The organism is Streptomyces sp. CA-181903 (genome assembly GCF_050937075.1).
GTDB lineage: Bacteria > Actinomycetota > Actinomycetes > Streptomycetales > Streptomycetaceae > Streptomyces.
On the sequence record NZ_JBNJLY010000001.1, the window covers coordinates 3,322,116 to 3,432,130 of the forward strand.

Genomic DNA, 110,015 nt, shown 5'->3' on the forward strand with positions numbered 1-110,015 from the left:
ATTCCGTGGGCAGGCGCATCACGAGCGCGTCGACGTTGCCCGGCTGGTAGTAGCCGCGCCGGATGCCGACGGGCTCGAAGCCGAAGCGCTCGTACAGGCGCTGGGCGCGGGTGTTGTCCACCCGGACCTCCAGGAGCACCTCGCGGCACTCGAAGGCGGTGGCGGCGGCGAGCAGTTCGCGGAGCAGCCGGGTGCCGAGGCCGGTGCTCCAGTGGTCGGTGGCGACGGCGATGGTCTGCACGTCGCCCGTGCCGTCGACGGCGGCGAGGCCCGCGTAGCCGACGACGCGACGGGCGGCGCCCGCGGCGGCGTCCTCGGCGGTGCCCTCCGGGACGTTCCCCGCGGCGTTCCCCGCCGCGTCCCCCACGGCGCCCGCTGCGACGTTCTCCGCGACGAGGTAGCGGCGGTTGGCGTTCGCGCCGCGCGCGTGTGCCAGTTCGGACCAGAACAGCCCCTTGGACCAGGCGTCCTGGGGAAACAGCGCGCGTTCCAGCTCCAGCACGGCCGGGATGTCCCACCAGCGCATCTCACGGACGCGCACGGTCTCCGCCCCGGGGTCCGAGGGGCCCGCCGACGGGCTCGCTGAAGGGCTCACTTCGGTGTGACCACCTTGTAGTTGGCCGGCACCTGGGCGTCGGGGCGGCGCAGGTACAGCGGCTGGACGGGCAGGAACCCGGCGTCCGGACCCTCCGTGCGCAGCTTCTCCGCGGCGAGCGCGGCCAGCGCCGCCGCCGACTGGTGCTGCGGCAGGTCGGCCCGGACGTCCGTGAAGGCGTCGGCGTACAGGACGGCTCCCGCGCCGACGGCCGTCAGCCCGGCCAGCGGCTCCGTCAGCTCGGCGGGCCGGTCGACGGCGGGCTCGGTGACGCGGGTCCGGGCGTCGGCGTAGCGCGCCCAGTAGACCTCCTTGCGGCGGGCGTCCGTGGCGACCACGAACTCGCCGGCCAGCCCGGCGGCCCCGGCCGCGTAGGCGATGCCGTCCAGCGTGCACAGGCCGTGCACCGGCACGTCGAGCGCCGCGCCGAAGGTCAGGGCCGTGACGATGCCGACGCGCAGGCCGGTGTACGGGCCGGGTCCGACGCCGACGACGACGCCCGTGAGCTCGTCCAGCGTGCGGCCGGCCTCGGCGAGCACCCGGTCCACGGCCGGCAGCAGGAGCTCCCCGTGGCGGCGGGCGTCCACCTGGTGGGCCTCGGCGACGGCGGAGTCCCCGTCGTGGAGGGCTACGGTGACGGCGGGCGTGGCGGTATCAAGAGCGAGCAGCAGCACAATGACAAGCCTACGGCGCGCCGTGGGGCCACCGGTGCCCGCGTGGGCCCGGTTCAGGGGTACCCCAGGGGCGCCCCGGGAGCGTCTCGGGGGCGCGGCGGTGGTGCGCCCGAGTGCTACGGTCGGGGCGGATGACCGTACGCCGCATGGCCGTACGGGGGACGAAAGGGTGCGCAGGGTGGCACGCAGCAGCTCCGGGGTGTTCGTGACCGGGCTCACCGCGGCGGCACTGGCCGTGGTGGGTTACCTCGCCTACGAGGCGTCGGCCGCGCCCCACCGCGTCCACCGTTCGTCCGCCGCCGCCTCCGCGACGCCCGGCGACGCCAAGGGATCCGGCAAGGACGACAAGGGCAAGGGCGGCGACGCGCGCAAGGACGCCCCGCCGGCCGTGCCGAGCGGCTCGGGCACGGGCAAGCGGGTCGTCTACTCGGTGGGCCAGAAGCGGGTGTGGCTGGTGGGCGGCGACACCAAGGACGTGCGGTCCTTCGAGGTCACACCCAGCACGGTGAACCCGCCGCCGGGGACGTACTCGGTGAGGTCTCGAGACCCCAACGGGCCGGGTTCGGACGGCGTCCGCCTCGAACACATCGTCCGGTTCTTCGTCGACGCGAAGGGCGTCGTCTTCGGTTTCAGCGCCGCCGTGGACGGCTCCCCGCCGCAGCCGGACCCGGCGAAGAAGACGGGCGGCATCCGCGAGAAGCCGGCGGACGGGCGCGCCATGTGGGAGTTCGCGCCCAACGGCACCAAGGTGGTCGTGGTCCCTTAGCGACACGCACCCCGCCTCAGGCCGCCGCCCGTCCGTGCGGACCGTCCGGCTCCCCCTCGTCGTCCGCGCCCGGCACGGGACCGGGCGACGGCGCGCGCGGCGGCGTGGAGACCGCGTCGGCGGCGGCGCAGGCGGCCAGGAGGTCGCGCACCGACGGCGTCCGCTCGCCGGACCCGCTCTCCTCACGGCACGCACCGGCCGGCCGCGCGCGATCGTCCATGGCTGCTGGGGCTGGGGCTCGTGGGCCGACATGTACGCCTCCTCGGGCAGCCGGTCAAGGTCAGGCATGCCTAACCGTGTCTCTGCCTCCATGTCACCACGCCCGGCGGCAACATCGCAACATCTTCCCGACACCTTGTCGGTTACTTTTCGCGGGCCGGCTTTGACACGTGCGCGCGCGGGAGGAGCGGCTGCGGGAGGACCGGCGGCGGTTCCGGCTGGGCCCGGTGGGCGCTCGGGCTCACGCCCCTCACCCGCTTGAACGCCGCGCTGAAGCCGAACGGATCGGCGTAGCCGACGCGCCGGGCGACGGCCGCCACCGTCATGCCGGGCTCGGACAGCAGGTCGGCGGCCAGCGCCATGCGCCATTCCGTCAGGTAGGTCAGCGGCGGCTCGCCCAGCAGCGCCTGGAAGCGCTTGGCGAACGTGGACCGGGACACCCCGGCGACCGCGGCCAGCGACGGCAGGGTCCAGGCCCGCTCCGGGGCGTCGTGCATCGCGCGCAGGGCGGGCCCCACGACGTCGTCCCCCAGCGCCAGGTACCAGGCGGGCGGGGCGGCCCCTGGCCGGTCGAACCACTGGCGCAGCGTGCACACCAGCAGCCAGTCGAGCAGCCGGTCGACCACGATCTGCCGGCCGGGCAGGCCGGTGGTGAGCTGCGCCTCCAGGTAGCCGCGCATGGCGGCGCAGTCGTGTTCGTCGGGGACGACGGCGACCGGCGGGAGGGCGCACAGCAGCCTGCGGGGCACTTCGCCGGGGACGCGGTAGGCGCCGGCCAGGAGCATGGCCGGGCCGTCGCCGCCCGGTGCGTCCACGCCCGTCCCGGGATCGTCCATGAAGGCGAACGGCTCGGGTCCGCGCACGATCGCGGCCTCGCCCGTGCGCAGCGGCCGCGGCTCCCCGCCGTCGTCCCGGACGATCCAGCCCGTCCCGCACAGGGGGACGCACAGGGTGAGGTAGGCGTCCTCGGTGAAGCGCAGCGTCCACGGCGGTGTCAGCACCGAGCCGGCGAAGACGGCGCCGTTGGCGCGGACGCCGCGCAGCAGGTCGTCGAAGGGGTCCATGATCGGCACGATATGCGGAGCCGCGCGGCCGGCGCGGACGACCGGACATGGAGTGCGGATGACCGCCTATGTCCCGTGCGGCGGACGCCGGGTCGACTCGTCCGCATGACCAACAGCCTTACGTCTTCCGGCCTTGTGCCCTCCACCGATCCGCGCCCGGTCCTGGTCCTCGGGGCGACCGGCAAGACCGGCCGCCGCGTGGTGCGCGAGCTGCGCGCCGCGGGCGTGCCCGTCCGGGCCGCGTCCCGCTCCGGCGAGGTCCGCTTCGACTGGACGGAGCCGGCCGGCTGGTCCGGCGCCCTGGACGGCGCCTCGGCCGTCTACCTGGTCGCCCCCGACGAAGGGTACGAGGCGGTACCGGAGTTCACCGCCCGGGCCGTACGGGCGGGTGTCGGCCGGTTCGTGGCCCTCTCGGGCCGGGGCATCGAACACGTCGGCCCGGACTTCGGGCAGGGCATGGCCGCGGCCGAGGAGGCGGTACGCGCCTCCGGAGCGGAGTGGGCCGTCCTGCGGGCGAACAACTTCAACCAGAACTTCGACGAGGACCTGTGGCGGGGCCCGCTGCTCGACGGCCGCCTGGCCCTGCCGATCGGGGACGTCCCGGAGCCGTTCGTCGACGCGGACGACGTCGCGGCGGTGGCCGCCGCGCTGCTCACGCGCACCGCGCACACGGACGGCGTGACCGAGGTGTCCGGCCCGCGCCCCCTGACGTTCGGCGAGGCCGTGACGGCGGTGGGCCGGGCGGCCGGCCGGAAGATGACGTACGTGGAGCTGACCCCGGCGGAGTACCGCGCCGAACTGCTGGCCGCGGGCCTCCCGGAACCGGCGGTCAGGGCCCTGGACGCGCTGTTCGCCCTCCACCGGGAGGGGCACACGGCCACCGTGACCGACGGCGTGCGGCGGGTGCTGGGCCGTGAGCCGGTGGACTTCACGACGTACGCGGAGCGGGCCGCGGCGGCGGGGGCGTGGACGTAGGCGCTAGGAGAAGGCCAGCGGAGACAGATCGGCCCCGGCCCAGCGCTCGCCCACACCGCTCACCGTGACCGTACGGACGTCGTCTGCCTCGGCCTCGGCGTCGTCGCCGTCCGGAACGGGCGCCTCGGCGCCCACCGCGCGTTCGATGACGACGCGGAGGCGGTCCTCGGTCAGGTCCTCGGCCCGGCGGACCGGAAACGGGCGCGACCGTTGACCGGCGACACCAAGGACGTGCGGCCCTTCAGGGCCCCGCCCGGCGCGGCACCCCCAACCGTGGACGTAAGCGATGAGCTCCCGCGGCCACATTGCTGCCGACATAGCAGAGATCGTTCCGCTATGGCCAGGGGCCGACCGGCGAACAGGGAGGGTTAGTTGACTGTTGTACGAATATTGAAGCCGGCAGAAGATCAGAGTGTCGATTCTCCACGCACACGACAGAGGAGAGAGCCCTCCAATGGAGGCATCGCGCCCTCCGCGTGTGGCGGGATGTCCACGTCCCAACCGGTTGCCTTGCGGGGACGGGAGCCCCTTACGCAAGGAGCGAAGCACATGAACCAGAAGTCTCTTCGCATATGGGCGGCAGCGGCGACGGCCGCCATCGCGCTCGGTGTCGCCGGAACCACCGCTCAGGCCGCAACCGTTCAGCCGGTGCGCGCCGAGTCGGCCTCCGCCGCGGCCGCGCTCCCCCAGGCCGAAGCCGCACAGCAGCTGGCCGCGAACCTCCTGAAGTACGAAGGTGACCGTTTCGGCGCCCAGGAGCGCGCGGAACTCCGGGCCATCGCCGATGGCACGTCCACGGACAACCGCGCCGCCCTCGGCGCCCTGGTCAAGCTCCTGAAGAAGGTCAAGGGGTTCCCCACGGCCGTCGCCAAGTCGTACAGCGCCTTCAAGAAGTGGTACAACGACCTGCCCTGGTACGTGAAGGGCCCCCTGACCGGTGCGGGCATCGCCGACAACCTCTACGACATCTGGAAGTTGTTCCACTGAGCCCCTCCGGACCGCGGCCCCGCACGGCTCCTTGCGTGCGAGGGCCGCAGCCCCCGGAAAGAGGAGGAGCCGCGTGTCCCCCACCGCTCACGTCCCGGCGAAGAAGTCCGAAGCGAAGAACCTGCCGCTTTGGGTGACCATCCCGGTCGCCCTTGCCATCGCCTACATCCTTGACGAACTCTGCGGCTTCGCACGATGGCAGCGCTTCGCGGTCGTAGCCGCCGCCTCAGTCGCCCTCGAAGGCGCCAACCAGGCCGTGCGCCGCTTGATGGGTCGCAAGCGTCCAGGCGGGAACCGCTGAGGCCCCCTTCTCGCCGAATCGTCTGGATTACGCCGCCCGCTCCCGGACAGCCGCACTGGCCGCCCGCCCTCGCGCCGTGGCCCTCTACGGCTCCTACGCCTGTATCGCGTCGGAAACGGGCCTGTCGTCGTCGGACACCCCGGCCCCGGCGGCAAGGGGAGCAGCGATCCGTTGACTCCGGGAAGTCCTGACCGCCCGCTCACCGCCATCACGGCCCGTTGCCGGGACAGGCGTCCGGTCAGGAAAGAGCCAGGGGGGACAAATCGGCCCCGGCCCAGCGCTCCCCCACACCGCTCACCGTGACCGTACGGACGTCGTCTGCCTCGGCCTCGGCGTCGTCGCCGTCCGGAACGGGCGCCTCGGCGCCCACCGCGCGTTCGATGACGACGCGGAGGCGTTCCTCCGACAGGTCCTCGACCTTGCCGTCGCCCCACTCCACGACCGTCACCGACTCGGGCAGCGAGACATCGAGGTCCAGGTCCTCCATCTCGTCGAGCCCGCCGGACAGCCGGTAGGCGTCGACGTGCACGAGGGCCGGCCCGCCGGTCAGCGACGGGTGCACCCGGGCGATCACGAACGTCGGCGACGTGACGGCCCCCCGGACCCCCAGTCCCTCACCGAGCCCGCGCGTCAGCGTCGTCTTCCCCGCGCCCAGCTCGCCCGAGAGCAGCACCAGATCACCGGCGCGCAGCAGCCCGGCGAGCCTGCGGCCCAGTTCCCGCATGTCCTCGGACGTCCGGACGGTGAGCTGCGCGGCGGTCGTAGGGGTCGCGCCGGTGGAATGGAGCGGGGCGTTCATACCGCCCGATGGTACGGGGTGTGGGGGGCTCAGCCCCTCCCCTCACCCCTCCCCGTACCTCCGCCGCGTCACAGCGCCCCGCACCCGCCGCCGTGAGCAGATCGGCCAGGCGCGCGTCGACCGTCGCGGGCTGTTCGAGCATCACCAGATGACCCGCCCCGGGGACGAGGACGAGCTCCGCGTCGGGAAGCGCCGCGGCCATGGCCTCGCTGTGCGACGCAGGAGTGATCAGATCCTTCTCGCCGGCGAGCACAAGCACCGGCACCCCGCGGAAGACGTCGAGCGCCGCCGTCTTGTCGTGTTCGGCGAACGCCGGGTAGAACTCGGCGACGACGTCGACCGGGGTGCTCTCCAGCAGCCGCTCGGCGAACCGGGCCACCCGGGGTCGACGTCCCGGGCGCCGAACGAGTAGCGCCGGTAGACCCCGGCGAGCAGGTCGGCGCTGAGCCGGCGGCCCTTCTCGATCAGTTCCGTCTGGGCGGTCATCAGCCGGAAGGCGCCGGGCAGCACGCGCCGCACCACGTTGATGCCCAGGGCGGGCAGCCCGAAGGTCACCTCGGCGAGCCGGCCCGAGGACGTGCCGACGAACGCGGCGGCGGCCACCCGTTCCTCGATCAGCCCGGGGTACTGGGAGGCCAGCGCCATCTGCGTCATCCCGCCCATCGAGTGCCCCACCAGCACCAGCGGCCCCTCGGGCGCCGCCGCCTCGATGACGGCCTTGAGGTCGCGGCCCAGCAGGTCGATGGAGACCGTCCCGGAGCCGTCGCGCTGCCCGCGCCCCCGCTCGGAGCGGCCGTGGCTGCGCTGGTCCCAGTAGACGGCGCGGACGGCGCCGCGCAGAGCGGCGCGCTGGAAGTGCCAGGAGTCCTGGTTGAGGCAGTAGCCGTGGCTGAAGACGATGGTCACGGGCGGGCGGCCGGACCGCCCGGAGGCGTCCTCCACCTCCTCGACCTCGTAGTAGAGCTCCGTCCCGTCGTCGGCGACCGCCGTACCCGGCGTGCCGCGCAGCGTCCCGTAGGGGCCCGTCGAGTCCAGGGCCAGCCGTGCCTTGCGGCGCATGCCGCGGCCGACGGTCAGCCGTTCCACGGCGACGCCCGCCGCCGCGCCGGCCGCGAGGACGCCCACGGCCGCGCCGGCGACCCCGGCGCCACGCAGCCAGCCGGACGCGCCGGCCCGGCCGGGACGAGCGGCCGCGGCGGCGACGAGGGCGGCCGGGTCCGGGGCGCCGCCCGCCCCGCTCATCCGGCGGCCCCCGGCTCGGCGGGCCCCGGCTCGGCGGGCCCCGGCTCGGCGGTTCCCGGCTCAGCGGGCCCCGGCTCAGCGGCCCCCTGCCCGACGGGCGCGTCGGGCGCGTCGGGCGCGTCGGGCCCGTCCGACGAGTCCTCCGCCCCCACGTACACCCGCGGCACCCGCTGCGTGATCCGGGTGACGACCTCGTACCCGATCGTCCCGGTCGCCCGTCCCCAGTCCTCCGCCGTCGGTTCGCCCCGGTCGCCGGGGCCGAAGAGGACGGCCTCGTCGCCGGCCTCGGCCGTGTCGTCGCCGAGGTCGACCACGAACTGGTCCATCGCGACGCGCCCCGCGATCCGCCGCCGCCTGCCGCCGATCAGCACCTCGCCGGTGCCGGAGGCGGCGCGCGGGATGCCGTCCGCGTAGCCGAGGGGGACGAGGGCGAGGGTGGTCTCGCCGGGGGTCGTGTACTGGTGGCCGTACGACACGCCCAGCCCGCCGGGCACCCGCTTCACGGACGCCAGGGAGGCGGTCAGGGTCATCACGGGGCGCAGCCCGAAGTCGGCCGGGGTGCCGATCTCGGGGCTCGGGGATATCCCGTAGACGGCCACCCCGGAGCGGACCAGGTCGAAGTGGGCCTCGGGGAGGGTCAGCACGGCGGGCGAGTTGGCGATGTGCCGCACCTCGGGGTCGAGGCCCTGGGCCTCCGCGTACGCGACCGCGTCCCGGAAGACGTCGAGCTGGGCCCGGATGGACGGGTGCCCGGGCTCGTCCGCGCACGCGAAGTGCGACCAGACGCCGGTGACGCGGAGCGCGCCGCCGATCTCCGCCTCGCGGGCGGCGGCGACCAGCTTCTCCCAGTCGCCGGGGGTGCAGCCGTTGCGGCCGAGCCCCGTGTCGATCTTCAGCTGGACCCTGGCCGGGCGGCCGGCGGCGCGGACCGCCGCCAGCACCTCCTCCAGCGCCCACAGCCCGCTCACCGAGATGTCGACATCCGCCTCGACGGCCTCCCGGAACGGCCCGCCCGGCGTCCACAGCCAGCACAGCAGCCGGCCTCTGTCGCCCGCCGCGCGCAGCGCCAGCGCCTCCGTCGGCAGCGCCGTACCGATCCAGGCCGCCCCCGCCCGGCGGGCCGCCCGCGCACAGGGCACCATGCCGTGCCCGTACGCGTTCGCCTTGACCACTGCCATCAGCTGCGCCTTGGGGGCAAGGGCCCGCAGAACGCGCACATTGGCCCGCAACGCGGCCAGGTCGACCACGGCACGGGCGCGCATCGGTGTCTCGTTCATCCCGGCCAGTGTCTCAGGCCACGGCCCGGGCGGGCGCGGTCCGGGGTGAGGGGGCGTGGAAGTGCCGGGATCGAGACCATGGTGCCGTTCCACCATGGGTCGCAGCCAAGGCGTAGTCACAGGGCCTCCGGAAGATCACCGCCGGAGTTTCTCCTATAGGCGCCTACGCTGCCCTCGCTCGGGCACCACGCCCTAATTGCCCTGATCCGTTTAGCGGTGGCAGCAGGGCGTGGTGGGTGCTACAGATGATTGGCAGATGGGACGTGGGGGGAACGATCACTGCCGTCGAAGAAGAAACACTCGATGCTGTCATAAGCCCAGCGCAAGAGCAGCAAGAGCATCTCGGTGGTGGCCAGCAGCCGGGTCATGACGAGATGTGCTTTGGAGCCCGGTGGAGAGGCCTTCAAGGTGTGCTGGAGCGCGGCCTGGAAGTGGGTGATCCGACTCCGGGCACGAGCGTGCAGGGCCAGCGCCTCCTGCCGATCGACGGTGCAGCACACGACTCCTTCCCTGAGTTGCGTGAGGTTGAGGTGACTCTCGGTGAGGAAGTCCGCCGCGAGCCCCCATGGGGCGCGCATGCTGTCCGGCAGCAGGGCTCGACCAACGACCATCATGGTCCTAGTGGTTGAAACGGCCTTGTTGAGCTGTTGGGACAGGGTGTGTGGCGCCGCGAGCGCGACCCAGTGGGCGATGCTGTCGGCGGCCTCCCGCAGCACGGCCTCCAGATGTGCCCATTGCTCCGGTTTCTCCTCCATCGTGGGCACGCTCTCTGCAGTGACGGATGCCGCGAAGATCTGGGCGCGTCCAGCGTCGAGATCCAGCCCGGCTTCCACCTTGTCGTGGAGGGCGGCGTCTGTGGCGGCAAGCCAAGCATCGAACGCAGCCTCGCCGCCGGCGCTGGTCTCCGGGCGCGGTGCTGCCTCGCTCACTGGTGATCCTCCTTCAACGTTTCCCAGGCCCTTCTCAGGCTCTTGCGGGCTCGCGCCAGGTTCTGCCTGACGGCCTCTGGGGTAATTTTCAGCAGTTCAGCGGTCTCCCGAGCGGAGAACCCGTCGTAGATCCAGGCAAAAACGCGGCGTTGCTGCATCGGCAGGTCTGCCAGCACCTTCAGGACGAGCGCTTCCTGCGCATCAAGCTCGATCCGCTCAAGGGGACACACTCCGCCGGGCGGATCCTCCAGATTCTGGAAAGGGCCTTCCCGGCGGTCGCGGAGTCGCAGCAGATGACGGAAGGCGACCGTTCTCAACCACGCGTTGGGATGCTCGATGGTCTCCCACCGCTCCCACGCCTGGACGAAGGCGGCCTGCGCGGCCTCCGCAGCTTCATGAACGTCGGCTCCGTGCCGCAGAACAAATACCACCAGCCGGGGCATCGTCTGCGCGTAGAAGCTGGCAAACTCGGACCGGCCAGCCGAATCGACCGGAGGACGCGGGCGGTGTCGGCTGTCGACCAGCTGATCCCGTTGTGCCACAGCCGTCCACGGCTCCCGTGGAGGATTCGGGTCAGTCATCACCACCGCCGCGCCCGCCGAAGTATCCGCCCACCTCGATGACCACCTCGCTGCGGTCCGCGCGCCGTTCAACCAGGCGGCTACCTGGGGGAAGGGCCTGCACGCGATGAGTGAGACCCCGGTCATGCAACTGGATGATCTGTATCGCGGCCCGTCCACGCAACCACACATAGAGCGTGCGCCCGACCCAAGCAATCACTCCTGCGGTCAGGGACATCACCGCTATCGCATTCATGGTCGACCCATTCGCTCGGAGCACCACAACTCGCAGGGTGCTGAAGCTTGTTGACGAGAGATAGTGCGATCCAAGCCTCCAGCCGTGACGCGCCAGCGAGCCCCAACCTCAAACTGTGTCCGGCATCACATCGCGTCGAAGCGGACCGTCCTCCCCCGTACGCAGCCACACCAGGCGCCTTCATGTCGTCCGCTCGCACAACAGTCCGCAAAGCCGCATCGACACGCCATGTGGCCACCCGGCACTTGGCCTAGAAGCCATCGCGCACCTCGCGTGCCCTCACGGCTTGGCGCCGCCTTGCCACCCAACGCTCGATCCCGAACAACTGAACATCGCACGGTGTGATCACAAGGGGAACGGTGCGCTGCCATTAGAAAGGTGGCTCATGCCTGAGCTTCGGTAGCTGACCAGAGCGCGTGATGATTGGGGTGGGTGCATCAGCACCATCGTCCCAGCGATCCCCCGGAAACCGGCTCAAGCGCGGGACGCGACCATAGCCCGTGACGGACATGAGCCATCCGACACCGGACACGGCAGGCGCAGTCGGGCAACGCAAGAGACACCGATCGATCCCAGCCTCGGCACCAGCCCCGATGGCCGCCCGCCCCCGCCCCGGGGACACTGGACGGCATGAGAACCGGCTTCCGCGTGGACACCGTACGGGCCGCCGAGCGCGCGCTCATGGCCGAACTCCCCGAGGGCGCCCTCATGCAGCGCGCCGCCGCCGGCCTCGCCGCCGCGTGCGCGGGGCTGCTCGGGCGGGTGTCGGGGGCGCGGGTCGCGCTGCTGGTGGGCAGCGGGGACAACGGGGGCGACGCCCTGTACGCCGGCGCCCGTCTCGCACGGCGCGGGGCGGGGGTGACCGCCGTGCTCCTCGCGCCGGAGCGGGCGCACCCGGGCGGCGTACGGGCGCTGCTGGCCGCCGGGGGGCGTACGCGGGACGCGGGGCCCGAGGGCATACGGGCCGTCGAGCGGGCCGGACTCGTCCTGGACGGCATCGTGGGCATCGGCGGCAAGGGCGGTCTCCGCCCGGACGCGCTGCCGCTGGTCCGCGCGGCCGAGGGTGCCCTCGTCGTCGCCGTCGACCTGCCCAGCGGGGTCGACGCGGACACCGGGGAGGTGCGCGGCGACGCGGTCCGGGCCGACGCGACGGTCACCTTCGGCACGTACAAGCCCGGCCTGCTCGTCGATCCGGCCCGCGAGCACGCGGGGGCGCTGCGCCTGGTCGACATCGGCCTCGGACCCCACCTGCCCGCCGTCCCGGACGTCGAGGCGCTCCAGCACGCGGACGTCGCCCGGCTGCTGCCGCGCCCCGCCGCGGAGAGCGACAAGTACCGGCGGGGCGTCGTGGGCGTGGTCGCGGGCTCGGTCCGCTACCCGGGCGCGGCGGTCATGTGCGTCGCGGGCGCGCTGCACGGCGGCGCGGGGGCGGTCCGCTACGCCGGTCCCGGGGCGGACGCGGTGATCGCCCGCTTCCCCGAGACGCTGGTCTCCTCCGGCCGCCCGGCCGACGCCGGCCGCGTCCAGGCGTGGGTCGTCGGCCCGGGCCTGGGCGACGGTACGGAGGCGCGGCGGGCCCTCGACGACGTGCTGGCCTCCGACGTCCCGGTCCTGGTGGACGCGGACGGGCTGCGCCTGCTCACCCCCGACGCGGTCCGCGCCCGCCGCGCCCCGACCGTCCTCACCCCGCACGCGGGCGAGGCGGCGGCGCTGCTCGGCACGGCGCGCGAGGAGGTCGAGGGCGCCCGCCTCGCCGCCGTCCGCGCCCTGGCCGAGCGGTACGGCGCGACGGCGCTCCTCAAGGGCTCGACCACCGTCGTCGCGGCCCCGGACGGCGGCCCGGTCAGGGTCAACCCCACCGGCACCCCCTGGCTGGCCACCGCCGGCAGCGGCGACGTCCTCAGCGGCCTCACGGGCTCCCTCCTCGCCGCCGGCCTCCCCGGCCACGACGCGGCCGCGGCGGGCGCGTACCTCCACGGCCTCGCGGCGCGCGCCCTGGGCGAGGCGCCGATCACCGCGATGGGTGTGGCGGAGGAGCTGCGGGGGGTGTGGGAGGACGTGGTGGCGGGCTGAGGACGGGGACGCGGTCCGGTGCGCGCACGACCGTGGACGGGCACTCGAACCCCCGTTCCGCACCGGCGCCTTGGCCACATGGCCCCGGTGTGGCGCGGATAGACTGAGACCGTGAGCCTTGATGAGATCTACCGGCACCTGCGCGAGTACCGGGATGAGCTCGTGCCGCCCCGGGGTTCGCCCCGCCGGAAATCAGCGGCGGACAGATCATCATGATGCCGAGCCCGTCCCGGGCCCACGACCTCAACGCCCTGCGCATCCGGCGCCAACTCGACTCGCAGCTCACCGGCGACCTCGTCGCCGTGAACCTGGGCGACGTCGAGGACGTGTCCCTGGGCAAGCTCCGGCGCCCGGACGTGCTCGTCGTCCCGGAGTCCGCCTTCGAGGCGGACAGCAGCGCGGAGGACGCGCGGGGCATCGACCCCCATGCCGCGCGGCTCGTCGTGGAGATCGTCTCCCCCACCAACCCGGAGAACGACTACGAGGGCAAGCTGCGCGACTACCCGGCCATGGGCGTGCCGCACTACCTGATCGTCGACCCCCGCCGGGGCGTGTGTGTCCACCACTGGCACATCGGCTCCCGGGACGGCAGGCCCGTCTACGAGGGCACGGCTCCCTACACCTTCGGCGACAAGATCACCATCGGCGAGTGGACTCTCGACACGAGCGAACTGCGCCGGTACCGGCCGGAGGCCGCCTAGCGGCCGGCTCACCCTCCGAAGGGAACTCATACCCGGCAGGCGCTGCACGCCTGGAACGGCTACGACCCGGGCCCGGAAGAGGAGGCACGGCCGGACGCGGAGCCGGACCGCCGTATCGCCGAGGCGGCCGCCCCCGGGTGACGCGCCGACGGCACGCACCGTGGACGCCCCTCACTCCCCCGATACGTGAGAAACCGCCCCCGCATCGTCTCCTGATACCCCGTCAGCAACTCCGCGTTGGCCACCGGCCCCGAGTGCTTGATGTACACCTCGACCCCCGCAGGTCCCGCAGGAACGACAGGTCCATCACCTCGCCCGTGCCCTCGGGCGTGTGCAGGGTGAGCACCTTGAGGCGGGGGTAGGCGGACGGCAGGTGGGAGAGGCCGGTGAGGGAGTCGAGGCCGAGGGAGAGGTGGCGGACGCGGGGCAGGGGTTCGGCGCGTTCCAGGAAGCGCGGGTCCTCGCCCATGATGCTCAGGGTGTGCAGGCCGCGCAGAGTGGCCAGCGCGGCGCGGGCGTCCGCCGGGAAGAGGGAGTACTCGAAGGAGAGCCGGCGCAGGCAGGGGTGGCCTTCCAGGCGGATGGCCTCCGGTTCCCAGGCGGAGGCCCAGCGGCCGAGGACCAGTTCCTCCAGGCCGGCCGGCAGCCGCAGGGCCGGCGGTTCGCCCTCCGGCTGGAGCCAGTCGAGGTGGAGGGAGCGCAGCCGGGCCATGCCGGGCAGCCGCTCCAGCCCGTCCGGGCGTTCCCGCAGCGAGAGCCGGAGGCGTTCGAGGGCGCCGCTGGGGACGGACGCCAGGTGGCTGACGCGCCGGGTGTCGGCGATCCGCAGGGACCGCAGCGGCTGGGCGTCCCGGAGGAAGCGGAGGTCGGTCTCCTCCGGGCCCTCCCGCAGGGACAGGTCCCGGAGGACGGGCGTCACCGCCTCCCGCAGCTCCTCCGGCCGCCACACCCCCGGCACCACACCTCCGGCCGTCCGCCCAGCCGGGCCAGCTCCCGCAGGTGCGCGACGCTCTTGGCGACGAAGGCCAGCCCGTCGTCGTGGGAGAGCTCGCCGATGACGGCGTCGGCGTAGTGCCGGGTGTCGAAGTTGTCCCAGGACCAGGCCAGTTGGGCGCGCACCTGGCGGAACGGGTGCCGGGCGTAGCGGGCCAGCAGCGGGATCGCCCGGTCGTCGGCGACCGCCGTCGCGGTGACGACGACCGCGTGCGCGACCTCGTCGCTCAGCCCCCCGCCCGGCGGCCCGCTCAGCCCCTCCGGCCCGGGCAGCAGATCGAGGACGACCTGTCCCGCCTCCGCGAGCGCCTTCGCCGCCTCCGTGTCGCGCGGCGGCACCAGCTCGGCGGCGGCCCGCTCGACGCGGTCCCGTACGTCCGGGGCGATCTCCGTCGCGTGCTCCAGGCAGGCGGCGGCGAGCAGCCGCAGCCGGTGCCGGTGGTGCTCCTCGCGTTCGCCGCGGTCCAGCAGCATCCGCAGCAGCTCGCCCCGGGCGCGGGGCGGGGCGTGGCCGACGGCCATCCGCAGGACGTCCTCCCACTGGTCGTCGTGGGCGTTGTTGACGAGCAGGTCGAAGTCCCAGTCGTCGACGGCGGCCTGGGCGCCCAGGAAGTCCTGGAAGGTGCGGTGGATGAAGTCCAGCGTCTCGGTCGTGGGCTGCCGCAGCAGGCCGCTGCGCAGCACCAGGTGGCGCAGGATCTCCTCGGCGCTGCCGCGCGCGGCGACGGCGGGCATGGCGGGCAGCGCCCGGTCCAGGATCTCGACGGCCTTGTGCCACTCGATCTGCGAACGCCCGTTGCGGATCAGCCAGTAGGCGATCTTCTGGAGCAGCGCGGGCTGCGCCTGCTCCAGCTCGGGGCCCTCCGGCCCCACCGCGATGTCCCGTTCGCGGTCGCGCCGGATCAGCAGCAGGTCCAGGGCCGCGCGGTACAGCTCCATCCGCCCGTGCGGGAGGTAGCCGCGCCGGGACCGGTTGAGGGCGCAGATCAGCGCGCACATCAGCGGGTTGGTGGCCAGCCGGCCGAGGTCGCGTTTGGCGACGACGGCGGCGGCCAGCGCGTCCCGGAAGCCGCGCAGCCGCTCGTCCCGGGACTGCCCGGCGGCCGTGTGCCAGCGGTCGATGAAGGCGAGGACGTCGGCGCGGCCCATCGGGAGCAGTTCCAGCTCGACGAACCCGGCGTCGGCGAGCCAGCCCTCGCGGACCGCCGACGGCCGCGTGGTGATCATGTAGCGGGCCTCGGGGTACGCGGCGAGCAGGTCCTTCACCCAGGCCAGGGTGCGTCTGCGGTCCGCCTCGGGGACCTCGTCCACCCCGTCGATCAGCAGCAGCACCGTGCCCTCGGTGAGCCGGCGGGTCACCCAGCCCTGCGCGGCCGGCAGCCCGGCCAGCGGGCGGGCCGCGGCGGCCAGGAACTCCTCCGGCTGCGGCGGCTCCCCGCCGCGGACGAGGTTCCGCAGCGGCAGCAGCAGCGGTAAGCATCCGCTCAAGTGCCCCAGCCCCGGCGGCAGATCGCCGCGCGCGGTGACGGTGGCCAGCCACTGGAGCAGCGTCGTCTTGCCCGAGCCGGCCGCGCCGCGCAGCAGCACCCGCCGGTGCCCGGCCAGCGCCTCCTCGGCGCGGCGGGGCGTCGGTTCGGCGCGGTCGGGCGGTTCGACGGCCGTCCGCAGCCCGAACCCGTCCCGGCGCGCGTCCCGTGCCCGGCCGACGAGCTCCAGGCTGAGGTACGCGGTGTCGAGCGGCCACGTCTCGGCCTCGCCGTCGGAGAGGGTCAGTCCGATGATCGTCAGTTCGCCGGACTTCTCGATCACGTACTCGCGCAACCGCCGCTCGAACTCCTCGGTCTCCAGCTGCCGGGGCGTGGCCAGCGACCGCGACTCCGGCTTGTGCCCGGCCAGCAGGCACTCGCTCAGGAACCGGAAGTCCGCCCACAGCGTGGCCGACGGCGTCACCGTCAGCCGCCCGTGCCGCCAGCCCGCCGGGTCCGCGCACACCACGCCCGCGAGCAGCCCGTCCACGAACACGGCGGCACCCGACATCCCGGCCCACGGCGAACCACCGCCGCCCGGCGGCTCGGGCGCGCCGTACTCGCAGTCGAGGACGTGCCGGCCGCTGAGCAGATTGCTGCCCGGCTTGAGCGTGCCGAGCAACTGCTCGGTGTCCAGCTCGCCGTGCCCGTCCCGCTGCACCCGCGGAAACCCGATCGCCTGCGCCCCGGCCCAGGCCCGCAGGTCGTACGCCCGCCCCCAGACCAGCGGCTCGAAGGCGCCCGCCGCCTCCTCCGGCACGACGTCCCGCTCCGCGACGAGCAGCGCGGCGTCGCACCGCCGGCTGTCGTCCCGCGCCCACACCACCCGGCAGCCCACCTGCCCGACACCACCGGGCACGATCACCCGCGGCGCGTCACAGCCGCCGACGACGTGGGCGGCGGTGAGGACCACCCGGGGGGTGAGGAGGTAGCCGCTGCCCTGGGTTTCCCCGAACACCGCGGCGATGCGTTCCTTTGCGGGGTGCACGTGTGTCCCTTTCGGCGCTTGCCGCTCTTGAGCGTCAACGCCGACCATACGCGCGGGAGATGAGCGGCGCGTGGGAACGCGCGGATCGGGGCACCCTCACCCCCCGACCACCGCGAACGCCTCCACCTCGATCAACAGGTCCGGCCGGAACAGTGCGACGACCTGCACAGCCGAACTCGCCGGCAGGCGCCCCGCGTCCACGAACTCGTCCCGCACCTCCCGGATCACCGGCAGATCCGCCACGTCCGTCACGAAGTACGTCAACTTCACGACGTCGTCGAACGAAGCCCCCGCCGCCTTCAGACACCGCCGCAGGTTTCCGAACACCTGCCGCGTCTGGGCGCGGATGTCGCCCTCCCCGACGACGTGTCCGTCCTCGTCGAGGGCGACTTGGCCCGAGACGGCGACCAGCCGCCCGGTCGCGGTCACGACGTGGCTGTAGCCGCGGGCGGGGGCGACCCCGTCGGGGCCGGGATGTGGGTCAGGTGCGCACCGTCCGTCATGCGCGGCATCCTGCCCCTCCCCGACCGTCCCCGCCAGCGCGAAGATCACATCGCGAAGGCTCACGCCTCCGCGATCACCACCGCCGAAGCCACCCCCGCGTCATGGCTGAGGGACACGTGCCACGACCGCACCCCGAGCGCCTCCGCCCGCGCCGCGACCGTCCCGGACACGGTGAGCCCGGGCCGCCCATGCGCCCCGGTGGTCACCTCCGCGTCCGTCCACAGCAGCCCGGGCGGCGCGCCCAGCGCCTTCGCCAGGGCCTCCTTGGCGGCGAACCGCGCGGCCAGGGACGCGGTCCCGCGCCGCTCGCCGCTCGGCAGGTACAGCTCGCGCTCGACGAAGAGCCGCTCGGCCATCCCGGGCGTGCGCCGCAGCGCCGCGCCGAAGCGGTCGATCTCGGCCACGTCGATGCCCACGCCCACGATCATTCGACGGTCACCGACTTCGCCAGGTTGCGCGGCTGGTCGACCTCGTTGCCGCGCGCGGTGGCCAGTTCGCAGGCGAAGACCTGCAGCGGCACGGTGGCGACGAGCGGCTGGAGGAGCACCGGGGTGGCCGGGATCTCGACGAGGTGGTCGGCGTACGGGCGGACCGCCTCGTCGCCGCGCTCGGCGATGACGATCGTCCGGGCGCCCCGGGCCCGGATCTCCTGGATATTGGAGACGATCTTGTCGTGCAGGACGGACCGGCCGCGCGGCGACGGGACGACGACGACCACCGGCAGGTCGTCCTCAATCAGCGCGATCGGCCCGTGTTTGAGCTCGCCGGCCGCGAAGCCCTCGGCGTGCATGTAGGCGAGCTCCTTGAGCTTGAGCGCGCCCTCCAGGGCCACCGGGTAGCCGACGTGCCGGCCGAGGAAGAGGACGGTGTTCTTGCCGGCCAGCGAGCGCGCCAGCTCGCGCACCGGCTCCATGGTCTCCAGGACCTCCTCGACCTGCGTCCCGATGCCGTCCAGCTCCCGGATCACCGACTGGATCTCGTCGCCCCACTTCGTCCCGCGCACCTGACCCAGGTACAGCGCGACCAGGTAGCAGGCCACGAGCTGCGTCAGGAACGCCTTCGTCGACGCGACGGCGACCTCGGGACCGGCGTGCGTGTACAGCACGGCGTCCGACTCCCGGGGATCGTCGAGCCGTTGGTGTTGCAGATGGCGAGCACCTTCGCGCCCTGCTCGCGCGCGTGCCGCAGCGCCATCAGCGTGTCCATCGTCTCGCCGGACTGCGAGATGGCGATCACCAGCGTGCGCTGGTCGAGGATCGGGTCGCGGTAGCGGAACTCGCTGGCCAGCTCGGTCTCGCAGGGGATGCGGGTCCAGTGCTCGATCGCGTACTTGGCGATCATCCCCGCGTGGTACGCCGTCCCGCACGCGACGATGACGACCTTGTCGACCTCGCGCAGCACGGACGCCGGGATGCGGACCTCGTCCAGCGTCAGCGACCCCGCGGCGTCGATGCGCCCCAGCAGGGTGTCGGCGACGGCCTTCGGCTGCTCGGCGATCTCCTTGAGCATGAAGTAGTCGTAGCCGCCCTTCTCGGCGGCGGACGCGTCCCAGTCCACGTGGTACGCCCGGACGTCCGCCGGGGCGCCCTCGAAGTCCGTCACGGTGACCGCGTCCCGGCGCAGTTCGACGACCTGGTCCTGGCCGAGCTCGACGGCCTCGCGGGTGTGCGCGATGAACGCGGCGACGTCGGAGGCGAGGAATGCCTCGCCGTCGCCGACGCCCACCACCAGCGGCGAGTTGCGGCGGGCGCCCACGACCACGTCGGGGTCGTCGGCATGCACGGCGACGAGCGTGAACGCGCCCTCCAGGCGGCGGCAGACCTGCCGCATGGCCTCGGCGAGGTCGCCGCAGGAGGAGAACGCCTCGGACAGCAGGTGCGAGACGACCTCGGTGTCCGTCTCGGAGGCCAGCGCGTGCCCGCGCTCGGCGAGCTCGGCGCGGAGGGCGGCGAAGTTCTCGATGATGCCGTTGTGGACGACGGCGACCCGCCCGGGGTTGTCGAGGTGCGGGTGGGCGTTGGTGTCCGTGGGGCCGCCGTGGGTGGCCCAGCGGGTGTGGCCGATGCCGGTGGTGCCGGAGGGCAGCGGCCGGTCGGCGAGTTCCTTCTCCAGGTTGGCGAGCTTGCCCGCCTTCTTGGCCGCGGCGAGCCCGCCGTCGGCGAGCACGGCGACCCCGGCCGAGTCGTAGCCGCGGTACTCCAGCCGACGCAGCCCGGCCAAGACGACGTCGAGGGCGGACCGCCCTCCCACATAACCCACGATTCCGCACATGGAGTGCAGCGTACGGCCCCGGCGTCACCGCCCGCCGGTCAACGTCGACGCTCGGTCCAACGTCCGCGCTCGATGCGGTCGATGGCCTCCTGGACGAGCTCCAGGTACTCGACCTCCTCGCAGCGCGGCTTGCTGCCGAAGTGGTACTGGTCGAGGCAGTCCCCCAGGTCCTGGCCGAGGTCCTCGTCGGGCAGGTCGTCACAGAGCTCGGCGCGCACCCGGTCGGCGAAGGCGTCACCCGCCTCGTACGCCCCCGGGCGTACGCCGGGGGCGTACGCCCGGGGGCGTGTGACGCGGTGGAAGGTCTTGCGGATGAGCCGGAGAACGAGCCGGAGAACGAACACGGGGGGTTCCTCGCAGGATGCCGGGGCGGCCGGAGGGTGGGACCGTATTCCTGACCCACGAGTAGGTACAGGGCCCGCGCCGGATCTTCACTCCCCCGCGCCGCCGGGGCCTCTACGGGTACCCCGCGGACCCCACCGGATCCCTGAAAGTTTTCACCCGGTACCCCGAACCCCACACCCCGCAGTGATCGCCCCGCGCCTCACACGCACAATGGGCCCCGTGCCGACCACCCCAGAGCAGCCGCAGCCACGACGCCGCACGGCTCACTCGTCCACGCACCAGTCGTCGCTCTTCGTCGACCTGACGCGTGCCGAGTGGAGCGCGCTGCGCGAGAACACGCCCCTCCCGCTCACCGCGGAGGAGGTCGAGCGCCTGCGCGGGCTGGGCGACGTCGTCGACCTGGACGAGGTCCGCGACGTCTACCTGCCGCTCTCCCGGCTGCTCAACCTCTACGTGGGCGCCAGCGGCAGCCTGCGCGGCGCGCTGAACACCTTCCTCGGAGAGAAGGGCGCCCAGCGCGGCACGCCGTTCGTCATCGGCGTCGCCGGCAGCGTCGCGGTCGGCAAGTCGACCACGGCCCGGCTGCTGCGCGCCCTGCTGGCCCGCTGGCCCGAGCACCCGCGCGTCGAGCTGGTGACCACGGACGGCTTCCTGCTGCCCAACGCGGAACTCCAGCGGCGCGGCCTGATGTCCCGCAAGGGCTTCCCGGAGTCGTACGACCGCCGGGCCCTGACGCGCTTCGTGGCGGACGTGAAGGCCGGGAAGGACGAGGTGTCCGCGCCCGTCTACTCCCACCTGATCTACGACATCGTCCCCGACGAGCGCCTCACCGTGCACCGCCCGGACATCCTGATCATCGAGGGCCTCAACGTCCTCCAGCCCGCCCTGCCCGGCCGCGACGGCCGGACCCGGGTCGGGCTCGCGGACTTCTTCGACTTCAGCATCTACGTGGACGCGCGCGCCGAGGACATCGAGCGCTGGTACTACTCGCGGTTCAAGAAGCTCCGCGAGACGGCGTTCCAGGACCCCGACTCGTTCTTCCGCCGCTACACCCAGGTCTCGGAGGAGGAGGCCCTGGCCTTCGCCCGCCGCAACTGGCGGACCATCAACAAGCCCAACCTCCTGGAGAACGTGGCCCCCACCCGAGGCCGCTCCAGCCTCATCCTCCGCAAGGGCCCGGACCACAAGGTGCAGCGACTGTCGCTCCGCAAGCTGTGATCAGCCCGTCCGGAGCTTGAGGACAGCGCGCGAAGCGCTCACCCACCCACCCCCGCCGCCCACCCACCCAGCCCGTCCGGCGTTTGAGGACGCGTGCCGCAGGCGCGCTCGGGGGTGCGGGGGCTCGCCCCCCCGCAAGAAACGGGAAGGGGCGGGACAGGGGCACCCCCCATCCCGCCCCCGGCGGCACCCGCAGCGGAACTACCCGAGCGCCGACTTCACGACATCGGCGAGCCGCTGAGCCACAGCCCGAGCCTGCTCGATATCGGCGGCCTCCACCATCACCCGCACCAGCGGCTCGGTCCCGGACGACCGCAGCAGCACCCGCCCGGTGGCCCCGAGCTCCCGCTCCGCGTCGGCCACGGACTCGGCGAGCTCCTGCGACGACCCGACCCGCGACTTGTCGACGTCCCGGACGTTGATGAGCACCTGGGGCAGCCGCTCCATGACCCCCGCGAGCTCCCGCAGCGGCCGTCCCGTCGCCGCGACGCGAGCGGCCAGCATCAGCCCGGTCAGCGTGCCGTCGCCGGTCGTCGCGTGGTCGAGCGCGATGACGTGCCCGGACTGCTCGCCGCCGAGGGCGAAGCCGTTCGCCTTCATCTCCTCCAGGACGTAGCGGTCGCCGACCGCGGTCTGGACGAGCTGGACGCCCTCCCGCTCCATGGCGAGCTTGAAGCCCAGGTTGGACATGACGGTGGCGACGACGGTGTTCTTCCGCAGCGAGCCCGCCTCGCGCATGGCGAGCGCGAGGACCGCGAGGATCTGGTCGCCGTCGACCTCGGCACCGGTCGCGTCCACGGCGAGGCACCGGTCGGCGTCACCGTCGTGGGCGACACCGAGATCCGCGCCGTGCTCGACAACCGCGGCCCGCAGCTTGTCCAGGTACGTGGAGCCGCACTCGTGGTTGATGTTGAGCCCGTCGGGGTCGGTGCCGATGGTGACGACCTCGGCGCCGGCCCGCGAGAACGCCTCGGGGGAGACGCGCGACGCGGCACCGTGCGCGCCGTCGATGACGACCTTGAGGCCGTCGAGGCGGTTGGGCAGCACGCCGATCAGGTGGGCGACGTAATTGTCGAAGCCCTGGTCGTAGTCGCGGACGCGGCCGACGCCGGCACCGGTGGGCCGGTCCCAGGGCTCGCCGGTGGCGTGCGCCCGGTACGTCCGCTCGATGCGGTCCTCCAGCTCGTCGGCGAGCTTGTGGCCGCCGCGGGCGAAGAACTTGATCCCGTTGTCGGGCATCGCGTTGTGGCTGGCGGAGAGCATGACGCCCAGGTCGGCGCCGAGGGCGCCGGTCAGGTAGGCGACGGCGGGCGTCGGCAGCACGCCGACCCGCAGCACGTCGACGCCCGCGCTGGCCAGTCCGGCCACCACGGCGGCCTCCAGGAACTCCCCGGACGCCCGCGGATCGCGGCCCACCACCGCCACCGGGCGATGGCCCTCGAACGTCCCCGCCTCGGCGAGCACGTGCGCCGCGGCGACCGACAGGCCGAGCGCGAGCTCGGCCGTCAGATCGGCGTTGGCGACGCCGCGCACACCGTCCGTACCGAAGAGTCGTCCCACTGGTGTCCTCCGAAAAACGCGGGAGTGCGGGGCCCTGGAGGGAGCCCCTTGTACTTGAGCCTTGTACTTGAGGTGTCGAGCCCTGGGCCAAAGCGTTGCCGCCAGGTGACCGAAGTCTCCCAGGTATACGGGGTACCCGCCCCGAGTGGCCCGTACGAGTGACCCCTGACCCGTACGGGTGGCGCGTGGTCACAGAGACCACAGACGCCACAGAGCAACCGGTGCCACATAGCCGAACGCCCCGGCAGCACGGATCGTGCCGCCGGGGCGTTCGAGCAGAAGCAGCGAACCGCCGGATTAGCGCTTGCTGTACTGCGGGGCCTTGCGGGCCTTCTTGAGACCGGCCTTCTTGCGCTCGACCGCACGGTCGTCGCGCTTGAGGAAGCCGGCCTTCTTCAGCGGGCCGCGGTTGTTGTCGACGTCGGCCTCGTTGAGGGCGCGGGCCACGCCGAGGCGCAGGGCGCCGGCCTGGCCGGAGACGCCGCCACCCGAGATGCGGGCGATGACGTCGTAACGGTCGTCGAGCTCGAGCACCTTGAAGGGCTCGTTGACTTCCTGCTGGTGCACCTTGTTGGGGAAGTAGTCCTCAAGGGTGCGACCGTTGATCTTCCACTTGCCGGAGCCCGGAACGATCCGGACACGGGCGATGGCGTTCTTGCGACGGCCCAGGCCGGCGGCCGGCTGCGGGTCTCCGAAGCGGGACGCGAGGGACTCGGAGGTGTACTCCGACTCCACGGTCTCGGTCTCGGTGGTGTACTCCTCGACGCCCTCGACCGGCATCTCGGCGGTGGTCTCAGCCACGATTCTCCTCAGACTTTCTGGTTCGGCGGTGGCCGGGACTTAGCCCTGCTTGACCTGGGTGATCTCGAACGGCTGCGGCTGCTGGGCGGCGTGCGGGTGCTGGTCGCCCGAGTAGACCTTCAGCTTCGAGAGCATCTGACGGCCGAGGGAGTTCTTGGGCAGCATGCCCTTGATCGCCTTCTCGACGGCCTTCTCGGGGTTCTTGTCGAGCAGCTCGTCGTAACGGACGGAGCGCAGACCACCCGGGAAGCCAGAGTGGCGGTACGCCATCTTCTGGGTCTTCTTGTTGCCGGACAGGTGGACCTTGTCGGCGTTGATGATGACGACGAAGTCACCCATGTCCATGTGCGGGGCATACACAGGCTTGTGCTTGCCGCGCAGCAGGGAGGCGGCCTGAGAGGCCAGACGGCCCAGGACGACGTCCTGCGCGTCGATGATGTGCCACTGGCGCTGGACATCGCCGGGCTTGGGGCTGAACGTACGCACGGTCGTAGCCTTCGCTTCTTCAGTGAGTGTGGGTCCTGACACGGTCCGCATGGGACGATCGCGCGAGCCTGGCCGCACAACGGGGACGCAACCCGTGTGCCGACCGCCGGCGATCGGCCTGACGGACAAGCGTAAGGGCCCCTCGCGTGAGAACGACCAAGCCAATACGCATAACGAACTCGTAGAGTACCGGGCGGCCACCCACGGGGTCAAAACACATGGTCCCACCGGCGGCGGACCCCAGGCCCCCCACCGGCCTCACCGCACCCGAGCCACCCGCTTCTCGTCCACCGCGCCCTCCCGGGGGCAACCCCGGGCCCCCGGACGCCCCCACCACTTCCCGCCCGGCCTCACCGCACCCGCGCGACCCGCCCCTCGTCCCACACCGGCTCCGCCGCCTCCCGGACCCGCCCGTCCGTCCCGAAGACCAGGAAGCGATCGAACGCGCGCGCGAACCAGCGGTCGTGGGTGACGGCGAGCACCGTCCCCTCGTACGCCTCCAGCCCCTGCTGGAGCGCCTCCGCGCTCTCCAGGTCCAGGTTGTCCGTCGGCTCGTCCAGCAGCAGTGCCGTGGTGCCCGCCAGCTCCAGCAGCAGGATCTGGAAGCGGGCCTGCTGCCCGCCGGAGAGCCGGTCGAAGAGCTGGTCGCCCTGCCGGTCCAGCTCGTAGCGGCGCAGCGCGGACATCGCGCCGCCCCGGTCCTTCGCATGCTCGGTCCACAGGATGTCGACGAGCGTGCGGCCCATCAGCTCGGGGTGGGCGTGCGTCTGCGCGAAGTGGCCGGGGACGACGCGGGCGCCCAGCTTCCACTGCCCGCTGTGCGCGACGTCCTCCCCCGCCAGCAGCCGCAGGAAGTGCGACTTCCCCGACCCGTTCGACCCCAGGACGGCGACCCGCTCCCCGTAGAAGACCTCCAGGTCGAACGGCTTCATCAGGCCGGTCAGCTCCAGCCCCGCGCAGGTCACGGCCCGCACCCCGGTCCGCCCGCCGCGCAGCCGCATCCGGATGTCCTGCTCGCGCGGCGGCTCGGGCGGCGGGCCGGCCTCCTCGAACTTGCGCAGCCGGGTCTGGGCGGCGGCGTAGCGGGAGGCCAGCTCGTGGCTGATGCTGGCGGCCTGCCGCAGCGAGAGCACCAGCTTCTTCAGCTGGGCGTGCTTCTCGTCCCACCGCCTGCGCAGCTCCTCGAAGCGGGCGAAGCGCTCCTTGCGGGCCTCGTGGTACGTGGCGAAGCCGCCGCCGTGCACCCACACGTCGCTGCCCGCAGGCCCCGGCTCCACGCTGATGATCTTCTCGGCGGAACGGGCGAGCAGCTCGCGGTCGTGCGACACGAAGAGGACCGTCTTCTTCGTCTCGCGCAGCCTCTCCTCCAGCCAGCGCTTGCCGGGGACGTCGAGGTAGTTGTCCGGCTCGTCCAGGAGCAGCACCTCGTCGGTGCCGCGCAGCAGCGACTCCAGCACCAGGCGCTTCTGCTCGCCGCCGGAGAGGGTGCGCACCTGCCGCCACTGGGCCTGCTCGTACGGCACGCCGAGCGCCGCCATCGTGCACATGTCCCATGTGGTCTCGGCCTCGTAGCCGCGCGCCTCGGCCCAGTCGGAGAGGGCCTGGGCGTACGCCATCTGCGCGGCCTCGTCGTCGACCGTCATGATCGCGTGCTCGGCCGCGTCGACGGCCGCGGCGGCCTCTCTGATCCGCGGCGGCGCCACGGAGACGAGCAGGTCGCGCACGGTCCGCTCGTCCCGTACGGACCCCACGAACTGCGGCATCACCCCGAGCCCGCCCCCGACGCCGACCGTCCCGCCGTGCGGCTGGAGATCACCGGCGATCAGCCGCAGCAGCGTCGTCTTCCCGGCGCCGTTGGCGCCGACCAGCGCGACGGCGGCCCCTTCGCCGACGCGGAAGGACACGTCCCCCAGCAGCGGCCGGCCGTCCGGCAGGTAGTACTCGACGTGCGCGACCTCGACATGCCCCATAGCGCGCATTGTGTCGGCTTTCCCGAACGCCACCAACCGGTTTACATGCCGGGCGCCCGGTCTACGATGCGCCCCATGAGCTTTGGGCAGGGGGGACCGGGCGGGGGAACACCGGACTGGGCGGCGCTCGCCGCGGACACGGCGGCGCGCGACCGTCGCCGGAAGCTGCTGATGATCGGCGGCGGGGTACTGGCCGCGGGCGGGGTGGCGGCGATCGTGGCCACCGCGATCGTGCGGTCGGACGGTGACGGCGGCAACGGGAGCGGCAGCGGCGGCAAGCAGGCCGCCGGGGCCTCCGCGCCCCCCACCCCCTCCGCCGGCACCCCCGAACCCACCTTCGCCCCGGTCGCCCCGCCCCGCCCCAGGACCCGCGGGCCTTCATCTCCAGCGCGGAGAAGGACAAGGCCCCGCTGACCACCGGAACGCTGTTCCCCGACGCCAAGCCCGTGCTGTCGGGCCGGACGTACGAACGGACCGCCACCGCGGCCACCACGGACTGCGCCTCCGTCACCCAGGGCGCCCTCGGCTCCGTCCTGTCCTCCAACGGCTGCCGCCAGGTGCTGCGCGCCACGTACGTACGCGACGGGGTGGCCGTGACGGTCGGCGTCGCCGTCTTCGACACCAAGGCCGCGGCGGACAAGGCCAAGGCCCAGTCGGCGGGCAACATCGAAGCGCTGCCGGGCGACGGCACCGCCGCCTTCTGCCGGGCCACGGCCTGCCGGCTGACGACGAACGCGGAGGGGCGGTACGCGTACTTCACGGTCGCGGGGAACGCGGACAACAGGCCGGTGTCCGCGGACGACACCGCGGCGCTCAACGCCGGCCGCGACATTTCGACGTACGCGTTCGGCCGCGTGCTCGCCCGGGGACGGGCGGCGGCTGCGGCAGCGGCGGCGTCGTCGGTCACGCACTGAGGGGGACGCCTGCGGCGGGTAGCGCCCCGGCAACGCGGCTCCGCCGCGAGGTCCTCAAACGCCGGACGGGCTGACTATTCAGCCCGTTGGGGGTGCCCCCTCTGGGGGAGTTTGAGGACGAGCGGCGAAGCCGCGAAAGGGGGGCTGGGGCGCAGCCCCAGGAATCGGCGAAGGGGCGGGCCCGGGGCACCAGCCCGCCGCAGGCGCTACCCCTCATCCCCCTGCGGCAGCACACCCGCCCCACCAACCCCCTTGTCATCGGCGGCCCCCGCCGCCTCAACCCGCCGCACCTGCGCCGCGACCAACCGCTCGGGAATCACCGCCCGCCCCGCATCCCCGAGGCTCGTGGCGAAGAACATGGACAGCACATCCCCCGACCGCACCACGGTGATCAGCGTCGGCGCCTCCTCCACCGCGTTGGTGAGCCGGTAGGCCGCCGCCTCATCGCCCAGCCGAGGCGCCGCCACGCGCTCGACCGCGTCGAACACCTGCCGTTCCCCCTCCCCCGTCCGCATGGTGAACCCGCCCGCGCAGCCCGCCGCCGCGTCCCGCAGCCCGCGGAGGGTGGCGGCCGCGTCGCCGGGCCGGTACTCGGCGACCCGGACGGTGCCGAGCAGCCCCTCGTCGGGTCCGTCCTGCTCGCCCGCGAACGTGGTCACCACCGACCCCAGCGGCCGCGGCTGCGGCTGTGAGCCCAGCGCCGTGGCCAGCGGCCGGCACACGGCCCGGTCGGCGCCGGGCCTGCCGCGGCCGGCGGCGCCCGCCGGCGCCTGCTCGATCACCAGCCCGGGCACCTCGTCCTTGGTGAGCTCGACGGCGCCGAGCCGCCCGGCCGGCCGGCCGTCGCCGCCCTCCTCCGGCGCGCCGGGCGACGCACCGGGCGGCTCGCCGGCCGTCTCGCCAGGCGCCGTCCCCCGGTCCCGCGCGTCCGGGGCCCCCACCGAGCGCTTCCCGTCGTTCCCGTGCCCGCCCCCGGACCCGTCCCCCGCGCATCCGGCCACCGGCACCAGCATTCCCACCGTCACGGCCGCACACAGCGCGGCCGCCGTTCTCGCCTTCACGTCCCCCACCCTTCCAGTCGCCGGGGGCCGGGGCCCGTCACGCCACACCGGCGCCGCGCCGGCGTTCCCCCGAGGCCCCGCGTCCCGCACCCCGGCGACCGGCGGTCCTTCCGGTCGCGGGGTCCCCCGGGGGACGTCTCGATCTCGTCGAGCTCTCAGGATGAGCGGACGGCGCCACGATTGACGCACGGGGACATCACGACGCGAGCACGAAACGCGAACGCGCACCCGAACGCGGAGCGGCCGGGAGGGCCTCCGCCCACCACCGCCCGGTGCCGTGACAGAGGCCACAATGTAGGCTGCCCAGGCAACCGAACCCCCCGTCGGCGGTCTCATCCGGTACAGACCGGTCTCCACGACCGGCCGGCAGGGGACGGACCCCGAGTACCCAGGCCAGGGGGAAGGACGGACGCGGCGCCGGCTGAGGCGTGCCGCGCACACACCGCCATGAAGATCTCTTTCCTGTTGCAGAACGCGTACGGCATCGGCGGCACCATCCGCTCCACGTTCAACGTCGCCAGTGCGCTCGCCGCCCGGCACGACGTGGAGATCGTGTCGATCCTGCGGACCGGCAAGGTCCCCCGGCTGCCGCTCCACCCCAAGGTCAAGCTGGTCAACCTGATCGACACCCGCGAGGACCACGGGGCCGACCGCGGTGACCCGCTTCTGTCCCAGGACAGCGCCTACATCCCGCCCAAGGAGGCGAAGGGCGCCCACTTCAGCGCCCTCACCGACCGCCGGGTGGCCGACCACCTGGCCGAGACGGACGCCGACGTCGTCGTCGCCACCCGTCCCGGCCTGGTGATGTACCTGGCCGGCTTCGGCCAGGACCGCTACCTGAAGATCGGTCAGGAGCACCGGATCTACGGCACCCACGAGCCGAACATCCGCGCCGCCCAGGACCGCGCCATCCCGCACCTGGACGCCCACACCACCGTCTCCGAGGCGGACGCCCGCACCCACCGCGAGCAGTTCCCCGACGTCAAGACGAAGATCATCTGCATTCCCAACGGCTGCCCGCCCTCCGAGGTCGAGCCCGCCGACCCGGCCACCAAGCTCGTCGTCGCCGCCGGCCGCCTCATCCCGGTCAAGCGCTACGACCTGCTGGTCGCCGCCTGGGCCACCGTGCACGCCAAGCGCCCCGACTGGAACCTGCGGATCTACGGCCGCGGTCCCGAACTGGCCAAGCTGCGCGCCCAGATCGACCGCCTGGACCTCACGGAGACCATCACCCTCATGGGCGCCCACTCGCCCATCGAGACCGAGTGGGCCAAGGGCTCCATCGCCGCCGTCACCTCCCGCGAGGAGTCGTTCGGCATGACGATCGTGGAGGCCATGAACTGCGGCGTCCCCGTCGTCGCCACCGACTGCCCGCACGGCCCCGGCGAGATCATCACCGACGGCAAGGACGGCCTCCTCGTCCCCGTCGGCGACAGCGAGGGCATCGCCAAGGGCCTGCTCCGGCTCATCGAGGACGACGAGCTGCGCCGCACCATGGGCGCCGCCGCCCAGGTCTCCGCCCAGCGCTACGCCCCCGAGCAGATCGCCGACGCCTACGAGGACCTGATCCGGAGCCTGGGCGTCGACACCACCCCGCGCTCCGCCGACGCCGCGGCCGCCCCGGACAAGAACGTCCCGCTGGGCCAGAGCCTGCGCCGCACCATCGGCAAGGTCATCCGGCCGCTGCGGCACCGCCCGGTCGCCCAGCCGGCCCGCAAGCCGGTGACCGAGGCGCTGAAGGAGATAGTGCGCCGGCCGCTGAAGGCCACCGCCTCCACCCGCGTCGACGCCGACGGCAACATCGTCGTCTCCGTCGACGGCAAGGGCCTGGCCGGCGACGACCTCTCACTGACCGTCACCCGCCGCAAGGAGGGCAAGCCGGTCAGCGTCCCCCTCGCCACCCCCGCCACTCCGGGCGCGCCCTACACGGCCGTCCTGGACCGCGCCAAGCTGCGCCTGGCGGAAGGCCGTTGGGACCTGCACGTCGTCCGCGACGAGGACAAGGCGCGCCGCCGCGTCGTCTCCCACCTCGCCGAGGGCAAGAACCTGCTGGGCCTGGAGCCGCTGCCCGGCTCCCCGTTCACCTGGATGATCGCCTACCCGACGGTGGACGGCTACCTGGCGCTGCGCGCCTGGCACCGCCCCGCGCACGCCGAGGCGCTGTCGATCCGCCAGACCGAGACGTCGCTGACGGTTCAGGGACGGCTCTACGGCACCTCGTTCACCGAGGACACCAAGCCGTTCGTCATCGGCACCCCGCGCGCGGAGTCCGCGGCCGACATCTCGGCCGAGGTCACCGTCCTGGACCCGACGTCCTTCCGCTTCACCCTGCGCACCTCCCAGCTGAAGGCGGCCCGCGGCGACGAGGGCGCGATCTGGGACCTGGCGCTGCGGCTGGCCGGCGACGCCGAGCCGGTGCGGATCGGCCGGATCGTCGGGGACATCGTCGACCGCAACAAGACCGACCTCTACCCGACGGTCGGCGGCGTCCGCCCGTACCTCACCGTCAACAGCGACCTGGCCGTCAACTGCCCGGCCGCTGAATCACAGTGACGGTCTGAAAGCAGCGACGGACTAGCAGCAGCCGCCGGTACGCCCGGGGAGCGTGCGCTTGTTGCGCGCTTCCCGGTTGCGGGCCGCGAGCTCGGAGTCGGCCGGGTAGCCGACCTCCTCCAGGGTCAGCCCGTGCGGCCGCACCACGTGCACCGCCGAGTCGCGCACCCCGGCCGCCAGCACCTTGCCCGGCCAGTCCACCGGCCGGTGCCCGTCGCCGACGAACAGCAGCGCGCCGACCAGCGACCGCACCATGTTGTGGCAGAACGCGTCGGCCTTGACGGTCGCGGTGATCACCCCGTCGGCGTCCCGCTCCCAGTCGAGCCGCTGGAGCGTACGGATGGTCGTGGCGCCCTCGCGCTTCTTGCAGTACGCCGCGAAGTCGTGTTCCCCGACGAGCCGTTGGGCCGCCGCGTTCATCGCGTCGACGTCCAGCGGCCAGTCGTGCCACAGCACGTGCCCGCGCAGCAGCGGGTCGACTCCCGCCGGGTGGTCCACGACCCGGTAGGCGTACCGCCGCCAGATCGCGGAGAACCGCGCGTTGAACCCGGCGGGCGCCTCCGCGACCCGCCACACCCGCACGTCGTGCGACAGCCGGCCGGCCAGCCGGCGCAGCAGCTTGTCCTCGTGCTCGGCCCACACCTCGACGGGCAGATCGACGTGCGCGACCTGGCCGCGGGCGTGCACCCCGGCGTCCGTCCGGCCGGCGACCGTCAGCTCGTAGGTCCGCTTGGACCGCGTCACGGTCCGGATCGCGTCCTCCAGCTCGCCCTGGACCGTCCGCTGGCCCTCGCGCTGCTTGGCCCAGCCGGAGAAGTCCTTGCCGTCGTACGACAGGTCCAGCCGCACCCGGACGTAACCGGGCTCCACCTCGTCACTCACCGAGTGCTTCCTCTCAGAATGCGGGACGGGCCCGCCCCCGGAAAGGGGCGGGCCCGTCACTGACACGTCAGACGCGTCAGGCGTCCTTCGACTCCTCGGCCGCCTCGGCGGCCTTGGCCTCGTCGGCCTCCTTGACCGCGCGCTTGGCGGCGGCCTCGGCCTCGGCGACGGTCGCCTTCTTGGCGATCTCGCCCTCGACCAGCTCGATCACGGCCATGGGCGCGTTGTCGCCACGGCGGTTACCGATCTTGGTGATCCGGGTGTAGCCACCCGGACGCTCGGCGTAGCGCGGAGCGATCTCGGTGAAGAGGGTGTGGACGATGCCCTTGTCGGTGATCGTCTGCAGCACCTGGCGACGGTTGTGGATGTCGCCCTTCTTCGCCTTGGTGATCAGGCGCTCCGCCACCGGACGCAGGCGACGGGCCTTGGCCTCGGTGGTGGTGATGCGGCCGTGCTCGAAGAGGGAGCGGGCGAGGTTCGCCAGCATCAGCTTCTCGTGCGCGGCACCGCCGCCCAGACGGGCACCCTTGGTGGGACGCGGCATGGTGTTTCTCCTTAGGTCTGCCCCGGCCGTATCAGGTACCGGAGTCAGTATCCGAGCGGGCGGACGCCCGTCGGAGATCCGGACAGGCCCCGAAGGGGCCGTCCGGAAGGGGCGCGGGGAACTGCGCGATCAAGCACAGCGCACCCGCACCCGGGTACGGACCGTGAGGCCCGAGCTCTCAGTACTGCTCGGTCTCGACGAACCCCGCGTCCGCGTCGTCGTCGGCGCCAAAGGCGTCGGCGGCGGCGGTCGGGTCGAAGCCGGGAGGCGAGTCCTTCAGCGCGAGGCCCATACCGGCCAGCTTCGCCTTGACCTCGTCGATCGACTTCGCACCGAAGTTGCGGATGTCGAGCAGGTCGGCCTCGGAGCGGGCGACGAGCTCACCCACGGAGTGGATGCCCTCGCGCTTGAGGCAGTTGTACGACCGAACGGTGAGCTCCAGCTCCTCGATCGGCAGCGCCAGGTCGGCGGCCAGGGCGGCGTCCGTCGGGGACGGACCCATGTCGATGCCCTCGGCGTCGATGTTCAGCTCGCGGGCGAGACCGAACAGCTCGACCAGGGTCTTGCCGGCGGACGCCATGGCGTCACGCGGGCGCATGGCCTGCTTGGTCTCGACGTCGACGATCAGCTTGTCGAAGTCGGTGCGCTGCTCGACTCGGGTCGCCTCGACCTTGTAGGTGACCTTGAGGACCGGCGAGTAGATGGAGTCGACCGGGATACGGCCGATCTCCTGGCCCACCTGCTTGTTCTGGACGGCGGAGACGTAGCCGCGACCGCGCTCGACGGTCAGCTCCATCTCCAGCTTGCCCTTGGCGTTCAGCGTCGCCAGGACCAGGTCGGGGTTGTGCACCTCGACGCCGGCCGGCGGGGCGATGTCCGCGGCGGTGACCAGGCCGGGGCCCTGCTTGCGCAGGTACATCACGACCGGCTCGTCGTGCTCCGAGGAGACGACCAGCTGCTTGATGTTGAGGATGAGGTCGGTGACGTCCTCCTTGACGCCCGGCACGGTGGTGAACTCGTGCAGGACACCGTCGATGCGGATGGACGTGACCGCCGCACCCGGGATCGAGGAGAGGAGCGTACGACGCAGGGAGTTGCCGAGGGTGTAGCCGAAGCCCGGCTCCAGCGGCTCGATCACGAACCGCGAGCGGAACTCGTCGACGACCTCTTCGGTCAGCGAGGGACGCTGAGCGATCAGCATGCGATGAATCCTTCAGTCATGGGCGCCCGCTATTTGACGCCCTTCTGGTACTGCAAGGGTACGGGCGGCACGGCCTCCGCGAGAGAAGCCGTACCGCCCGAAAACCATGCCTTGCGGCGACGCGTCAGACGCGGCGACGCTTGGGCGGACGGCAGCCGTTGTGCGGCGTGGGCGTCACGTCCTGGATCGAGCCGACCTCAAGACCGGTCGCCTGGAGCGAACGGATGGCGGTCTCACGGCCGGAGCCCGGACCCTTGACGAAGACGTCGACCTTGCGCATGCCGTGCTCCTGCGCGCGGCGAGCGGCCGACTCGGCGGCCATCTGCGCGGCGAACGGGGTGGACTTGCGCGAGCCCTTGAAGCCGACGTGGCCGGCGGAGGCCCAGGAGATCACGTTGCCGGTCGGGTCCGTGATGGACACGATCGTGTTGTTGAACGTGCTCTTGATGTGCGCGTGGCCGTGAGCGACGTTCTTCTTTTCCTTGCGGCGCACCTTCTTGGCAGCGCCCTGACGACCCTTGGGGGGCATCTCTTACTCCTACAGGGAGGTGGTCGGTCCTTACAGCGAAGTTCGCGAGAAGACCGCTGACGAGCGTCCGCTGAGGACTACTTCTTGCCCGGCTTCTTCTTGCCGGCGATGGCGCGACGCGGGCCCTTGCGGGTACGAGCGTTCGTGCTGGTGCGCTGACCGTGGACCGGCAGGCCACGACGGTGACGCAGACCCTGGTAGCAGCCGATCTCGACCTTGCGGCGGATGTCGGCCTGGATCTCGCGACGGAGGTCACCCTCGGTCTTGAGGTTGGCGTCCACGTACTCGCGGATCTTGACCAGGTCCTCTTCGGCCAGGTCACGAACGCGGGTGTTCGGGTTCACACCGGTCGCGGCGAGGGTCGCCTTCGACTGGGTGCGGCCGATACCGAAGACGTAGGTGAGTGCGACCTCCACGCGCTTGTCACGCGGGATGTCGACACCGGAAACGCGTGCCATTGAATGGCTCCAGATGTTCGTCGGAGGTCTTCCACAGGACCGCTCCCAGCCGCCGTCCCCTCCGCCGTGGCGAAGAGTTGGTACGGACTGGGTCCCCGGCCTCCGAAACCGGGGGTGTCGCCCTCCTTACAGAGAGGGACGGGCCCTGCGTATGTACATTGCTCGCGTCGCGCGAAGAACTGCGGAGTGCGGTTCGGTGTGCGTCAGCCCTGGCGCTGCTTGTGGCGCAGGTTGTCGCAGATGACCATGACCCGGCCGTGGCGGCGGATCACCTTGCACTTGTCGCAGATCTTCTTGACGCTCGGCTTGACCTTCATGGGATGTGAGGTTCTCCGGGTCAGTGCCACCACCCCGCCGAGACGGGATGCCGACAAGATCTACTTGTAGCGGTAGACGATCCGTCCGCGCGTCAGGTCGTACGGAGAGAGCTCCACTACGACCCGGTCGTCGGGAAGGATACGGATGTAGTGCATCCGCATCTTGCCGCTGATGTGCGCGAGGACCTTGTGACCGTTCTGGAGCTCCACCTTGAACATGGCGTTCGGCAGAGACTCGATCACGGTGCCCTCAATCTCGATGGCACCTTGCTTCTTGGCCACGCTTCGCCTTTCGAATCGGCTACCTTGATCGACTCCGGGATTCGTACCCCCGCACGAACGCGGGCATGCGGATACACGAGAGCCGACGCATCAGTCTACGTCAGGGCAACCGGAAAGACTAATCCAGGGGTGCTTGCCCAGCCGCGGTGATCCTTAAGCGGCGGCTCGACGGCGGGAAGCACCCGCCCCGCCGTCCCTCAACCCAACGGGTCCGGCGCCGCCGTCACGCCCAGCTCCGCCAGCTTCGCCTTGCCGCCGTCGACCGCGGTGAGCACCAGCGGCCCCTCCTCCGTCAGGGCGACGGAGTGCTCCCAGTGCGACGACCAGGTCAGATCGTCGGTGAGGACCGTCCACTCGTCCTCCAGGACGTGCGTCCGCGGCGTGCCCAGGGAGACCATCGGCTCGATCGCGATGCAGAAGCCGGGGACCAGCTTCGGCCCGCGGCCCCGCTTGCGGGAGACGTAGTTCAGCAGGTGCGGGTCCATGTGCATCTCGGAGCCGATGCCGTGCCCGCCGTAGTCCTCGATGATCCCGTACTTGCCGGTCGCCGGGCGCGGCTGGCGGCGGATGTACGTCTCGATGGCCCGGGAGACGTCCACCAGCCGGTTGCCGTTCCGCACGGCCGCGATGCCGGCCCACATGGACTCCTCGGTGACCCGGGAGAGCTCCACCAGCTCCGGCGCGTGCCCGCCGCCCACGAAGGCCGTGAAGGCCGCGTCGCCGTGCCAGCCGTCCACGATGGCGCCGGCGTCGATCGAGATGATGTCGCCGTCCTTCAGGACGGTGTCCGCGCTCGGGATGCCGTGCACGACGACCTCGTTCACCGAGGTGCAGATCGTCGCGGGGAAGCCGCCGTAGCCGAGGAAGTTCGACTTGGCGCCGTGCTCGGCCAGCACCTTGCGGGCGACGTCGTCGAGGTCCTTGGTGGTCGCGCCGGGGACGGCCGCCTCCCGGGTGGCGGCGTGGATGGCGGCGACGACCAGCCCCGCCTCGCGCATCTTCGCGATCTGGTCCGGGGTCTTGATCTCTACCGCCATGGGGGCCTTCCTCGGCTCGACGACATGTCCTGTGAAAACTGTTCAAACAACACTACGGCCGCGATCCCCCGAAGGGCATCGCGGCCGTACACCACCGGTGGCTCAGGCGCTGTCCCGCGCGGGGAGCGCCTCCATGGCCCGCTGGGTCACCTCGGCGACCTTGCCGAGCGCGGAGATCGTCACCACCAGGCCCTGGGCCTTGTAGTAGTCGATGATCGGCTCGGTCTCGCTGTGGTAGACCTCCAGCCGCTTGCGGACCGTGTCCTCACGGTCGTCGTCGCGCTGGTAGAGCTCGCCGCCGCAGGCGTCGCAGACGCCCTCGGTCTGCGAGCGGTTGTAGATCACGTGGAAGACGTGGCTGCTGTCCGCGCGGCAGATCCGGCGGCCGGCGATCCGCTTGACGACCTCGTCCTCGGGGACCTCCAGGTCCAGGACGGCGTCGAGCTTCAGGCCCTTGCCCTTCAGGTACGCGTCCAGCGCCTCGGCCTGGCCGATGTTGCGCGGGAAGCCGTCCAGCAGGAAACCGCGGGCCGCGTCGTCCTGGTCCATCCGGTCCTCGGCCATGCCGATGGTCACCGAGTCCGGCACCAGCTGGCCGGCGCGCATGTACTCCTGGGCCTGGACGCCCAGCGGGGTGCCCTGGCTGATGTTCGCCCGGAAGAGGTCGCCCGTCGAGATGTGCGGGATCGCGAGATTCTTGGCGAGGTACGCGGCCTGCGTACCCTTGCCGGCGCCGGGCGGCCCGACGAGGACGATTCGCATCAGCGGAGGAACCCTTCGTAGTTGCGCTGCTGAAGCTGGCTCTCGATCTGCTTCACCGTCTCCAGACCGACACCCACGATGATCAGGATGCTGGTTCCCCCGAATGGGAAGTTCTGGTTCGCGTTGAGTGTGACCAGCGCCACGGTGGGCACCAGGGCGATCACGCCCAGGTAGAGAGAGCCCGGCCACGTGATGCGGTTCAGCACGTAGCTCAGGTACTCCGCGGTGGGACGTCCCGCCCGGATGCCCGGGATGAACCCACCATACTTCTTCATGTTGTCTGCAACTTCTTCGGGGTTGAAGGAGATGGCGACGTAGAAGAAGGCGAAGAAAACGATCAGCAGGAAGTAGGTGACCATGTAGATCGGGTGGTCGCCCTTGACCAGGTTGGCCTGGATCCACTGCGCCCAGCCCGAGTCCTTGGAGTCGGTGAACTGCACCAGCAGCGCCGGGATGTAGAGCAGCGACGAGGCGAAAATCACGGGGATGACGCCCGCCTGGTTCACCTTCAACGGGATGTAGGTCGACGTCCCGCCGTAGGACCGGCGGCCGATCATGCGCTTCGCGTACTGCACGGGCACGCGCCGCTGCGCCTGCTCGACGAAGACCACCAGGCCGACCATGGCCAGGCCGCAGAGGATGACGAGGCCGAACTCCAGCCAGCCGCCCATCAGCTTGCCCTGGAGCTTGATCGCCCACAGCGCGCTCGGGAACTGCGCGGCGATCGAGGTGAACATCAGGATCGACATGCCGTTGCCGATGCCGCGGTCGGTGACGAGCTCACCGAGCCACATGATCAGCGCGGTGCCCGCGGTCATGGTGACGACCATCGTGATGGTCGTGAAGATCGAGTGGTTGGGCACGATGTCGGACGCGACCGGGCAGTTGCCGAAGAGCGCGCCGTTGCGCGCGACGGCGACCAGACCGGTGCCCTGGAGCACGGCGAGCGCGATGGTCAGATAACGCGTGTACTGCGTGATCTTGGCCTGGCCGGACTGCCCTTCCTTCTTCAGGGCTTCCAGCCGGGGGATCACGACCGTGAGCAGCTGCAGGATGATGCTCGCCGTGATGTACGGCATGACCCCCAGCGCGAAGATCGTGATCTGCAGCAGCGCGCCACCACTGAACATGTTCACGAGGCCGAACAGGCCCTGACCACTCTTGGCCTGGTCGACACACGTCTGGACGTTCTGGTAGTTGACCCCCGGGATCGGGACCTGCGACCCGAGCCGGTAGAGCACCATGATGCCCAGCGTGAACAGCAGCTTCTTGCGCAGGTCGGGCGTCTTGAACGCCCGGGCGAACGCGGTGAGCACGGTGCCTCCTGCGCCTCTCACGCACCCACGTGAGAGGTAACGGTCTTGAGGATCGACGAATACATATCAGTCATGGCCGTACGAGCACAGTCCGCACGACCCGGGGGTGATTCCCCCCGTGGGTACAGCAACAGTCCACGCCACCTTACCGGCGACCGTGCCCGGCTAGGAACGACCAACCGGGGATGCCCCTATGGGACATCCCCGGTTGTCGGGTCAACGAACTCAGATGAGTTCGGTGACGGTGCCGCCGGCGGCGGCGATCTTCTCCTTGGCGGAACCGGAGACGGCGTCGACCGTCACCTGGATCGCCACGGAGATCTCGCCCTGGCCCAGGACCTTGACGAGCTCGTTCTTGCGCACCGCGCCCTTGGCGACCAGATCGGCCACCGTGACCTCGCCACCCTGCGGGTAGAGCGCGGCCAGCTTGTCCAGGTTCACGACCTGGAACTGCTTGTGGGCGGGGTTCTTGAAGCCCTTCAGCTTCGGGAGGCGCATGTGGAGGGGCATCTGCCCGCCCTCGAAGCGCTCCGGAACCTGGTAACGGGCCTTGGTGCCCTTGGTACCACGGCCGGCCGTCTTACCCTTCGACGCCTCACCACGACCGACACGGGTCTTGGCGGTCTTGGCACCGGGGGCCGGACGGAGGTTGTGGACCTTCAGCGGGTTCTGCTCCGCCATGTCAGTCGACCTCCTCGACCGTGACGAGGTGGCGGACGGTCTGCACCATGCCGCGGATCTCGGGACGGTCTTCCTTGACAACCACGTCGTTGATCTTCTTCAGACCGAGCGAACGCAGGGTGTCGCGGTGGTTCTGCTTGCTGCCGATGTAGGACTTGGTCTGCGTGACCTTGAGACGAGCCATTACGCACCCGCCCCCGCACGCGCACGCAGCAGGGCGGCGGGCGCGACGTCCTCGAGCGGCAGACCACGACGGGCGGCGATCTCCTCGGGACGCTGCAGTCCCTTGAGGGCCTCCACCGTGGCGTGCACGATGTTGATCGGGTTCGACGAACCGAGCGACTTCGACAGGATGTCGTGGATGCCGGCGCACTCGAGCACCGCGCGCACCGGGCCACCGGCGATAACACCGGTACCGGGGGACGCGGGCTTGAGCATGACGACGCCGGCCGCCTTCTCGCCCTGGATCGGGTGCGGGACGGTGCCCTGGATCCGGGGGACCTTGAAGAAGTTCTTCTTGGCCTCTTCCACGCCCTTGGCGATGGCAGCCGGAACTTCCTTGGCCTTGCCGTAACCGACACCGACCGTGCCGTCACCGTCGCCCACCACGACCAGCGCGGTGAAGCTGAAGCGGCGACCACCCTTGACAACCTTGGCGACGCGGTTGATCGCGACTACGCGCTCAACGTACGCGGTCTTCTCGGCGGCAGCGCCACCGTCGCGACCCTTCCGGTCCCGCCGCTCGCCGCCACCGGCACCGCTTCCGCGGCGCTGGGGTCCAGCCATTGGAATTACCTCTCTCTGTTACGTCCGCTAGCTCCGGAACCGGGGCTTAGAACTTCAGCCCGGCTTCGCGGGCGGCGTCCGCCAGAGCGGCAATGCGCCCGGCGTACTGGTTGCCACCGCGGTCGAACACGACGGCCTCGACACCGGCGGCCTTGGCACGCTCGGCGACCAGGGCGCCAACCTTCTTGGCCTGGGCGCTCTTGTCACCCTCGCCACCGCGGATCGACGCGTCCAGGGTCGACGCCGACGCCAGGGTGTGACCCTTGATGTCGTCGATGACCTGGGCGGTGATGCCGCGGTTGGAGCGCGTGACGACCAGGCGGGGGCGCTCGGCCGTACCGGAGATCCGCTTGCGGATGCGGATGTGGCGGCGCTTCGCGGCGGCGCGCTTGTAGGCGTCGCCCTTAGCGATCTTCACACCGTATGCCATGGCTTACTTACCCGCCTTTCCGACCTTGCGGCGGATGACTTCGCCCTCGTACTTGACGCCCTTGGCCTTGTACGGGTCGGGCTTCCGCAGCTTGCGGATGTTCGCGGCGACCTCGCCGACCTTCTGCTTGTCGATGCCCTCGACCGTCAGCTTGGTCGGGGACTCCACCTTGAAGGTGATGCCCTCGGGCGCCTCGACCAGGATCGGGTGGCTGTAGCCCAGGGCGAACTCCAGGTTGGAGCCCTTCGCCTGGACGCGGTAACCGACACCGCTGATCTCGAGCTTCTTGCTGTAGCCCTGGGTCACGCCGGTGATCATGTTCGCCACCAGCGTGCGCGACAGACCGTGCAGGGCCTTGTTCTGACGCTCGTCGTTCGGGCGGATGACGTTGAGCACGCCGTCCTCACCCTTATCGATAACGATGGGCGCCGACAGGGTCAGGCTCAGGGTGCCCTTGGGGCCCTTCACCTGCACGTCACGGCCATCGATGGTGACGTCCACACCAGCGGGAACCTGGATGGGCAGCTTGCCAATACGCGACATTAGCTATTCCTCCGTTCCCGGGTTACCAGACGTAGGCGAGGACTTCCCCACCCACGCCCTTCTTGCTGGCCTGCTGGCCGGTCAGGAGACCGTGGGACGTGGAGATGATCGCCACGCCCAGGCCGCCGAGGACCTTCGGCAGGTTGGTGGACTTTGCGTAGACCCGCAGGCCCGGCTTCGAGATCCGCTTGATGCCCGCGATGGAGCGCTCACGGTTCGGGCCGAACTTCAGCTCGAGGATCAGGGACTTGCCGACCTCGGCGTCCTCGACCTTCCAGCCGGTGATGTAGCCCTCCTGCTGCAGGATCTCGGCGATGTGCGCCTTGATCTTGCTGTGGGGCATGGCCACGGTGTCGTGGTAAGCCGAGTTCGCGTTCCGCAGACGGGTCAGCATGTCTGCGATCGGATCGGTCATGGTCATGTTTGGCCTTCGGCCTCTCTCGCCGGGGTTTCCTATCTGCGCCATCCCTCTCCCCGAGCTTGTCGGAGCGGGTGCGGTGCGGGGACCTACGGCGTAGTAAGCGACGTTATGCGGCCCGCACAGAGGTGCGGGACACGTGCGGTCATGGGCGGCGGGCGCCCAACCCCTCAACTCTACGGGAGAGCCGGGGGCGGGTACCCGCCGTCCATTGGCTTACCGAGAGTCCTGGTTACCCAGATTAAAAACTGTCGTCCGCCAGGACGCCCTTGAGGGGCGGTGGTTGGGCGACGGGTGGGAATTACCAGGAGCTCTTGGTCACGCCCGGCAGCTCGCCACGGTGAGCCATCTCACGAAGGCACACGCGGCAGAGGCCGAACTTGCGGTAAACGGAGTGCGGCCGGCCGCAGCGGTTGCAGCGGGTGTACGCGCGGACCGAGAACTTCGGCTTGCGCGCGGCCTTCGCGATCAGAGACTTCTTCGCCATCTCGGTCACGCCTCCTTGAAGGGGAAGCCGAGGTGACGAAGGAGGGCGCGGCCCTCGTCGTCGTTGGTCGCCGTGGTGACCACGGTGATGTCCATACCCCGGACGCGGTCGATCTTGTCCTGGTCGATCTCGTGGAACATGACCTGCTCCGTGAGACCGAAGGTGTAGTTGCCCCGGCCGTCGAACTGCTTCGGGGACAGACCACGGAAGTCGCGGATGCGCGGGAGCGCCAGCGACAGGGTGCGGTCCAGGAACTCCCACATGCGGTCGCCGCGGAGGGTGACGTGGGCACCGATCGGCTGGCCCTCACGCAGCTTGAACTGCGCGATGGACTTGCGGGCCTTGGTCACGGCGGGCTTCTGGCCGGTGATCGTGGTGAGGTCGCGGATGGCGCCCTCGATCAGCTTGGAGTCGCGGGCGGCGTCGCCCACACCCATGTTGACCACGATCTTGGTCAGACCCGGAACCTGCATGATGTTCTCGTAGGAGAACTCCTCACGCAGCTTGCCGATGATCTCTTCGCGGTAGCGCTGCTTGAGGCGCGGTGCGTTGGTGGTGGCAGTCATCAGATGTCCTCACCGGTCCGCTTGGCAACGCGGATCTTGTTGCCGTCCTCGTCGAAGCGGTAGCCGACGCGGGTGACGACCTTCTTGCCGTCCTTCTCCACGACGAGCTGAACGTTGCTCACGTGGATGGGGGCCTCGGTCGTGACGATGCCGCCGGTCTTCGAACCACGGGCGGTCTGGCCGGCCTTGGTGTGCTTCTTGACCCGGTTGACACCCTCGACCAGGACGCGGTCCTCGGCGGGCATGGCCTGGATGACCTTGCCCGTCTTGCCCTTGTCCTTGCCGGTGATGACCTGTACCAGGTCGCCCTTCTTGATCTTCATGCTTACAGCACCTCCGGCGCGAGCGAGACGATCTTCATGAACTTCTTCTCGCGCAGCTCTCGGCCGACGGGGCCGAAGATACGGGTGCCGCGGGGGTCACCGTCGTTCTTGAGGATGACGGCCGCGTTCTCGTCGAAGCGGATGTACGAGCCGTCCGGACGGCGGCGCTCCTTGACGGTGCGAACGACGACGGCCTTGACGACGTCGCCCTTCTTCACGTTGCCACCGGGGATCGCGTCCTTGACGGTGGCGACGATGACGTCACCGATGCCCGCGTAGCGGCGACCCGAGCCACCGAGAACACGGATGCAAAGGATCTCCTTGGCACCAGTGTTGTCGGCGACGCGAAGTCGCGACTCCTGCTGGATCACGTCTATCTCCTGATCGTCTGCCGGTTCCCGGCGGGGGCCTCACGGATGAGGCCCCACGCCGAGCCTGGCGGAACTTACCTGGGGGCTAATGCCCTCAGGTGATTACTTGGCCTTCTCGAGGATCTCGACGACGCGCCAGCGCTTCGTCGCGGACAGCGGCCGGGTCTCCATGAGGAGGACGCGGTCGCCGACACCCGCGGCGTTCTGCTCGTCGTGCGCCTTGAGCTTGTTGGTACGGCGGATGACCTTGCCGTACAGCGCGTGCTTGACGCGGTCCTCGACAGCGACGACGACGGTCTTGTCCATCTTGTCGCTGACGACGAGGCCCTCACGGGTCTTGCGGAAACCGCGCTCGTTCGTCTCAGTCATGTTCTTCTCGCTCATCAGGCGCTCTCCACCGTCTCGATGCCGAGCTCGCGCTCCCGCATCAGGGTGTAGATCCGGGCGATGTCCTTACGGACGGACTTGAGCCGACCGTGGTTCTCAAGCTGCCCGGTCGCCGCCTGGAAGCGGAGGTTGAACAGCTCTTCCTTGGCCTCACGGAGCTTCGCGACGAGGTCCTCGTCGTTCAGCTCACGCAGCTCGGTCGCCTTGATACCAGCGGCCATCACGACTCACCTGCCTCGCGCCGAACAATGCGGCACTTCATCGGAAGCTTGTGAGCGGCGCGGGTCAGCGCCTCACGAGCGACCTTTTCGTTCGGGAAAGACAGCTCGAACATCACCCGACCGGGCTTGACGTTCGCGATCCACCACTCCGGAGAACCCTTACCGGAACCCATGCGGGTCTCGGCCGGCTTCTTCGTCAGCGGACGGTCCGGGTAGATGTTGATCCACACCTTGCCGCCACGCTTGATGTGACGGGTCATGGCGATACGAGCGGACTCGATCTGCCGGTTCGTCACGTAGGCCGGGGTCAGGGCCTGGATGCCGTACTCACCGAACGCGAGCTCGGTGCCACCCTTGGCCATGCCGTTCCGCTTGGGGTGGTGCTGCTTGCGGTGCTTGACCCTGCGAGGGATCAGCATGTCGGTCAGGCCTCCGTTCCGGTGGACTCAGCCGGAGCAGCGGTGGCCTCGGCCTTGGGGGCCTCGGCAGCCTGCTGCGGCTTGCGGCCGCGGCCGCCACGCTCGCCGCCGCGGCCACCACGGGCCGGACGGTCGCCGGCGCCACGGGACGGGCGGTTGCCCGCACGGGCGGCGGCGTTCTCGGCGCGGACCTCGGCGATGTTCTTGACGTCGCCCTTGTAGATCCAGACCTTCACGCCGATGCGGCCGAAGGTGGTCTTGGCCTCGAAGAAGCCGTAGTCGACGTTCGCGCGGAGCGTGTGCAGGGGCACACGGCCCTCGCGGTAGAACTCCGAGCGGGACATCTCGGCGCCGCCGAGACGGCCACCGCACTGGATCTTGATGCCCTTGGCGCCGGCCTTCATCGTCGACTGCATGCTCTTGCGCATGGCGCGACGGAAGGAGACGCGGGAGGACAGCTGCTCGGCGACGGCCTGGGCCACCAGCTGAGCGTCCACCTCGGGGTTCTTGACCTCGAGGATGTTCAGCTGGACCTGCTTGCCGGTCAGCTTCTCCAGCTCGCCGCGGATGCGGTCGGCCTCGGCGCCGCGGCGGCCGATGACGATGCCCGGACGAGCGGTGTGGATGTCGACGCGGACGCGGTCGCGGGTGCGCTCGATCTCGACCTTCGAGATACCGGCGCGCTCCATGCCCTTCGTCATCATGCGACGAATGGCGACGTCTTCCTTGACGTAGTCCTTGTACAGCTTGTCGGCGTACCAACGGGACTTGAAGTCCGTGGTGATGCCGAGGCGGAACCCGTGCGGGTTAACCTTCTGGCCCATTACCGGGTTCCTTCCTTGCTGCTGACGACCACGGTGATGTGGCTGGTCCGCTTGCGGATCCGGTAGGCGCGGCCCTGGGCGCGCGGACGGAACCGCTTCAGGGTCGGGCCCTCGTCGACGTAGGCCTCGGAAATGTAGAGGCTGTCGACGTCAGAGTGGTCGTAGTTGTGCGCGGCGTTGGCAATGGCGCTGTCCAGCACCTTGCCGACCGGCACGCTCGCGGCCTGCGGGGCGAAACGCAGGACCGCCTGAGCCTCCGTGGCGTCCATGCCACGGATGAGGTCCACCACGCGGCGGGCCTTCATGGGCGTGACGCGGATGTACCGCGCCTGGGCCCTGGCTTCCATGGTTGTCCCTTCGGTGTCAGTCATAGTCGTTCACACCCCGCGTTAGCGGCGCTTCGACTTCCGGTCGTCCTTGACGTGGCCGCGGAAGGTGCGGGTCGGCGAGAACTCGCCGAGCTTGTGGCCGACCATCGACTCGGTGACGAACACCGGGACGTGGGTCTTGCCGTTGTGCACCGCCAGCGTGTGGCCGAGCATGGCCGGCACGATCATGGAGCGGCGGGACCAGGTCTTGATGACGTTCTTGGTACCAGCTTCGTTCTGGGCGTCCACCTTCTTGATGAGGTGGCCGTCGACGAAGGGTCCCTTCTTGAGACTACGCGGCATCTAAACCCGCTCCTAGCGCTTCTTGTTCGTCTTGCGGCGGCGGACGATGTACTTGTTGCTCGCCTTCTTGGGAGAACGAGTACGACCCTCCTTCTGACCCCACGGGGAGACCGGGTGGCGACCACCGGAGGTCTTGCCCTCACCACCACCGTGCGGGTGGTCGACCGGGTTCATCGCGACACCGCGGACGGTCGGGCGGACGCCCTTCCAGCGCATGCGGCCGGCCTTGCCCCAGTTGATGTTCGACTGCTCGGCGTTGCCGACCTCGCCGACGGTGGCGCGGCAGCGCACGTCGACCAGGCGGATCTCACCGGACGGCATACGAAGGTGGGCCATCGTGCCCTCCTTCGCCAGCAGCTGCACGGAGGAACCGGCGGAGCGGGCGATCTTCGCGCCGCCACCGGGACGCAGCTCGATGGCGTGGATGGTCGTACCGACCGGGATGTTGCGCAGCGGCAGGTTGTTGCCCGGCTTGATGTCGGCCCCGGGGCCGTTCTCAATGCGGTCACCCTGGCCGAGGCCGCGCGGCGCGATGATGTAGCGCTTCTCGCCGTCCACGTAGTGGAGCAGCGCGATGCGTGCGGTGCGGTTGGGGTCGTACTCGATGTGAGCGACCTTGGCCGGCACGCCGTCCTTGTCGTGACGACGGAAGTCGATCACACGGTAGGCGCGCTTGTGGCCACCGCCCTGGTGGCGGACGGTCACACGACCGGCGTTGTTACGGCCGCCCTTGCTGTGCAGCGGGCGGACCAGCGACTTCTCCGGCGTGGACCGCGTGATCTCGACAAAGTCGGCGACGCTGGAGCCACGACGGCCCGGGGTCGTCGGCTTGTACTTGCGGATACCCATTTCTCAGTCCTCGTCCGATTCCGGACGACTCGGACTCCGTTAGGAGACCGGGCCGCCGAAGATGTCGATACGGTCGCCCTCGGCGAGGGTCACGATGGCGCGCTTGGTGTTGGCGCGCTTGCCGAAACCGGTCTTGGTGCGCTTGCGCTTACCCTGACGGTTGATCGTGTTGACCCCGGTGACCTTGACCGAGAAGACCGCCTCGACGGCCTGCTTGATCTGGGTCTTGTTGGCGCGCGGGTCGACGATGAACGTGTACTTGTTCTCGTCCAGCAGCGCGTAGCTCTTCTCGGAGACGACCGGCTTGACCAGGAGGTCACGCGGGTCCGAGAACGTCTTGCTGGTGACGACGGCCTCAGTCATCAGGCTTCGCTCCCTTCAGCGGCCTTGGGGCCAGACACGAAGGACTCGAAAGCGGCCTGGGTGAAGACCACGTCGTCGGAGACGAGCACGTCGTACGTGTTCAGCTGGCCCGGCTCCAGGATGTGCACCTGGGGCAGGTTGCGGGCGGACAGCCACGCGGCCTCGTCGGACCGGTCGGCGACCAGGAGCACGTTCTTGCGCTCGGAGATCTTGCCGAACAGGTTCTTGGCGGCCTTGGTGGACGCAGCGCCGTCGACCACGCCGGAGACGACGTGGATGCGGCTGTGGCGGGCCCGGTCCGAGAGGGCACCGCGCAGGGCGGCGGCCTTCATCTTCTTGGGGGTCCGCTGCGAGTAGTCACGCGGCACGGGACCGTGCACGACGCCACCACCGGCGAACTGCGGCGCGCGGGTCGAACCCTGACGGGCGCGACCGGTGCCCTTCTGGCGGTACGGCTTCTTGCCACCGCCGCGGACCTCGCCACGAGTCTTGGTCTTGTGCGTGCCCTGACGGGCAGCGGCCAGCTGCGCGACGACGACCTGGTGGATCAGCGGGACGCTGACCTTCGCGTCGAAGATCTCCGCGGGGAGCTCGACGGTCCCGGCCTTGTCGCCTGCCGGCGAAAGGATGTCAATGGTGCTCATCGGTTACCTCAGGCCCCCTTGGCCGCGGTACGGACCAGGACGAGGCCGCCGTTCGGACCAGGAACCGCGCCCTTGATGAGGAGCAGGCCCTTCTCCGCGTCAACGGCGTGGACGGTCAGGTTCTGGGTGGTCACACGCTCGTTGCCCATGCGGCCCGCCATGCGGAGGCCCTTGAACACGCGGCCCGGGGTGGCGCAGCCACCGATGGAACCGGGCGAGCGGTGCTTGCGCTGGGTGCCGTGACCGGCGCCGAGGCCCTTGAAGTTGTGACGCTTCATGACACCGGCGAAGCCCTTGCCCTTGCTCTTGCCCGTGACGTCAACCTTGACGCCGGACTCGAACACGGCAGCGGTGATCTCCTGGCCGAGCGTGTACTCGCTGGCGTCAGCGGTACGCAGCTCCACCAGGTGGCGGCGCGGGGTGACGTCGGCCTTGGCGAAGTGACCCTTGAGGGGCTTGTTCACCTTGCGCGGGTCGATCTCGCCGAAGGCGATCTGGACCGACTCGTAGCCGTCGCTGTCGTTGGTGCGGACCTGGGTGACGACGCAGGGCCCGGCCTTGACGACGGTCACCGGGACGACCCGGTTGTTCTCGTCCCAGACCTGGGTCATGCCGAGCTTCTCGCCCAGGACGCCCTTAATGTTCTTAGCCATCTCGCGCGTCACCTCAGAGCTTGATCTCGATGTCGACGCCCGCCGGCAGGTCGAGGCGCATGAGCGAGTCAACCGTCTTCGGCGTGGGGTCGAGGATGTCGATGAGGCGCTTGTGCGTGCGCATCTCGAAGTGCTCGCGCGAGTCCTTGTACTTGTGCGGCGACTTGATGACGCAGTACACGTTCTTCTCAGTGGGCAGCGGCACCGGGCCCGCGACCGACGCACCAGTGCGGGTCACCGTCTCGACGATCTTCTTCGCCGAGGAGTCGATGACCTCGTGGTCGTAGGCCTTGAGCCGGATGCGGATCTTCTGTCCCGCCATGGCTACTTCGTAGTCCTGTCTCTCGTAACGCTCTGGGACTCGGCCGGGCTGCGCGCTCCTCGCGGAACATCGCGGTCCGTTCCCACTCACCCTCCGACCCACGCGGTCGGGCGTGTCGCCCCCCTTCCAGCAGATCTCCCATACGGGAGATCCCTGCTCAAGGGGTTCGTGGGGGAAGGACACCCACCGAGTGCCTGGCTGGCACCCCGCTGACACTTCCCGGAAGATTCCCGTACTTCCACCTCTGAGAAGAGGTGACGAGTACTGCGGGACTCGCTTCCAGTCCTCCCGGCGGGAGGCGCGCAGCATCGGCACTCAACCGAGCAACCTGAACAGTGTGCCATACGGGACGGAAGCCGCGCCAATCGCAGCCGATGAACGTACCCCGACCGGCGCAGATGTCAAACCGCCCTGCCGAGTTTATGCGGGCATTCGGGGCGGAACGGTCAATCTTCACCATGGCGAGGTGGCGCGAAGGTGTCGTGCGCGCCACAGTGGCCGAAAACCGCCAGGTCGTGCGAAGGGGAAATCAGGCTTTGTAGCAAGTTGGGCAACCCGCCGGGCCTCTTCCCCGTCCCTTTTCACACTGGGGGGCGCTGGACAATGAAGCGGAGTCAGGTAGTTGAACATCTCACAGCGCAGAACCGTTCCGTTCCAGAACGCTCGTCCGGTCGGGCGTCGGTCTGTGCTCGCCGGGATCGCGGCCGTCACGGCCGCCGTGGCGACGGGATGCAGCGACAGCGGTTCCGAGAAGTCCGCCCCCCTCTCCCCGGTCCGCGCCGTGGACCCGCGCACCACCCAGTCCTTCGGTGAGGCGCGCGGCCCCCTGCTGCTCCAGATCCTGGCCCACCCGGACGACGACCTGTTCTTCATGAACCCGGACGCGCTGCACATGGTCCGCGCCGGCGTCCCGGTCGTCTCCGTCTACGTCACGGCCGGCGAGGCCATAGGACAGAACTGGGTGGAGGGCATGCCACGCAAGGAGCGGCAGCACCACGACAAGGCGGCCTACTCCTCCGCCCGCCACCAGGGCCTCCGCCAGGCGTACGCGCGGATGCTGGGCAAGCACCCGTTCACCCCCTGGCAGAAGTCCGTGCTGAGCCTGCCGGGCGGGGTGAAGGCCGAGACCGACGAGCTCGTCGCCGGGGACCGCCGGGCCCGCCTGATCTTCCTCAACGTCGCCATGCTCTCCGAGCACAGCGTCCGCATGCCGCAGCTCTGGGACCAGCCGGGGGCGGAGGCGAAGTCCCTGGTCGCCAAGGGTTCGCCCTGCACCGAGGCGAGCACCTACCGGCACAGCACGCTGGTGGACGCCCTGGCAACGATCATGGACCGTTTCCGGCCGACGGTGGTCCACACCATGGACCCGGACCCCGACTACCAGGTCCACGACGCCACGCACCCCAAGGACAACGACTACGGTGCGTGCTCGGACCACCGCGACCACACCCCGACGGCCCTCTTCACCTGGAAGGCGCTCTCCCAGTGGTCGGCGGACACGACGCGCCGCGAGAAGCACCCGCCGCGCTTCGTCACCACGTCCTACCGCGGCTACTACAACCAGCGCTGGCCGCACAATCTCCCCCACGAGATCGTCGCGCAGAAGCACGAGCTGGTGGAGGCGTACGGCGGCGCCCCCGACTGGCACTGCGGCAACGACGGCGGCTGCGGCGACTACGGCCAGGGCGGCGACCGCCCGCTGAAGAACCGCAAGGGCTGGATCCGCTCCACCCACTACCGCCACCCGGGCGCCACGCCGACGGTGGACAGCGACCGCGGCGGCCGCCTGGAGGCGTACGGGGTCCTCGGCCTGCACGCCGTGCGCTGGCGCGAGACGTCGGCGGGCAGCGGCCGCTGGGGCACCCCCGAGAACCTCGGCGGCGGCCCGCTGGCCCCCGCTCTGTCCACGGTCAAGGACGCCGAAGGCCGCCGCCTGGTCTTCGCCCTGCGCTTCTCCGCCCTCGAAGGCGAGGGCCGGAAGAACACCCGCGAGATCGTCGTCCTGGGCCAGCGCACCCCCGACGGCCCGTTCACCGGCTGGACCGGCCTCGGCAACCCCGAGCACAGCGCCGACCGCGGCCGCCGGGTGGGCATCCCGGTGGCGGTCACGGACACCGACGGACGCGTCCACCTGTTCGTCCGCAACGCCGGCAAGGGCGTCTCCACCCGGGTCCGCGAGCGGAACGGCAAGTGGGGCAAGTGGAGCAACCTGGGCGGCCAGGACGTCCAGGAGGGCCTGACCGTCGCCCTGGACGGGGACCGCCGGATCCACGTCCTGGGCGTCGGCCGCGACACGGTCCACCACTGGTCCCAGGACGCCCCGGGCAAGCCGATGCGCTTCCTCCCCCTGGACGGCCTCCCGAAGCCGGCGGGCGACCCGGTGGCGGCCCACCCCGGCACCGACGGAAAGCTGGTGGTCGTCTACCGCCAGCCGGCCCAGAGCCGCCCCGAGGCATACCGCCTCACCGGCGACGCGGCCACGGAAAAGCTCAAGGACTCCGCGGTACGCGACCTCACCGGCTACGGCCCCCTCACGGCCGGCGCCCTGCCGCAACGCGGCCGCGGCGACGCCCTGATGGTCCTGGGCAAGAACCTGGACGGCCGCGCCCAGGTCCTGGACGCCGCCTCCGACGACGCCCACCCGACGGTCGCCGACCACCAGCCGATCCCGGTGGCCACCCCGGCCCTCCACACGGACGGCGCCCACCGCCTCTGCGTGGTGGGCCTGTCCCCGGACGCGACCCCGTGGATCTGGCGCCCGGAGACGAGCTAGCCCGTCCGGCGGAGGACAACACGCGCAGCGCGCACCGCCACCCACCCCCGCCCCCTCCAGCCCGTCCGGCGCTTGAGGACAACCGCGCGAAGCGCGGTTGCGGGGGGGCGCGGGGGCACCCCGCAAGAAACGGAGAAAGGGCGGGACAGGGGCACACCCCCACCCACCTTGCTATCGTGCTGCCCCCGCCGTACCGGAGGCCGCCTCACCGGGGGAAGGGCGCACCCACATGCTCGTCGACCGCGAAGCCGAACTCGCCACCCTCTCCGCGGCCCTGGCGGAAAGCGCCCGCGGCACCGGCGCCTTCGCGGTCGTCCACGGCGCGACGGCCCTGGGCAAATCGGAACTCCTCCACGCCCTCCGCGCCCGGGCCACGGAACACGGCTTCACGGTCCGCACCGCGCTGGGCAGCCCCACCGAACAGCCCTTCCCCTACGCACTGGTGGACCAGCTGCTGCCCGAACTGGGGCTCCCGCCAGAGGAGTTGACGCCGGGCGGTGCGACGGACGCCGTCCCCCCGCACCTCCTCCGCCGCGCCTACCAGGCGACCCTCACCCTCGCGGCGGACCGCCCCCTCCTCCTCTGCGTCGACGACCTCCACTACGCGGACCACGCCTCCCAGCAGTGCCTCCTCTACCTCGTCCGAAGGCTGCGCACGGCCCGCGCCGCCCTCGTCGTCACCGAGGCACCGCACGGAACGGCCCACCGCACCCTGTTGGGCGAACTCCAGTACCAGCCACGAACACGCCACCTGTTCCTCACCCCGCTCACCGCCCGCGGGATCACCCGCCTCCTCACCCACCACCTCGGCGAGCCCGCCGCGGCCCGCCTGACCGCGCACTTCCACCGCCTGACCGGCGGCAACCCGCTCCTCCTCCGCGCCCTGCTGGACGACGCGGCCGCCGCGCCGGACACGGTCCCCCTGCCCGGCGCGGCGTACCGGAGCGCGGTGCTGGCCTGCGCCCACCGCAGCGGTGCCGACGCCCTGGCCGTGGCCCGCGCCTCGGCCGTCCTCGACACCACGAACACCCCACACCCCGAGACCGCCCCCCTCAAGAACCCCGAGAACACCGAGAACCCCGAGAACACCGAGAACACCGAGAACACCGGCACCCTCAACACCCCCGACGCCACCCTCCTCGCATCCACCGCGGCCCTCACCCCCCACGCCGTCCCCCAGGCCCTGGACGCCCTCACCACCTCGGCCCTCTACGACGCCCACCGCCGCCCCCGCCACCCCGCCGTGGCCGAAGCCCTCCTCGCCGACCCCGACCTCTCCTCCGCCGCCCACACCGCCCTGCGCGCCCGCGCGGCCCGCGCGCTGCACGCCCAGGGCGCCCCGGCCGTCGCCGTGGCCGCGCAGCTGATGGCGGGCGCCCCGCTGGGCGAGAGCTGGGAGGCGCCGGCGCTCCGCGCGGCGGCCGAGGAGCACCTGGCGGCCGGCGACACCGCCCTCGCCGGCCGCTGCCTCCGCTGCGCCGTGCTCCGCGCGGACGACTCCCCCCAGGGTCTGGCGGACCGCCTGGCCACCGTGGCCGTCGCCTGGCGGCTCGACCCGCCGGGCGTGATCACCCAGCTCAGGGCACTCACGGGCCACGCCCGTACCGGCCTCCTGCCGCCCCGCGCGACCCTGCACCTCATCCAGGCCCTGCTGTGGCACGGCCGCGAGGAGGACGCGATCACGGCTGCCGAGACGCTGCCGGCCGAGGACGCGGACCCCCGCTACGCCACCGAGCTGGCCGTCACCCGCCTCCGCCTGACCCATACCTATCCCGGCACGCTCCCCTGGATGCCGGAGGTCCTCCGGCGCCCCACCCCCGAGCCCGCCCCCGACGGCCGGCCGGAACCCGTGGAGGTGGCGGCGGCTCGCACCCTCCACATCGCGCTGACCGGCGCCGGCCCCGACACCGTGGCCGCGGCCGCGGAACGCGTCCTGCGCTCCCCCGGCGTCATCGACCACCGCCCGGACGCCGTGGTCGTCGCCGTGCAGTCGCTGGTGCACATCGATCGTCTCGACTCCGCGGACGCCTGGTCCGAACGGTTCCTGGCCCCCCGCCCCGGCTTCCCGGCCCCGCCTCCCGTCCGGCAGGCCCTGCTGCACCAGACCAGGTCGTTCGTCCTCCTGCGCCGGGGCGAACTGACCGCCGCGTGCGAGCACGGCGTCCGCGCCCTGGAGCTGATGCCCGAGGCGGGCTGGGGCACGGCCCTCGCCTTCCCCCTGGCCGTCCTCGCGGAGGCGCACACCGCGCTGGGCGAGCACGACCGGGCCGCCGAGCTGCTGAACCGGCCGCTCCCCGAGGCGACCCACCGGACGATCTTCACCATCCACCACCAGTACGCCCGCGGCCTCCACCACCTCGCGCTCGACCGCCCGCGCGACGCCCTGGCCTGCTTCGTCTCCTGCGGTGAGACCCTGCGCTCCTGGGGTCTCGACACCCCGTCGCTCGCGCCCTGGCGGACCGGCGCCGCCGAGGCGTGGCTGGCCCTGGGCCGCCCGGAGCGGGCCGTCCGCCTGCTGGACGACCGGCAGGCCGCTCCCGTCCACCGGCGCCCCCGCCCCCGCGCCGGCGCGCTGCGCGTCCTGGCCGCCACCGAGCCGCCGGAGCGCCGCGCGGCGACGCTCACGCGCGCCCTGGAGCTCTACCGCGTCTGCGGCGACCGGCACGGCATCGCCCGTACCCTCGCGGATCTCGACACCGCGACGGAGCGACGTCCCGCCCCGGCCGCGGGCGTCGTCCTCACCACCGCCGAGCACCGGGTGGCCGTCCTGGCGGCGCGGGGCCTGTCCAACCGCGAGGTGGCGGCCGAGCTGTCGATCGCGGTGAGCACGGTCGAGCAGCACCTCACCCGCGTCTACCGCAAGTACCGCATCAGACACCGCCGCGACCTGAGCACCCGCCTGTCCGCCGGCGCCTGAAAACCCCCGTACACAAAGCGAGCGGGCCCGCACATCCGAAGATGTGCGGGCCCGCTCAGACCTGAAAGGTCTCAGACCGGCAAGTAAGAGGACTTACTTGTTGATCTTGGTGACCTGGCCGGCGCCGACGGTGCGGCCGCCCTCACGGATGGTGAAGCGCAGGCCCTCCTCCATCGCGACGGGCTGGATCAGGGAGACGGACATCTCGGCGTTGTCGCCGGGCATGACCATCTCCGTGCCCTCCTTGAGGGTCACGACACCGGTCACGTCAGTCGTACGGAAGTAGAACTGCGGACGGTAGTTGTTGAAGAACGGGGTGTGACGGCCACCCTCGTCCTTCGACAGGATGTAGGCCGTGGCCTCGAACTCGGTGTGCGGGGTGACCGAACCCGGCTTGATGATGCACTGGCCGCGCTCGACGTCCTCGCGCTTGATGCCACGGAGGAGCAGACCGACGTTCTCACCGGCCTGGCCCTCGTCGAGCAGCTTGCGGAACATCTCGATACCGGTGACCGTGGTGGTGGTCTTCTCGGTCTTGATGCCGATGATGTCGACGGTCTCGTTGACCTTCAGGACACCACGCTCGATACGACCGGTGACGACGGTGCCACGACCGGTGATCGTGAAGACGTCCTCGATCGGCATCAGGAACGGCTTGTCGACGTCACGCTCGGGCTGCGGGATGTTCTCGTCGACGGCGTTCATGAGGTTCATGACCGACTGGCCCCACTCGGCGTCGCCCTCGAGCGCCTTCAGCGCCGAGACCTTGACGACCGGAGCGTCGTCGCCCGGGAACTCGTACTCGTTGAGGAGCTCACGGACCTCGAGCTCGACGAGCTCCAGGATCTCCTCGTCGTCCACCATGTCGGCCTTGTTCAGGGCGACGACGATGTACGGAACGCCGGACTGGCGGGCCAGGAGCACGTGCTCCTTGGTCTGCGGCATCGGACCGTCGGTCGCGGCGACCACGAGGATCGCGCCGTCCATCTGGGCGGCACCGGTGATCATGTTCTTGATGTAGTCCGCGTGACCCGGGCAGTCGACGTGGGCGTAGTGACGCGACTCGGTCTGGTACTCGACGTGCGCGATGGAGATGGTGATACCGCGCTGCCGCTCCTCAGGCGCCTTGTCGATCTGGTCGAACGGCGTGAAGGGGTTCAGCTCCGGGTGCGCGTCGTGCAGCACCTTGGTGATCGCCGCGGTAAGAGTGGTCTTACCGTGGTCGACGTGACCGATGGTGCCGATGTTGACGTGCGGCTTAGTCCGCTCGAACTTCGCCTTCGCCACTGGGGTCCTCCTGGGAGTGGTTCTGTACGCCTTACGTTACGGCGCCAGGGATCTTTGCTGGGGTGCCGTCCGGCGGGGCACCCGCCGCGCACCGGGAGGTGGCCGGTAGGACCGGGTTCCTCACGATTCGCGGCGGTATGCCCCGACGGTCGGTGTCAAGCCTAAGGCGTCAGCCCCGTCTGTGGAGACGGGAGCCGGTTACTCGCCCTTGGCCTTCGCGATGATCTCCTCGGCGACGTTCCGGGGAACCTCGGCGTAGGAGTCGAACTGCATCGAGTAGCTTGCGCGACCCGACGTCTTGCTGCGGAGGTCTCCGACGTAGCCGAACATCTCCGACAGCGGGACCAGGCCCTTGACGAGCTTGGCGCCGTGACGGTCCTCCATGGCCTGGATCTGGCCACGGCGGGAGTTGATGTCGCCGATCACATCGCCCATGTAGTCCTCGGGGGTGGTGACCTCGACGGACATCATCGGCTCGAGCAGAGCCGGCGACGCCTTGCGGGCACCCTCCTTGAACGCCATGGAACCGGCGATCTTGAAGGCGAGCTCGGAGGAGTCGACGTCGTGGTAGGCACCGTCGAGCAGCGTCACCTTGACGCCGGTCAGCGGGTAGCCGGCCAGCACGCCGAACTCCATGGCCTCCTGGCAGCCCGCGTCCACCGACGGGATGTACTCCCGCGGGATACGGCCACCGGTGACCTTGTTCTCGAATTCGTAGCCGTCGCCCTCAAGAGGCTCGATCGCGATCTGGACCTTCGCGAACTGACCGGAACCACCGGTCTGCTTCTTGTGGGTGTAGTCGATGCGCTCGACGGCCTTGCGGATCGTCTCGCGGTACGCGACCTGCGGCTTGCCGACGTTGGCCTCGACCTTGAACTCACGCTTCATACGGTCGACCAGCACGTCGAGGTGCAGCTCGCCCATACCCGCGATGATGGTCTGGCCCGTCTCCTCGTCCGTGTGGACCTGGAAGGACGGGTCCTCCTCGGCCAGGCGCTGGATGGCGACACCCAGCTTCTCCTGGTCGCCCTTGGACTTGGGCTCGATCGCGACCTGGATGACCGGCGCCGGGAAGTCCATGGACTCCAGGATCACCGGGTTCGCGGCGTCGCAGAGGGTCTCACCGGTGGTGGTCTGCTTCAGACCCATGACGGCGACGATGTCGCCGGCACCCACCGACTCGATCTCCTCACGCTTGTTCGCGTGCATCCGGTAGATCTTGCCGATGCGCTCCTTCTTGCCCTTGACGGAGTTCTGCACCTGGGTGCCCGCCGTCATGCGGCCCGAGTAAACCCGGACGAAGGTGAGCTTGCCGAGGTGCGGGTCGCTCATGATCTTGAACGCGAGGCCCGCGAACGGCTCGTCGTCGGAGGGCTTGCGCTTGACGACCTCGTCGGGGTCGTTGACGGCGTGGCCCTCGACGGCCTCGATGTCCAGCGGCGACGGCAGGTAACGGACCACGGCGTCGAGCAGGGGCTGAACGCCCTTGTTCTTGAACGCGGTACCGCAGAACACCGGGGTGACGGTGACGGAGTCGCCGCCGCCACGCGACGCGAGGGTGATGCGGCGGATGGCCGCCATCAGCTGCTCCTGGGTGGGCTCGGTGCCCTCCAGGAACAGCTCCATCATCTCTTCGTCGTTCTCGGCGACGCCCTCGAGGAGCTTGCCGCGCCATTCCTCGGCAGCCTCGATGTGGGTGTCCGGGATGTCGACGACGTCGTACATCTCGCCCTTGGCGGCCTCGGCGGACCAGACCAGCGCCTTCATCTGGACGAGGTCGACCACGCCCTTGAAGTCGGCCTCGGCACCGATCGGCAGCTGCATGACCAGCGGAACCGCGCCCAGGCGGTCGACGATCATGTCGACGCAGCGGTGGAACTCGGCACCCGTGCGGTCGAGCTTGTTGACGAAGCAGATACGCGGCACGCCGTAGCGGTCCGCCTGACGCCAAACGGTCTCGGACTGCGGCTCAACACCGGCGACGCCGTCGAACACCGTCACGGCACCGTCGAGGACGCGCAGCGAGCGCTCCACCTCGACCGTGAAGTCGACGTGGCCCGGGGTGTCGATGATGTTGATGGTGTGGTCAACGTTGTCCAGCGGCCAGTGGCAGGTCGTCGCGGCAGACGTGATCGTGATGCCGCGCTCCTGCTCCTGCTCCATCCAGTCCATCGTGGCAGCGCCATCGTGGACTTCACCGATCTTGTACGAGACACCGGTGTAGAACAGGATCCGCTCGGTGGTGGTCGTCTTGCCCGCGTCGATGTGGGCCATGATCCCGATGTTGCGGACCTTGGCCAGGTCAAGCGAAGTGGTGGCCATATGGCTCAGTCTTCTCTCGGTTCTCGATGGGGTAGCGACTACCAGCGGTAGTGCGCGAAGGCCTTGTTGGACTCGGCCATCTTGTGCGTGTCCTCACGCTTCTTGACCGAGGCGCCGAGACCGTTCGAAGCGTCCAGCAGCTCGTTCATGAGGCGCTCGGTCATGGTCTTCTCGCGACGGGCGCGGGAGTAACCGACCAGCCAGCGCAGCGCCAGGGTGGAGGCGCGGCCCGGACGGACCTCGACCGGCACCTGGTAGGTGGCGCCACCGACACGGCGGGACTTGACCTCGAGGGCGGGCTTGACGTTCTCAAGCGCGCGCTTCAGCGTGATGACCGGGTCGTTGCCGGTCTTCTCGCGGAGACCCTCCATGGCGCCGTACACGATGCGCTCGGCGGTGGAGCGCTTGCCGTGCAGCAGGATCTTGTTGATCAGGGACGTGACCAGAGGAGAGCCGTAGACCGGGTCGATGATGACCGGGCGCTTCGGGGCGGGGCCCTTACGAGGCATTCTTACTTCTCCTTCTTGGCGCCGTAGCGGCTGCGAGCCTGCTTGCGGTTCTTGACGCCCTGGGTGTCGAGCGAGCCACGGATGATCTTGTAGCGAACGCCCGGCAGGTCCTTCACACGGCCGCCGCGCACGAGCACGATGGAGTGCTCCTGCAGGTTGTGGCCCTCACCCGGAATGTAAGCGGTGACCTCGATGCCGCTGGTCAGACGCACACGCGCGACCTTACGCAGGGCCGAGTTCGGCTTCTTCGGGGTGGTCGTGAAAACACGCGTGCAGACGCCACGACGCTGGGGCGAACCCTCGAGTGCGGGCGTCTTGTTCTTCTCGACCTTGTCCTGCCGGCCCTTTCGGACCAGCTGCTGGATCGTAGGCACCGTTTCTCCGGTTTCTGTGTGCCGATCACGATAAAACTAACCTGGGACTACCCCCGACCCACGCGGTCGGGTGTGTCGAGGGCTGCACACCCCCGCCGACGGGCGGTTCGGCGCAGATTTCGGTGTCTTTGAACCGTTCGGGACCACGGAGGACCGTTCAGGACCTGGCCTCTTGCGCGGTTCGAAGGCACGCACAAGAGCCCAGGGACACCCCAGGCACAAGGTCAGAGCGTACCTACCGCATGGGCTGCGGTCAAAACAAATGCACACGCGGAGGACGTACCGATGTGCGTTGTATGTCCAGTATGAACGAAGGTCCGGCGCCACCGGCGGGCGGGGGCCGGGGAACCGGGGAGAGGATCAGCTCCGCCCGGACGCCCCCGTGCCGCGCCGCCCACGCCCGCCCACGGCCGCCGCTCCGCTGACCGCCAGGATCATCTCCGTCATCTCCACGAACTGCCGGCGGTGACTGCCGGGGATCCCGAGCAACACGGCGGCCTCCTCCGGGGTCACCCGCCCGCGCCCGCCGGCGGCCGGCTCCTCACCGCCGGAGCCCGGTAGCGGCAGCTCCGCCTCGGAGGCCCGGCCGGACCGGATGAGCATGTCGCGCAGGCCGACGCCGAGCACCCGGGCCAGACCGCGCATGGTCTCCAGGTCGGGCATGCTCTGCCGTTGCAACAGCCGGGTGACCGCGGCCCGGTGCACCCCGGCATCCTCGGCGAGCCGCGTCCGGCCGCCCCCACGCGGGCTGTCGATGTCGTACCCGCGCTCCCGCATCAGGTCCTCGACCCAGGCCGCGAACCGTTCGATCTCCGTACCCCTGTTGGTCATTCCTCACACTCCCTCCGCGCTCCCGACCCTACCGGTCGTTCGCGCACGCAAGGACAGGGTCCGCAAGACGTCTCAAACTTTGGCGAACAACGTGCGCAGGCAACGCGAAGAAGATGTGTGTTGCGCGCTCGCACGCACGATCGGTACGGTGGCGTCGTCGCGAACGAACGCCCCAGAGCTGCGGTCCGGCCCCGGGGTCTCGTCTTTCCTCTTTCTCCTCACCGCTCAATCGCGCCCGCCCCGCCCTCCGCACCCGCACTTCGTCCCCCTCACCCGCACCTCGCACCTCCCACCCCGCAGGAGCAGCCATGACCGACAGCCCCAGTCGCCCCCGAAGCGCCGCTGTATGGCTGGGCGTTCTCCGCCGCCAGTTCCCCGAGCTGGGCAAGGAGCTCGCCCCGAGCCGCGGTGCCGCGCTCTCCCCCACCGGCCGCCGTACCCGCTCGGCCCCCGGCGCGGCCGTTCGCCTCTTCGTCTCCGACACCATCCGCGACATCACCGACGGGGTGATCGAGCTGGAGGAGGCGGTCTGCGAGCGGCTGCGGCTGCCGCGCCCGCCGCGCGGCACGGTGGACCAGCGGCTCGTCCGGATCACCGCCCTGCTGGACCGGGCCGCCGCCGACCCCGTACTCGACGAGCACATCCGGAGCGAGGCGCGCCGGATGGCCGGGCGCTGCTCGGCCGCGCTCGGCGAGGCGGACCCGCCGGTCCGGGTCGAGGGCCGCTGCCGGCACTGCGGCTCGGTGTCCCTGCGCGTCTTCCCCCAGCGCGAGGCCGTCCTGTGCGTCAACCCGGGCTGCCGCTGCTCCGACCCGGCCTGCGCCTGCCGGACGGACGCCTCCCACCGGCACCGGTGGACGCGGGCGGAGTGGCTGCACGCGACGGCCGACCGGGCGGACGGGACGGCGGCCGGAACGGAGGAGAACGCCTGATGACGCACCGGATCCCGACCGTGCCCACGAGCACCGCCCTCATCACCACCGCCATGGCCGCGCGCGAGGCGGGGGTGAGCCAGGACGCGGTACGGAAGTGGGTCCAGCTCGGCCATCTCACGCCGGCGGCCCGGCAGGGCCGCGCCAACCTCTTCCGCCTGGAGGACGTCTTCGCCGCCGAACGGGCCACCCGGCGCGCCCACACCCTCCGCCCGCCGGTCTGACGCCGGGGCGGCGATGGGACGGCGACGGCATCACGGACCGGCCCGCGACGGCATCGCGGAGGCGCCCCGCCGACCTCGGCGGGGCGCCTCCGCGCGTGACGCGCGAGCCGCCCCCTGACTCAGTCCTCTGCCTGGTGGATCCGGAACACCCGGGCGCCGTCGGCCCCTTCCTCCACCTCCATCGCCCGCACCGCTTCCTGCCAGCCGCTGACGAACCCGTCCCGCTCGGCGTCGTCCACCGCCCGGGCCGCGACCTTGCCGACCACGGCGGTCAGCGCCTGGGCCACCTCGTCGGTGAACGCGCCCGCGTGCCCGGACTCCGCCGCCACCTCGACGGTGGCCGCCACGACATCGACGAGCCGGTCGCTGTGCGCGCTCACCGGATGATTCCCCCACGCATCACGAACCGCTCGCTCATGCCACCCCAGGTGCTGTCCGTCCCGTTATTGGCCCCGTCCCCCGTGCCACACCTCCGCTCGCTCCCGCCGCTGCCGCGCCGGAACGCCAAACGTGCGTGCGATTGCCCATAACCTAACCCGAGACACTGACAGACCGTCCTGACAGACCAACAGCGTGCGACGGCGCCCTCGCGGGCGCGCCTCTCGGAGGGCCGGGCAGCGGGGGTCCGCCGAGGGTGGGGAGGGGGAGCCTGACGTGTGGGGACGGAAGCGACGACTGGCGGAGGCGGAGCGGCGCCTCGCCGACGCGATGGAGGCCGCGGCCGAGGCCCATCGACGCCTGGCGGCGCCGGCCGACCGCATCGACGGCCTCTACCGCGCGATCCAGGGAACCTGCGGTCACGGGGACGGCATACCGACGAGTTCCACGCGGGAGGCGCTCGCCGACGTTCCGGGGACGCTGGAGAGCTGCCGGCACGTGCTCGCCTCGTACGCGGAGATCCGCGGCGAGTGGACGCACACGGAGGTCCCCGACCCGGACGACGCCGACCGCGCCGCCGACCTCTTCACCTCCTGGGCCGAGCAGACCGACGAAGCCGCGGCCCAGTTGGAGGAGCTCCTCGCCGCCCTGACGGAGGTCCGGGCGAACCTGGACGAACTCCGCATCGCCCTCCCGCCCGTACGCGCCCGCGCCCACGCGGCGGTGACGGCGGCCCGCGACGACCTCCTCTGGGCGAGGAGCCCGCTCCCCGGCCGGTTCGCCCTGGAGGCCCGGCTCAACGCGCTCGGCGACCGGCTGCGGGAGCTGGACGCGGGCCGCGTCGAGCTCGTCGGGGACGGGGACGAGGTCACGGACTGGTACCGCGAGGTGGAACGGAGCGCGGCAGAGATCCGCGACACCCTGTCACGTCCGCTCAGCCCCGGAGATCACTGAGGAAGGCGGCCCAGGCGGGGGCGGGTATGAGGAGCGCCGGTCCGTGGGGGCGCTTGGAGTCGCGGACGGGGACAACACCGGGGATGTTGTCAGCGACTTCGACGCAGTCGGGAGCCCCCTGGCCGTTGCCTCCGCCGCTGTGCCTGCTCTTCCGCCAGCCCGCAGAACTCAGGTCAAGGTTGCTCTTCATCCGTGTACCTTTCCGCCACCGACTCGATGAGGTCCAGGGAAGCACGTGGCGAGAGGGCAGCGGCCCTGACAAGGTCGTAAGCCAACTTGCAGCGGGCGACCTGATCGGGTTCGTCCAGGATGCTCCCGCTCTGAACGCCTTCCGTATACGCCACGGGCGGAGCGTCCGCAAAGTCCATCAGCTTGAGCAAAGCATCCACCGGCGGTGCGCCGGCTCCGTACGGCAGCACCTGCACGACCATACGACGGCAACGTGCAAGCGAGGCCACTCGCAGCAACTGCTCACTCATCACCATCGGCCCGCCGACCGGCCGGCGGAGGACGCTCTCGTCGAGCACCGACCACAACATGGGCTTTGTTGGATGCCCCAGGAGGCCCTGCCTGCCCAGCCGAGCACCGACCCAGTTCTCGAGCTCCTTGTCAGTTGCGAAGGGATAGCCGGCCAAAAAGACGGCACGAGCGTAGGCAGCCGTCTGAAAGAGGCCCGGCACAAACGTCGGAGCGTAGCTCCGGATGACCGTCGCCTCCGCCTCCAGGCACAACACCCCCTCAAACCAGTCGGCGTTCGGTGACCCCTCGATCAGCTCGTCGTACACACGCTTGAAGTAGCCACCCGTCTTCAGCACCTCGTCGATCCGCTCGGCGATGGCCGGCTGGGGCCTGCGGATGCCCTTCTCGAACTGCCCGATATACGAGCCGGAGCAGAACACCAGGCCGCCCAGGGCCTCCTGCGACAGGCCGGCAGCCTCACGATGGATCTTCAGCTCGTTTCCGAAGAATCCCCAGCCGAACCGGGGATTGCTGGGCTTCGTTGACCCACCAGCCTTGGCCATGACTTAACTCCGTTTCCCGACAAGGGCGTTGTAGCGGCGGCACCCCTTCCGAGCCTAGTGAGGGCCCTCCACCCTGGAAGCCGCATCGGTATGGACAACTCGAAGGGAACCCCCCATGACGTACCGCGAAGGCGCCTACGTGGTGGACACACGCAGCGCGAAACTCGCACAGGTCATGGCCCAGGCGGGCCGCCGCGTCTACGTCAGACCGCCCCGCGGCGGTCGGGAGTGGGAGGCGCCGGCGGAGGTGCTGCGCCTGGCGACGCGGGACGAGCAGGCCGCGGCGGGGCTGGCGGCGCGGAGGCCGCGGTGAGCGCGGGCGGGGTCCGGACGGTGACGGGCCGGCTCGTACGGAACTGCGCGCACCGCGAGGGCTGGGCTACGGCGCCGGGCGGGATCCGCCGCTGCGTCGAGTGCGGCGTGGAGCGGTACGGCGCGTACGGACCGCTGCGACTGCCGGAGGAGCGGAACCCGCTGACGGCGAAGACGGGCGCCGAGCGGGCGGCCGCGGCGGCGACGGTGATCGCGGCACTGGGAACCCGCTTCCTGGAGGAGCGCGCCCGCCTCCTCCGACGCCGCCGGCAGGCGGTGGCCGCATGAGCGCCGTCGCGCACACCATCACCTACGCGGACGTGTCGGCCGTCCGCCCCGGCGCGATACTCGTCGCGCCATGGCGGACGCCGTTCAGCGAGCAGCAGGCGTTCGTCACTCTGACCGTCGCGCCGGACGGCAGGAGCGCGGAGGGCCGCTTCTCCCTGCCGGCGCGCCGCTCGGAACCCCCGCGGGCGGAACACGCGCCGACCGTGGACGTCACCACCCTCGGGGACATCTCCTCGACCCGCCTCTCGGAGGCGGAGTTCGGCGCGGCGACATTCGCCCTTGGCGTCAGGCTGCGGGGGATCCGTCAACAGGCGGACGCCAGACGCCGCTACGGCAGAGCGGTCTGGCTCCGGGGCCTCGCCGACGCCCCGTCCTGGGCGTGCGCCCTCTTCCGGGCCGAGCCGGGTCTGACGACGCTCGTCTGGCAGGGCGGCCCGCGCCGCCTCTGGGACGAGGCGGAGGCGGCGTACGACTGGTGGGTGGCGCAGGGCGCGCCCGCGCCCGCCCGCTTCGGGCTGACGGTGGACGGCGCGGGCGGACGGATCTGGCTGGACGAGCCGGAGAACGTCGTCAGACACCTGTAACGCGCGGGCTCGAAACTAATTGTTGCGCGTTCGCGCGAAGTCGTTCACAATAGATGCAGCGGCGGAGCTGTGCCCGGACCCCGGGCCACGGCATCCGCCGCTTCGCGTTGAGCGGGCGGGCGGGTCGGTGCACGGTTCCGCCCGGCCATTCCTCCCTCCCTCCGCACGGCACGCGGCGCCCGTTCGCGCCGTCCGTCCGCTCGACGCGCCCCACGGAAAGGAGCACCCATGTAATGGAAGCCCCGATCTCGTTCCCCGATGTGGAACGCCTCATCGTCGACCACCTCAGGTTCCGTTCGGAGCTGGCGGGGGTGGTCGTGGACAACCGACCGCCGGCCGCGTTCGACGGGACGCAGAAGGCGGTGCTGGTCTCGCGGACCGGCGGCGCCTGGGTGGACGACCTCCATCTCGACCAGCCGCTGGTGGAGTTGGAGGTGTACGGCCCGGACAAGACGGCGGCGCACACGCTGTCCCTGCTGGTCCGCACCGCGCTGCTGCAACTGCGCGGGACGGCCTACGGGACGGCGGTGGTGACGGACGTCGTCGAGACGGAGGCGGTGCGCTGGTTCCCGGACTACAACCGGCCGGGCGCGAACCGCTACCGGACGACGGTGTGGCTGTCGCTCCGTCCCGCCTGAGACTCACCTCTGCTTCGCAAGGCCCCGCCGACCCGGCGGGGCCTTTCCTGTACCTCACTTCAAGGAGACACCCATGCCCGGTATGAACCCGAGCGAGATCCGCGTGGCCGGCACCGGCCGCGTCCTGATCGCCAAGGTCGGCACGGACGCGCCGGCCGACATCAACACCGACTGGGGCGCGGCCTGGCACGACCTGGGCTACACCAGCACGGACGGCGTGAAGTTCGGCCGCAAGGGCAAGACCGCCAACGTCGACACCTGGCAGTCGCTGACCCCGGCGCGCACGATCTACACCGAGCGGGAGCTGACCCTGAAGTTCGGGATGCTCCAGCTGAACGAGGACACACTGCCGTTCTTCTTCGGCGGCGGCACGGTGGGCGAGACCGCCCCGAACTCCGGCGTCTACAAGTACGAGGTGGACGGCGACCAGGGCGAGGACGAGCGCGCGCTGGGCCTGGAGTTCAACGACGGCACCGAGATCCGCTACCGCTTCGTCGTGCCGCGCGGCCTGGTGACCACCAGCGACGACTTCGACCTCAACCGCAAGGGCGCGGTGAAGCTCGGCGTGACCTTCACGGCGCTGGGCTCGAAGCCGGGGGCGCCGCTGGCGACATGGCTGATGAAGGACAAGGCGTACGCGGTGGCCCCGCCGAAGTGACGCACGGCCCCGCCGGGGCCACGCCGTGACCGCGGGCGCCGCGACCAGGCGGCGCCCGCCCCTCGTACCACCCCATCCAAGGAGAGAGACATGCCCGCATTCGACGTCAACGCCGCCCGCGCGCAGCGCCTGGAGGCGCACGGCCGAGCCTGGTCCTTCACCCTCGACGGCGACACCTTCGAACTCCCCACGGAGATCAACCACCGCACGGCACGCGCTCTGCGCGACCTCGACGACAACGACGTGGACGGCCTGCTGGCCCTGCTGATGGGCGAAAAGCAGTACGCCCACTTCGCCGAGCACGACGTGACCATGCAGGACATCGCCGCAATCCTGGAGGTCTACGGCAAGGAGACCGGGCTCGGCCTGGGGGAAGACTGAGCCTCGACGCGTTCGTCGACGAACACGCCGAGGCTCTCGAAGCGGATCTGCTCCGTCATTACGGCGTGGACCTCCTCGACTGGCACCGCGGCCGGCTCACCTCCCGCCGCCTCACGGTCCTGATCAAGCACCTCCCCCGCGACAGCGCCGTCAACCGCAACCTCCACGGCGAGGCCACCGACTGGGGCCCGGCGGAACACCTCCTCGCCGCGATGGTCGACCACCTGGCCGTCGCCAACTGGATCACGGTCACAATGAACAGTGATGAGGAGGCGGAACCGTTGCCCTACCCTGAGCCGGTTCCGAGGCCAGGTCATGACGACGGGGCGTCCGAACTTTCGGACACAGGCGAAGATAAAGCGGAGCCCCTTCCCGCCCCGGACCAGCTTGCCCGCTTCTTCGCCTGATCTGCAGTCCATGGACGCGCTCATTGCCCCCGGGCATAAGCAGGCACACAACGGGAATTCTTCACCGGCGCAGCAACCTTGAGCCGTTGTTTCGCCTTTCTGTCGCCGACTCGGCAGCCCCAGCCACGAGCAGCGGCACGTGACGGAAACACCGCATCCCCACTCAGCTACCGATATGAATCTGCGAGTAGGCGACAATCCCACTTATCACGGTGGCCACTACTCCGGCCAGGATGTGGTTTCGAATGCTGCTGCGCCTGATCGGCCAGACCTCCGCCCTGTCCCCACGCCAGATATACGCCTTCGGAGTCGGATCGTAAACAACCTCCACCGACTCCCCCAGCGGAATGGTAATTCTCGAAGAAGTAGGCCCCAACGCCCACGATCTTTCCCCGGAAGGCTTGAAAAATTCGAGCCAGGAGGCGATCCCGCTCCGGAAGTGCTCGAAGTTTTTGCACTCCGCCATGGTTCGTATGCCGACACGCTGGAGCCTCTTCAGGCGCCACGCCTCGACAAACGATAACCGGACAATCACCAGCCAGATACCCAAAACAAGCGAAAAGGTGCAGAACTTCAAGATAGTCACTGCCATGGCGGGAGTGTACCGCTCAGCACCTCACCTGCCCCGGACATTACGTAGCCACCACTCCAGCACTTCTCAAGCACAGAGCCCTGGAAGATAGCAACCTGAACGCGGGCACATTCAGCGCGATCCCTTGTGCCCTTCAGCATTACATGTCTACGTGATGGAGACGCGCAGAGCCAATAGAACAACGCCGGCCAGAGCGAGGCACGCGAGAAACCCTCACCTTGAGCCCGCGCAACTCGCGGGTCACCACTCCGCCTGCGCCGCTCGGTCAAAGGCGCATGGCACCCGTCACGAGCAAGTAGATCCAAATCAGCTGCGGCACCAGAAAAAGCAACTCGACGTACACGATCGGGTCGCCGAAAAACCCCTCTTTGGCTTCGTCGATCTCACTGCTCAGGCATGCCCTTACCGGCCGTCGGGGGTCGTAGGTGATTCTCACCGCGTCCCCTCGCTCTACCCTGGCGAGATGCAAGGGATCACTGCGATGACAGAACCGGCGGCCATCACGAGTGTCGTACTCGACGGCGATCACGGCAGAATTCGAATCCCATGCCACACGCACACACTCGCCGGTGACCTCTATACCGCTCGCCCGTAGACGCCTCCTCAGGCGCCAGGGAATGACATGCACGTACATCACGATCGGCACGGGCAGAAAGAGCATGAAGGTGATCAGAAGAGTAAGCCCCACGACGGACCCTCCTCTGGGATCACGCCAGATCCTTGATAAAGAATCCGACACTTACAAACACGAATACCGCGACACCGATCCAAATCAAATGATGATCCCCCTCGACGTATTCCGGAATCACCGCATTTTCTGGCGCCCGAGCATCGTAACGAGCCGTCACCACTTCTCCTACCTCAAGGACCGGCTCCTTGAAATATGGAGTTTGCACCTTCACCGCTTCCCCATTGGGTGCGACGAAGACACAGACACTGGACACCATCCCCTCGTTCCACTTGTTGTGGTCGCAGACCGCTTCGACTGCCACACCCCTCCAGGCAATCGATCTCATACGCACAATCTGGACCACCATCCAGAAGGCCACTGCCGCACATACCACGCCGGGCACCAAGCTGATCATCCCCCTCGAACGACGCAACCCGACCGCTTGAACGGGCTGGCGGGAGCGTAACACCGAAAGACAGGAGAGAGGAATGCCCCCCTCAGAGAACACACCCAGCTCGTTCCCGGGACCACCGCCACAGATCCCCAACCCCCTGCCGGTATCGCCTGACCAGTGGCAGACGGCGGTGAACGAGATATGGACGAGAGTCAAAAGTGCGCTGGACTTCACGTTCGGCCCCACCCAATTCCATAAAGCCGGCGGCCTGCAGGCCGTCACCTCGTCCGGACAGCTCCTCAAGTTCGACCCCTCACTCGTCAAATACGACGAGAAGGGGCTGACGATCGCAGGCGTCCAGATATTTGAGCACAAAAAAATCTCTCTACAGGACGCGTTCGGCGAGCAAGTAAAGGATCTCAAGGCGAAGTATCCGTTCCTGGACGGCGGAAAAACGAAGCGCGCTCGAGAGGAGAAGAAGAGCACTCCAAGCACGGAAGAAAGCCCCTTGGGGGTGGCAAAAGAGGCCCGCACGCTTGCTCGAGAAGCGCATGCACGGCTCAATAAGCAGCGCGATGCACTCAAGCGAACTTCGACAGCCCGCCAAGGGGCGAGCGCGCCCGCGCCTCAAGGACGCAGGCCCCGGTTCTCCACCAGAACCGCTCGGAACGTACGGGACCTGGAGGAACGCGTGCGCAACCTCGAATCCGCCCTGGGGTGAACAAGAGCCGAACCGCGGCCTCTCCGAGCGAACGGGATGACCCATGTCACTGAACAGCGCTCTCCTGCGCATCAACGGAACCGCCCGAGGCGCCAAATCCGCCCTCGACGCCACCGGCAAATCCGCACAGAAACTCTCCACCCACACCGGCGCCCTCAACACCGGCATGGGCAAGGTCAGGACCTCCGCCCAGCAGGCCGGCCGTGAGGTCAAGAACGTGAAGGGCGGCGCCGACGCGACCGCGAAGGCGATCGGGAAGATGGGGAAGGAGTCCGGGAAGGCGGCGCCCGGGCTGGACAAGGCCGGGGGGAGCCTGAAGAAGGCCACGAAGAGCACCGACGGCCTCAACCGGTCGATGAAGAGGAACTTCCTCGCTCAACTGGTCACCCTCTTCCAGCCGTTGATCGAGAAGGTCATCGAGATGGCCTCCAAGTCGACGACCATGCGCCGCATCATGAAGAAGGCCTTCGAGGTCATCGGCAAGGCCGTCGACGCGGCGGCGAAGGTCATCGGCCCGCTGATGCGGGGGCTCGGCCAGTTGATGTCGGGCGTCTGGAACGGGATCAAGAAGGCGATCATGCCCATCGCCCTCTGGTTCGTCACCGACCTGCCGGACGTGTTCAACACCGTGAAGGCGGCGCTGCACGCGGCGTGGGACGCGCTCCCCGAGTCCGTCAAGAGCATCTTCCGGGCGATCGTCACGGTGGTGCGGGACCCCATCAACGGCCTGATCGGAATGGTCAACGCCGTCATCACCTCGCTCAACGGCATTCACGTCAGCGTCCCGAGCTGGATCCCGCACTTCGGCGGCAGAGGCTTCACCATCGATGTGTCGCCGATCGCCATGCTCGCCGAAGGCGGCATCGTCACCCCGCGCACCGGCGGCGTGCCGGCCCTCGTCGCCGAGGCGGGCGAGGCCGAGGCCGTGCTGCCGCTGTCGCGGCTGGACCGGCTGCTGACCCGGACGGCCATCGCCGGACGCCTCTCGGCCGCCGGCGTGGACCCGAACGGCGCGGGCGGCGGCGGGTTCCACATCGAGAACTACTACGCACGGGCCGACGACCCCCGGGACACCGCCATGGCGCTGATGTTCCTCGCCAAGGCCCGCGGATGAGGAGGCCCGCATGGCGGCAGCAGCAGCACTCACCGGGCCGGTCCGGAACCCGCTCGCCGGAACCGCGGGCCCCCTCGCCGCCTTCTCGTCCGGCGTGGGCCGGCTCGACGGGTCGGTACGCGGCGCGCTGACCGGCGTCCAGGCGGCCACCCGGTTCGTCGAGCGCCTGGCCGCGTCCCTGGGACCGGGCGGCACCGCCGCGACCAAGCAGCTGGGCAGCGCCGCGTCCGCCGCCGGCCCGGCCCTGGCGAATGCCGGCAAGGAGGCGTCCGGCGCCGCCAAGGGCCTGGACCGCCAGAAGGACGCCCACCGCCGGCTGAACCGGCAGTTCTCCGGGCTGCCCGGCAAGTTCCGCGGCCTCGGCGGACTCTTCGGCGGGCTCGGCAGCGTCGGGACGAAGGCCGGCGGCGCGATCGGCAAGGCGGCGTCCGTCCTGGGCATCCTCGCGGGGGTCATGGAAGCGGTGAACCTCCTGATGCGGGGCAACCCCTGGACACTCGCGGCCTCCCTGCTCCTCCCGATCGCCACCGAACTGATCACTTTCGCCCTGGAGTCGGAGACCGGACAGCGGATCATGGAAGGGGTCTTCTCCCACGTGGGAGAGGCGTTCGTGACCGCCACGGCGGCGATCATCATTCCGGTCCGCGAGTACCTGACCGCCGTCATGAAGATCTGGAACGGGCTCAAGATGTTCGTCGAGCCGGTCCGCAAGTTCCTCCACGGCGACTTCTCCGGCGGCTTCAGCAGCCTCGGCAAGGCCCTGCTGAGCACCCTCGGCGGCGTCGCCGATCTCCTCAGGGCCGGGTTCCACCTGGTCGCCGGGGTGGTGGCCGCTCCGATCAACGCGTTGATCAGCTTCGCCAACGCCATCATCGACGCGCTCAACACCGTGCCGTTCGTCAACCTGCCCCACATCCCGCGGCTCGCTCAAGGCGGCGTGGTCACCGCGCGCGACGGCGGTGTCCCCGTGATCCTCGCGGAGGCCGGCGAGGCGGAGGCCGTCCTGCCGCTCCCGAAGCTCGAACGGCTGCTGACGGCGACCGCCGAGGCGGCCCGCGCCACGGCCCCCCACCGGGCCGGCGGGCCGGACAGGCTGAACGGGCTGTACGGGCCCGACCTGCGTGAGTACCACGAACCCGCGCATCGCGGTGCGTACGGCATCGCCGAGGACCTGCTGTTCCGAGCCCGGACGCGTGCCTGAACCAGCGCACGCCTCCGGGCTCGGAGCGAAACCGGGCGAGCCCCGCCTTCGGACACGCACCGGAACCGACAAACTCCGGCCCTGGCCCCGTACCTGAGCCCCCGCCCGCGTACCGGCCCCCGGCACATACCGGCCCCGAGACGCGACCGGCCCGGAGACGCCGCCCAACCCCAGCCTCAACCGGACCCCAACCACGCACCGGAAGGTGAAGGCCGACCTCCCATGCCCCCTACATTCACCACACCCACACCCACACTCACACCCACACCCACACCACCCCCGGCCACCCCCGACCAGCCCCCCGGCTCACTGATCACCCGCGACGGGCAGATCCAGTGGGCCGGACTGCTGATCGGCCCGGGCACCGACTACCAGATCGCCGACTCCGGCCTCACCGGCTGGGCCGACCTCCCCGGCCTGGACAGTGGCGACGTCCTCCGCCCCGACCAGCACGGCGCCTGGCCCGGCGCCCAGTGGGCCCAGGCGCGTACGGTCACCGCGCCCGTCTGGCTGCTCCCCGACCAGCCCGAACGGGCCGCCGAGGTCACCCGGGCGTTCAACGCGGCGACCGGCGTGCACACCGGCGAGCAGTGGCTGGCCGTGCGCCTGCACGGCGAGACGCTGGCCTGCCGGGCCCGCGTGTCCCAGCGCGTCGTGCCGCACGACCGGATGTACGTCACCCGGGGCGCCGCGAAGGCGACCGTGCAGTGGATCTGCGCGGACCCGCGCCGTTTCTCCGTCGAGGAGCGGTCCGCCGTCACCGGCCTCCCCCGGCCGGAGGGCGGCCTGTTCTGGGGCCAGGACCAGACCCGTGCCCCCGGGCAGGGGCTCACCTGGCCCATCGCCTGGGGCGAGCCCGGCTCCACCGGACTGCTGACCGTGTTCAACGACGGTGACGCGCCCACGAGTCCGGTCGTCGAGTTCCGGGGCCAGGTGAGCAGGCCGTCCCTGACCCGGCTCGGCGACGGGCTGCGGATCGAGTACGACATCACGCTCGCGCCGTCCGACGTCCTGACCGTCGACACCTCCGCGGGCACGGTCCTGCTCAACGGCAGCACCTCACGCCTGCACACCGCCACCTCGTCGTCCGTCCCGGAGCAGCTCTTCCAACTGCCGCCCGGCGAAAGCACCTTCGCCTTCCGGGCCGACCCCGACGCGCCGGGCGCCGGCGCCACCGCGGCCGTCACCTGGCGCGGAGCCCGTTGGTGAGCACGCGCCTCCCCCGTCCCTCCCGCCACCACCACCCCAGGAGAACATCATGAACCTCGGCAGCGCGTGGCTGCTCAACTCCACCAACGGCGAGGGCGGCCAGTCCCGCCTCGACACCCGACTCGCCCCGCTGGGCGCGATGGCCCCGGCCGGCCCGCTGGCCTCCCGGCCCGGCGTGCTGCCCGGCTCGGCCGACGGCCGCGAGACCGTCACCGGCCTCGCCGTCGCCACCGACGGCACCGGCATGAGCACCCGGGTCGGCCCCGGGCGCGCCGTCGTCCAGGGCACCGCCGCCGCGGGCGCCTACCCCGTCTACCTCCCCGAGCCCACCAGCATCACCTTCGCCGACGGCGACCCTGGCAACCCGCGCGTCGACCTCGTCGTCGCCCGGATCTACGACGACCAGCAGGACGCCTCCGGCAAGACCGGCGCGTTCATCGAGATCGTGCCCGGCACCCCGGCGGCGAAGCCCGTCGCTCCCCCGGTCCCGCCGGCGTCCCTGGCCCTGGCCGAGGTGACGGTGAAGGCCGGCGCCTCGGCCGGCACCGGTGGCATCGACTGGCGGACCGGCGCCGTCCGCGACCGCCGGCAGGCCACCGTCGCCGCTGGCGGCATCCTCCCCGCCGACTGGGGCCCGGGCTTCGCCGGCGCGTACCCCGGCCAGTACCGCGACAACGGCACCGGCCTCCAGCGCTGGAACGGCAAGGAGTGGCAGGACCTGCGGCCGACCTGGCAGTCGTACGCGCCGACGTGGGGCGCCGAAGACGGCCCCAAGGTCGCACTGGGCAACGGCAGCGTGTCCGGCCGCTACCTCAAGGACGGACCGCAGGTCCAGTTCTATGCCTCGCTCACCATCGGTACGACGACCAACTGGGGCGGACCCAACCGCAACGGCAACTGGTACCTGACCCTGCCGTTCCCGCCGTCCCTGGCCATGCCCGGCACCTTCCGCGCCCGCACGGGCCCCGACACGGGCGCCTACTACTTCGGCGGTTGCTACATCTACCGGAACGGATCCGGTTCGGAGAAGCCGATCAAGGGTCTGGACATCGGCAAGGGAGTGGCCCGCGGCTGGTCCTGCGCGGGCCCCGACGGCAAGGCCTCCAGCGCCTGGGTGGACGCCGACTTCCCCGCCACCCCCAGCCCGGTTCCTGGTACGAGGTCTGGGGCACCTACGAGGTCGACGCATGACGGATACGCCCCCCTTCGCCGCTCCGTCCGCGGACATCACCTACCGCGCCCTCTTCTGCGACCTCCTCACCGACCGCGTGATCGACGTGCTGCCGCTCACCGACGTCGAGTTCGACGACTACATCGGCAAGCCGGGGCAGCTCCGCGCGACCGTCCCGCTGCCCGACGAGGCCCTCGCCCGCCGGGCGCGCGCCGCGCTCCGGACCGGCCGCACCGCGGTCTGGCTGGAGCGCGGCTCCGAGATCTGGTGGGGCGGCATCCTGTGGACCTGCACCGCGGAGGGGGACGAACGCGGCCGGCTCCGCGTCCAGTTCCAGGCGGGCACCTTCGACTCGTACTTCGAGCACCGCATCCTGGCGTCGAGCTACGTCTTCAAGAAGCGCGACCAGTTCCACATCGTCCGCGAACTCCTCCAGCACGCCCAGTCCCAGCCGGGCGGCGACATCAGGCTGACGTTCGGGGACGAGACCTCCGGGGTGGTCCTGGACGAACGCGCCTACGCCTACACCGACCTGGCCCGCGTCCGGGAACTGATCGACGGGCTCGCCGCGCTGGAGAACGGCTTCGAGTGGCGGATCCAGTGCTACCGCCACCCGGAGACCGGCGAACGGACCAAGCGGCTGCAACTGGGCCACCCGAAGATCCTCACCGGCGCGTCCGACATCGTCCTCGACCGCCCCGGGCAACTCCTCACCTACAGCCTGCCCGTGGACTCGACCGTGCAGGCCAACGTCTGGGTGGCGCGCGGCGAGTCCGCCAACCGCGACCAGGCCACGGACTCCCTCCCCGAGGTGTCCGAGCCCCAGGTCGCCGAGGAGCTCGCCGCCGGCTGGCCGCGCCTCGAAGGGACCTCGGACCACAGCGGCGTCTCCGACAAGAAGCTGCTCACCAGCGCGGCCGTCGCCGAGCTCGACCGGGCCCGGCAGCCGCAGTCCATCCCCGAGGCCACCTTCCGGCTGGACGGCCGGATCACCCCCGCCCTCATCGGCGGCACGGTCCGGCTGCGCATCCGCGACGGCTGGCACGCACGCACCCCCGACCGGCGGTACCGCGTCGTCGGACTGACGGTGACACCCCCGGACCGGTCCAAGGCCGAGACGGCCCGGCTCTACCTGGAGGCGATGTAAGTGGCCGCCATCCCGCTCGATCTGCTCGACCGCATCCGCTCCCTGGAACGCCAGGTCCGCGCCCTCATGGGCAGCGCCAACACCCGCCCGGCCATGGACCGTGTCAAGGGCGGCAACGTCGTCATCAGCGACGGCGGCCGGCTCGCCGTCCGCGACAGCGAGGGCGAGAAGGGCGCCGAACTGCTCTACATCGGCAAGAGCCCCGACGTCTTCCCCAACCGGCCCGACGGCACCGGCCAGAGCGGCTTCATGTTGCGCCGCGACGACGGCTCGGTGGCAATGGCGGTACGCACCGACGCGCCCGACATCGAACCGCGCCAGTCGGTACGGATCTTCGACGGCCGGTCCAACGCCATCGTCGCCGACGACACGGCGGGCGAGGGCCTGGCCAGGCCCTACCTGGCGTATCCGCTGCCGATGCCGGTGAGCACCGCGCGGTGGGAGACCACCGCCTCGGCGGAGTGGACGACGCTCCACAGCAGCACCGGCATCGTCCAGCACCCCGCGCTCCGCTGTCTGATCCTCACCACGGACGGCGGCGAGGCCCGGCTGCTGGTGAACGGCGTCCCGGTGGGCCCGGCCGGCCCCGGGCCGCTCGACTTCACCGCGCCCGTCGGGCTGCCCTTCGACACCCTCGCCACCTTCGAGGTGCAGGCCCGCGCCACCACACCCGGCGCGACGGTCGGCTGCTCCCCGCGCGCCCTGTACGGCGTCAAGTCCTAAGCACGTGTCCTAACCACGTGTCCCATCCACGTCAGGAGGCACACCCGTGTTGCCCAACGGCATCCCCACGGTGACCGTCACCGCCCGCTACCTCACCCCGGACGGCCGGCCGCTGAGCGGCACCCTCACCTTCCGGGCCCCCACCCTGCTCACCCACACCGGCAGCGACACCATCCTGGGCGGCCCGATCACGGCCCCCCTGGACGCGGACGGCCGCGTCCAGGCCGTCCTGCCCGCCACCGACACCCCCGGCATGAACCCGGCCAAGTGGACGTACACCGTCGTCGAGCAGCTGGCCGGGATACCGGTCAACCGGACGTACGACATCGTCCTCCCCGCCACGCAGAAGACGGTGGACCTCGCCGACCTCGCACCCGTCGACCCGGAGGCCCCGCACTACGTCGCCGTCCCCGGCCCGCCCGGCCCGGCCGGCGCCCCCGGCCCGGCGGGTCCGGCGGGCGCGCCGGGCCTGATCCAGTCCGTGAACGGCAAGAGCGCCGCGGCCGTCACGCTGAGCGCGGCCGACCTCCAGGCCGTACCGGCGGCGACGGTCGGCCAGGCGGGCGGAGTCGCCTCCCTCGACGCCACCGGCAAGGTCCCCACCACCCAACTGCCGCCGGGCGCGGTCGCCCCCGTCTCGTCGGTCAACGGCAAGAAGGGCGAGGTGGCCCTCGTCGCCTCGGACGTCGGCGCCCTCGACCAGGCGGCGGCGGACCTGCGGTACGTCCAGCAGTCGACGGCCGTCCTGTCGGTGAACGGCCGTACGGGCGCGGTCACCCTCGACGCGACCATGCTCGGCGCGGCGCCGGCCGGCGCGGTGGTCGCCCTGACCGGCGACCAGACGGTCTCCGGCACGAAGACCTTCACCAACGTGCCCATGGTCAAGGCCGACCCGACGTCCGCCGACCACCTGGTCCGCAAGAGCTACGTGGACGCCCTCGGCACACCGGGCACCTGGGGGCCGACGGACCTCGGGTTCAAGGCGTGGACGTTCGACCCGGCGACGGCGTCGATGTCGACGACGATCCCCAACGACAAGGCCTACGCCACACCGCAGTACTGCCCGCCGGGCCAGGTCTACCTGATGGGCCTCATGCTCCGTGCCGCCACGGAAATCAACAACATCGTCTTCTACGTCCACGGCTACGTCGGCAACACCCTCGCCGCCGCCTCATACGCGGGCCTGTACGACGCGACGGGCAAGCGGGTGGCGATGACCCCGTCGCTGAAGGACATCTTCCCGAAGGTCATGGAAGGCACCACCGTCCCGCTCCCGCTGACCGCGCCGTATGTCGCGCCGCCCGGCTGCTACTGGGTGGCGTTCGTCCTGAACGGGCCGGACAAGGCGAACAGCGGCCCCGGCTTCGCCGTCGCGGCGAACTACGGTCTCCGCCCCTCCAGCGGCGCCCGCATGCCCGGAGCCTTCGTCCGCCACGGCCGCTTGCCGGCCACGGGCCAGACGTCGCTGCCTACGTCGTTCAACCCGTCCACTGTCATCGACGACGCCAACGCCATTTGGGCCGCGATCGCCTGACCCGGACCTTCCCCCTCAACGGCCGCGCCCCGCACCGCAGTCAGCGGTACGGGGCGCGGCCGTCCCCTGAAGGAGCCCGACCACATGGCAACACCCCTCACCCCGGATCCCCTTCTCACCGCCCTCCGCACCGAGGGCGTCACCGTCGTCGAGGTCGGCGACTGGCGCACCCACAACCGCGATCACAAAGGCGCCTGGGGCCCGGTCAACGGCATCGTCATCCACCACACCGCCACCACCGGCACCCGCGACTCCGTCGACCTCTGCTACGACGGCTACGACGAGCTGCCCGGCCCGCTCTGTCACGGCGTGATCGACAAGGAGGGCACCGTCCACCTCGTCGGCAACGGCCGTACCAACCACGCCGGCCTGGGCGACGGCGACGTGCTGGAGGCCGTCGTCAGCGAGTCCGCGCTCCCCCGCCCGACGGCGATGGACACCGACGGCAACGCCCGCTTCTACGGCTTCGAGTGCGTCAACGAGGGCGACGGCGAGGACCCCTGGCCGGCCGCCCAACTGGACGCGATCGTACGGACGTCGGCGGCGCTCTGCCGGGCGCACGGCTGGACCGCGGCCTCCGTCATCGGCCACAAGGAGTGGACGAACCAGAAGATCGACCCGCTCGGCTTCACCATGGACGACCTGCGCGCCCGGATCGCGCGGCGGCTCGCCGGCGCGTCCCGCGAGACCGTCCGCACCGCCTCCTTCCCCGGTCGGGACTTCTTCCGTACCGGCACGGACTCGCCCCTCATCACGGCCATGGGCCGCCGCCTCGTCGAGGAGGGCTGCGCGGCGTACGCGGAGGGCCCCGGCCCGCGCTGGACCGACGCGGACCGCGCGTCGTACGCCCGCTGGCAGCGCAAGCTCGGCTACACCGGCGACGACGCCGACGGCCGGCCCGGCCCGTCGTCCTGGGACGCCCTCAAAGTCCCGAGCTCTTCCTGAAAGGCAACCAACCTCATGAGCAGCATGATCCGCGGCATCGACATCTCGTCCTACCAGTCGTCCGCCTACTCCACCTCCGACCTTGACTTCGTCCTGATCAAGGCGACCGAGGGCCGCTCGTACGTCAACCCGCGCATGCGCGACCAGGCCGCCCGGGCCCGCCGGGCCGGGCTCGTCGTCGGCTTCTACCACTTCCTCCACCCGGGGAACCTGGACGAGCAGGCCGCGTACTTCGTCGAACGCTGCGACTCCGCCGAGGGCGACATCCTCGCCGTCGACTGGGAGACGACCGACGGCGGCGTCGCGACCTGCGCGGAGAAGGACGCCTTCCTCCGCAAGGTGAAGGCCCTGCGCCCCGGCCACCGGGTGATCCTCTACTGCAACCGCGACTTCTGGCTGAACCGCGACAGCAGCGGGTACGCCGGGGACGGACTGTGGATCGCCGCCTACGGGACGGGGGCCGGGGCGCCCGGCATACGGGCGGACTGGCTGATCCACCAGTTCACGGACGACCCGGTGGACAGCAACGTGGCCCGCTTCGCCTCGCGCGACGAGATGCGGGCGTGGGCGGCGGGCGGTGGCACGACGCCGTCCCCGGACCGGCAGCCGGCCTACGAACCGTTCCCCGGCGCCGACTTCTTCCGCTCCGGCCCGAACTCCCCCGTCGTCACCGCCATGGGCCGCCGCCTCGTCGAGGAAGGCTGCTCGGCGTACGCCGAGGGCCCCGGCCCCCGCTGGACGGAGTCCGACCGGCGCTCGTACGCCCGCTGGCAGCGCAAGCTCGGCTACTCCGGCGACGACGCCGACGGCTGGCCGGGGCAAGCGAGTTGGGACGCGCTGAAGGTGCCGCGCGCATGACCGACTCCACGAAGCGCACCCTGCGCACCCTCGTCCAGACGGCGGTGGCCTTCGCCGTCGCCCTCCCCGCGATCGCCGACGCGTCCGGGGTCCCGTCCACCCTCCCCTGGGTCGCCGGCGCGCTCGCCGTGGCCGGCGGCCTGGCCCGGGTCATGGCCCTGCCCGCCGTCCAGGCCCTCCTCCCGCGCTGGCTGCGCACGGACGACCGGGGCGGCTCATGATCCCACCCACCCCCCACACCGACGTCGCCCTGGAGCTCGAACGCCTCCGCGGCACGATGGAGGCCGGCTTCGCCCGCGTCGACGGCGCTCTCGCCCTCGTCGTCCAGCGGAACGACCAGACGGATCGGCTGCTTGCCGATCATGAGGCGCGGCTCGATGCGTTGGAGCGGGCGCGCTGGCCGCTCGCCAGTGTGGCGGCTCTGGTGGGGGTGGCAGGGGCCGTCGTCGCCGCGCTGGAGCTTGTGGGTCGATAAGGGGAGGGTGCCCCAGCCCCGCCCCTTCGCCGATTCCTGGGGCTGCGCCCCAGACCCCGAAACCGCGCTCCGCGCGGTTGTCCTCAAACGCCGGACGGGCTGTATTCAGCCCGTCCGGCGTTTGAGGACAGCGCCCGCAGGGCGCTTCGGGGGTGCGGGGGCCTGCCCCCCGCAAGAAACGGTGAAAGGGAGGGACCGGGGCACCCCCAAACGCCGCGAGGCGGCCGCCCAAAGGGCGACCGCCTCGCGAACCGCGAACCGCTTACTGGTTGTACGGCCCGTAGTCGTAGTCCTCCAGCGGAACCGCCTGACCCGACCCCGTCCCGAAGGGCGAGTAGTCGATGTCGTCGTACCCGACGGCCGAGTACATGGCGGCCTTCGCCTCCTCGGTCGGCTCGACCCGGATGTTCCGGTAGCGGGACAGACCCGTACCGGCCGGGATGAGCTTACCGATGATCACGTTCTCCTTGAGGCCGATGAGCGAGTCGGACTTGGCGTTGATCGCCGCGTCCGTCAGCACTCGGGTCGTCTCCTGGAAGGAGGCGGCCGACAGCCAGGACTCCGTGGCCAGCGAGGCCTTGGTGATACCCATCAGCTGCGGACGGCCGGAGGCCGGGTGGCCGCCTTCCTGGACCACGCGACGGTTCTCCGCCTCGAAGCGCGAGCGCTCCACGAGCTCGCCCGGCAGCAGCTCCGCGTCGCCGGACTCGATGATCGTCACGCGGCGCAGCATCTGCCGGATGATGATCTCGATGTGCTTGTCGTGGATCGACACACCCTGCGAGTTGTAGACCTTCTGGACCTCGCCGACCAGGTGGACCTGGACGGCACGCTGGCCGAGAATGCGCAGCACGTCGTGCGGGTTGGTGGCACCCACGGTGAGCTTCTGGCCCACCTCGACGTGGTCGCCCTCGCCCACCAGCAGACGGGCACGCTTCGAGATCGCGTAGGCGGTCTCGTCGGAGCCGTCGTCCGGGGTGACGACGATCTTCTTGGTCTTCTCGGTCTCCTCGATCCGGACGCGGCCGGCGGCCTCGGAGATCGGGGCGACACCCTTCGGCGTACGGGCCTCGAAGAGCTCGACGACACGGGGCAGACCCTGGGTGATGTCGTCACCGGCCACACCACCGGTGTGGAAGGTACGCATCGTCAGCTGGGTACCGGGCTCACCGATCGACTGGGCGGCGATGATGCCCGCCGCCTCGCCGATGTCCACCAGCTTGCCGGTCGCCAGCGAGCGGCCGTAGCAGTAGGCACAGGTGCCGACCGCGGACTCACAGGTGAGGACCGAGCGGGTCTTGACCGTCTCGACGCCGTGGGCGACGAGCTGGTCGATGAGCACGTCACCGAGGTCGACGTTGGCCGGCGCGATGACCTTGCCGTCGACGACGACGTCCTCGGCCAGCATGCGGGCGTACACCGAGGTCTCGACGTCGTCGGCCTTGCGCAGCACGCCGTTGGCGTCCTTGGTCGCGATCGTCAGCTTGAGGCCGCGGTCGGTGCCACAGTCCTCCTCGCGGATGATCACGTCCTGGGAGACGTCCACGAGACGACGGGTCAGGTAACCCGAGTCGGCGGTACGGAGGGCGGTGTCCGCGAGACCCTTACGGGCACCGTGGGTGGAGATGAAGTACTCCAGCACGGAGAGACCCTCACGGAACGACGCCTTAATGGGTCGCGGGATGGTCTCGTTCTTCGCGTTCGACACCAGACCACGCATACCGGCGATCTGCCGCATCTGCATCATGTTTCCTCGGGCACCCGAGTCAACCATCATGAAGATGGGGTTCGTCTTGGGGAAGTTCGCGTTCATCGCCTCGGCGACCTCGTTGGTCGCCTTGGTCCAGATCGCGATGAGCTCCTGCGTGCGCTCGTCCTTGGTGATCAGACCGCGCTCGTACTGCTTCTGGACCTTCTCGTCCTGGGCCTCGTAGCCCGCGACGATCTCCTTCTTCGCCTCAGGCACGACGACGTCGGAGATGGCCACGGTGACGCCGGAACGGGTCGCCCAGTGGAAGCCAGCCGCCTTCAGGTTGTCGAGCGTCGCCGCCACGATGACCTTGGGGTAGCGCTCGGCCAGGTCGTTGACGATCTCGGAGAGCTGCTTCTTGCCCACCGAGTAGTCGACGAACGGGTAGTCCTCGGGCAGCAGCTCGTTGAAGAGCGCGCGGCCCAGCGTGGTGCGCAGACGGAACGAGTCCCCCTGCTGCCACTCCGGCTCGCCCTCCTCCGCCACCGGCGGGGTCCAGCCACGCGGCGGGACGGTGCCGATCGGGAAGCGGATGTCGACCTTCGCCTGGAGCGAGAGCTCCCGGGCGTCGAACGCCATGATCGCCTCGGCGACGGACGCGAACGAGCGGCCCTCGCCGATGACCTCGCGCTCCTCCTCGTCGGTGGTGAGGAAGAACAGACCGAGCACCATGTCCTGCGTCGGCATGGTGACCGGACGGCCGTCGGCCGGCTTGAGGATGTTGTTCGAGGACAGCATCAGGATGCGGGCCTCGGCCTGCGCCTCCGCGGAGAGCGGCAGGTGGACGGCCATCTGGTCACCGTCGAAGTCCGCGTTGAACGCGGTGCAGACGAGCGGGTGGATCTGGATGGCCTTGCCCTCGACCAGCTGCGGCTCGAAGGCCTGGATGCCGAGTCGGTGCAGGGTGGGCGCACGGTTCAGCAGAACCGGGTGCTCCGCGATGACCTCTTCGAGGACGTCGTACACGACCGTGCGGCCGCGCTCGACCATGCGCTTCGCGCTCTTGATGTTCTGCGCGTGGTTCAGGTCGACCAGGCGCTTCATCACGAACGGCTTGAAGAGCTCCAGCGCCATGGCCTTGGGCAGACCACACTGGTGCAGCTTCAGCTGCGGGCCGACGACGATGACGGAACGCGCCGAGTAGTCGACTCGCTTGCCGAGCAGGTTCTGACGGAAGCGACCCTGCTTGCCCTTGAGCATGTCGGACAGCGACTTCAGCGGACGGTTGCCGGGGCCCGTGACCGGGCGACCACGACGGCCGTTGTCGAAGAGCGCGTCGACGGCCTCCTGAAGCATGCGCTTCTCGTTGTTCACGATGATCTCGGGGGCACCGAGGTCAAGGAGTCGCTTGAGGCGGTTGTTGCGGTTGATGACGCGGCGGTACAGGTCGTTCAGGTCGGAGGTCGCGAAGCGGCCACCGTCCAGCTGCACCATCGGACGCAGGTCCGGCGGGATCACCGGGATGCAGTCCAGCACCATGCCGCTGGGGCTGTTGCGGGTCTGCAGGAACGCGGAGACGACCTTGAGGCGCTTGAGCGCACGGGTCTTCTTCTGGCCCTTGCCGGTACGGATGATCTCGCGGAGGCGCTCGGCCTCCTCGTCGAGGTCGAAGGACTCCAGGCGCTTCTGCAGCGCGGCGGCGCCCATCGCACCCGAGAAGTAGGTGCCGAAGCGGTCGCGCAGCTCGCGGTAGAGCAGCTCGTCGCCCTCGAGGTCCTGGACCTTGAGGTTCTTGAAGCGGTTCCAGACCTCGTCGAGACGGTCGATCTCGCGCTGCGCACGGTCGCGCAGCTGCTTCATCTCACGCTCGGCACCCTCGCGCACCTTGCGGCGCACGTCGGCCTTGGCGCCCTCGGCCTCCAGCTCGGCCAGGTCGGACTCGAGCTTCTTGGCGCGGGCCTCCAGGTCGGCGTCGCGGCGCTGCTCGATCTGCTGGCGCTCGACGGAGACGTGGGCCTCCAGCGAGGGCAGGTCGCGCGTCCGGCGCTCCTCGTCCACCCACGTGATCATGTAGGCGGCGAAGTAGATGACCTTCTCGAGGTCCTTCGGGGCGAGGTCGAGCAGGTAGCCCAGCCGCGACGGAACGCCCTTGAAGTACCAGATGTGGGTGACGGGGGCGGCGAGCTCGATGTGGCCCATCCGCTCACGGCGCACCTTGGCGCGGGTGACCTCGACGCCACAGCGCTCACAGATGATGCCCTTGAAGCGGACACGCTTGTACTTGCCGCAGTAGCACTCCCAGTCCCGGGTGGGGCCGAAGATCTTCTCGCAGAAGAGCCCGTCCTTTTCCGGCTTCAGGGTGCGGTAGTTGATGGTCTCCGGCTTCTTGACCTCGCCGTGGGACCAGGTTCGGATGTCGTCCGCGGTCGCCAGGCCGATCCGCAGCTCGTCGAAGAAGTTGACGTCGAGCACTTTGTCGTCAATCCCTCTTTCAGGGTTCGTGCCCTCTCGCACTAGCGAGGTGTGGGCTCTACATCAGTGGTCTGGGGGTCCAGGGACGACCGGGGCCTCACAGGGAGGCCCCGGTCAGACCCGTCAGACCTCTTCGACGCTGCTCGGCTCGCGCCGGGACAGGTCGATACCGAGCTCCTCCGCCGCGCGGAAGACGTCCTCGTCGGTGTCCCGCATCTCGATGGACATGCCGTCCGAGGACAGCACCTCCACGTTGAGGCAGAGGGACTGCATCTCCTTGATGAGCACCTTGAAGGACTCGGGGATGCCGGGCTCGGGGATGTTCTCGCCCTTGACGATCGCCTCGTAGACCTTCACGCGGCCGGTGACGTCGTCGGACTTGATGGTCAGCAGCTCCTGGAGGGCGTACGCGGCGCCATAAGCCTCCAGCGCCCACACCTCCATCTCACCGAAGCGCTGGCCACCGAACTGAGCCTTACCACCCAGCGGCTGCTGGGTGATCATGGAGTACGGACCGGTCGAACGGGCGTGCAGCTTGTCGTCGACCAGGTGGTGGAGCTTGAGGATGTACATGTACCCGACCGAGATCGGGTCCGGGAACGGCTCGCCGGAGCGGCCGTCGAACAGCCGGGCCTTGCCGGACGGGAGCACCATGCGCTCGCCGTCGCGGTTGGGCACGGTGTGCTCGAACAGACCGGCCAGCTCGTCCTCGCGGGCACCGTCGAAGACCGGGGTCGCGACGTTGGTGCCCGGGGCGACCTCGTCGGCGCCGATGGCCTTGAGGCGCTCCATCCACTCCTCGCTGCCCTCGACGTTCCAGCCCTGGCTGGCGAGCCAGCCGAGGTGGATCTCGAGGACCTGTCCCGGGTTCATTCGGGACGGGACACCCAGCGGGTTGAGGATGATGTCGACCGGGGTGCCGTCCTCAAGGAACGGCATGTCCTCGACCGGCAGGATCTTGGAGATGACGCCCTTGTTGCCGTGACGGCCGGCGAGCTTGTCACCGTCGGTGATCTTGCGCTTCTGGGCGACGTAGACGCGGACCAGCTGGTTCACGCCCGGAGGAAGCTCGTCGCCCTCCTCGCGGTCGAAGACGCGGACGCCGATGACCTTGCCGATCTCGCCGTGCGGGACCTTCAGCGAGGTGTCACGGACCTCGCGCGCCTTCTCACCGAAGATCGCGCGGAGCAGGCGCTCCTCGGGGGTCAGCTCGGTCTCACCCTTCGGGGTGACCTTGCCGACGAGGATGTCGCCGCCGATGACCTCGGCACCGATCCGGATGATGCCGCGCTCGTCGAGGTCGGAGAGGACCTCCTCGGAGACGTTCGGGATGTCCCGGGTGATCTCCTCCGGGCCGAGCTTGGTGTCACGGGCGTCGACCTCGTGCTCCTCGATGTGGATCGAGGAGAGGACGTCGTCCTGCACGAGGCGCTGCGACAGGATGATCGCGTCCTCGTAGTTGTGACCCTCCCACGGCATGAACGCGACGAGCAGGTTCTTGCCGAGCGCCATCTCACCGTTCTCGGTGGACGGACCGTCGGCGAGCACCTGGCCGGCGACGACGCGGGCGCCCTCGTCGACGACGACCTTCTGGTTGAAGGACGTGCCCTGGTTCGAGCGGGAGAACTTCGCGACGCGGTACGTGTTGTACGTGCCGTCGTCGTTGGCGACCGTGACGTAGTCCGCGGAGATCTCCTGGACCACGCCGTCCTTCTCGGCCTTGATGACGTCACCGGCGTCGACCGCGCAGCGGTACTCCATGCCGGTGCCGACCAGCGGCGCCTCCGCCTTGATCAGCGGAACGGCCTGGCGCATCATGTTCGATCCCATGAGCGCGCGGTTGGCGTCGTCGTGCTCGAGGAACGGGATCATCGCGGTCGCGACCGACACCATCTGGCGCGGGGAGACGTCCATGTAGTCGACGTCGTCGCCGGCGATGTAGTCGATCTCGCCGCCACGGCGGCGGACCAGGACGCGGGCCTCGGCGTAGCGCATGTCCTCGGTGAGGGGCGCGTTCGCCTGGGCGATGACGAAGCGGTCCTCTTCGTCGGCGGTCAGGTAGTCGACGTCGTCGGTGACGACGCCGTTGACGACCTTGCGGTACGGGGTCTCGACGAAACCGAACGCGTTGACGCGGCCGTAGGACGCGAGCGAGCCGATCAGACCGATGTTCGGGCCTTCGGGGGTCTCGATCGGGCACATGCGGCCGTAGTGCGACGGGTGGACGTCTCGGACCTCGAAGCCGGCCCGCTCACGGGAGAGACCGCCCGGACCCAGCGCCGACAGACGGCGCTTGTGGGTCAGACCCGACAGCGGGTTGGTCTGGTCCATGAACTGGGACAGCTGGCTGGTGCCGAAGAACTCCTTGATGGAGGCGACGACCGGCCGGATGTTGATCAGGGTCTGCGGCGTGATCGCCTCGACGTCCTGGGTGGTCATCCGCTCGCGGACGACGCGCTCCATACGAGCCAGACCCGTGCGGACCTGGTTCTGGATGAGCTCGCCGACGTTGCGCAGACGACGGTTGCCGAAGTGGTCGATGTCATCGGTCTCGACGACGATCGAGGTGCCGTTCTCGCCGAGCGTCTCCTGCTCGCCGGCGTGCAGCTTCACCAGGTACTTGATCGTCGCGATGACGTCGTCGACGGTGAGCACACCGGCGTCGAGCGGGGCGTCGGCGCCCAGCTTCTTGTTGACCTTGTAGCGGCCGACCTTGGCCAGGTCGTAGCGCTTCGGGTTGAAGTAGAGGTTCTCGAGCAGCGTCTGCGCGGCCTCACGCGTGGGCGGCTCGCCCGGACGCAGCTTGCGGTAGATGTCGAGCAGCGCGTCGTCCTGGCCCTGGGTGTGGTCCTTCTCCAGGGTGGCGCGCATGGACTCGTACTCGCCGAACTCCTCGAGGATCTGCTCGGTCGTCCAGCCGAGAGCCTTGAGCAGCACGGTGACGGACTGCTTGCGCTTGCGGTCGATGCGGACGCCGACCATGTCGCGCTTGTCGACCTCCATCTCCAGCCAGGCACCCCGGGACGGGATGATCTTGGCGGTGAAGATGTCCTTGTCGGACGTCTTGTCGATGGCGGAGTCGAAGTAGACACCGGGCGAACGGACCAGCTGCGAGACGACGACACGCTCGGTGCCGTTGATGCAGAAGGTGCCCTTGGGCGTCATGAGCGGGAAGTCGCCCATGAAGACCGTCTGGGACTTGATCTCGCCGGTCTCGTTGTTGGTGAACTCGGCGGTGACGAAGAGCGGGGCCGCGTACGTGAAGTCGCGCTCCTTGCACTCGTCGATCGAGTTCTTCGGAGGCTCGAAACGGTGGTCACGGAACGTCAGCGACATCGACCCGGAGAAGTCCTCGATCGGGGAGATCTCCTCGAAGATCTCCTCCAGACCGGACTTGGTGGGGACGTCCTGACCAGACTCCAGCGCAGCCTCGACGCGAGCCTTCCAGGCGGCGTTGCCGAGCAGCCAGTCGAAGCTCTCGGTCTGCAGCGCAAGGAGGTTCGGAACCTCGAGAGGCTCCTTGATCTTCGCAAATGAGATGCGCAGCGGGGCAGTGCTGGCGCCGTTGTTCGTATTGGCGGTCGAGGCGTTGCGCGAGGCGGCCAAGAGGGGGTCCTTCCGAGGGCTCGGACTCACTACGCGCGTACCGGTCCCACCCCGTGCTTCGACAGAGAACCCCAGGTCAGAGGGGATTCATCGAGGATGCTCGGCAGTGGGCATGCCCCTGGTGACGGGCAGGGAGCAGCTAACAGGCAGCGCAAAGGGTCAGTGTAGCCACTTGGCCCACTGATGTCCAGAGCGGATGTCGCGAGACCGGTGCGATACCAATCTCTCCCTCCGGGATCCTGTTGTCCTTGCCTGTCCGAGCCTGTCTTGGGCCCGCCTGAGCCCTGTCCGAGCCTGCCCGACGCGCCCGGTGCGCCGGGGGCTCCACCCGCCGGCCGCGCCCGGAAGCGCAGGACGATACTTCCCTCTCCGCCGGCGTTCCATGCCTCGGACGGTGCCTCGAATGGAACTTCGGTCCGAACCGGCCCCAAGCGGCCGCCGGACCGGCGGAGTTCCGAAAGTCACCGCGTCCCGAGAATTGCGCGCGGCGTCCCGTTCGTCAAGGCCCTCCGGCTGCCGAGCGGCCCTGACCGGCCCGTAACAGCCAAGGTCGGGCCACTGCTCCGGGGCAACAAAGATCACCATACTCGTCTCCGGGACCCGGCGCTGCAGCCCTCCCGGGTACGCCGAAGGGCGACCACCCGCATGGGTGATCGCCCTTGGCGTCGAGAGGTACGTCAGACGTACGTCAGAGGGGAGTCCAGAGGACCCCGTGAGGTCACTTGACCTCGACGGAGGCGCCGGCGCCCTTGAGGGCCTCGGCGGCCTTCTCGGCGGCGTCCTTGGCGACCTTCTCGAGGACGGGCTTCGGGGTGCCGTCGACGAGGTCCTTGGCCTCCTTCAGGCCGAGGGAGGTCAGCTCACGCACGACCTTGATGACCTGGATCTTCTTGTCGCCGGCGCCGGTGAGGATGACGTCGAACTCGTCCTTCTCCTCGACGGCCTCGGCGGCGGCGCCACCAGCGACACCGGCGACCATGACCGGCGCGGCGGCGGCGGCGGTGACGTCGAACTTCTCCTCGAACGCGGCAACGAAGCCGGCGAGCTCGATGAGGGTCATCTCCTCGAACTGCGCGAGCAGCTCGTCCTGGGACAGCTTCGCCATGATGGCGGTCCTTCCACTAAATCGGCAGGTGCCGGGATGTACATGTCGGCGGGCGTACGGCCCGCTGCGACCGGTGCCGGGTGGCGCCGGTCAATGCGCGAGCCGAATTACTCGGCACCGCCCTGCTCGGCGAGCTTGGCGCGCAGCGCGTCCGCGGTGCGGACGAACTTCGTCGGCAGCGCCTGGAAGAGCGAGGCAGCCTGCGACTGCTTGCCCTTCATGGCACCGGCCAGCTTGCTGAGCAGAACCTCGCGGGACTCGAGGTCCGCAAGCTTCTTGATCTCATCGGCGGACAGCGCCTTGCCGTCAAGGACACCGCCCTTGATGATGAGATTCGGGTTGTCCTTGGCGAAGTCACGCAGACCCTTCGCCGACGCCACCGGGTCACCGGTGATGAAGGCGACGGCCGTCGGGCCAGCGAAGAGCTGGTCCTCCAGCGTGATCCCGGCCTCACCAGCCGCGATCTTGGTCAGCGTGTTCTTCACCACGGCGTACTGCGCGTTCTCACCGAGCGAACGGCGCAGCGTCTTGAGCTGCGCCACGGTGAGACCGCGGTACTCGGTCAGCACGGCGGCGTTGGAGCTGCGGAACTTGTCCGTCAGCTCGGCAACCGCGGCGGACTTGTCGGGCCTCGCCATGAGCCTCGGCCTCCTTCCGGGTGAATAGGACCGCATAGACGCGAGAAGGGACCTGGGCAAAACGAAACGCCCCGGCGCGGGCGCTCGGGGCGTGACTCGACCACATGAACAAGAAGTCCACACGGGAGTTCAACCACAGTCACCTGCGCAGGTCGCCCGCAGCTAGCGGATCCTTCGGCCACCACACCTCCGGATGGAGGCGCAGCAACGACCAGCGGTCTTTGGCTTCTGGTTGAGAGTACGTGACCGGGCCGCCGTCAAGCAAATCGCGTCGGCGGCGGTCCCCGGTCCGGCCGCGGAGATCAGGCCGCGGGCTCCTTCTTGGCGTCCGCCATCGGGTCCATGACGTCACCGGCCGGCGGCGCCTCGACCTCGACCGGCTTGTTGTAGTCGAGGAACTTGATGGTCAGGTCCAGCGGACCCTTCCCCGTGGCGGACCGCATGCGGAACTGCTTGGTGTGGTCCTGGCCGTCGATCCACATGTCCATCGCGAACTTGTCGACGCCGAGCTTCTCGAAGCCCTTGAGCTTGGCCTCCTGGCGCTCCCTGGCGGCCGCGTCCTTCTGCGCCAGTTTCTCGCGCATCTGGGCGATGGTGACGGTGCCCTTGTAGTGGGTCGTCCGCACCCCGTCGACGGTCTCCTCGCCGACCTTCGTGAGGTCCTTCGACGCGTTCATGGAGGCGGAGTCCTCCATGGGGTTCTGCCGGGCCTGGCCGCCCATCCCGAACGGGTTGTCCGCGCCGCCGGGGCCCTTGCCGGCACCCACGTTCGGGAGCTTGATCCAGCTCTTGCCGCCGCTCTGCTGCCCCTTGGCGCTGAGGTAAATGGCGCCGTCGACGAGGCGGAGTTCCATTTCCCCGCTCTCGTCCGGGGAAGATCCCTTGGCCTTCATCCTCATCTGCATGGCCAGGGGCTTCATGTTCATCGACGCCGTGGCCTCGATGTGCCCGTTCTCGGGCATGTCGCCGCTCATCGAGTACCGCAGCGACGTGATCGTCTCGTTCTTCTTCGTGGCCCGTTCCACGGCCGCCGCGAACGAGGCGTCCACCGGCTTCTGCGCGGACTTCCCGGCCGCCTCGGAGCTCTTCTTCGCGTCGTCGGAGGAATCCGAGGAGCAGGCGGCCGTACCGCACAGCAGGGCACCGGCGAGCAGGGCTCCGGCGGCCTTCCGGTGGATGTTCTTCATGATCTTTTCCCCAGTGGGCATGGCGATTTCTTTCGCAAAACTTTGCGAACTCCGGTGACAATACCCTTTGGCGGAGCGAAGGCGACACACGATTGACGGCCCCCGTTCCCGGGGTGGGGAACGGGGGCCGTCGAAATGCCCTGCGGGGAGAATCAGCCGGTATTACGCACCGGCGCCCGGGCCGGCGGCGGAGCCGTCCTTCAGGCCCTTCATCATCTCCATGAGGTCGAGGGTCTCACCGGCGGGCGGCGCCTGGACGTCGGCCTTGGCGCCGTAGTCCTTGTAGTCCGCGGTGATCTTCATCTTGCCCTGCGCGCTGTCCATGCCCATGAGCATCCGGACCGGCAGGTCCTGGTCGTTGAGCCAGAACTCCAGGTCGTAGCCCTTGATGCCGGCCTTCTTGATGCCGTCGAGCATCTGCTGGCGGTCCTTGGGGTCCAGGAGCTTGGTGGACTCGTTGCCCTTCATCATCTCCTCGACGGTCAGCGTGCCCTTGTAGTGCCGGGCGTCGACGCCGTTGACCTTCTCCGAGCCGAGGTTCTTGAGGTTGGGCGAGTCGAGCAGGACGGCCATCTGCTTGGACGGGTCCTGGTTCATGTTGTCCATGTTCCCCGTGAGCTGCTTCTGCAGGGCGGGGTTGCCGGACTCCTTGGCGGCCGCGGCCAAGTCGATCTTCATCCACTTCTTGCCGCGCATTTCGGCGGGGGCGGATTCCATGGACTTGGCCGGCATCTGCATGTACATCACGTTGTTCACCATGACCATGCGGGTGGCGCCCGGGCCGTCCTTGCCCTCCATCGCCGCACCGCTCACGGTCATATCGGCCACCGTGGGGTTCCAGCCCGTGACGCCGTCGATCACCATCGGCCCGGAAGGCGCGTCCTTCATCGCCGCCGTCGGCATTTCCATGGTCATGTGGACCTTGGCCGACTTCGCCGCGCTGGTCTTCTTGAACGCCGCCTGCAGGGCCTCGACGGGGCTCCGGCCGTCGTTCTTCGGCTCGCTCTTCGACTGGCTCTGCGGCGCGCTCTTGTCGTCCTTCTTGTCATCGGAGTCACACGCGACGGCACCGACGAGAATCGCGGCGGCGGAAAGCGAGATGCCGACGCGACGGATCGTGGACTTGGACATATCCCCCACCTTTTTGGAGACCTCTTGCACGTTCGTTCGCACGACGATAACGCAGCGGTCGGACAAGGGGACGCGGGGGAACGGGAAAGAGGCCGGCCCCCGCACCCGGAACGGATGCGGGGGCCGGCCCCTGAACACACGCGGTCACACGCGGTGCGAGAACGTCTCTCAGACGGTCTCGTCCTCGACGAGGAGGTTGCGGGTGCGGTTCGGGTCCACCGGGATGCCGGGGCCCATGGTGGTCGACAGGGTCGCCTTCTTGACGTAGCGGCCCTTGGCGGCGGACGGCTTGAGGCGGAGGATCTCCTCGAGCGCGGCGCTGTAGTTCTCGATCAGCGACTTCTCGTCGAACGACGTCTTGCCGATGATGAAGTGCAGGTTCGCGTGCTTGTCGACACGGAACTCGATCTTGCCGCCCTTGATCTCGGTCACGGCCTTGGCCGTGTCCGGGTGACCGTGCCGGTCTTCGGGTTCGGCATCAGACCACGGGGACCGAGCACGCGGCCGAGGCGGCCGACCTTGCCCATGAGGTCCGGGGTGGCGACGACGGCGTCGAAGTCCAGACGGCCCTTGGCGACCTCGTCGATGAGCTCGTCGGCGCCGACGATGTCGGCGCCCGCGGCACGCGCGGCCTCGGCACGGTCGCCGGTCGCGAAGACCAGGACCCGGGCGGTCTTACCGGTGCCGTGCGGAAGGTTCACGGTGCCACGGACCATCTGGTCCGCCTTGCGCGGGTCGACGCCCAGACGCAGGGCGACCTCGACGGTGCTGTCGAACTTGGTGCCGGAGGTGTCCTTCGCCAGACGGACGGCCTCGAGCGGGGCGTACAGGCGCTCCCGGTCGATCTTCGCGTCCGCGTTGCGAAGAGTCTTGCTGCGCTTCACTGAAACTCCTCAGTGGTGAATGGAGTCGTGGTGCGGGCCAGCGCTGGCCCTTCCACGGGTGCCTTGATGGGCGGGGACGATCAGCCCTCGACCGTGATGCCCATGGAACGGGCGGTGCCGGCGATGATCTTCTCGGCGGCGTCCAGGTCGTTGGCGTTCAGGTCGGGCATCTTGGTGGTGGCGATGTCACGGACCTGGTCGCGCGTGATCTTGGCGACCTTGGTCTTGTGCGGCTCGCCGGAGCCCTTGTCCACGCCCGCGGCCTTGAGGATCAGCTTCGCGGCCGGCGGAGTCTTGGTGACGAAGGTGAAGGAACGGTCCTCGTAGACCGTGATCTCCACCGGCACGACCATGCCACGCTGCGACTCGGTCGCGGCGTTGTAGGCCTTGCAGAACTCCATGATGTTGACGCCGTGCTGACCCAGCGCGGGGCCGACCGGCGGAGCCGGGTTGGCCGCACCGGCCTGGATCTGGAGCTTGATAAGCCCCGTGACCTTCTTCTTCTTGGGAGGCATTGCTCTCTCCGGGTCCTAGTGAGAGTTTTCTGCCCACGACACACTGCGCGCAGGCATACCGCACCACGATAACGGGTAACGTGGCCGGCCCAAAAACCGAGAGGTCAGGCCGCCCCTCGCGGGGCGACCCGACCTGTTCGGAAGCGTACGGCCAGAAGATCAGTTCTTCTGGATCTGGTCGAAGCTCAGCTCGACCGGGGTCTCGCGGCCGAAGATCTCGACGAGGCCCTTGACCTTCTTCGAGTCGGCGTTGATCTCGTTGATCGTCGCCTGGAGCGTCGCGAACGGGCCGTCGGTGACGGTGACCGAGTCGCCGACCTCGAAGTCCAGCACCTGGACCTCGAGCTTGCGGCTGGGGGCCGGACGGCCCTCGGCCTCGGCGGCCTCCTTGGCGGCCTTCTCCTCGGCCTCCGGGGCGAGCATCTTGACGATCTCGTCCAGGGTCAGCGGGTACGGGTCGTAGGCGTTGCCCACGAAGCCGGTGACGCCCGGGGTGTTGCGGACGACGCCCCACGACTCGTTCGTCAGGTCCATGCGCACCAGGACGTAGCCGGGGAGCTTGTTCTGGCGGACGGTGCGGCGGTCGCCGTTCTTGATCTGGACGACCTCTTCCTGCGGCACCTCGGCCTGGAAGATGTAGTCCTCGACGTTCAGCGAGACGGCGCGCTGCTCGAGGTTGGTCTTCACGCGGTTCTCGTAACCGGCGTAGGTGTGGATGACGTACCACTCGCCGGGCAGACCGCGCAGCTCCTCGCGGAGCGCGGCGACGGGGTCCACCGGAGCGGCTTCCTCGGCGGGCTCGGCCTCGGCGGCCTCCTCGGCCTCTTCCGCGTCGGCGTCGGCTTCGGCGGAAACCGCGTCCGCGCCGGCCTCCTCGGCACCCTCGGTGTCGGCGGCGGGCTCGCGCCCGGCGTCGTCAGCGGTCGCAGCGTCGCCCTCGACCTCGGCCGAGACAGCCGCGTCCACGTCGGCCTCTGCCGCCTCGACGGGCTCGACGGCGTCGTTCAGGTTCGGGTCAGACACGTGGCTGCTTCTTCCTGGCTTCAAGGGGTGGAACGTGCGAAAAGGCGGCTCTCCGGAACCCTCCCGGAGGCGACCGCCTTGGCGCGCGGGCGGGCTCAGCCGAAGACGTACTTGACGGCGTTGCTGAACCCATAGTCAATCACGGTCACGAGACCAATGACGATGACGACGAAGACGATCACCACGGAGGTGTACGTCGAAAGCTGGCCGCGCGTGGGCCAGACGACCTTGCGGAGCTCCGCGACGACCTGGCGGTAGAACAGCGCCATGCGCCCGAGCGGGCCCTTCTTGCCGCGCTTGCCGCCGCGGCGCTTCTTGACGGCGACCTCGTCCTCGGGACGACCGCTCTCAGGCGTCGCGGTGGAGCCAAGGGCTTCCGTCACTACGTCCTCACCTGAATCCGGGTCGTGGCCGTGCCGCGCCCGGTGGAGCCGCACGGCGGTGCATCAGTGCGTACGCACGCACCTCGGTGACGATGCGTGTAGCAGGGCCGAAGGGACTTGAACCCCCAACCGCTGGTTTTGGAGACCAGTGCTCTACCAATTGAGCTACGACCCTTTGTGGTTCCCCCAACGTACCGCATCCGCTCGACCGCACGATGTGTCCGGTACGGATTCGCCTGTGAGGGGCCAACGACGCATGAGTGTACGTGGTTCGGGGGCCGCCGTCGAACAGATACCGCCGCCGTCGTGGGAAAAGCTCCGGAATCCGGGATTCCGTACGGCCTCCGGGCAGGCGCTCGGCCGCTCCGTGGACCGCCCGTACCGTTCCGTGGAACCACCGCTCCCGGTGCCCGCCGGTTCTGCGACGATGCCTGTATGACCGATGCCACCGCTCCCTTCCCCGCCGCTCAGGCACCCACCGACCGCCGGGTCTCCACCCGCATCGGGTCGATCTCCGAGTCCGCGACGCTCGCCGTGGACGCCAAGGCCAAGGCCCTCAAGGCGGCCGGGCGCCCGGTGATCGGCTTCGGCGCGGGCGAGCCCGACTTCCCCACCCCGGACTACATCGTCGAGGCCGCCGTCGAGGCGTGCCGCGACCCCAGGAACCACCGCTACACCCCGGCCGGCGGCCTCCCCGAGCTGAAGGCCGCCATCGCCGCCAAGACGCTGCGCGACTCGGGCTACGAGGTCGAGGCGTCCCAGGTGCTCGTCACCAACGGCGGCAAGCAGGCCATCTACGAGGCGTTCGCGGCGATTCTCGACCCGGGTGACGAGGTGATCGTCCCGGCGCCGTACTGGACCACGTACCCCGAGTCCATCCGCCTCGCGGGCGGTGTGCCGGTGGACGTCGTGGCCGACGAGACGACCGGCTACCGGGTCTCCGTCGAGCAGCTGGAGGCGGCCCGCACCGAGCGCACCAAGGTGCTGCTGTTCGTCTCCCCCTCCAACCCGACCGGCGCGGTCTACCCGCGCGCCCAGGTCGAGGAGATCGGCCGCTGGGCCGCGGAGCACGGCCTGTGGGTGCTGACGGACGAGATCTACGAGCACCTCGTCTACGGCGACGCCGAGTTCGCGTCGCTGCCGGTGGTGGTGCCGGAGCTGCGTGACAAGTGCGTCGTGGTCAACGGCGTCGCCAAGACGTACGCCATGACGGGCTGGCGCGTGGGGTGGGTCATCGGCCCGCAGGACGTGGTGAAGGCGGCGACCAACCTCCACTCGCACGCCACCTCCAACGTGAGCAACGTCGCGCAGCGCGCAGCGCTGGCCGCCGTCGCCGGCGACCTGAAGGCCGTCGAGGAGATGAAGACCGCCTTCGACCGCCGCCGTCGGACGATGGTGCGCATGCTCAACGAGATCGAGGGCGTCGTCTGCCCGGAGCCGGAGGGCGCGTTCTACGCCTACCCGTCGGTCAAGGCGCTGCTCGGCAAGGAGATCCGCGGCAGGCGGCCGGCCACCTCGGTGGAGCTGGCGGCGCTGATCCTGGAGGAGGCCGAGGTCGCGGTCGTCCCGGGCGAGGCGTTCGGCACGCCGGGCTACCTGCGGCTGTCGTACGCGCTGGGCGACGAGGACCTGGCGGAGGGCGTCTCCCGGATCCAGAAGCTGCTGGCCGAGGCGCGCGACTGACGCGGCGGGCACGAGGGAGGCCCGGGCACCGGGCCCCCTCGTTCTCCCTTTCGGACCCTTCCCCGATCAGGGACGATCAGGGAAACGCCTTCCGGACGCCGGGGTCGATGCGGCAGGATCCACAGATGGAGAACGTTCGTGACGTCCGTCTGCTGCCGAAGGCCCACCTGCACCTGCACTTCACCGGCTCGATGCGGCCGGGGACGCTGCTGGAGCTGGCCGACAAGTACGGCGTGCACCTGCCGGAGGCGCTGAGCGGCGGCGAGCCCCCCAGATTGCGGGCGACGGACGAACGCGGCTGGTTCCGCTTCCAGCGGCTCTACGACATCGCGCGCTCCTGCCTGCGCACCCCCGACGACATCCGGCGGCTGGTGCGCGAGGCCGCCGAGGAGGACGTCCGGGACGGCTCCGGGTGGCTGGAGATCCAGGTCGACCCCACCTCGTACGCGCCCCGGCTGGGCGGCCTGATCCCCGCACTGGAGGTCATCCTGGACGCGGTGGAGACCGCGTCCCGCGACACCGGCCTGGGGATACGGGTCCTGGTGGCCGCGAACCGGATGAAGCACCCCCTGGACGCCCGCACCCTGGCCCGGCTGGCGGTGCGCTACGCCGGCAAGGGCGTGGTCGGCTTCGGCCTCTCCAACGACGAGCGGCGCGGCTTCGCCCGGGACTTCGACCGGGCCTTCGAGATCGCCCGGGAGGGCGGCCTGCTGGCCGCGCCGCACGGCGGCGAGCTGGCGGGCCCGGCGAGCGTCCGCGACTGCCTCGACGACCTGCGCGCCGGCCGGGTGGGCCACGGCGTACGGGCCGCCGAGGACCCGCGCCTGCTGCGCAAGCTGGCGGACCGGGGCGTGACGTGCGAGGTCTGCCCGTCGTCGAACGTGGCCCTCGGCGTCTACGAGAAACCCGCGGACGTCCCACTGCGCACCCTCTTCGAGGCCGGCGTCCCCATGGCCCTCGGCGCCGACGACCCCCTCCTCTTCGGCTCCCGCCTGGCCGCCCAGTACGAGCTGGCCCGCGAGCACCACGGCTTCACGGACGAGGAACTGGCGGAACTGGCCCGCCAGTCGATCCGGGGTCGGTGGCGCCGGGGGATGTGAAGGGACGGTTGCTGGCGGGGGTGGAGGCGTGGCTGACCAGCCCGTCAGGCGCTTGAGCACGTCGGCCCACTCCAGCCCGTCCGGCGTTTGAGGACAACCGCGCGGAGCGCGGTTTCGGGGGTGCGGGGGCGCAGCCCCTGCGAGAAACGGCGAATGGGGGCGCCCCCTCTGGGGGAGGGACAGGGGCAACCCCCTCTCCCGCCCCAGCCCTACGGGGCTAAAGGCTGACGCCGACCGTCACCGGCTCGTTCACCAAGGTCACCCCGAAAGCCTCCCGGACCCCGTCCCGAACCTCCCGGGCCAGCGCCAGCAGATCCTCCGTCGTGGCCGACCCCCGGTTCGTCAGGGCGAGCGTGTGCTTCGTGGAGATCCGCGCGGGCCCGGACCCGTACCCCTTCCCGAACCCCGCCTTGTCGATCAGCCAGGCGGCGGACGTCTTCACCAGCCCGTCCCCCGCCGGGTAGGCCGGCGGGACGACGTCCGCCCCGAGCCGCTCCGCCGCCCGCACGAGGAAGGCCGCGTGCTGCGAAGCCGTGAGCACGGGGTTGGTGAAGAACGACCCGGCGGACCAGGTGTCGTGGTCCTCGGGGTCGAGCACCATGCCCTTGCCGGCGCGCAGCCGCAGCACGGTCTCGCGGGCGACGGCGGCGGGGACGCGGTCCCCGGCCTCGACGCCGAGGGCGCGGGCCGTCTCGGGGTACTTGATGGGGGCGGAGAGCCCGCCCGCGTCCTCCAGGGCGAAGCGGACGCGGAGGACGACGTGGCGGGTGGGGTCCTCCTTGAAGCGGCTGTGCCGGTAGGAGAAGCCGCACTCGGCGTTGGGCAGGACGACGGTCTCGCCGGTCCGGCGGTCGTAGGCGACGACCTCGGTGATGACGGAGGAGACCTCCTGGCCGTAGGCGCCCACGTTCTGGATCGGGGTGGCGCCGGCCGAGCCGGGGATGCCGGCCATGCACTCGATGCCGGCGAGCCCGGCCTCGACGGTGCGGGCGACGGCGTCGGACCAGTTCTCGCCGGCGGCGAGCTCCAGGTCGGTGCCCCGGAGCGAGAATCCGGCGGTGGCGATGCGCAGGGCCGTGCCGCGGAAACCCGAGTCGGAGATCACGAGGTTGCTGCCGCCGCCGATGATCAGCAGCGGCGTCCCGGACGCGTCCGCCTCCCGCACGGTCGCGATCACTTCCTCGTCGGTGACGGCCGTGACCAGACGGGTCGCGGGGCCACCGAGACGGAAGGTGGTCAGGGGGGCGAGGGGGGTGTCGTGGAGTTCCTGCACGGCGACAAGGGTACGGGGACGCGCCGCAGGGGCCCGGCCCGGCCTCGCTCGGTTCGGGGCCGGTGCTCCGGCCTGGCCGGCCCGGGTCGGCTCACCCGCGGGTGCGGTGCGCCGCACTCTCGCCCTCGTGTCCCTATGGGAAGGCCGGGGAGGCCGCGCGAGGATCAGGGGCTCCCCCAGGCGCCGGGGAGGCGCCGGCGGCTCGGGCGATGACGCGGTCGTCGGTTCACGCGGCGGCGAACGAGCACGCCGGTCCACGGGTGCGGCGGCCGCCAGGCGCGTCCGCCGCGACGTGGGAGCGCCCGGCCGCCGTCGCGCGCGGCCCGGCGCTCCCACCTGGACGGAGGGTTACCGGCCGGCCGGCACGGTCGCCCGCCCGTCCGCGCCTTCCGCCGCCTTCACCGTGGCCGCCCCCACGGCCGCGGGCCGCCCGCGCCGCGGGATGAGGGCGGCCGCCACCGCAGCGAGGGCGACGCCCGCGGCGCCGATCCACAGCGCGGGCGTGGTGCCGTCCACGACCGCCTGGGGCGACCCGAACCCGCCGCGGGCGGAGAAGACCGAGCCGAGGACGGCGACCCCGAACGCCCCGCCGACCTCGCGCAGCGCGCTGTTCGTGCCGGAGGCGATGCCCTGTTCGGCCGGACCCACCGAGGACATGGCGAGCGCCGAGGAGGGGGCGAAGAAGAGGGCCATGCCCACGCCGTTGAGCATCAGGGCGGGCAGTTGGACCGCGTAGGAGAGGTCGGCGGCGAGGACCAGGGCGTAGTAGGCGAGCCCGGCCGCCTGGAGGGCGAGGCCCCAGACGACCACGATGCGCCCGCCGACGCGGTCGGCGAGCCGGCCCGCGAGCGGGGCGACGATCAGCGACATCCCGGTCCAGGGCAGCATGCGCAGGCCCGCCTCGGTGGGCGAGTAGCCGCCGACGCCCTGCAGGAACTGGCTGAGCAGGAAGATCGAGCCGAACATGCCGAAGAACATCAGCAGCCCGGCCGCGTTCACACCGGCGAAGGCCCGGTTGCGGAAGAGGCGCATGGGCAGCATGGGCTTGTGGTGGGTGATGCCGTGCCGGACGAAGGCGGCGAGCAGTAGCGTTCCCGCGACCAGTCCGGTGAGCACCCGGCCGCCTGTCCAGCCGTACGTGTTGACGTTGACGACGGCGAAGACGACGCCGAAGAGGCCGCCGCTGACGAGGACCGTGCCGAGGATGTCGAGCCGGGCGTCCGGCGTGCGGGACTCGGCGACGCGGTAGCGGACGAGCGGGAGGAGGAGCAGCCCGATCGGGACGTTGAGCCAGAAGATCCAGTGCCAGGAGATGTTCTCGGTGAGTCCGCCGCCGATGAGCGGGCCGGTGGCGACCGCGAGACCGTTGACGGCACCCCAGATGCCGAACGCCGTGCCGCGCCGTTCGGGCGGGGTGGCGGCGGTCAGCAGGGTGAGGCTCAGCGGCGTCATGATCGCGGCGCCGACGCCCTGGACGGCCCGGAAGGCGATGAGCGCGTCGATGCCGGACGACAGCGCGGCGGCCGCGGAGGCGGCGGTGAACAGGGCGATGCCGATGCCGAAGAACCTGCGGCGGCCGAACCGGTCGCCGAGCGCGGCGCCGAACATCAGCAGGACGGCGTAGGTGAGCGTGTAGGCGCTGACCGTCCATTCGAGGTCTTCGAGCGAGCCGCCGAGGTCCCGGCGGATGGTCGGCAGCGCGGTGGTGACGACGAGGTTGTCGAGCGCGGCCATGAAGCCGGCCGCGCCCGAGACGACGAGGGCCCAGACGGCGCGTCGTGAGGGTTGCTGTTCCATTTCTCCCCCTGCTTATTTATCGGTCACTAACTTCCGTCGGCAAAAGAAAGCCGGCCCGGCGGGCCGGCGGGAGCCGGTGGCTTCCAGGGTCAGTCCTGATCGCAGGGCAGCCCGTCCCACACCCGGTGTTCGGGCGGGAAGCCCAGCGAGACCAGGGAGTTGATGAGCATCCCGTGCGCCATGAACCGGGCCGCCTGTTCCGGATCGCCCCCAGGGCGAGGCGGACCTGGTCGTCGAGCCGCTCCCAGCTCGCCCGGATCGGGCGGCCGAACTCGGTGTCGCCGGCCGCCTCGGCGGAGGCGACGGCGACGCACATCTGCAGGAGCATCAGCAGCGTCTCCTTGTCGCGGGCGATGAGACGGTCGTACGCCTGGCCCATCGCCTTCGCGACGCCCTCCGGCGGCACGCCGTCGGCGGCCTCCCGGAAGGCGTGCGCGATCTTCTCCTGGCACGCGTCGACCGCCGCGAGGAAGATCGCCTGCTTGCCCGGGAAGAGGCGGAAGAGGTACGGCTGCGACACGCCCACCCGGCGGGCGATCGTCTCCGTCGAGGTGCCGTGGTAGCCGCCGCGGGCGAACTCGGCAACCGCCGCCCGGACGACGCTCTCGCGCCGCTCCTCCGCGCTCATCCTGACCATGAAGAGGAGATTAGTGGTCGATAACTAACTTCGCAAGGTCAAAGCCGGGCGGCCCCAGGACGGCGGACACCGGCCCCGGGACCGCCCCGAAGACCTCAGGCCAGCCGCACGACGGCCCGCGGCATGCCGAGCACCCGCTGCCCCGCGCTGCGCACCAGCAGGTCCACGCGCACGGTCCGCGCCTCGCCGTCCAGCTTGGCCGCGACCTTGCCGCTGACCTCGATGACCGCGCCCTCGTCGTCGTCCGGGACGACGACCGGCTTGGTGAAGCGGACCCCGTACTCGGCCACCGCGCCCGGGTCGCCCGCCCAGTCGGTGACCACGCGGACCGCCTCGGCCATGGTGAACATGCCGTGCGCGATCACGTCCGGCAGCCCGACCTCCTTGGCGAACCGCTCGTTCCAGTGGATCGGGTTGAAGTCGCCCGAGGCGCCCGCGTAGCGCACCAGCGTGGCGCGGTTCACGGGGAACTCGCGCGCCGGCAGCTCCGTGCCGACCTCGACGTCGTCGTAGGAGACCTTGGCGGCCATCACGCTTCCCCTTCCACGGCAGCCTCGGGACCGCGGGCCACCAGCATCGTGTGGGCGGTCACCACGTGCTCCCCGAGCTCGTCGTGCACGTCGCCCCGGATGGTCAGCAGGTCGTTGCCCGCCATCGACTTGATCGCCTCGATGGTGGAGGTGACCGTCAGCCGGTCGCCGGCGCGGACCGGGCGGGTGTACGTGAACTTCTGGTCGCCGTGGACGACGCGGCTGTAGTCCAGCCCCAGCTGCGGGTCCTCGATCACCTGGCCGGCGGCCCGGTACGTGATGGCGAACACAAAGGTCGGCGGGGCGATCACATCCGGGTGACCGAGCGCCTTGGCGGCCTCGGCGTCGGTGTACGCCGGGTTCTCGTCGCCGATGGCCTCGGCGAATTCACGGATCTTCTCGCGGCCGACCTCGTAAGGGGCGGTGGCCGGATAGGTCCGTCCGACGAAGGACTGGTCGAGCGCCATCGGCTCGGCACCTCCTGGGTGTGGATACGCCATGAGGCCGCCCCCAGGAACCGGGGACGGCCTCATGAACGACTGTGCGTTATCGCGTTTCGCGGTGCGCGGTGTGCGCGTTGCAACGCGGGCAGTGCTTCTTCATCTCAAGTCGGTCCGGGTCATTGCGCCGGTTCTTCTTGGTGATGTAGTTCCGCTCCTTGCACTCCACGCAGGCCAGCGTGATCTTCGGGCGGACGTCGGTGGCAGCCACGTGAGTGCTCCTTGACGGATGGACGGATGGAACGCAGACAAGAGTAGCCGATCGGAGGACCGACCCCGCAATCGGCTACTGTGGGTAGCGGCGACCGGACTTGAACCGGTGACACAGCGATTATGAGCCGCTTGCTCTACCGACTGAGCTACGCCGCTTTGATGCGGGGGGCGCCTCCCCGTCCGAAGACGGGAAGACCCCTCACACCAGAGCCCCAAAACGGAATCGAACCGTTGACCTTCTCCTTACCATGGAGACGCTCTGCCGACTGAGCTATTGGGGCGAGCGAGGAAGACATTACACGCTCTGCGGCCGAAGGTGAAATCCGTACCGGAGCACCCCCGGGCGGAGGCCCCGGGCGGTGTCCGGCGCCGGTCCGGCAGCCCGCGCCACGGCCGCGCACCCCCGCCCCACCGGCCGCGACGCGCCCCCTCGCGGCCGCACCGGAACGCCTTCACCGGTACGACTATTGGCCGCGCGCCGCAGCCTGCTCGAACCCGCTCCCCCCGCGGCCTAGGCTCGGGATCACGCTGCGCGAATGCCCCGGACCGTAGGGAGCGCGATGCCCGACAACCAGCAGCCGCAGCCCGCGAGGAACCCCGACGGCGACGCCGGCTCCCCGCCCGGCTCCCCGGGCGGCGGCGGTCCCGGCGAGAAGCCCCTGGTGCTCCGCGGCGCCCACCTCGCCGACGGCCGGGTGGTGGACGTCCGGCTGAGCGGCGGACGCGTCGAGGCCGTCGGCACGACGGGCAGCCTCGCCCCCGGCGTCCGCTGCGACCTCGACGGCTACCTGCTGCTGCCGGCCCCCGCCGAACCGCACGCGCACGGCGACACCGCGCTGACCGCCGACCTCGCGGGCCCGGTCCCGGACGGCGTCGAGGACGTCCAGCGGCGCGCCACCGAGGCGGCGCTGCTCCAGCTCGGCCACGGCGCCACCGCCGTCCGCTCGCACGTGCGCGTCGGCGACGTGCACGGCCTGCGGGCACTGGAGGGCGTCCTGGCCGCCCGTCGCGTCCTGCGCGACCTCACCGACCTCACGGCCGTCGCCGTCCCCAGGCTGCTCACCGGCCTCGCCGGCGCCGACGGTCTCGCCATGCTCCGGGACGCGGTCAAGATGGGCGCCACCGCCGTCGGCGGCTGCCCCGACCTGGACCCGGATCCGACCGGCTACGTGGAGGCCGTCCTCCGGATCGCCGCCGAGCACGGCTGCGCCGTGGACCTGCACACCGACGCCGACGACCCGCCCCGGCTGGCCAGGATCGCCGCGATGGCCGGCGGCCTGCGCCCGGCCGTCACCCTCGGCCCGTGCGGCGGCCTGGCCCGGCTCCCCCGGGAGACCGCCGTCCGGGCCGCCGAGCAACTGGCCGCCGCCGGTGTGACGGTGGTCTGCCTGCCGCAGGGTGACTGCGGGGCCACCGCCCGCAGCCGCTACCGCGTCTCGCACGCCGCGCCCGTACGGCTGCTGCGCGCCGCCGGCGTACGGGTCGCGGCCGGCAGCGGCGCGGTCCGGGACGCCGCCAACCCGGTCGGCCGCGGCGACCCGCTGGAGGCCGCGTTCCTGCTCGCCTCCCGCGGCGAACTGCCCCCCGACCAGGCGTACGACGCGGTGAGCGGACGGGCGCGGGAGGCGATGGGGCTGCCGGAGGTCCGGGTCGAGGCCGGGTTCCCGGCCGAGCTGCTGGCGATCCGCGGGGACGGAGTGGCGGGGGTGTTGTCGCTGGGCTACAGCCGACTGGTGGTGCACCGGGGACGGGTGGTGTCGCGGACGAGCGCCGTCCGCGAGTACCGGCACTCGGCGGGGGCGCCCGCCCTGGAGCTGCCCCGGCAGGCGCCGCGCGGGGGCGAACCCTCCTCCTGAACCCCGCGACCACCGGGGCGTACGGTCGGATCATGCGCATTGTCATCGCTGGTGGACATGGACAGATCGCGCTGCGGCTGGAGCGGCTGCTCGCCCGGCGCGGAGACGAGGTGGCCGGCGTGATCCGCCGGCCGGAACAGGCGGGCGACCTGCTCGCCGCCGGAGCCGAACCGGTCGTCTGCGACCTGGAGTCGGCGTCCGTCGCGGACATCGCCCGGCACCTGGAGGGCGCCGACGCCGCCGTCTTCGCGGCCGGCGCGGGCCCCGGCAGCGGCATCGAGCGCAAGGACACCGTGGACCGCGGCGCGGCCACCCTCTTCGCCGACGCGGCGGAGGCGGCCGGGGTACGGCGCTTCGTCGTCGTCTCCAGCATGGGCGCCGACGGGCAGCCCCCCGAGGGCACCGACCCGGTCTTCGCGGCCTACCTGCGCGCCAAGGGCGCCGCGGACGCGGACGTCCGCTCCCGCGCGGGCCTGGACTGGACGATCCTGCGCCCCGGCCGGCTCACGGACGACCCGGGCACCGGCCTGGTCACGCTGGACGACTCGACGGGCCGCGGCGAGGTCACCCGGGACGACGTGGCCGCCGTCCTGCTGGGGCTGCTGGACACTCCGGGGACGGCGGGCCGCACGCTGGAGCTGATCGGCGGGCGGACGCCGGTGGAGGAGGCGGTACGGGCCGTGGCGGGGTGAGCGGGGCGGGGTAAGCGGGACGGGCGGAGGGGGTGATCCGGTCCGAGGGGCCGGTGCCCCCGCTTCCCCCGCCTCCCCCGGCCGTCGGTCGGTCCGGGGCGCCCCGGGGCGCCCTGAAAAACTCGTGAACGCAGTTGAACGCGCCCGGCCCCACCTGAACGCGGGTGAGCGCACCGGGCCGACGGCGAGCGGACCGGAGCCCCTCCCGCGCACGCACCGAGCACACCAAAGAGGCCCCTGCTCTCGGAAGAGCAGGGGCCTCACTCGGTGGCGGCGCCAGGATTCGAACCTGGGTAGGCTAAGCCGACGGATTTACAGTCCGCTCCCATTGGCCACTCGGGCACACCGCCATGGGTGCCGCCTCGGACTCCCTTTCGAGATCTCCTTGGCAACGACGTAAACCATACCCGATGACCAGGGGTGCTCCGCCACTCGATTCGGAGCCAGCCGAACGCCGCCCGGATGACTAGGCTTGCGGGGCGGCCGTCCTCCGGGCCCGTCCGGCCCCCGCCGGGAGCCCGCCACCGAGGACGCCCCCACGCCGCGCCCCTGACGGAATCTACGCACGAGGAGCCAACTCAATATGGCCGACTCCAGTTTCGACATCGTCTCGAAGGTCGAGCGGCAGGAGGTCGACAACGCCCTCAACCAGACTGCCAAGGAGATCTCGCAGCGCTACGACTTCAAGAACGTCGGCGCCTCGATCGCCTGGTCCGGCGAGAAGATCGAGATGCGGGCCAACTCCGAGGAGCGGGTGAAGGCGATTCTCGACGTCTTCCAGTCGAAGCTCATCAAGCGCGGCATCTCCCTGAAGGCTCTGGACGCGGGCGAGCCGCAGCTCTCGGGCAAGGAGTACCGGATCTCCGCGTCGCTCGAAGAGGGCATCTCCCAGGAGAACGCGAAGAAGGTCGCCAAGATCATCCGCGATGAGGGCCCCAAGGGCGTCAAGGCCCAGGTCCAGGGCGACGAGCTGCGCGTCTCCTCCAAGAGCCGCGACGACCTCCAGGCCGTGATCACCCTGCTGAAGGGCAAGGAGCTGGACTTCGCCCTCCAGTTCGTCAACTACCGGTAAACCGGCGGGGAATACCCGTAGGCGACCGGCGTCCGGACGAGGGCGCGCCGGGGAAGGTCCACGATCTTCCGCGGCGCGCCCTCGTCCCGTTCCACGGCGGCCAGGGAGCCGCGTTCGCGGCATCGTCCCGTTCCGCGGCGGTCGGCAGTCCACGTTCGCCCTCGTCCCGCCCAACGGGCGGTCGGAGGTCCACGTCCGCGCCCTCGTCTCGCCCCGCGGACGGTCAGAAGTCCACGTTCGCGGCCTCGTCCGCCCGCATCACCGCCTCCTGGTGGAACCGCTTCTTGTAGGCGGCGCGGATCTCCTGGATGCCCGCGTCCTTCGCGCGCGCCTCGGACTTCGGGTAGTAGAGGGTCAGTTCGTAGGAGCGCTCGCGGATGACGGCGCCCTTGGCGTCGCGCCACTGCCCGCGCGCGTCCTCGATGGTCAGGCCGGCGGGGAACTTCGGGGTGACGCTCCGGGTCACGAAGTCGCGGAACTGGCGATCCGTCACATCCGGTTGCCCAGCGGAGCGGGCGGTGCCGAAATAGAGGTGCGTGCCGACGTACGGGGCGCCGCGAACGGCCGTCGAACGGTCGGCGGGCGCCGGTTCGCTTCCGGCGTCCAGAGCGGCGTACGCCGTGGGGGCTCCCACGGCCAGCACGGTCGCGGCGGCCAGGGCGGCGGTGCGCAGACGGGAGGTGCGCTGGGGCACGGGCGGTGTCCTTTCGGCCGGGGCCGGTCCGGCGGGCGGGCCGGCACGCTGCTGCGCCCGGCGCGCTGCCGCGCGTCGAGGCGCGCGACCACTCTTCCGGCCGCGCCGGGGGCGCGCGGCCGATAGACGCGTCCCGATCGGAAAGTGACGCCAGGGGACGGGATGCGTTCACCTGTGTCGCACGGGTGTCAGTGGAAGTACGACTCCAGCGTGCCGCGGCGCCGGACGTCGAGCGTGGCGCAGTGGAACGAGCCGCCGAACGGCGCGTAGTGCAGGAAGTCGCAGGGGATCGGCTCGAACCCCCACTTCTTGAGCGCGTTCACCATCCCGGTGTGGTGCCGCTCCACGATCACCCGCTTCTCGTCGATCATGAGCACGTTCATGCTGAGCCACTTGCCGCACAGCGAGGTGAGCCTGAGCAGGCGGTCGTCCATCGGGTCGGGCTCGGGGGCGACGAGGATGTCCCACGACCGCAGGATGTCGGGCAGGCCGTCGACGTCGACGTACTCCGGGTTGATCATCACCTTGCCGGGGGCGAGCGGCATGAACGTCGTGTCGATGTGCATGGGCGTCCGGCAGCGGCTCGCGATCTCGTGGATCCGGTAGCCGGGGCCGAGGTGGCGGCGGAGCCAGTCGACGCCCATGCGGTTGGTGACGTTGCCGCGCGTGACGAAGAGGTCCCGGCCCACGCGGACGAAGTCCGCCGCGTCGAAGACCGGCTCGAACTCGGTGACGATGTGGCGCACCGGCTCGCCGGCCCTGGGCCTCCGGTGGCCCGGCACGAACAGCTCGTCGGTGAGCTGCGGCCGCGGCGCGGCCGTCCAGCGGGCGCCGCGCCGGAAGTAGTCCTTGAGGAGCGTGCGGTAGGAGTGCGTCTCGAAGTACCGGCACGGCCACGCCATCGGCGTCTCGATGATCTCGTCGCCGACCACCAGCAGGCAGTCCCGCGGGCAGGCGTTGCAGAAGCCGCGCGACGACCAGTGCGGGGTGCGGAAGCGCCGTCCGTGGTCCACCGGGTCGGGACGGGTGACCGTGACGCCGAGGGAACGCAGAAGCCCGACGAATCCGTCGAGTTCGCGCTGCGCCCGCTCCACCAGGATCTTCGGGTACCGGCGGCCGGCGGTGAGCCCCTGCAGCCGGGCCGCCCACGGCGGGAGGTTGCACGCCACGACCGGGTGGCGGGAAGGGACGACGGCGCCGTCGAGGCGTCCGACGACGACCTCCTCCAACGGGTCCCATTCGTTGTGCGAGTTGACCGGCGCGGCGGGCCGGTCCGCGGGGACGCCGTCGCCGGCCGAGGGCGCCCTCACCGCGCACCGGCCCCGGCCGCCGCCGTGCTGGTTCCTGATTGCAGCGCTGCGTTCATGCGCGGCAAACGGCCTGGACGGCCCCGAGGTTGCGGTGCGCGGGACGGCCTCGCCCGGGCGGGCGTCGGTTCGTCGGGGCCGTCCGCGCGCGGTTCGCACGCGGACCGGTACGGCCCTCTCCTCGCGCGCGGGTGTCCTGCGTGCCTAGCGGGTGGCGAACGGGCGGTCCGTCGGCACGATCTCGCGGCCGAGCGGCATCAGGGAGACCGGGATCAGCTTGAAGTTCGCGATGCCCAGCGGGATGCCGATGATCGTGCAGCACAGCGCGATGCCGGTGAAGATGTGCCCCAGCGCGAGCCACCATCCGGCGAAGACGATCCAGATCACGTTCCCGAGCAGCGAGCCCGCACCCGCGTCCCGGCGCTCCACGGTCGTCCGGCCGAAGGGCCAGAGGGCGTAGGAGGCGATGCGGAAAGAGGCGATGCCGAATGGAATCGTCACGATGAGCACGCAGCAGATGATGCCCGCGACCACATAGCCGAGCGCCATCCAGAGCCCGCAGAGGACCAGCCAGACGATATTCAGGATGAACCTCATGTAGACAGCCTTTCACGCGACCGGTTCCCTGACCACTCACTGTGACGCCGGGACCGGGTGGCGCGGTTGCCCTCCGTGCGGGCGGAGAGCGCCGCGGCCGGCCGTCAGGGGAGGTCGGTGACGGTTTCCGTCGCGTAGCGGCTCATCGTCTCGCGGTGCGCCCGGGGGCTCGGGGGGCGGCCGTCGGCCGCCATGTCCCGCAGGTCGCGGAAGTACTGCACGTACAGGTCCGGCGTGAACATGCTGAGCAGGACGGCCGGTTGTCCGGTCGCGTTGGCGAAGGTGTGCGGGGTTCCGGGCGGGACGAGCACGAAGGTGCCCTCGGTCGCGTCGTGTTCCCGGTCCCCGACCGTGAACCGCACGGTGCCGGAGAGGACGTAGAAGCCCTCGTCGTGCCGGGCGTGGCGGTGCTGCGGCGGGCCGGGGGTGTGCGGCGCGAGGACGGACTCGGTGACCCCGAGGCGGTGGCCGGTGTGGGCTCCGTCTTCGAGGACGCGCATGCGCGTGGGGCCCAGGAGGATCGTTTCCCCCTCGCCCGGGGCGACCACCGAGGCGGTGGGGGTGGTGGACGGTCGGCCGGTGTCGGTCTGCGGTTCGTCGGTCATGTCCTCATCTGACGGCCGGGGCAAGGCAGTTGTCCAAGACCTGTCCGGGGCGGCCGATACCGCACGGGTATCGTCCCCGCATGGAGCTGCGCACTCTGCGGTATTTCGTGGCGGTCGCCGAGGAACTCCACTTCGGCCGGGCCGCCGCCCGGCTGCACATGAGCCAGCCGCCGCTGAGCCGGGCGATCAGGCGACTGGAGGCCGACGTCGGCGCGGCGCTGTTCGACCGGTCGCCCGCCGGTGTCGCGCTCACCCCGGCGGGAGCCGTCCTGCTCGATGAGGCGCGCGCCCTGCTCGACCGGGCCGACCGGGCCCGCGACCGCGTCGCCGCGGCGGCCGGAGCGGCCGGGGGCGCCACCCTCACCGTCGGCATCCTGGGGGACGGCGGCGGTCCCGACGCGGCGCGGCTGGCCCGCGCCTTCCGCCGGCGGCACCCGCACGCCGAGGTCCGCGTCCGCGACACGGACCTGACCGACCCGACCTGCGGGCTGCACGCCGGAACGGTCGACGTCGCCCTGACCCGCGGGCCGTTCGACGACACGGGGCTGACCGTGCGCGAGCTGCGGGCCGACCCGGTGGGCGCCCTGCTGCGCGCCGACGATCCGCTGGCCCGCCGTGACCGGCTGCGGCCGGCCGATCTGGCGCACCGCCGCTGGTTCCGCTTCCCGGCGGGCACCGACCCGCTCTGGCAGGCGTACTGGCACGCCGGCCGGCCCCGCGAGGGCCCGGTGGTCCGCGCGGTCCGGGAGTGCCGGCAGGCCGTGCTCTGGAACGGCACGGTCGGCGTGACGGTCCTGGGGCACGAGCCGAGTGAGGGGCTCGCCGCGGTGCCGCTGGACGGTGTGGCGCCGAGCCCGGTGGTGGTGGCGTGGCGGGCGGGTGAGGCGAACCCGCTGGTCGGGACGTTCGTGCGGATCGCGGCCGGGGTCTCCGGCCGTTGAGCTCCTCCTCGGGGCGGCATGCGAGACGGTGGGACATTTTTCGGAGACGGAAGGCCATTCAGACGCTCGTTCCGGGTTCGTACGGTGAAGGAGTCGAAACGGACGAACGAGCAGGGAGTGTCCCCATGCGTGCTGTGGTGCAGAAGACCTTCGGCGGTCCCGAGGTGCTGGAGCTGGTGGAGGCCGAACGGCCGGTGCCGCTCGGGGCCGAGGTGCTGATACGGGTGCGGGCGAGCGCGGTGAACCCGGTGGACGTCGCCGTCCGGTCGGGGGCGTTCCCGCTGCTGGGCGAGCCGCCGTTCGGGGTCGGCTGGGACGTCTCCGGGGTCGTCGAGGAGGTCGGCGCCGGCTCCCGGTTCAAGGTCGGGGACGAGGTGTACGGGATGCCGTTCTTCCCGCGCGCCGCCAACGCGTACGCCGAGTACGTGGCCGTGCCCTCGCGCCAGGTCGCCAGGAAGCCCGCCTCGCTCGACCATGTGCACGCCGCCGCGCTGCCGCTCGCGGCGCTCACCGCCTGGCAGGGGCTGGTGGACGCGGCCGGCGTGGCGGAGGGTGACCGGGTGCTGGTCCACCGGGCGGCCGGCGGGGTCGGGCACCTCGCCGTGCAGATCGCCAAGGTCCGGGGCGCCGAGGTGATCGCGCTGGCGAGCGCGGGCAAGCACGAGTTCGTCCGCGGACTGGGCGCCGACGAGGTGATCGACTACCGGGCGGTCGACTTCACGGAGGCGGTGAAGGACGTCGACGTCGTCTTCGACTCCACGGCGCAGGGCGCCCGTTCGACGAAGGTCCTCCGGCCCGGCGGCACCCTCGTCAGCATCCTGGAGCACGGCGACCGGGAGCTCGCGGCGGCGGTGGAGGCCGACGGCTTCCGCTTCGCCGGGGTCATGGTAGAGCCGGACTACGCGGCTCTGGAGACGATCGCCGGCCTGGTGGACGCCGGGCGGATCCGGCCGCACGTCGGTGCGACCTTCCCGCTCGCCGAGGCGGGCAAGGCACACGAGTTGGTGGGGGCGGGGCGGGCGCTGGGGAAGGTTGTGCTGACGGTGGACTGAGGGGTGGGGCGGCCGGAGGGCGTCGGGCGGGGCATCAGGCCGGGCGTCGGGCCGGCTGGAGCCGCTGGTTCGGGTGAGGGCGGTGAGTCGGTGAGACTGGGGGGATCGAGCGGGCCGGCCCAACGGGGGGTCGGGTACGGCGGATGAGTCGGGTGCGCCGGATGAGTTGGGCGCGCCGGGCAAGTCGGGTGCGACGGACGAGTCGCGTACGCCGGATGCGTCGGGCACGACGGGTGCATCGGGCACGACGGTTCCGTCAGGCACGACAGGTGCATCGGGCACGCCGGGCACGACGAGTGCGCCGGGCACGACGAGTGCGTCGGGCACGCCGGGCACGTCGAGTGCGCCGCGTACACCGGATACGCCGGGTACGCCGGATACGCCGGCTGGAGG

At 70.7% G+C, this 110,015-nt stretch carries 120 protein-coding genes, 4 tRNA genes and 6 pseudogenes (1 of these 130 only partly in view); 41 read left to right on the plus strand and 89 right to left on the minus strand.

Annotation, left to right across the window (positions count from 1 at the left end; genetic code table 11):
* A protein-coding gene (rimI, locus tag ACQEVS_RS14700; RefSeq protein WP_433020417.1) for a ribosomal protein S18-alanine N-acetyltransferase crosses the window boundary here: on the minus strand, positions 1–595 show its 5' portion. The gene continues 68 nt to the left of window position 1, outside the view; only the first 595 of its 663 coding nucleotides appear in the window; the start codon lies at positions 593–595; its stop codon lies off the left edge, out of view.
* A complete protein-coding gene (tsaB, locus tag ACQEVS_RS14705; RefSeq protein ID WP_433020420.1) occupies positions 592–1,269 on the minus strand; it encodes a tRNA (adenosine(37)-N6)-threonylcarbamoyltransferase complex dimerization subunit type 1 TsaB in 678 nt (225 codons plus the stop codon). Before tsaB ends, rimI begins: the two co-directional genes overlap by 4 nt.
* 178 nt (positions 1,270–1,447) lie before the next feature.
* On the opposite strand from tsaB, the gene ACQEVS_RS14710 reads away from it, so the two are divergent.
* On the plus strand, positions 1,448–2,035 hold the full coding sequence (locus tag ACQEVS_RS14710; protein WP_433020423.1) for a hypothetical protein: 588 nt from the start codon (positions 1,448–1,450) through the stop codon (positions 2,033–2,035).
* Positions 2,036–2,051: 16 nt separating this feature from the next.
* Here the strand turns inward: ACQEVS_RS14710 and ACQEVS_RS14715 are convergent, their stop codons facing one another.
* A complete protein-coding gene (locus ACQEVS_RS14715; RefSeq protein ID WP_433020425.1) occupies positions 2,052–2,255 on the minus strand; it encodes a hypothetical protein in 204 nt (67 codons plus the stop codon).
* 142 nt (positions 2,256–2,397) lie between these two features.
* Positions 2,398–3,318 carry an AraC family transcriptional regulator gene (locus tag ACQEVS_RS14720; protein WP_433020428.1) on the minus strand — a complete coding sequence of 307 codons (921 nt, stop codon included), beginning with the start codon at positions 3,316–3,318 and terminating at the stop codon, positions 2,398–2,400.
* Positions 3,319–3,423: 105 nt separating this feature from the next.
* Here ACQEVS_RS14720 and ACQEVS_RS14725 point away from each other — a divergent pair, with 105 nt between their 5' ends.
* Complete coding sequence (locus ACQEVS_RS14725) at positions 3,424–4,293, plus strand: NAD(P)H-binding protein (RefSeq protein ID WP_433020431.1); 870 nt, start codon at positions 3,424–3,426, stop codon at positions 4,291–4,293.
* A 3-nt stretch (positions 4,294–4,296) separates the two neighbouring features.
* Here ACQEVS_RS14725 and ACQEVS_RS14730 read toward each other — a convergent pair whose 3' ends face one another.
* On the minus strand, positions 4,297–4,611 hold the full coding sequence (locus tag ACQEVS_RS14730; RefSeq protein WP_433020434.1) for a hypothetical protein: 315 nt from the start codon (positions 4,609–4,611) through the stop codon (positions 4,297–4,299).
* A 231-nt stretch (positions 4,612–4,842) separates the two neighbouring features.
* Between ACQEVS_RS14730 and ACQEVS_RS14735 the strand changes: the two genes are divergently transcribed.
* Both ACQEVS_RS14735 and ACQEVS_RS14740 read left to right on the plus strand, forming a co-directional pair.
* Positions 4,843–5,280, plus strand: a complete 438-nt coding sequence (locus ACQEVS_RS14735) for a hypothetical protein (RefSeq protein ID WP_433020437.1) — start codon at positions 4,843–4,845, stop codon at positions 5,278–5,280.
* 73 nt (positions 5,281–5,353) lie between these two features.
* Positions 5,354–5,581 carry a hypothetical protein gene (locus ACQEVS_RS14740; RefSeq protein ID WP_433020440.1) on the plus strand — a complete coding sequence of 76 codons (228 nt, stop codon included), beginning with the start codon at positions 5,354–5,356 and terminating at the stop codon, positions 5,579–5,581.
* A 238-nt stretch (positions 5,582–5,819) separates the two neighbouring features.
* Here ACQEVS_RS14740 and tsaE read toward each other — a convergent pair whose 3' ends face one another.
* The 6 genes and pseudogenes from tsaE to ACQEVS_RS14770 form a co-directional block, all read right to left on the minus strand.
* Positions 5,820–6,380 carry a tRNA (adenosine(37)-N6)-threonylcarbamoyltransferase complex ATPase subunit type 1 TsaE gene (tsaE, locus tag ACQEVS_RS14745; RefSeq protein WP_433020443.1) on the minus strand — a complete coding sequence of 187 codons (561 nt, stop codon included), beginning with the start codon at positions 6,378–6,380 and terminating at the stop codon, positions 5,820–5,822.
* Positions 6,381–6,429: 49 nt separating this feature from the next.
* Positions 6,430–7,622: pseudogene (locus tag ACQEVS_RS14750) on the minus strand (alpha/beta fold hydrolase); the annotation flags it as partial.
* The gene (gene alr, locus ACQEVS_RS14755) at positions 7,619–8,899 is read right to left on the minus strand and encodes an alanine racemase (protein WP_433020446.1); all 1,281 of its coding nucleotides are present in this window, start codon (positions 8,897–8,899) and stop codon (positions 7,619–7,621) included. The pseudogene ACQEVS_RS14750 and the gene alr, both read right to left, overlap by 4 nt.
* A 239-nt stretch (positions 8,900–9,138) precedes the next feature.
* Positions 9,139–9,828: a hypothetical protein gene (locus tag ACQEVS_RS14760; RefSeq protein WP_433020449.1), complete on the minus strand. Its 690-nt coding sequence runs from the start codon at positions 9,826–9,828 to the stop codon at positions 9,139–9,141.
* A complete protein-coding gene (locus ACQEVS_RS14765) occupies positions 9,825–10,370 on the minus strand; it encodes an RNA polymerase sigma factor (RefSeq protein WP_433020452.1) in 546 nt (181 codons plus the stop codon). The genes ACQEVS_RS14760 and ACQEVS_RS14765 overlap by 4 nt, the downstream gene beginning before the upstream one ends.
* A 31-nt stretch (positions 10,371–10,401) precedes the next feature.
* Positions 10,402–10,644: a hypothetical protein gene (locus ACQEVS_RS14770; protein WP_433020455.1), complete on the minus strand. Its 243-nt coding sequence runs from the start codon at positions 10,642–10,644 to the stop codon at positions 10,402–10,404.
* A gap of 630 nt (positions 10,645–11,274) precedes the next feature.
* Between ACQEVS_RS14770 and ACQEVS_RS14775 the strand changes: the two genes are divergently transcribed.
* Together ACQEVS_RS14775 and ACQEVS_RS14780 are read left to right on the plus strand one after the other, a co-directional pair.
* A complete protein-coding gene (locus ACQEVS_RS14775) occupies positions 11,275–12,717 on the plus strand; it encodes an NAD(P)H-hydrate dehydratase (protein ID WP_433020458.1) in 1,443 nt (480 codons plus the stop codon).
* A 212-nt stretch (positions 12,718–12,929) separates the two neighbouring features.
* The gene (locus ACQEVS_RS14780) at positions 12,930–13,418 is read left to right on the plus strand and encodes a Uma2 family endonuclease (protein WP_433020461.1); all 489 of its coding nucleotides are present in this window, start codon (positions 12,930–12,932) and stop codon (positions 13,416–13,418) included.
* A 223-nt stretch (positions 13,419–13,641) separates the two neighbouring features.
* Here the strand turns inward: ACQEVS_RS14780 and ACQEVS_RS14785 are convergent, their stop codons facing one another.
* The 6 genes and pseudogenes from ACQEVS_RS14785 to ACQEVS_RS14810 all read right to left on the minus strand — a co-directional run bounded on the left by ACQEVS_RS14785 (position 13,642) and on the right by ACQEVS_RS14810 (position 20,044).
* Positions 13,642–14,367, minus strand: a complete 726-nt coding sequence (locus ACQEVS_RS14785; RefSeq protein ID WP_433020464.1) for a hypothetical protein — start codon at positions 14,365–14,367, stop codon at positions 13,642–13,644.
* On the minus strand, positions 14,334–16,925 hold the full coding sequence (locus ACQEVS_RS14790; RefSeq protein WP_433020467.1) for an NACHT domain-containing protein: 2,592 nt from the start codon (positions 16,923–16,925) through the stop codon (positions 14,334–14,336). The genes ACQEVS_RS14785 and ACQEVS_RS14790 overlap by 34 nt, the downstream gene beginning before the upstream one ends.
* A 96-nt stretch (positions 16,926–17,021) precedes the next feature.
* A complete protein-coding gene (locus tag ACQEVS_RS14795) occupies positions 17,022–17,492 on the minus strand; it encodes a RidA family protein (RefSeq protein WP_433020470.1) in 471 nt (156 codons plus the stop codon).
* Positions 17,489–17,857, minus strand: coding sequence for a holo-ACP synthase (locus ACQEVS_RS14800; RefSeq protein ID WP_433020473.1), 369 nt, complete (start codon positions 17,855–17,857; stop codon positions 17,489–17,491). The genes ACQEVS_RS14795 and ACQEVS_RS14800 overlap by 4 nt, the downstream gene beginning before the upstream one ends.
* Positions 17,854–19,700, minus strand: a pseudogene (gene glmS, locus ACQEVS_RS14805) (glutamine--fructose-6-phosphate transaminase (isomerizing)). Before glmS ends, ACQEVS_RS14800 begins: the two are co-directional and overlap by 4 nt.
* A gap of 38 nt (positions 19,701–19,738) precedes the next feature.
* Positions 19,739–20,044, minus strand: coding sequence for a hypothetical protein (locus tag ACQEVS_RS14810; RefSeq protein WP_433020476.1), 306 nt, complete (start codon positions 20,042–20,044; stop codon positions 19,739–19,741).
* A gap of 211 nt (positions 20,045–20,255) precedes the next feature.
* Between ACQEVS_RS14810 and coaA the strand changes: the two genes are divergently transcribed.
* The gene (coaA, locus tag ACQEVS_RS14815) at positions 20,256–21,263 is read left to right on the plus strand and encodes a type I pantothenate kinase (RefSeq protein ID WP_433020479.1); all 1,008 of its coding nucleotides are present in this window, start codon (positions 20,256–20,258) and stop codon (positions 21,261–21,263) included.
* 201 nt (positions 21,264–21,464) lie between these two features.
* Here the strand turns inward: coaA and glmM are convergent, their stop codons facing one another.
* The 4 genes from glmM to ACQEVS_RS14835 all read right to left on the minus strand — a co-directional run bounded on the left by glmM (position 21,465) and on the right by ACQEVS_RS14835 (position 26,080).
* Positions 21,465–22,823: a phosphoglucosamine mutase gene (gene glmM / locus ACQEVS_RS14820; RefSeq protein WP_433020482.1), complete on the minus strand. Its 1,359-nt coding sequence runs from the start codon at positions 22,821–22,823 to the stop codon at positions 21,465–21,467.
* A 297-nt stretch (positions 22,824–23,120) separates the two neighbouring features.
* Positions 23,121–23,624, minus strand: coding sequence for a 30S ribosomal protein S9 (gene rpsI, locus ACQEVS_RS14825; protein ID WP_433020485.1), 504 nt, complete (start codon positions 23,622–23,624; stop codon positions 23,121–23,123).
* Positions 23,625–23,663: 39 nt separating this feature from the next.
* The gene (rplM, locus tag ACQEVS_RS14830) at positions 23,664–24,110 is read right to left on the minus strand and encodes a 50S ribosomal protein L13 (RefSeq protein WP_004951311.1); all 447 of its coding nucleotides are present in this window, start codon (positions 24,108–24,110) and stop codon (positions 23,664–23,666) included.
* Positions 24,111–24,460: 350 nt separating this feature from the next.
* Positions 24,461–26,080 (minus strand): ATP-binding cassette domain-containing protein, encoded by a 1,620-nt coding sequence (locus ACQEVS_RS14835; RefSeq protein WP_433020489.1) that lies wholly within the window; start codon positions 26,078–26,080, stop codon positions 24,461–24,463.
* A 75-nt stretch (positions 26,081–26,155) separates the two neighbouring features.
* On the opposite strand from ACQEVS_RS14835, the gene ACQEVS_RS14840 reads away from it, so the two are divergent.
* Positions 26,156–26,494 carry a hypothetical protein gene (locus tag ACQEVS_RS14840; protein WP_433020492.1) on the plus strand — a complete coding sequence of 113 codons (339 nt, stop codon included), beginning with the start codon at positions 26,156–26,158 and terminating at the stop codon, positions 26,492–26,494.
* A gap of 32 nt (positions 26,495–26,526) precedes the next feature.
* Positions 26,527–26,994, plus strand: a complete 468-nt coding sequence (locus ACQEVS_RS14845; protein WP_433020495.1) for a hypothetical protein — start codon at positions 26,527–26,529, stop codon at positions 26,992–26,994.
* Positions 26,995–27,200: 206 nt separating this feature from the next.
* Here ACQEVS_RS14845 and ACQEVS_RS14850 read toward each other — a convergent pair whose 3' ends face one another.
* The gene (locus tag ACQEVS_RS14850) at positions 27,201–28,055 is read right to left on the minus strand and encodes a hypothetical protein (protein WP_433020498.1); all 855 of its coding nucleotides are present in this window, start codon (positions 28,053–28,055) and stop codon (positions 27,201–27,203) included.
* A 447-nt stretch (positions 28,056–28,502) separates the two neighbouring features.
* Between ACQEVS_RS14850 and ACQEVS_RS14855 the strand changes: the two genes are divergently transcribed.
* On the plus strand, positions 28,503–30,608 hold the full coding sequence (locus ACQEVS_RS14855) for a glycosyltransferase (RefSeq protein WP_433020501.1): 2,106 nt from the start codon (positions 28,503–28,505) through the stop codon (positions 30,606–30,608).
* A gap of 21 nt (positions 30,609–30,629) precedes the next feature.
* On the opposite strand, the gene truA is transcribed toward ACQEVS_RS14855, so the two are convergent.
* The 31 genes from truA to rpsJ form a co-directional block, all read right to left on the minus strand.
* Complete coding sequence (truA, locus tag ACQEVS_RS14860) at positions 30,630–31,490, minus strand: tRNA pseudouridine(38-40) synthase TruA (RefSeq protein ID WP_433020504.1); 861 nt, start codon at positions 31,488–31,490, stop codon at positions 30,630–30,632.
* A 76-nt stretch (positions 31,491–31,566) separates the two neighbouring features.
* Positions 31,567–32,034: a 50S ribosomal protein L17 gene (rplQ, locus tag ACQEVS_RS14865; RefSeq protein ID WP_433020507.1), complete on the minus strand. Its 468-nt coding sequence runs from the start codon at positions 32,032–32,034 to the stop codon at positions 31,567–31,569.
* 178 nt (positions 32,035–32,212) lie between these two features.
* Complete coding sequence (locus tag ACQEVS_RS14870; RefSeq protein ID WP_004946635.1) at positions 32,213–33,235, minus strand: DNA-directed RNA polymerase subunit alpha; 1,023 nt, start codon at positions 33,233–33,235, stop codon at positions 32,213–32,215.
* A 124-nt stretch (positions 33,236–33,359) separates the two neighbouring features.
* The gene (gene rpsK, locus ACQEVS_RS14875) at positions 33,360–33,764 is read right to left on the minus strand and encodes a 30S ribosomal protein S11 (RefSeq protein ID WP_003948617.1); all 405 of its coding nucleotides are present in this window, start codon (positions 33,762–33,764) and stop codon (positions 33,360–33,362) included.
* 77 nt (positions 33,765–33,841) lie between these two features.
* Positions 33,842–34,222 carry a 30S ribosomal protein S13 gene (rpsM, locus tag ACQEVS_RS14880; RefSeq protein ID WP_004946638.1) on the minus strand — a complete coding sequence of 127 codons (381 nt, stop codon included), beginning with the start codon at positions 34,220–34,222 and terminating at the stop codon, positions 33,842–33,844.
* A 203-nt stretch (positions 34,223–34,425) separates the two neighbouring features.
* A complete protein-coding gene (gene rpmJ, locus ACQEVS_RS14885; protein WP_003956441.1) occupies positions 34,426–34,539 on the minus strand; it encodes a 50S ribosomal protein L36 in 114 nt (37 codons plus the stop codon).
* A 60-nt stretch (positions 34,540–34,599) separates the two neighbouring features.
* Positions 34,600–34,821: a translation initiation factor IF-1 gene (gene infA, locus ACQEVS_RS14890; RefSeq protein ID WP_003956442.1), complete on the minus strand. Its 222-nt coding sequence runs from the start codon at positions 34,819–34,821 to the stop codon at positions 34,600–34,602.
* Positions 34,822–35,018: 197 nt separating this feature from the next.
* Positions 35,019–35,858: a type I methionyl aminopeptidase gene (map, locus tag ACQEVS_RS14895; RefSeq protein ID WP_433020511.1), complete on the minus strand. Its 840-nt coding sequence runs from the start codon at positions 35,856–35,858 to the stop codon at positions 35,019–35,021.
* Positions 35,859–35,960: 102 nt separating this feature from the next.
* Positions 35,961–36,620: an adenylate kinase gene (locus ACQEVS_RS14900; RefSeq protein WP_433020514.1), complete on the minus strand. Its 660-nt coding sequence runs from the start codon at positions 36,618–36,620 to the stop codon at positions 35,961–35,963.
* On the minus strand, positions 36,620–37,936 hold the full coding sequence (secY, locus tag ACQEVS_RS14905) for a preprotein translocase subunit SecY (protein WP_185943966.1): 1,317 nt from the start codon (positions 37,934–37,936) through the stop codon (positions 36,620–36,622). Before secY ends, ACQEVS_RS14900 begins: the two co-directional genes overlap by 1 nt.
* 225 nt (positions 37,937–38,161) lie before the next feature.
* Positions 38,162–38,617, minus strand: coding sequence for a 50S ribosomal protein L15 (gene rplO, locus ACQEVS_RS14910; protein ID WP_185943965.1), 456 nt, complete (start codon positions 38,615–38,617; stop codon positions 38,162–38,164).
* Between the two features lies 1 nt (position 38,618).
* A complete protein-coding gene (rpmD, locus tag ACQEVS_RS14915) occupies positions 38,619–38,801 on the minus strand; it encodes a 50S ribosomal protein L30 (RefSeq protein WP_171169730.1) in 183 nt (60 codons plus the stop codon).
* Positions 38,801–39,403, minus strand: coding sequence for a 30S ribosomal protein S5 (gene rpsE / locus ACQEVS_RS14920; RefSeq protein WP_004946659.1), 603 nt, complete (start codon positions 39,401–39,403; stop codon positions 38,801–38,803). The genes rpmD and rpsE overlap by 1 nt, the downstream gene beginning before the upstream one ends.
* Positions 39,404–39,449: 46 nt before the next feature.
* Positions 39,450–39,833, minus strand: coding sequence for a 50S ribosomal protein L18 (gene rplR / locus ACQEVS_RS14925; RefSeq protein ID WP_004946663.1), 384 nt, complete (start codon positions 39,831–39,833; stop codon positions 39,450–39,452).
* Between the two features lie 3 nt (positions 39,834–39,836).
* Positions 39,837–40,376 (minus strand): 50S ribosomal protein L6, encoded by a 540-nt coding sequence (rplF, locus tag ACQEVS_RS14930; RefSeq protein ID WP_433020520.1) that lies wholly within the window; start codon positions 40,374–40,376, stop codon positions 39,837–39,839.
* A 22-nt stretch (positions 40,377–40,398) separates the two neighbouring features.
* Complete coding sequence (rpsH, locus tag ACQEVS_RS14935) at positions 40,399–40,797, minus strand: 30S ribosomal protein S8 (RefSeq protein ID WP_004946667.1); 399 nt, start codon at positions 40,795–40,797, stop codon at positions 40,399–40,401.
* 298 nt (positions 40,798–41,095) lie between these two features.
* Positions 41,096–41,281 carry a type Z 30S ribosomal protein S14 gene (locus ACQEVS_RS14940; protein ID WP_004946670.1) on the minus strand — a complete coding sequence of 62 codons (186 nt, stop codon included), beginning with the start codon at positions 41,279–41,281 and terminating at the stop codon, positions 41,096–41,098.
* 5 nt (positions 41,282–41,286) lie between these two features.
* On the minus strand, positions 41,287–41,847 hold the full coding sequence (gene rplE, locus ACQEVS_RS14945) for a 50S ribosomal protein L5 (RefSeq protein ID WP_004946672.1): 561 nt from the start codon (positions 41,845–41,847) through the stop codon (positions 41,287–41,289).
* Positions 41,847–42,170 carry a 50S ribosomal protein L24 gene (rplX, locus tag ACQEVS_RS14950; RefSeq protein ID WP_004946679.1) on the minus strand — a complete coding sequence of 108 codons (324 nt, stop codon included), beginning with the start codon at positions 42,168–42,170 and terminating at the stop codon, positions 41,847–41,849. Before rplX ends, rplE begins: the two co-directional genes overlap by 1 nt.
* A 2-nt stretch (positions 42,171–42,172) precedes the next feature.
* Positions 42,173–42,541, minus strand: a complete 369-nt coding sequence (gene rplN, locus ACQEVS_RS14955; RefSeq protein ID WP_004946682.1) for a 50S ribosomal protein L14 — start codon at positions 42,539–42,541, stop codon at positions 42,173–42,175.
* A gap of 102 nt (positions 42,542–42,643) precedes the next feature.
* Positions 42,644–42,925, minus strand: coding sequence for a 30S ribosomal protein S17 (gene rpsQ, locus ACQEVS_RS14960; RefSeq protein WP_004950457.1), 282 nt, complete (start codon positions 42,923–42,925; stop codon positions 42,644–42,646).
* Positions 42,925–43,149, minus strand: a complete 225-nt coding sequence (rpmC, locus tag ACQEVS_RS14965; RefSeq protein ID WP_030368408.1) for a 50S ribosomal protein L29 — start codon at positions 43,147–43,149, stop codon at positions 42,925–42,927. The genes rpsQ and rpmC overlap by 1 nt, the downstream gene beginning before the upstream one ends.
* Positions 43,149–43,568 carry a 50S ribosomal protein L16 gene (rplP, locus tag ACQEVS_RS14970; protein ID WP_106677952.1) on the minus strand — a complete coding sequence of 140 codons (420 nt, stop codon included), beginning with the start codon at positions 43,566–43,568 and terminating at the stop codon, positions 43,149–43,151. The genes rpmC and rplP overlap by 1 nt, the downstream gene beginning before the upstream one ends.
* 5 nt (positions 43,569–43,573) lie before the next feature.
* Positions 43,574–44,392, minus strand: a complete 819-nt coding sequence (rpsC, locus tag ACQEVS_RS14975; RefSeq protein ID WP_071964543.1) for a 30S ribosomal protein S3 — start codon at positions 44,390–44,392, stop codon at positions 43,574–43,576.
* Complete coding sequence (gene rplV, locus ACQEVS_RS14980; RefSeq protein ID WP_004950444.1) at positions 44,392–44,739, minus strand: 50S ribosomal protein L22; 348 nt, start codon at positions 44,737–44,739, stop codon at positions 44,392–44,394. Before rplV ends, rpsC begins: the two co-directional genes overlap by 1 nt.
* Positions 44,740–44,781: 42 nt before the next feature.
* Positions 44,782–45,063, minus strand: a complete 282-nt coding sequence (gene rpsS / locus ACQEVS_RS14985; RefSeq protein WP_004950443.1) for a 30S ribosomal protein S19 — start codon at positions 45,061–45,063, stop codon at positions 44,782–44,784.
* 12 nt (positions 45,064–45,075) lie between these two features.
* Positions 45,076–45,912 (minus strand): 50S ribosomal protein L2, encoded by an 837-nt coding sequence (gene rplB / locus ACQEVS_RS14990; protein ID WP_004950440.1) that lies wholly within the window; start codon positions 45,910–45,912, stop codon positions 45,076–45,078.
* A gap of 39 nt (positions 45,913–45,951) precedes the next feature.
* Positions 45,952–46,275, minus strand: coding sequence for a 50S ribosomal protein L23 (rplW, locus tag ACQEVS_RS14995; RefSeq protein ID WP_058046827.1), 324 nt, complete (start codon positions 46,273–46,275; stop codon positions 45,952–45,954).
* Positions 46,275–46,919 carry a 50S ribosomal protein L4 gene (gene rplD, locus ACQEVS_RS15000; RefSeq protein WP_433020533.1) on the minus strand — a complete coding sequence of 215 codons (645 nt, stop codon included), beginning with the start codon at positions 46,917–46,919 and terminating at the stop codon, positions 46,275–46,277. Before rplD ends, rplW begins: the two co-directional genes overlap by 1 nt.
* Before the next feature lie 8 nt (positions 46,920–46,927).
* The gene (gene rplC, locus ACQEVS_RS15005; protein WP_086567349.1) at positions 46,928–47,572 is read right to left on the minus strand and encodes a 50S ribosomal protein L3; all 645 of its coding nucleotides are present in this window, start codon (positions 47,570–47,572) and stop codon (positions 46,928–46,930) included.
* Between the two features lie 13 nt (positions 47,573–47,585).
* On the minus strand, positions 47,586–47,894 hold the full coding sequence (gene rpsJ, locus ACQEVS_RS15010; protein WP_003948644.1) for a 30S ribosomal protein S10: 309 nt from the start codon (positions 47,892–47,894) through the stop codon (positions 47,586–47,588).
* 685 nt (positions 47,895–48,579) lie between these two features.
* Here rpsJ and ACQEVS_RS15015 point away from each other — a divergent pair.
* A complete protein-coding gene (locus ACQEVS_RS15015) occupies positions 48,580–50,667 on the plus strand; it encodes a PIG-L family deacetylase (RefSeq protein WP_433020537.1) in 2,088 nt (695 codons plus the stop codon).
* Positions 50,668–50,896: 229 nt separating this feature from the next.
* On the plus strand, positions 50,897–53,584 hold the full coding sequence (locus ACQEVS_RS15020; RefSeq protein WP_433020540.1) for an AAA family ATPase: 2,688 nt from the start codon (positions 50,897–50,899) through the stop codon (positions 53,582–53,584).
* A gap of 93 nt (positions 53,585–53,677) precedes the next feature.
* On the opposite strand, the gene tuf is transcribed toward ACQEVS_RS15020, so the two are convergent.
* From tuf to ACQEVS_RS15045, 5 genes are all read right to left on the minus strand, one after another.
* Complete coding sequence (gene tuf / locus ACQEVS_RS15025; protein ID WP_185943959.1) at positions 53,678–54,871, minus strand: elongation factor Tu; 1,194 nt, start codon at positions 54,869–54,871, stop codon at positions 53,678–53,680.
* Positions 54,872–55,069: 198 nt separating this feature from the next.
* Entirely contained in the window at positions 55,070–57,193 is a 2,124-nt protein-coding gene (fusA, locus tag ACQEVS_RS15030; RefSeq protein WP_185943958.1) for an elongation factor G, read from the minus strand.
* A 38-nt stretch (positions 57,194–57,231) separates the two neighbouring features.
* Complete coding sequence (gene rpsG / locus ACQEVS_RS15035) at positions 57,232–57,702, minus strand: 30S ribosomal protein S7 (protein ID WP_004950419.1); 471 nt, start codon at positions 57,700–57,702, stop codon at positions 57,232–57,234.
* A gap of 2 nt (positions 57,703–57,704) precedes the next feature.
* Positions 57,705–58,076, minus strand: a complete 372-nt coding sequence (rpsL, locus tag ACQEVS_RS15040; RefSeq protein ID WP_003948652.1) for a 30S ribosomal protein S12 — start codon at positions 58,074–58,076, stop codon at positions 57,705–57,707.
* Between the two features lie 360 nt (positions 58,077–58,436).
* The gene (locus ACQEVS_RS15045; RefSeq protein ID WP_433020546.1) at positions 58,437–58,907 is read right to left on the minus strand and encodes a helix-turn-helix domain-containing protein; all 471 of its coding nucleotides are present in this window, start codon (positions 58,905–58,907) and stop codon (positions 58,437–58,439) included.
* Between the two features lie 308 nt (positions 58,908–59,215).
* On the opposite strand from ACQEVS_RS15045, the gene ACQEVS_RS15050 reads away from it, so the two are divergent.
* Positions 59,216–59,839: a hypothetical protein gene (locus ACQEVS_RS15050; protein ID WP_433020549.1), complete on the plus strand. Its 624-nt coding sequence runs from the start codon at positions 59,216–59,218 to the stop codon at positions 59,837–59,839.
* Positions 59,839–60,063 (plus strand): hypothetical protein, encoded by a 225-nt coding sequence (locus ACQEVS_RS15055; RefSeq protein WP_433020552.1) that lies wholly within the window; start codon positions 59,839–59,841, stop codon positions 60,061–60,063. Before ACQEVS_RS15050 ends, ACQEVS_RS15055 begins: the two co-directional genes overlap by 1 nt.
* A 119-nt stretch (positions 60,064–60,182) precedes the next feature.
* Here ACQEVS_RS15055 and ACQEVS_RS15060 read toward each other — a convergent pair whose 3' ends face one another.
* Complete coding sequence (locus ACQEVS_RS15060) at positions 60,183–60,443, minus strand: hypothetical protein (protein WP_433020555.1); 261 nt, start codon at positions 60,441–60,443, stop codon at positions 60,183–60,185.
* Between the two features lie 274 nt (positions 60,444–60,717).
* Here ACQEVS_RS15060 and ACQEVS_RS15065 point away from each other — a divergent pair, with 274 nt between their 5' ends.
* Positions 60,718–61,395, plus strand: coding sequence for a hypothetical protein (locus ACQEVS_RS15065; protein ID WP_433020558.1), 678 nt, complete (start codon positions 60,718–60,720; stop codon positions 61,393–61,395).
* On the opposite strand, the gene ACQEVS_RS15070 is transcribed toward ACQEVS_RS15065, so the two are convergent.
* Both ACQEVS_RS15070 and ACQEVS_RS15075 read right to left on the minus strand, forming a co-directional pair.
* Entirely contained in the window at positions 61,376–61,585 is a 210-nt protein-coding gene (locus ACQEVS_RS15070) for a DUF397 domain-containing protein (protein ID WP_433020561.1), read from the minus strand. The genes ACQEVS_RS15065 and ACQEVS_RS15070 overlap by 20 nt on opposite strands.
* On the minus strand, positions 61,569–62,417 hold the full coding sequence (locus ACQEVS_RS15075; protein WP_433020564.1) for a helix-turn-helix domain-containing protein: 849 nt from the start codon (positions 62,415–62,417) through the stop codon (positions 61,569–61,571). Before ACQEVS_RS15075 ends, ACQEVS_RS15070 begins: the two co-directional genes overlap by 17 nt.
* Positions 62,418–62,532: 115 nt before the next feature.
* On the opposite strand from ACQEVS_RS15075, the gene ACQEVS_RS15080 reads away from it, so the two are divergent.
* The 7 genes from ACQEVS_RS15080 (at position 62,533) to ACQEVS_RS15110 (ending at position 65,685) form a co-directional block, all read left to right on the plus strand.
* Positions 62,533–62,730 (plus strand): hypothetical protein, encoded by a 198-nt coding sequence (locus ACQEVS_RS15080; protein ID WP_433020567.1) that lies wholly within the window; start codon positions 62,533–62,535, stop codon positions 62,728–62,730.
* The gene (locus tag ACQEVS_RS15085; RefSeq protein ID WP_433020570.1) at positions 62,727–63,017 is read left to right on the plus strand and encodes a DUF6255 family natural product biosynthesis protein; all 291 of its coding nucleotides are present in this window, start codon (positions 62,727–62,729) and stop codon (positions 63,015–63,017) included. Before ACQEVS_RS15080 ends, ACQEVS_RS15085 begins: the two co-directional genes overlap by 4 nt.
* A complete protein-coding gene (locus tag ACQEVS_RS15090; RefSeq protein WP_433020573.1) occupies positions 63,014–63,601 on the plus strand; it encodes a hypothetical protein in 588 nt (195 codons plus the stop codon). The genes ACQEVS_RS15085 and ACQEVS_RS15090 overlap by 4 nt, the downstream gene beginning before the upstream one ends.
* A 233-nt stretch (positions 63,602–63,834) precedes the next feature.
* Positions 63,835–64,239, plus strand: coding sequence for a hypothetical protein (locus tag ACQEVS_RS15095; protein ID WP_433020576.1), 405 nt, complete (start codon positions 63,835–63,837; stop codon positions 64,237–64,239).
* A 73-nt stretch (positions 64,240–64,312) separates the two neighbouring features.
* Positions 64,313–64,897 (plus strand): phage tail protein, encoded by a 585-nt coding sequence (locus ACQEVS_RS15100; RefSeq protein WP_433020579.1) that lies wholly within the window; start codon positions 64,313–64,315, stop codon positions 64,895–64,897.
* Between the two features lie 90 nt (positions 64,898–64,987).
* Entirely contained in the window at positions 64,988–65,278 is a 291-nt protein-coding gene (locus tag ACQEVS_RS15105) for a hypothetical protein (protein WP_433020582.1), read from the plus strand.
* Positions 65,279–65,343: 65 nt separating this feature from the next.
* A complete protein-coding gene (locus ACQEVS_RS15110) occupies positions 65,344–65,685 on the plus strand; it encodes a hypothetical protein (RefSeq protein ID WP_433020585.1) in 342 nt (113 codons plus the stop codon).
* Positions 65,686–65,848: 163 nt separating this feature from the next.
* Here ACQEVS_RS15110 and ACQEVS_RS15115 read toward each other — a convergent pair whose 3' ends face one another.
* From ACQEVS_RS15115 to ACQEVS_RS15125, 3 genes are all read right to left on the minus strand, one after another.
* Positions 65,849–66,277, minus strand: coding sequence for a hypothetical protein (locus ACQEVS_RS15115; RefSeq protein ID WP_433020588.1), 429 nt, complete (start codon positions 66,275–66,277; stop codon positions 65,849–65,851).
* 265 nt (positions 66,278–66,542) lie between these two features.
* Positions 66,543–66,965 (minus strand): hypothetical protein, encoded by a 423-nt coding sequence (locus ACQEVS_RS15120; RefSeq protein WP_433020591.1) that lies wholly within the window; start codon positions 66,963–66,965, stop codon positions 66,543–66,545.
* A gap of 19 nt (positions 66,966–66,984) precedes the next feature.
* The gene (locus ACQEVS_RS15125) at positions 66,985–67,350 is read right to left on the minus strand and encodes a hypothetical protein (RefSeq protein ID WP_433020594.1); all 366 of its coding nucleotides are present in this window, start codon (positions 67,348–67,350) and stop codon (positions 66,985–66,987) included.
* A 181-nt stretch (positions 67,351–67,531) separates the two neighbouring features.
* On the opposite strand from ACQEVS_RS15125, the gene ACQEVS_RS15130 reads away from it, so the two are divergent.
* From ACQEVS_RS15130 to ACQEVS_RS15145, 4 genes are all read left to right on the plus strand, one after another.
* The gene (locus tag ACQEVS_RS15130; protein WP_433020597.1) at positions 67,532–68,062 is read left to right on the plus strand and encodes a hypothetical protein; all 531 of its coding nucleotides are present in this window, start codon (positions 67,532–67,534) and stop codon (positions 68,060–68,062) included.
* 43 nt (positions 68,063–68,105) lie between these two features.
* Positions 68,106–69,176: a phage tail protein gene (locus ACQEVS_RS15135; RefSeq protein ID WP_433020600.1), complete on the plus strand. Its 1,071-nt coding sequence runs from the start codon at positions 68,106–68,108 to the stop codon at positions 69,174–69,176.
* A gap of 10 nt (positions 69,177–69,186) precedes the next feature.
* On the plus strand, positions 69,187–70,377 hold the full coding sequence (locus ACQEVS_RS15140) for a hypothetical protein (protein WP_433020603.1): 1,191 nt from the start codon (positions 69,187–69,189) through the stop codon (positions 70,375–70,377).
* A gap of 222 nt (positions 70,378–70,599) precedes the next feature.
* A complete protein-coding gene (locus tag ACQEVS_RS15145) occupies positions 70,600–71,586 on the plus strand; it encodes a phage distal tail protein (protein WP_433020611.1) in 987 nt (328 codons plus the stop codon).
* A gap of 393 nt (positions 71,587–71,979) precedes the next feature.
* On the opposite strand, the gene ACQEVS_RS15150 is transcribed toward ACQEVS_RS15145, so the two are convergent.
* Positions 71,980–72,201, minus strand: coding sequence for a hypothetical protein (locus tag ACQEVS_RS15150; protein WP_433020614.1), 222 nt, complete (start codon positions 72,199–72,201; stop codon positions 71,980–71,982).
* Positions 72,202–72,773: 572 nt separating this feature from the next.
* On the opposite strand from ACQEVS_RS15150, the gene ACQEVS_RS15155 reads away from it, so the two are divergent.
* The 8 genes and pseudogenes from ACQEVS_RS15155 (at position 72,774) to ACQEVS_RS15190 (ending at position 78,439) form a co-directional block, all read left to right on the plus strand.
* Positions 72,774–73,904, plus strand: a complete 1,131-nt coding sequence (locus ACQEVS_RS15155) for a hypothetical protein (protein ID WP_433020617.1) — start codon at positions 72,774–72,776, stop codon at positions 73,902–73,904.
* Complete coding sequence (locus ACQEVS_RS15160) at positions 73,905–74,627, plus strand: hypothetical protein (RefSeq protein WP_433020620.1); 723 nt, start codon at positions 73,905–73,907, stop codon at positions 74,625–74,627.
* Between the two features lie 46 nt (positions 74,628–74,673).
* Positions 74,674–76,161, plus strand: a complete 1,488-nt coding sequence (locus ACQEVS_RS15165) for a phage tail protein (protein ID WP_433020623.1) — start codon at positions 74,674–74,676, stop codon at positions 76,159–76,161.
* Between the two features lie 84 nt (positions 76,162–76,245).
* Positions 76,246–77,106, plus strand: coding sequence for a peptidoglycan-binding protein (locus ACQEVS_RS15170; protein WP_433020626.1), 861 nt, complete (start codon positions 76,246–76,248; stop codon positions 77,104–77,106).
* A 24-nt stretch (positions 77,107–77,130) separates the two neighbouring features.
* Positions 77,131–77,682, plus strand: a pseudogene (locus ACQEVS_RS15175) (GH25 family lysozyme); the annotation flags it as partial.
* Positions 77,662–77,964, plus strand: a complete 303-nt coding sequence (locus ACQEVS_RS15180) for a peptidoglycan-binding protein (protein ID WP_433027557.1) — start codon at positions 77,662–77,664, stop codon at positions 77,962–77,964. The pseudogene ACQEVS_RS15175 and the gene ACQEVS_RS15180, both read left to right, overlap by 21 nt.
* Positions 77,961–78,185, plus strand: a complete 225-nt coding sequence (locus tag ACQEVS_RS15185; RefSeq protein WP_433020629.1) for a hypothetical protein — start codon at positions 77,961–77,963, stop codon at positions 78,183–78,185. The genes ACQEVS_RS15180 and ACQEVS_RS15185 overlap by 4 nt, the downstream gene beginning before the upstream one ends.
* Positions 78,182–78,439 carry a hypothetical protein gene (locus ACQEVS_RS15190; RefSeq protein WP_433020632.1) on the plus strand — a complete coding sequence of 86 codons (258 nt, stop codon included), beginning with the start codon at positions 78,182–78,184 and terminating at the stop codon, positions 78,437–78,439. Before ACQEVS_RS15185 ends, ACQEVS_RS15190 begins: the two co-directional genes overlap by 4 nt.
* 262 nt (positions 78,440–78,701) lie before the next feature.
* Here ACQEVS_RS15190 and ACQEVS_RS15195 read toward each other — a convergent pair whose 3' ends face one another.
* The 11 genes and pseudogenes from ACQEVS_RS15195 to ACQEVS_RS15245 form a co-directional block, all read right to left on the minus strand.
* Positions 78,702–82,601, minus strand: coding sequence for a DNA-directed RNA polymerase subunit beta' (locus ACQEVS_RS15195; protein ID WP_433020634.1), 3,900 nt, complete (start codon positions 82,599–82,601; stop codon positions 78,702–78,704).
* A 123-nt stretch (positions 82,602–82,724) separates the two neighbouring features.
* Positions 82,725–86,207, minus strand: coding sequence for a DNA-directed RNA polymerase subunit beta (gene rpoB / locus ACQEVS_RS15200; RefSeq protein WP_433020636.1), 3,483 nt, complete (start codon positions 86,205–86,207; stop codon positions 82,725–82,727).
* 718 nt (positions 86,208–86,925) lie between these two features.
* Positions 86,926–87,312 carry a 50S ribosomal protein L7/L12 gene (gene rplL / locus ACQEVS_RS15205; protein ID WP_433020638.1) on the minus strand — a complete coding sequence of 129 codons (387 nt, stop codon included), beginning with the start codon at positions 87,310–87,312 and terminating at the stop codon, positions 86,926–86,928.
* 107 nt (positions 87,313–87,419) lie between these two features.
* Complete coding sequence (gene rplJ, locus ACQEVS_RS15210) at positions 87,420–87,950, minus strand: 50S ribosomal protein L10 (RefSeq protein WP_185943931.1); 531 nt, start codon at positions 87,948–87,950, stop codon at positions 87,420–87,422.
* Between the two features lie 302 nt (positions 87,951–88,252).
* Positions 88,253–89,158 (minus strand): DUF1396 domain-containing protein, encoded by a 906-nt coding sequence (locus tag ACQEVS_RS15215; protein ID WP_433020641.1) that lies wholly within the window; start codon positions 89,156–89,158, stop codon positions 88,253–88,255.
* A gap of 141 nt (positions 89,159–89,299) precedes the next feature.
* Positions 89,300–90,268 (minus strand): hypothetical protein, encoded by a 969-nt coding sequence (locus tag ACQEVS_RS15220; RefSeq protein WP_433020643.1) that lies wholly within the window; start codon positions 90,266–90,268, stop codon positions 89,300–89,302.
* 168 nt (positions 90,269–90,436) lie between these two features.
* Positions 90,437–91,152, minus strand: a pseudogene (gene rplA / locus ACQEVS_RS15225) (50S ribosomal protein L1).
* 80 nt (positions 91,153–91,232) lie between these two features.
* Positions 91,233–91,667, minus strand: a complete 435-nt coding sequence (gene rplK, locus ACQEVS_RS15230; RefSeq protein WP_004941595.1) for a 50S ribosomal protein L11 — start codon at positions 91,665–91,667, stop codon at positions 91,233–91,235.
* Positions 91,668–91,826: 159 nt separating this feature from the next.
* Positions 91,827–92,690 (minus strand): transcription termination/antitermination protein NusG, encoded by an 864-nt coding sequence (nusG, locus tag ACQEVS_RS15235; RefSeq protein WP_433020645.1) that lies wholly within the window; start codon positions 92,688–92,690, stop codon positions 91,827–91,829.
* A 95-nt stretch (positions 92,691–92,785) separates the two neighbouring features.
* Positions 92,786–93,073 carry a preprotein translocase subunit SecE gene (gene secE, locus ACQEVS_RS15240; protein ID WP_004941601.1) on the minus strand — a complete coding sequence of 96 codons (288 nt, stop codon included), beginning with the start codon at positions 93,071–93,073 and terminating at the stop codon, positions 92,786–92,788.
* A gap of 102 nt (positions 93,074–93,175) precedes the next feature.
* A tRNA-Trp gene (locus tag ACQEVS_RS15245) sits at positions 93,176–93,248 on the minus strand.
* 260 nt (positions 93,249–93,508) lie between these two features.
* On the opposite strand from ACQEVS_RS15245, the gene ACQEVS_RS15250 reads away from it, so the two are divergent.
* Together ACQEVS_RS15250 and ACQEVS_RS15255 are read left to right on the plus strand one after the other, a co-directional pair.
* Entirely contained in the window at positions 93,509–94,756 is a 1,248-nt protein-coding gene (locus ACQEVS_RS15250) for a pyridoxal phosphate-dependent aminotransferase (RefSeq protein WP_433020648.1), read from the plus strand.
* A 125-nt stretch (positions 94,757–94,881) separates the two neighbouring features.
* A pseudogene (locus ACQEVS_RS15255) lies at positions 94,882–95,912 on the plus strand (adenosine deaminase).
* Between the two features lie 161 nt (positions 95,913–96,073).
* Here ACQEVS_RS15255 and ACQEVS_RS15260 read toward each other — a convergent pair.
* From ACQEVS_RS15260 to ACQEVS_RS15295, 8 genes and pseudogenes are all read right to left on the minus strand, one after another.
* Positions 96,074–97,129 carry a UDP-N-acetylmuramate dehydrogenase gene (locus ACQEVS_RS15260; protein WP_433020650.1) on the minus strand — a complete coding sequence of 352 codons (1,056 nt, stop codon included), beginning with the start codon at positions 97,127–97,129 and terminating at the stop codon, positions 96,074–96,076.
* Between the two features lie 348 nt (positions 97,130–97,477).
* A complete protein-coding gene (locus ACQEVS_RS15265) occupies positions 97,478–98,926 on the minus strand; it encodes an MFS transporter (protein WP_433020652.1) in 1,449 nt (482 codons plus the stop codon).
* A gap of 89 nt (positions 98,927–99,015) precedes the next feature.
* Positions 99,016–99,563 (minus strand): annotated as a pseudogene (locus ACQEVS_RS15270) (TetR/AcrR family transcriptional regulator).
* A 95-nt stretch (positions 99,564–99,658) separates the two neighbouring features.
* Positions 99,659–100,093: a MaoC family dehydratase gene (locus ACQEVS_RS15275; RefSeq protein ID WP_433020654.1), complete on the minus strand. Its 435-nt coding sequence runs from the start codon at positions 100,091–100,093 to the stop codon at positions 99,659–99,661.
* Positions 100,093–100,560: an FAS1-like dehydratase domain-containing protein gene (locus ACQEVS_RS15280; protein ID WP_433020657.1), complete on the minus strand. Its 468-nt coding sequence runs from the start codon at positions 100,558–100,560 to the stop codon at positions 100,093–100,095. Before ACQEVS_RS15280 ends, ACQEVS_RS15275 begins: the two co-directional genes overlap by 1 nt.
* Before the next feature lie 79 nt (positions 100,561–100,639).
* Positions 100,640–100,804: a 50S ribosomal protein L33 gene (rpmG, locus tag ACQEVS_RS15285; protein WP_004571794.1), complete on the minus strand. Its 165-nt coding sequence runs from the start codon at positions 100,802–100,804 to the stop codon at positions 100,640–100,642.
* A gap of 85 nt (positions 100,805–100,889) precedes the next feature.
* Positions 100,890–100,962 (minus strand) — tRNA-Met (locus ACQEVS_RS15290).
* 52 nt (positions 100,963–101,014) lie between these two features.
* Positions 101,015–101,087 (minus strand) — tRNA-Thr (locus ACQEVS_RS15295).
* Positions 101,088–101,366: 279 nt separating this feature from the next.
* Here ACQEVS_RS15295 and ACQEVS_RS15300 point away from each other — a divergent pair.
* Together ACQEVS_RS15300 and ACQEVS_RS15305 are read left to right on the plus strand one after the other, a co-directional pair.
* Positions 101,367–102,662, plus strand: coding sequence for an amidohydrolase family protein (locus ACQEVS_RS15300; protein ID WP_433020662.1), 1,296 nt, complete (start codon positions 101,367–101,369; stop codon positions 102,660–102,662).
* A gap of 32 nt (positions 102,663–102,694) precedes the next feature.
* Positions 102,695–103,354 (plus strand): NAD(P)H-binding protein, encoded by a 660-nt coding sequence (locus ACQEVS_RS15305; RefSeq protein ID WP_433020665.1) that lies wholly within the window; start codon positions 102,695–102,697, stop codon positions 103,352–103,354.
* A 268-nt stretch (positions 103,355–103,622) separates the two neighbouring features.
* On the opposite strand, the gene ACQEVS_RS15310 is transcribed toward ACQEVS_RS15305, so the two are convergent.
* Positions 103,623–103,704, minus strand: a tRNA-Tyr gene (locus ACQEVS_RS15310).
* A gap of 233 nt (positions 103,705–103,937) precedes the next feature.
* Here ACQEVS_RS15310 and ACQEVS_RS15315 point away from each other — a divergent pair.
* Entirely contained in the window at positions 103,938–104,426 is a 489-nt protein-coding gene (locus tag ACQEVS_RS15315) for a YajQ family cyclic di-GMP-binding protein (protein WP_433020668.1), read from the plus strand.
* A gap of 223 nt (positions 104,427–104,649) precedes the next feature.
* On the opposite strand, the gene ACQEVS_RS15320 is transcribed toward ACQEVS_RS15315, so the two are convergent.
* From ACQEVS_RS15320 to ACQEVS_RS15335, 4 genes are all read right to left on the minus strand, one after another.
* Positions 104,650–105,120, minus strand: a complete 471-nt coding sequence (locus ACQEVS_RS15320) for a DUF3574 domain-containing protein (protein WP_433020671.1) — start codon at positions 105,118–105,120, stop codon at positions 104,650–104,652.
* Between the two features lie 188 nt (positions 105,121–105,308).
* Positions 105,309–106,430, minus strand: a complete 1,122-nt coding sequence (locus tag ACQEVS_RS15325; RefSeq protein WP_433020674.1) for an amidinotransferase — start codon at positions 106,428–106,430, stop codon at positions 105,309–105,311.
* Positions 106,431–106,631: 201 nt separating this feature from the next.
* Positions 106,632–107,024: a YccF domain-containing protein gene (locus ACQEVS_RS15330; RefSeq protein WP_433020677.1), complete on the minus strand. Its 393-nt coding sequence runs from the start codon at positions 107,022–107,024 to the stop codon at positions 106,632–106,634.
* Between the two features lie 104 nt (positions 107,025–107,128).
* Complete coding sequence (locus ACQEVS_RS15335; RefSeq protein WP_433020680.1) at positions 107,129–107,629, minus strand: cupin domain-containing protein; 501 nt, start codon at positions 107,627–107,629, stop codon at positions 107,129–107,131.
* An 80-nt stretch (positions 107,630–107,709) separates the two neighbouring features.
* On the opposite strand from ACQEVS_RS15335, the gene ACQEVS_RS15340 reads away from it, so the two are divergent.
* Positions 107,710–108,570, plus strand: coding sequence for a LysR family transcriptional regulator (locus ACQEVS_RS15340; RefSeq protein WP_433020683.1), 861 nt, complete (start codon positions 107,710–107,712; stop codon positions 108,568–108,570).
* Between the two features lie 125 nt (positions 108,571–108,695).
* Positions 108,696–109,622 (plus strand): NADP-dependent oxidoreductase, encoded by a 927-nt coding sequence (locus tag ACQEVS_RS15345; protein ID WP_433020686.1) that lies wholly within the window; start codon positions 108,696–108,698, stop codon positions 109,620–109,622.
* The last annotated feature ends 393 nt before the right edge of the window (positions 109,623–110,015 follow it).

Coding starts and splice junctions, on each gene's coding strand:
- rplF (WP_433020520.1), bottom strand. CDS start 40,376: ATGTCGCGTATTGGCAAGCTGCCCATCCAGGTTCCCGCTGGTGTGGAC.
- rplL (WP_433020638.1), bottom strand. CDS start 87,312: ATGGCGAAGCTGTCCCAGGACGAGCTGCTCGCGCAGTTCGAGGAGATG.
- rpsK (WP_003948617.1), bottom strand. CDS start 33,764: ATGCCCCCCAAGGGTCGTCAGGGCGCTGCCAAGAAGGTGCGCCGCAAG.
- ACQEVS_RS15340 (WP_433020683.1), top strand. CDS start 107,710: ATGGAGCTGCGCACTCTGCGGTATTTCGTGGCGGTCGCCGAGGAACTC.
- rpmJ (WP_003956441.1), bottom strand. CDS start 34,539: ATGAAGGTCAAGCCGAGCGTCAAGAAGATCTGCGACAAGTGCAAGGTG.
- rpsS (WP_004950443.1), bottom strand. CDS start 45,063: ATGCCGCGTAGTCTCAAGAAGGGACCCTTCGTCGACGGCCACCTCATC.
- ACQEVS_RS14725 (WP_433020431.1), top strand. CDS start 3,424: ATGACCAACAGCCTTACGTCTTCCGGCCTTGTGCCCTCCACCGATCCG.
- ACQEVS_RS15300 (WP_433020662.1), top strand. CDS start 101,367: ATGCCCGACAACCAGCAGCCGCAGCCCGCGAGGAACCCCGACGGCGAC.
- ACQEVS_RS14835 (WP_433020489.1), bottom strand. CDS start 26,080: ATGGGGCATGTCGAGGTCGCGCACGTCGAGTACTACCTGCCGGACGGC.
- ACQEVS_RS15305 (WP_433020665.1), top strand. CDS start 102,695: ATGCGCATTGTCATCGCTGGTGGACATGGACAGATCGCGCTGCGGCTG.
- ACQEVS_RS15135 (WP_433020600.1), top strand. CDS start 68,106: ATGTCACTGAACAGCGCTCTCCTGCGCATCAACGGAACCGCCCGAGGC.
- map (WP_433020511.1), bottom strand. CDS start 35,858: ATGGCGGTAGAGATCAAGACCCCGGACCAGATCGCGAAGATGCGCGAG.
- ACQEVS_RS15185 (WP_433020629.1), top strand. CDS start 77,961: ATGACCGACTCCACGAAGCGCACCCTGCGCACCCTCGTCCAGACGGCG.
- rplJ (WP_185943931.1), bottom strand. CDS start 87,950: ATGGCGAGGCCCGACAAGTCCGCCGCGGTTGCCGAGCTGACGGACAAG.
- ACQEVS_RS15020 (WP_433020540.1), top strand. CDS start 50,897: ATGCTCGTCGACCGCGAAGCCGAACTCGCCACCCTCTCCGCGGCCCTG.
- ACQEVS_RS15095 (WP_433020576.1), top strand. CDS start 63,835: ATGGAAGCCCCGATCTCGTTCCCCGATGTGGAACGCCTCATCGTCGAC.
- ACQEVS_RS15155 (WP_433020617.1), top strand. CDS start 72,774: ATGACGGATACGCCCCCCTTCGCCGCTCCGTCCGCGGACATCACCTAC.
- ACQEVS_RS14735 (WP_433020437.1), top strand. CDS start 4,843: ATGAACCAGAAGTCTCTTCGCATATGGGCGGCAGCGGCGACGGCCGCC.
- ACQEVS_RS15080 (WP_433020567.1), top strand. CDS start 62,533: ATGACGTACCGCGAAGGCGCCTACGTGGTGGACACACGCAGCGCGAAA.
- ACQEVS_RS15070 (WP_433020561.1), bottom strand. CDS start 61,585: ATGAAGAGCAACCTTGACCTGAGTTCTGCGGGCTGGCGGAAGAGCAGG.
- rplW (WP_058046827.1), bottom strand. CDS start 46,275: ATGACTGAGGCCGTCGTCACCAGCAAGACGTTCTCGGACCCGCGTGAC.
- rplV (WP_004950444.1), bottom strand. CDS start 44,739: ATGGAAGCCAGGGCCCAGGCGCGGTACATCCGCGTCACGCCCATGAAG.
- ACQEVS_RS14715 (WP_433020425.1), bottom strand. CDS start 2,255: ATGGACGATCGCGCGCGGCCGGCCGGTGCGTGCCGTGAGGAGAGCGGG.
- rpsQ (WP_004950457.1), bottom strand. CDS start 42,925: ATGAGCGAGAAGAACATGACTGAGACGAACGAGCGCGGTTTCCGCAAG.
- ACQEVS_RS15250 (WP_433020648.1), top strand. CDS start 93,509: ATGACCGATGCCACCGCTCCCTTCCCCGCCGCTCAGGCACCCACCGAC.
- ACQEVS_RS14840 (WP_433020492.1), top strand. CDS start 26,156: ATGAGCTTTGGGCAGGGGGGACCGGGCGGGGGAACACCGGACTGGGCG.
- rpsH (WP_004946667.1), bottom strand. CDS start 40,797: ATGACCATGACCGATCCGATCGCAGACATGCTGACCCGTCTGCGGAAC.
- ACQEVS_RS14775 (WP_433020458.1), top strand. CDS start 11,275: ATGAGAACCGGCTTCCGCGTGGACACCGTACGGGCCGCCGAGCGCGCG.
- ACQEVS_RS15315 (WP_433020668.1), top strand. CDS start 103,938: ATGGCCGACTCCAGTTTCGACATCGTCTCGAAGGTCGAGCGGCAGGAG.
- rplR (WP_004946663.1), bottom strand. CDS start 39,833: ATGGCATACGGTGTGAAGATCGCTAAGGGCGACGCCTACAAGCGCGCC.
- rplD (WP_433020533.1), bottom strand. CDS start 46,919: ATGAGCACCATTGACATCCTTTCGCCGGCAGGCGACAAGGCCGGGACC.
- rplP (WP_106677952.1), bottom strand. CDS start 43,568: ATGCTGATCCCTCGCAGGGTCAAGCACCGCAAGCAGCACCACCCCAAG.
- ACQEVS_RS14870 (WP_004946635.1), bottom strand. CDS start 33,235: ATGCTGATCGCTCAGCGTCCCTCGCTGACCGAAGAGGTCGTCGACGAG.
- tsaE (WP_433020443.1), bottom strand. CDS start 6,380: ATGAACGCCCCGCTCCATTCCACCGGCGCGACCCCTACGACCGCCGCG.
- ACQEVS_RS15055 (WP_433020552.1), top strand. CDS start 59,839: ATGACGCACCGGATCCCGACCGTGCCCACGAGCACCGCCCTCATCACC.
- rpsE (WP_004946659.1), bottom strand. CDS start 39,403: ATGGCTGGACCCCAGCGCCGCGGAAGCGGTGCCGGTGGCGGCGAGCGG.
- ACQEVS_RS15115 (WP_433020588.1), bottom strand. CDS start 66,277: ATGGCAGTGACTATCTTGAAGTTCTGCACCTTTTCGCTTGTTTTGGGT.
- coaA (WP_433020479.1), top strand. CDS start 20,256: ATGGGCCCCGTGCCGACCACCCCAGAGCAGCCGCAGCCACGACGCCGC.
- rpmD (WP_171169730.1), bottom strand. CDS start 38,801: ATGGCTCGTCTCAAGGTCACGCAGACCAAGTCCTACATCGGCAGCAAG.
- ACQEVS_RS15180 (WP_433027557.1), top strand. CDS start 77,662: ATGCGGGCGTGGGCGGCGGGCGGTGGCACGACGCCGTCCCCGGACCGG.
- ACQEVS_RS15330 (WP_433020677.1), bottom strand. CDS start 107,024: ATGAGGTTCATCCTGAATATCGTCTGGCTGGTCCTCTGCGGGCTCTGG.
- ACQEVS_RS15275 (WP_433020654.1), bottom strand. CDS start 100,093: ATGGCCGCCAAGGTCTCCTACGACGACGTCGAGGTCGGCACGGAGCTG.
- ACQEVS_RS15140 (WP_433020603.1), top strand. CDS start 69,187: ATGGCGGCAGCAGCAGCACTCACCGGGCCGGTCCGGAACCCGCTCGCC.
- rpmC (WP_030368408.1), bottom strand. CDS start 43,149: ATGGCCGCTGGTATCAAGGCGACCGAGCTGCGTGAGCTGAACGACGAG.
- alr (WP_433020446.1), bottom strand. CDS start 8,899: ATGAACGAGACACCGATGCGCGCCCGTGCCGTGGTCGACCTGGCCGCG.
- ACQEVS_RS15105 (WP_433020582.1), top strand. CDS start 64,988: ATGCCCGCATTCGACGTCAACGCCGCCCGCGCGCAGCGCCTGGAGGCG.
- rplO (WP_185943965.1), bottom strand. CDS start 38,617: ATGGCGGAGCAGAACCCGCTGAAGGTCCACAACCTCCGTCCGGCCCCC.
- ACQEVS_RS15220 (WP_433020643.1), bottom strand. CDS start 90,268: ATGTCCAAGTCCACGATCCGTCGCGTCGGCATCTCGCTTTCCGCCGCC.
- ACQEVS_RS15150 (WP_433020614.1), bottom strand. CDS start 72,201: ATGCCGCCAGCGGCGACGGTGGCCTGCCGGCGGTCGCGGACGGCGCCG.
- ACQEVS_RS14770 (WP_433020455.1), bottom strand. CDS start 10,644: ATGAATGCGATAGCGGTGATGTCCCTGACCGCAGGAGTGATTGCTTGG.
- ACQEVS_RS15345 (WP_433020686.1), top strand. CDS start 108,696: ATGCGTGCTGTGGTGCAGAAGACCTTCGGCGGTCCCGAGGTGCTGGAG.
- ACQEVS_RS15280 (WP_433020657.1), bottom strand. CDS start 100,560: ATGGCGCTCGACCAGTCCTTCGTCGGACGGACCTATCCGGCCACCGCC.
- ACQEVS_RS15045 (WP_433020546.1), bottom strand. CDS start 58,907: ATGACCAACAGGGGTACGGAGATCGAACGGTTCGCGGCCTGGGTCGAG.
- ACQEVS_RS15215 (WP_433020641.1), bottom strand. CDS start 89,158: ATGCCCACTGGGGAAAAGATCATGAAGAACATCCACCGGAAGGCCGCC.
- rplK (WP_004941595.1), bottom strand. CDS start 91,667: ATGCCTCCCAAGAAGAAGAAGGTCACGGGGCTTATCAAGCTCCAGATC.
- rplQ (WP_433020507.1), bottom strand. CDS start 32,034: ATGCCGCGTCCCACCAAGGGTGCCCGTCTGGGCGGCGGTGCCGCGCAC.
- ACQEVS_RS15050 (WP_433020549.1), top strand. CDS start 59,216: ATGACCGACAGCCCCAGTCGCCCCCGAAGCGCCGCTGTATGGCTGGGC.
- ACQEVS_RS15100 (WP_433020579.1), top strand. CDS start 64,313: ATGCCCGGTATGAACCCGAGCGAGATCCGCGTGGCCGGCACCGGCCGC.
- rplX (WP_004946679.1), bottom strand. CDS start 42,170: ATGAAGATCAAGAAGGGCGACCTGGTACAGGTCATCACCGGCAAGGAC.
- ACQEVS_RS14720 (WP_433020428.1), bottom strand. CDS start 3,318: ATGGACCCCTTCGACGACCTGCTGCGCGGCGTCCGCGCCAACGGCGCC.
- ACQEVS_RS15335 (WP_433020680.1), bottom strand. CDS start 107,629: ATGACCGACGAACCGCAGACCGACACCGGCCGACCGTCCACCACCCCC.
- ACQEVS_RS15145 (WP_433020611.1), top strand. CDS start 70,600: ATGCCCCCTACATTCACCACACCCACACCCACACTCACACCCACACCC.
- rpsC (WP_071964543.1), bottom strand. CDS start 44,392: ATGGGCCAGAAGGTTAACCCGCACGGGTTCCGCCTCGGCATCACCACG.
- rplB (WP_004950440.1), bottom strand. CDS start 45,912: ATGGGTATCCGCAAGTACAAGCCGACGACCCCGGGCCGTCGTGGCTCC.
- rplE (WP_004946672.1), bottom strand. CDS start 41,847: ATGACTGCCACCACCAACGCACCGCGCCTCAAGCAGCGCTACCGCGAA.
- rpsJ (WP_003948644.1), bottom strand. CDS start 47,894: ATGGCGGGACAGAAGATCCGCATCCGGCTCAAGGCCTACGACCACGAG.
- ACQEVS_RS15090 (WP_433020573.1), top strand. CDS start 63,014: ATGAGCGCCGTCGCGCACACCATCACCTACGCGGACGTGTCGGCCGTC.
- fusA (WP_185943958.1), bottom strand. CDS start 57,193: ATGGCCACCACTTCGCTTGACCTGGCCAAGGTCCGCAACATCGGGATC.
- ACQEVS_RS14940 (WP_004946670.1), bottom strand. CDS start 41,281: ATGGCGAAGAAGTCTCTGATCGCGAAGGCCGCGCGCAAGCCGAAGTTC.
- rpsG (WP_004950419.1), bottom strand. CDS start 57,702: ATGCCTCGTAAGGGCCCCGCCCCGAAGCGCCCGGTCATCATCGACCCG.
- ACQEVS_RS14900 (WP_433020514.1), bottom strand. CDS start 36,620: ATGCGAATCGTCCTCGTCGGGCCGCCCGGCGCCGGCAAGGGTACGCAG.
- ACQEVS_RS15265 (WP_433020652.1), bottom strand. CDS start 98,926: ATGGAACAGCAACCCTCACGACGCGCCGTCTGGGCCCTCGTCGTCTCG.
- ACQEVS_RS15075 (WP_433020564.1), bottom strand. CDS start 62,417: ATGGCCAAGGCTGGTGGGTCAACGAAGCCCAGCAATCCCCGGTTCGGC.
- rplC (WP_086567349.1), bottom strand. CDS start 47,572: ATGGCTAAGAACATTAAGGGCGTCCTGGGCGAGAAGCTCGGCATGACC.
- rpsM (WP_004946638.1), bottom strand. CDS start 34,222: ATGGCACGCGTTTCCGGTGTCGACATCCCGCGTGACAAGCGCGTGGAG.
- ACQEVS_RS15170 (WP_433020626.1), top strand. CDS start 76,246: ATGGCAACACCCCTCACCCCGGATCCCCTTCTCACCGCCCTCCGCACC.
- ACQEVS_RS14730 (WP_433020434.1), bottom strand. CDS start 4,611: ATGTCGGCAGCAATGTGGCCGCGGGAGCTCATCGCTTACGTCCACGGT.
- ACQEVS_RS15190 (WP_433020632.1), top strand. CDS start 78,182: ATGATCCCACCCACCCCCCACACCGACGTCGCCCTGGAGCTCGAACGC.
- ACQEVS_RS14800 (WP_433020473.1), bottom strand. CDS start 17,857: ATGATCGTGGGCGTGGGCATCGACGTGGCCGAGATCGACCGCTTCGGC.
- ACQEVS_RS14855 (WP_433020501.1), top strand. CDS start 28,503: ATGAAGATCTCTTTCCTGTTGCAGAACGCGTACGGCATCGGCGGCACC.
- ACQEVS_RS14780 (WP_433020461.1), top strand. CDS start 12,930: ATGATGCCGAGCCCGTCCCGGGCCCACGACCTCAACGCCCTGCGCATC.